Genomic DNA, 115,343 nt, shown 5'->3' with positions numbered 1-115,343 from the left:
GCTTTGTAATATCATATTTGAAGCGGTAAAAAGACCCCTGATGAACAGGGCCGGCTGATTTGCCATTAATATATACGTCTGTGTCTGTCATGGAGCCTTCAAATACTATATTAATGGTTTTCCCTTTCCAGGCCTCAGCTACTTTAAATCTATATTTATATTGACCTGTTTCATCTGATTCATCTTGTGGTACCATTTTTTTCCTGCCATAATTATAAACTCCAAAACCTTGAAGTTCCCAGTTTGAAGGCACAGGAATGGTCGTCCATTTTCCACTGTTTTGGCCATTATCAATAAAGAATTCCCAATCAACTGTTTGGTCTTTATCTATTCCAGATAAATATTGGATTTGGGTGAACTGAGAAAATAGGGGAGAGGATAAAAAAACTGAAAAGATGAGTAGTTTGTAGATTTTGAAATTCATTTTCAATTTGTTTTAGTATAATTCACTTTCGGTATTTATTTAGAAAGCAAATGATTTAAGCAATTTAGCTGGTTCGAAGTTATGGAGGAAGGCAGAATTATGGAGGTGAAAAAAGAAAAAAATTAACGGCAACGTTTTAAATAATGCAATTTAGAAAAGTTGGGTTTGATCGGTGCGTAAGTCAATTTGCTTATGGTTGGCTCAGAAAAAGGCTTTTTTTCCTGTTGCTTAGACGGGATGGGAAGTAAACTCTATTTCCTTGTTTTAATTAATCAGGATAAAATTAACCCGGAAAGGGTTATTTTTTGTGTTTTTTTGATGTCAGGAAATTCATTTTTTATGAAGAATGAGGGATAAACAGTTATATTCTTAAGATTTCATTAAAAAATAAAGTATGATTATCGCTAAAAGATTTGACGTTAGGTGCCTATAAGTGGTATAATTTATTGATTAGTGGTAGTGATCTTATGTGAATTGGATTTTTCCAAGTTTTTGCCAAATTGTTAATTAATTAAAAAAATGCAGAAAAAATGATAGGGTTTTCGGATAAGGTTTTGTTTTTAAGTTGTTTATTATGAGTGTGTTAGTAATGTTAGTTTGCTGGTTTTTTTTTGCTGAATTCCTTTCTAAAATCCCTTAAAAATGGTGATTTTATTCTAGCATTCTTTTTGTCATATTTGAAATGTAATTTAAATAATTGATCAAGCTAATGCCTTCCCGATGCCTTATCTTTACCTTATAAATTTGGGTGGTGGGAAGGTACTACTTTTTTTTAATTATCTCCAAATCCATTCCCACATTATTTTTACCACTTACCCCAAAATATCTTCACTGAGCATATAATTATTTTAATTTTCCTGAAATTGTTGCTATTTGGTCTGTTTAATTAATGGTATGCCTGAATTAGATTTTCCATAACACTTTCCAAAGACAATGATTCAAAATTATCTTAAAATTGCCTTAAGAACCCTTTTTAAAAACAAGGTTTTTTCAGTTATCAATATTTTGGGATTGGCAATTGGCATGTCTTCCTGCCTGCTTATACTCCAATATGTTAATTATGAATTAAGTTATGATAGCTTCCATGAAAAAGCAGACCGTATTTATCGGATCAGGTATGACAATTGGCAAAATGGAAGAAAAACATTTGAATGTGCAGCGGCTGTACCGGCAGTTGGTCCGGAGCTGAAGGATAATTTTCCGGAGGTGGCGGAATTTACCCGGTTATTTCCAATTAGTGGAGTGGTTACCTATGTGGATCCACAAGGCAATCAGGTAAATTTCAGGGAGGAAAAAATGCAGGTTGCTTCGCCCTCTACTTTCGATGTTTTTTCTTTTGAACTTCTTTCAGGTGATCCCAAAACTGCTTTGGTGGAACCTAATAAAGCTGTCATTACTAAAAGGGTAGCTCAAAAATATTTTAAGGATGAAGATCCAGTAGGAAAAATGATATCGGTTGCAGCCTGGGGACAGATTGAATATGAGGTAACTGGTGTAATGGCTGATCTACCCGAAAATTCCCATATTAAATTTGATTTTTTGCTTTCCTATGAAACACTGAATAACATTTCTGAAAACGGAAGTGAAACTTCATGGGGATGGTATGATTTCAATACTTATATTCTATTGAATGAAGGAGTTGATTATCAGGCTTTTCAGGAAAAATGGGATAAACATCTCGAAGAAGTCAGAGGAGAAGACTGGAAAAAACACAACTATAAGCAGGCATTTATTTTACAACCACTTTTGGATATTCACTTATATTCAGACTTGCTCCAGGAATCTGAACCAGAAGAGCAAGGTGATGGAAATGTGGTGTATTTCTTAATTATCATCGCTATTTTTACTTTGGTAATAGCCTGGGTGAATTATGTGAATTTATCTACATCAAGGGCTGTGGACAGGGCCAATGAGGTGGGGGTTAGAAAAACCCTGGGTGCCTATAGACTACAATTGGTCAGGCAGTTTTTGTTTGAATCGGCCATTTTGAATATGGCAGGAATCATTCTGGCTATTATAATGGTTTCAGTTGCTTTACCCTATTTTCAGGAATTGACCGGTAAACCTATTTCCTTTGAATTTTTCCAGCAATCCTGGTTTTGGTTAGCCCTGGCAGTGATGTTTTTAATTGGGGCATTCCTTTCTGGTTTTTATCCTGCTATTGTTTTGTCTGGTTTTCAGCCGGTTACTGTATTAAAAGGGAAATTAAGTACTTCCACAAAAGGTGTTTTCTTAAGAAAATCACTGGTAGTTTTTCAATTTGGAGCCTCCGTATTACTCATTGCCGGAACCATCGCGGTTTATCAGCAAATCAATTTTATGTTAAATCAGGACCTTGGATTTGATATCGAACAAACCCTGGTGATCCGGGGGCCGCAGGTGATTGATTCTACTTACCAGAATAAATTAGATGTCTTTAAAAATGAAATGATAAGGGAAAGTGGAGTTAAGTATATTTCTGCTTCTTCAAATGTACCAGGTAATGAAATTTACTGGACGAGAGGAATCAGGCGTTTGCAGGGAGGACCGGAAAATAGTACTACCATCTATAATGTAGGAATGGATTATGATTATTTGGAGGCTTTTGATATTGAAGTTTTGGCAGGAAGGAATTTTTCCAGAGACGTGGAATCCGATAAAGAAGGCTTTATCCTGAATGAATCTACAGCCAGACTTTTACAATTTGAAAACCTCCAGGATGCCATTCAAAAAAGGGTAACTGTTGGCGGAGATACAGGAATTGTAATTGGGGTGATTGCAGATTATCATCAGATGTCATTAAAGAATACTACTACACCAATTGTTTACAGACTTTCTGAAGGAAGTAATTCATTTTTTTCAGTAAAACTGGAAACTGGGAAGGTAAATGCGGTGATGGAAAAACTTAGCCAGGAATGGTTAACTTATTTTCCCGGGAATCCTTTTGAATATTTCTTTTTAGATGATTTTTTTAACAGGCAATATAAGGCAGAAGAGCGGTTTGGACAGGTTTTTAGCATTTTTTCTATTCTGGCAATATTTATCGCCTGTCTTGGTTTATTTGGCCTTTCTGCATTTACTGCCCAGCAAAGAACCAAGGAAATTGGAGTGAGGAAAGTATTTGGTTCCAGCGTTTTCCACATTTTGTTTTTGCTTTCCAAAGAATTTGTGGTGCTAATTATTATTGCCATCCTCATTGCCACTCCCATAACTTATCTATTGATGGATTACTGGCTTAATAGTTTTCCTTACAGAATAGATATTAACATTTTACTTTTTCTATTGGCTGGTGGAATAGTGGTAATCATTTCCCTGTTTACGGTAAGTTATCAGACTGTAAAAGCTGCTTTGGCCAATCCGATTGATTCGCTTCGTTACGAATAGATTAATTGTTCAATAAAAAATTAATTTCAAAAGGATTGTTGAACAGGAAGTAAATTACCGTAATTTACTATTTTTAGCATTTAAAAGTTTTACAGGAAAAGGGTTGTTTTGGCAACCCTTTTATTCTTCATTTCAAAAATTTATTTTAGGGGAAATTTGAAAAATGGTGTTTTAAGTAATAATTCAAAATTAACCGTGGATTATTTTGCCATAAAGAACTGTTAGAGAGATTAATATTTCTCAGAAATAATAGAATAGTACCCGGTATGGAGCACTGGTGCTTATATTTTTAGGTAATACTTTCAGAAAAATCAAATTCAAGAATAAAAAAAGCGGCTTAATAATTTAAACTATGCTAAAAGTACTTAAATGGTTTTTTGGAGGGATTGGCGGGATCATGGTGATATTGGTATTGGTCTATTATTTCGGCCCCAAAATAAAAGTTAAAAACATGAATGGAACATTGCCGGTAGTGAATAATAACCTGATTGAACTGGAAAAGGAGATAGAAAAGTCTGAGGCCGCAATAATTGGATTAAAAGAAAATAATGAGGCCAGGATAATCTGGGCAGATGAGCAAAAGAAGGAGAAAACACCCTATAGCATAGTGTATCTGCATGGTTTTTCAGCTTCTCAGGGTGAAGGTGAGCCTGTGCATATGGAAGTGGCCAAATATTATGGTTGTAATTTGTATCTTTCCCGATTGGAGGGACATGGTATTCAGGAAGAAGAGGTTTTCTTTAATTTAAAACCGGAAAGCTTTCTTGCTTCAGCCAAAAAAGCTGTGGCTATTGGAAAAGAAATAGGTGAAAAGGTGATCGTAATGGGGACCTCCACAGGAGGTATGTTTGGCCTGTATCTCGCAGCTGAAAATCCGGAAATTGCCGGATTAGTGCTTTATTCTCCGTTGGTGGATTTCTACGATCCTAATGCTAAATTGTTGGCTGCTCAGTGGGGATTACAGGTAGGTCGGGTGGTAATGGGATCTGACTATGCTGGCTTTACTCCTAAATACGAGATTCAGGAAAACTATTGGAGTACTAAATACCGAATAGAAGGGCTTGTTACTTTATCTGCCTTGGTAACGCAATTGATGAAACCTGAAGTTTTTGCTAAAATAAAATGTCCCTTATTTCTTGGATACTATTATAAAAATGAAAAATTACAGGACCAGGTGGTTTCGGTAGGAGCCATGAGAGAGATGTTTGGGATGTTGGGTACTCCAGATTCTCTTAAGGTAAATATGCCATTTCCCGAAGCTGGTGAACATGTTATTGCTTCAAAATATGTTTCGAAAAACTGGCAGGAGGTTCGTGATTCTACGATGGTATTTTTAGGAGAAACTATGAATTTACAGCCGGTGGATGAATTGCCTTATGATGTAAAGTAGAGAAAGTAGTTTTATAAAAAAGTGAATTTTTACTTTGAATATTCAAAAATTACTATTCTTTTGCAGCAAATCATATCTAAAAATGCTACTTTATAATATAAATATCGACCACTACAGCAACTCTTTTGCTGGAATTGAACTTCAAAGGTTCAGGTAGTATTTATATTTTCAAAATATATTGAATAAGCCTGAACCTGCAGTTCGGGCTTTTTTTTGAATAAAATTTTAAATTAAGCCTGAGTAAACTCTTTATTCAGGCTTTTTTATTCACTGTTATGCTTTGTGTGAATGTCCATTCATAATCAGAAAGGAAATAGTGAATAGATAAAAATATATACATATAATCATGGGAAGATTAAAATTGAGAGGAAGTGATTTGAGGAAAATGGGATATCCTCAGGGAAAAGTGATAGGCTTGGCCATCAATATTGTGGGAAAGGCCTATAAGAGAAATTCCTTAAAAGAAAAACTGGATTTATTAAAATCCATATTAGAAAAACCAGAAGAATACCTGGAAAATGAAATATTAGGCAGGATTGCCGAAGCCTTAATTACTCCCAAAGTTAAAAACATGGAAATTCCATTGAAGCTGGAGAGTGAAAGTTATCCGGTTTTTGGAAGTGAGCAAATTGAAGAAGGGGCCAGAAAACAGATGGATGTGGCAATGAGATTACCTGTAACCATTGCAGGTGCCCTGATGCCAGATGCGCATCAGGGGTATGGCTTGCCCATTGGGGGAGTTTTGGCTACAGAGAATTCAGTTATTCCTTTTGGAGTAGGTGTGGATATTGGCTGCAGGATGTGTTTGTCAATTTACCAGATGCCTGAAAATTACATCAACCGGCATACTAACATATTGAGAAAGTATTTAAGTGATAATACGGTGTTTGGAGCCGGAAATGGATTCGACAAACCAATGGATGACGCAATTCTTGAGCGAAAGGAATTCAGTGAGATTTCTGTGGTAAAAGGCCTGAAAGATAAAGCTTATAAACAAATAGGTTCTTCTGGTTCTGGGAATCATTTTGTGGAGTTTGGGGAAATTGAAATCCTGGATAAATCCAATGAACTCGATTTGCCTGTGGGGAAATATGTTGGCGTTTTATCGCATTCTGGATCCAGAGGTTTGGGGGCCACCATAGCCAAACATTACACGGATTTGGCCATTAGTCTTTGCCATTTACCCAGGGAAGCCAAACATTTGGCATGGCTCGATCTGGACAAAGAAGAAGGAATGGAATATTGGCTGGCAATGAATCTGGCGGGTGATTATGCTTCGGCTTGTCATCATCAAATTCACAAAAGGTTAGGCAAGGCACTAGGGGAGAAGCCGTTGGCTGTGGTGGAAAACCATCACAATTTTGCCTGGAAGGAAATGCTGAATGGAAAGGAAGTGATTGTGCATAGAAAAGGGGCGACTCCGGCACAAAAGGATGTTTTAGGAATCATCCCCGGTTCAATGACTGCTCCGGGATTTTTAGTGCGGGGAAAGGGAAATGAGGATGCCATAAATTCGGCCTCTCATGGAGCAGGTAGACAAATGTCCCGAAGGCAGGCCAGGGAATCCATTACCAGAAGTGAGCTGAAAAAGGTGCTAAAAGCCAATCAAATAGACCTGATTGGAGGTGGACTTGATGAAGCTCCTATTGCCTATAAAGATATCAATAAAGTAATGAGTATTCAGAAAAACCTGGTAGATGTGATTGGGAAATTTACTCCAAGAGTGGTAAGAATGGACGGGGATTAACTTCCCCTTTCATTCTTTTTAGCATAACAATATTAATTAATCTTTTAGATCAATTGAATCTAAAAGATTTTCAAATTCTTTCGGGATAATGTCTGCTTTTCCTGCATTATCATAAATTGATAAATGAAAAACTTCACCTACCACTCCCTCAAATGATAGGCCTTAGGTTGTACAAAAGCCCTGATTCCCTGATATGAAAGTGTGCTGCCTAAACCTGATTTTCTTCTTCCTGACCATGGTAAGTTAGGACTTACGCGGTCCGAACAGTTCCAGTATCCGGTTCCTACATCAAGTTTTTCAAGTATCGTTTCTGCACGTTTGCCATCATCCGAAAATACAGCGGCTGTAAGGCCATAATCAGTGTCCTGCATCCAGCCAATAGCCTCGTCATCATTACTCACTTTTTGAATTCCGATTAATGGGCCAAATGTTTCGTCTACCATAAGACTCATGTCGTGACTTACATCGGTGAGCACAGTAGGCTCAAAGAAATAACCCTGAGTTTCAATAGATTCATCCCCTAAAATCATTTTAGCTCCCTTATCGAGTGCATCATTCACCTGAAATAATAAATAATCTAATTGCTGCCTCCTGGCCAAAGGACCCAAGTCTGTATCATCTCGCATGGGGTCACCCACCTTCATGGATTCAGTCAGACTCACGAACTCTTTCACGAATTCATCAAACACATTTTCATGTACATAAATTCTTTCTATGGCACAGCAACTTTGCCCATTGTTATAGAATTTTCCTTCTACCGCAAAACTGGCCGCTTTTTTTATATCCTTAATTTTATCTGTAACATATAATGGATCTTTCCCGCCTAATTCCATTTGGCAGGGCACAAGTTTATGGGCTACGGCTGTTGCAATGTGTATCCCTGTTTGATAAGAACCTGTAAAAAAGTAGCCGTCAAGCGGAAGCTTGGTCATATGTTCTCCTGCTTTTTTTCCACCAATTGCTGTTTTAAAGACATCTTCAGGAATGCCTGCTTTTATCATTAATTCCTCAATTTTCAGTCCGGTAAGTGTGGCAAATTCGGAGGGTTTGTATAGTACGGCATTACCTCCAATTAAGGCTGGAACAAAAACATTATATCCCACCAGGTACGGGTAGTTCCATGCTGAAATATTCCCTATTACCCCCAGGGGTTCATATTTAATTTTTTCTAAAGTATTTCCATTGGCTCCCAAATCTTCATCTGCCAGCCATTTTTCCGAATTTTTTAAAAAGAATTTAAGTCTGGCATCCGCCCCTTTTATTTCATTTACAGATTGGGATAAAGGTTTTCCCATTTCTTCGGTAAGAATTTGGGCAAGTTCATCAATATTTTCCTCTACAAGTTTACCAAAATTGGAAAGGCACTGGATTCTGTTTTTCAGGGGAATGGATTTCCAGACCTTCTGGCCCCTTTTTAGTTCCATGAATTTCTCAGTAATCTTCTGGTCATTGTCTTCCTTTATTTCTTTTATAGTAGCCTCCGTAGTAGGGTTTATGATTTTCATAATTTATGTCCTTTCAGTTCAAATTAAAAGTGATTATTTGTAGTTGAAGATTGCTTAAAAAACGCTCAAAGAAATGGTTGGAATCAGCCGAACAATCATTTTTTGAAGTTCAACCTCTTTTTTGAATAAAATTATTATTTCGTGTTTTAAAATATCAAAATAATAATATTACCTCATAATTAATGAAAAACATTAAAAAATTCAATTTCCCTGATATAATATTTTAAAATTTAATTTTTGGGGTAAGATTAATCCCAATCTTTAGCAAAAATATACAAACCATTAAGATAATAAATGTAAATAATACTCATTAATAGGTAATGGGATTTAAACCCATAGTCCCTTTTAGGAATTTTTTGAACAAGTAAAATTTTTTAGTAGTTCCTTATGATTGAACTGGCAGCCTTATTAGTATTAGGTTTATTAGCACAGTGGTTGGCATGGAGGATAAAGGTTCCTGCTATACTTCCCCTAATTATTATCGGATTATTGGTCGGGCCAATATGGTCGATCATTTCCTATGATGGAAAAAAGTTTATTGATGGAGATAATATTTTTCAGGGGGAATTTCTGTTTGATGTTATTTCCATTTCAGTAGGGTTAATTCTTTTTGAGGGGGGCTTAACCCTGAAGTTGAAGGAAGTCAATTCCCTTGGTAAAACTGTTCGGAATCTGATAATTGTAGGCACTATTGTTACTCTTTTTGGCGGGGCAATGGTGGCACATTATGTATTGGGAATGTCCATGCGGTTTGCCTTTTTATTTGGCTCACTCATCATTGTTACAGGCCCTACGGTTATTGGTCCGATTCTAAGAAATGTAAAACCCAATTTCCGTATCAATACGGTGCTGAAATGGGAAAGTATCCTGATTGACCCAATAGGCGCTTTAATTGCGATTCTAATCTATGAATTTATAGTTTCCGGAAAACCAGGAGAGCAATTTACCATTTTTGCCTTAAAGAGTTTTCTAATCACCATTCTTGCCGGAGTTTTTGTAGGAGGAGCATTTGCCTTTATCTTACATTATGTGCTTACCAGAAATTTAATTCCCAAATACCTCAGAAATGTAGTGGTATTGGCTATGGTAATCATGACATTTGCTTTGTCAGATGTGATTCATGCGGAATCAGGCTTGCTGGCAGTGACCTTATTGGGAATGATTTTGGCCAATTTGAAAATAGAAAATCTAAAGGAAATTCTAAGTTTCAAAGAAGATATTGTACTCATTCTGATTTCCTTTTTGTTTGTGTTACTTTCTTCCAGAATTCAGGCAGAAGACTTAATTACCATCATCAATCCGAGTAGTTTTATTTTATTTTCTGTAGTAGTATTCGTACTTCGTCCTGTTTCAGTATTTTTAAGTACTATCAAATCCGAGTTATCATTAAAAGAAAAGCTGTTTATTTCCTGGATTAGTCCCAGAGGAATTGTTTCTGCGGGTGTGGCTTCTATTTTCGCCATCAGACTTGTTCCCATTTTAGATGGAAACCCTGGTAGTATGATGGAAATCTTCCATGCAAAATTATTACTGCCACTTACATTTTTCATCATTGTAGGAACCGTAGTGCTTCAGGGGATCACCGCCAAACCTTTGGCCAAACTTTTAGGCGTAACCAGAAGTGAACCCAATGGAGTTTTATTTCTCGGAGCAAGTGAGCCTGCCAGGTTTATTGCACAGTTTTTAACTCGTTTGAATGTTCCTGTGTTATTGGCAGATACCTCACAATCAAATATTTATGAGGCGCAAAAGCTGGATTTGCCTACTTTTGAAGGAAGTCTTGCCAGTGATGATGTTTATGAAGAAATAGATTTATCCCAGTTTGGTCAACTACATGCCATGACCAGCAATACAGAGATCAATATGATGAGTTGTAAAATTTTTAGTGAAGAATTTGGCAACCAGCGGGTTTATCGCCTTGGGTCAAATGAGGAAACTAAAGATAACAAGACTAAAAGGACCAAAAACTTATTGTTTAATGGTGCAGTGGATTATATTAATGTTACCCATTATTTCCGGCAAAATCCCACTATTCAGCAATATGATGTGACTTCTCAATCTGAACTGAATGATTTTATTGAGGATTTAGGGGATTCTATTATTCCTTTATTTCTGTTAAAAGATTTCAGGAAAGTGGAACCTGTTAATAATCAGATTATTAATATGGGGCAGGAAAGTAATATTTTTTATTACATATTAAAGGACGAAGAGCCAATTACCCAAACCGAATCGAATCATGCGGTTTCCTGAGTAAAAAAAATGGACAACTAATCATCATATTGATAAAGGTTTAGTTCGTCCATTACTTTCCCTACTCTTTCTAAGTATATTTTTCCACCAAGGTGATTATATCCATTTTCCCCCAACTCGAAAATAAACTGCCTGGAAGCGGTTTTTTTATCCATTCCATTTGCCCTGTTTATTTCATAATTAATTACAGGTTTTCGGTGGGCTCTCCAACGAGAATCGTCAATATTCAATAAAATTATTTCAGCAAAAAACCTCAGGCATTCTTCTCTCGAGGAAAAATTTTCATACCAGTTATCTTTTCTTTTTGATTCATCGAAAATAAATTCACCAGTGGCAGTTTTTCTGAGAATTAATACTTTGCCCTCATCTTCGTCTGGCTGTCCTTTTAGCTGGTAGGCATTTTCAGGGTTTAGGCCCCATTTTTTGATGCCCATTAAATTATTGGCATAATAGGCAGTTCTGGTAAAGCCATATCCGCTTTCCAAAGCTGCAATTCCTATTAGTGCGCTGGCAGGAATATTATATTGATTTCCGATTTTCTTTGCATATTTGGAAATCGTATTTATAAAATTGATTTTTTCTTTGGAGGTTACCCCTAATTTAGCTGCCAGATAAGCATTGTTGTTTTTTCCGTTTACTTCATCTTCATTTGGAGTAGGGGGAAAGTGGAGCACTTCCCCATAATTGTTATTGGTAGATGCTTCTTTGGCAATAAAAATCGTACTTTCTATAGTTTTAAGTACTATTCCTTTATGGTCGATTCCATTAAACTTTAATTTTTTTACTCCACTGTAATTGAACTTGAAAGCGAAGATAAATGGTTCTCTTTCTAATTTGATTTTTCCAAGGGATCCGCTATTCGCATAAACCTGAATATAATTAAGTTTATTTCCAGCTTGGAATTTAAAGGCTACTTCTTCTCCAAGTAATGCCTCCTTTGGATGTTCAACAATTAACTTCAGCTCATCCTGAGCATGGGAGTAGGAAATTTTGAAAAACAAGCAAAATAAAACCCATACCGGCAATGCTTTAAAATAAACAGAAAGTACCATCAAGAGAATTAAATCTTTTTTATTCGAAGTGCCAGATATGGTTTGGCTGGTAAATCAATTTTACATTTTCCTTTAAAAGTTCCTTTAATAGGGGTGGTTTTCATTTCCCAGGGGTCGATCAATTCAATGGAATATTGATTGCCCTCCGGAAATTCAAACTCCCAAAATACAGGTTGATGATCTGCAAAATAGATTAAAATCTGATCATCGAAACTGCCACTGGCTATTTTATCCCACCAGCCTTTAGGTTTTATTTTGTCAGGTCTTTGTGCGGGAGCATCTTCCAAAATTTCCTTTAGAAAGGCAATTCTTTTGGCGCTTTTTCCTTTTAATATGCCTCCCTTTGCCCACCAGATCACATCATTTTCATCCATATAAGTTTCCCCATGGGTGGTATAAACGCCATTCACTATCCCAATCCAATACCGGTTAATTAATTCCTCTGCTGAAATACTTCCCCAGGGCGTATTGAGATTTCCTTCATATTCGCACTCATCATTAATGATTGGTTTTTCGTATTTTTCAGCCAAACCTGCTACATACCGCATATCAGGATTTTGTATACTTACATGAGTTACCCATGGTTTAGACCAGTCGAATTCCACTCTGGGGTGATTGTGGTTTGAAATAAGATGATTGTAATTGTCATTATCCATTACAATTTTGGCAAGGGTTTCCCAATCCTCATCCGACTTTTGCATAATATGAAATTCATTGGCCATTGACCACCAGATGTTTCGAAATGAGGAAAGCCGGGCGGTTAAATATTTTAGGTAAAATTCTGAAGTGGGAATGTCTAATTTATTAAAATCCCATTTGTTATAATCGTAAGGATGGAATAAAATCAAATCTACTTCTATACCCAATTCCTGCATTTGTATTATCCGCTTTTCCAGGTTTTTCCAATAATCCATGTTGAATTTAGCGAAATTGAAGTTTTCCTTGCTATCTCCTTCAAATGGATAGTAGTCGGGATCATTTTGGTTAAAAGTATAGTGTTTGGGAAACACACACATTCTGATTTTATTGAATGGAGCTTTAGCTAGTGTTTTTACAGTTTGGTCCTGTAATTCCTGAGGTTGGTGAGTCCAGGCATAACAAGTGGTTCCGAAGGGTAAATAAGGTGTGCCATCTTCATAAGAAAAATGTCTGGTATCAGCCACTTTTACTGGTCCATGATTGTTACCGGAAGGCTCTATACAACTGAATTCCCCCTTTTTATTGTTCAGCATTTTATGGTTACTGACCGTAATATAGGACCAGTCTCCTTCAGATTTTGGCATAAACCTGACCTTGTAAACTCCATTACCATCATAAAATCCATTGCAGGTTATCCTTTCAGAACCTTTTGCAAAAGTGGCTGATAACTCAACCTCTTTGAATGGGTTTCCATCAGATGGTCCCCTTAATGAAACCTCAAACATATCCCATTTTTCTACTTTCATCTGAGCAATGGAAAAATGGGATAAACAAATTAAAAACCCGACCAGAAATAACACCTTTAATTGACTGGGAGGGTGAACTCTATTTAAATTTTGGCTAATGGAATTTTGTTTTGGCTTTTGTGAAAGTAGTTGCATACTTAATTAATATAATGAAAGATGTTTGCTTTCATTGATGAAACATAATTTTACATTGGTGATTTTAGCATTTCGGATTTTGTTTTTTCCGTTTGGTTTTTTGTGTTAGGAAGGATATTATCCATTATTTAATTATTGAATAATTTCAGAAATCTGCTCGCCAATACTATCGATATTAATTTCTGTTGAGAATTCCCCATCTAATTTTTTAAGATACCAATTAACCCTATATTTTAATGATTCATTTGGCTTAAGTTGTTGATATTTTCCATGGTTTTCAAGCTCCATATATTTTGATTTTTTGCTAATATAAACTTCTACCAGTCCATGAGTTGGCGATACCTCCTCACTGGAAAAAATATCAATTTTTTTGATGAATAGTAAATTATTAGGATTCAAATGCCCTAACCATCCTTCCTTGGGAAAAGCAAAAAGCTTTTGTTGATTTTGTAAAACCTGGTCATCATAAAAGAAAAATTGATATTTTTCATTTTGGTTAAAACTCAGAGTGGAAGTTTTAAGGTTGTTTTTTGAGCCATTTGGAAATAAAGTTAAGCCACCTGCAGGGACAACTGTAATTTCCCATGGACCAGCTTTTTTAATGTCTTTTGAAATGTTCTTCAATTCATAAGTGATTTCCAGATTATCATTCTTTCCAAATCTAAATATCTTTTTTACCTGAAATCCACATGGGGCATTTGGTGAACTTTCAATTTCAAGATAATTCTTGTTTTGTTTAACAATGGTATAGGCCTCCTGATGTAGCGCTGGAAAGGGAGGCCAGTTCCAATCACTTTGTGGGGCAGTCCAGAAAGTTGAACCATAGTTGGTTAAACCATTTTGATTCTGGATTAACATTTCGTCTGTCCCCAGCCTAAATGAAGTAATTCTACCACCAGTCTGAGGGTCTATGCTTACAGTAAGATTTCCATTTTTTAACTCGATCGGCCTGGCTTTTATCCCTTCTTCCATAGAAATAGAATTTGTCTTATTAAAACATGAAAAGGAGGCCGAAAGAAAAACAGGTAGTATAAGTGATAAAAAATTATTTAACATTAATGTAAATTTTCAATAATGGGAGCAATTAAGTTTAGGACTTAAATATAATGGTTATTTCTATTTGGAGAAGTAGCATTTTATAATTTAAGAGAACTGTTTTTGGGAAATAACATCAGGATTTTAAAAAAAATCATAAATTATTATGGAATTGAAAGAACCCCTGCATCATGGATTAAAACAAAAAGATAAACCATGAGAAATTCAGTTTTAAAAATTACCATTATTTCATTAGCCTTATTGATGGCAAACGCTTGTTCGAAAAATAGCCAGATTGCGAAAGAAGAACCCGCCACAGAAGATTTATCTCCCACTGTTTCTGGGAATAACCCCTCTTTAAAAACAAGAAAATTATTTGAGAAAAAGGATATGAATGCTCAGGATTTTTATTATTCCATTCAATCAGGAGATCATATAGAAGAGGAATTTGCACCTGATATGGAAACAGGAAGAACACACAATACTGAAGAATATGACCATATCGTGGAAAATATTTTTCAAACTCCTAAAACCAGTCCGTTATCCACCTTTTCCATAGATGTGGATAATGCTTCTTACACCAATGCCAGGAGATTTATAAACGGGGGACAAATGCCTTACAAAGATGCAGTCAGAATAGAAGAATTTATCAATTATTTTGATTACGATTATCCACAGCCTAAAAATGATGTCCCTTTTTCGATCAACACCGAAGTGGGACCGGCCCCTTGGAATGAAAAACACAAACTGGTGCATATTGGTCTGCAGGGAAAGGATTTGGACTATGAAAATTTATCTGCTTCTAATTTAGTGTTCCTAATTGATGTTTCTGGCTCAATGGAAGATGCCAATAAATTGCCTTTGTTGCGCTCTTCTTTAAAATTGTTATTAGACAAACTTGGAGATAAAGATAAAGTGGCAATTGTGGTTTATGCAGGTGCTGCGGGTTGTGTTTTACCATCCACTCCGGCTACGGAAAAAGAAACCATTATGAAGGCACTTGATAAATTACAGGCTGGTGGCTCGACTGCTGGTGGAGCTGGGATCAAACTGGCTTATGAAATTGCGGAAGAAAATCTGATTGAAAATGGAAATAACAGGATTATCCTGGCTACTGATGGAGATTTTAATGTGGGTGTTTCCTCTACCTCTGAAATGGTAAGGATGATAGAGGAGAAAAGAAAATCTGGTATTTACCTGACCATTTGTGGGTTTGGTATGGGGAATTATAAAGATGGCAGAATGGAACAAATCAGCAATGCCGGTAACGGGAATTATTTTTATATCGATAACATTAAGGAAGCCCAAAAAGTATTTGTACATCAAATGCGGGCAACTTTATTCACTATTGCCAAAGATGTGAAAATTCAGGTAGAATTTAACCCTGAAAAAGTACAGGCTTATCGTTTAATTGGATATGAAAACAGGATGCTAAAAAGTGAGGATTTTAATGATGATAAAAAAGATGCCGGGGAACTTGGAGCCGGACACACGGTAACTGCACTTTATGAAATTATTCCCGTGGGCATAGAAAGTGAATTTGTGAAATCTGTAGATGAGTTGAAATACCAAACACCTCAATCCGGAAATAAATCCAATGATTTACTTACTGTGAAATTACGGTACAAATTGCCCGAGGAGGATAAAAGTAAACTGGTTCAGGAAGTATTAGCAGATAAAGAAAGGGCATTGAAAAATACTTCTGAAAATTTCCGGTTCTCTGCTTCTGTGGCAGGTTTTAGTTTGCTCTTAAGAGACTCTGAATTTAAGGGAACTCTGAATTATGCCCAGGTAATTAGCCTTGGGAAAAACGCAATGGGTGATGATGATGAGGGCTATAGAAGAGAGTTTATACAATTGGTGGAGTCTTGTAATTTGATGGCAAGAGGGGAGTAAAAGTATAGGAAATAAAGGCCCCAGGCTTTATGAAAAAAAACTGGGGCCTTTTTTATACTATTATTTTTAATCCCCCACTAAAACCTCAATCAAGTCATTGACTGGGGTTTTTCCATCTCTTTCCCTAACCCCAAATCCTCCTTTATAATCCCAGGTAGTCCAGGCTATTTTGTGTTTTTCTAATATAGATTTTACATCTGAGTACCAATTGATAAATGATTCTCTGGGTACAGTGGGCAGGCAGCCCCATTCCCCGCAATAAACCTGAAGTCCTCGTTCTTTTGCAAATTTTACTGGTTTTAAAATTCTTTCCTCCAGTTTAGCTTTATCGAAATAACCATTACTTTCAGTAACTGCCCGAATGACTTCTGGAGAAAGCCCTATCAGGTCTTTTTCTTCTACAGTTCTGCCAGGATACGTTACATTTCCTTTATAGGCCCCAATTTTTGTCCAGCTGGCCTGGTGATGAGTTACTAAAAATGGCTCATAAAAATGAAAGCTCACTACAATATTTTTATCATCCTCCGGAAGAACCAAATCTCCAAAAGTCTCCGTAGATTGCCAGCGATTGGAGCCAATAAAAATTTTTCTTTCGGGTTCATTTTCCCTAACGATTGCTATTCCCTTGGAAATTAGTTTGTTCCAGTCATTTGGGTCATCTGCTACAGGTTCATTCATCAGCTCGTAAGCCAGGTTTTCGTTTGGGTATTTCTTGAGTTCTGCTGAAAGTTCTCTCCAACATTGGAAAAAACCTTCCTGAGCTTTTGGGTCGGTCCAAAGCGGTTTTTCTTCATTATTAAAATGATGGGAGCGAAGGATGTGCAAATCTACAATTACCTTGAGCTCTTTTTCAAATGCCCAACCAATGGCATTGTGAAGTAATTTGAAAGCCTCCTCTTCCTTATTGCCGTCCTCATCCCACATTTGTTCTTCATCTATGGGAATCCTAATATGGTCAAAACCAATTTCGGCCAAAAAGGCTACATCTTCCGCAGTAAAATACCCGGCTCTTTCTTCTCCTCTTTTTTTACTTTGGGAAAGCCAGTGGCTTATATTGGTGCCTCGTTTTATTTGGAAGAATTTCTTTTTGAATAATTTTTCACTTTGATATTGCTCTGAATGATCAAAGCCTGAAACGAATAAAAATGCAGTTAAAAAAATTAGTATCGATTTCATTTTTTTAGATTACAAAGGTGAATGCGCTAATGGAAGATTTTATTCTTCAAAATTTAAAACTAAGTACTAGTGGGGCTATAACCAAATTATTAAATAGATGAAATACGATTAATTAGCTCCTTTCTGCCTGAATAAATTATAAAAAAAATTAGCCATTGAAGCACTAATTTTTTTGGACCTGATTAATAAATTCATATTTTCAAAAAAGATCTACCGTTTTTTCCTGCCTGTGCTTTCAATCTACTTTTTAAAGTTAAGCGGTAAAAGGCCTTTTTTACCTTTTTAGGCTGATCAGTACCATATGTGAGCACAAACAAAAAAAGCACCCGATCAGGGTGCTTTTTTTAAACCAGATTCAATTTGCTTAGAAAATTTCAGCATAAGCTAATATGGTAAAACCAATTATAAGAACTGCTCCAAGAACAATTCCCACTGAAATCATCCATTCGTATTCCTGAGGATAGGCAGGTTTGATTCCATATTCCTCGTTGGCGATTTTATCTCCTTTTTCAATTACTTGTTGTGCCATGATATATAAAGTTTTGAATTTAAAAAAAATTATAGTTTCAATTAATCCTTACAAACATATGCGATAAGGTACATAAAAAAATTTATCTCAATTGGTTAATTGTTAATGGTTTAGCAACCTTAACACTTATTGAACAACGTTATGTTAACGGAAGTGCGCATTTATTATTATTCCTTGAATATTTTTATTACAATGTAATTAAACCACAAAAAAAAAACAAATAATTTCAAGGTGATTGCCTATAAAAAGGTGTATTGATAAAAGTAAATGATACCTTTAACCTTATTCTTTGAAGATTAAAGAAAACTAGAGTTCTAACAGCCCATCTTTCAACAAAATGATCCTGATATTTATCTTAATCAGAGTATTTGCCAGCCCTTTTTCAAATTTTTTTCAAAAGAAATTAACGAATAGCCAGGTCTCCCCACTTTTTGTAGTGCTATTTGCCTATACTTTCCTAGCATTAATATCCCTACCGGTATTGTGGTTTTTAGAGATCAGAAATATTCCAAATCAATTTTGGATGTATATGATTTTGGTTGGTGTGTTGGATGCTTTTGGGAATTTTCTTCTTGTGAAATCACTACAGAATATGGATTTATCCTTATTTGGACCTCTAAATGCTTTTAAACCTGTAATTGCATTATTATTTGGCATTTTTATCCTTTACGAAATTCCTTCTGTTAAGGGGCTTATTGGAATGCTTATAATAGTATTGGGCAGTTACTTTCTGAACATGTCAGGGGAACGCAATGGAAATACGTTTGCGCTATATCTTTCAAAAGGCTTTTGGTTAAGAATTTCCGGTATTACTCTCTCGGCTGTTTCGGCTGTTATCATTAAAAAGGTTGTATTATTATCAAATCCGCTCACAGCACTTGTTTTTTGGGCAATAATAGGGTCTCCTTTTCTCATTTTAATTTATGCCTTTCAGAAAAAAGAAATAAAACAAAAAGATTTTTATTTAATGTCTGCTCAGAAATTAAATTTTTTAGGATTGTTTCTTTCCATTACCATTATGCAACTGTTTACCTTATTTACTTTTCAAAAAGTATTTGTGGGATATTCTCTAGCTCTTTTTCAGTTGTCTTCTGTGATAAATGTATTGATGGGATTTTTCTTCTTGAAAGAAAAGGACATAAAAATGCGCTTATTGGGCTCTTTTATAATGATTTTTGGAACATTATTAATTCTTATAAAATAAAGAAAGGGCACTTTTCAATGCCCTTTCTCCAATTCTTTTTACAAAGAAAGTGGGAGATTAATCCAATATATTAAATCCTGCTTCACCGTGATAGGCTAAATCCATTCCCTCTTCTTCTACTTTCTTAGTTACCCGGCTTCCTCCGGTTAATAAGGTTGCCACCTTAAATAAAATAGCTGAGGCAATACCCGAGAAAATTATGGTGACTGATACTCCATAAAACTGAGTTACCACCTGACCCGGATTTCCGTATAACAGACCTGCTGCGCCATTAATCTCTGGGTTAGCAAATATTCCTGTGGCAATTGCTCCAAATATTCCAACCAAGCCATGAATACCGAAAACGTCAAGCGTATCATCATAACCTAAAATCTTTTTCAATTTAACCACCCCAAAATATCCAATTGCACCCGATAAGATACCGATGACTAAAGCTCCGGTTACATCCACAAAACCTGCAGCGGGTGTGATACCTACCAATCCTGAAACCACACCTGAGGCACTTCCAATAAGTGTTGGTTTTTTATGAACTGTATTCCATTCGATAAGTAACCAGGAAAGTCCACCAGCAGCTGCTGCTACATTTGTAACTAATAGTGCATTTGCTGTGATAAAATCTGCTGCTAATTCACTTCCTCCATTAAATCCAAACCAGCCGAACCATAATAAGGAAGAACCTAAAACCATTAATTTGATTGAAGAAGGTTTTGCAGCTGTTGGTTTTTCGTGATCTACTCTTTTACCTAACATATAAGCCAATACCAAACCGGCTATTCCGGCATTAATATGAATTACCGTTCCTCCGGCAAAATCCAAATCACCATGTTGTAATAAGAATCCCGATTCACTCCAAACCCAATGCGCGACTGGAGAATAGACTAATATTACCCAAAGGATGGAAAATATAAACCAGGTAGAATATTTAACACGTTCTATAATTGAACCACTTACCAGTGCTACAGCAATTGCGGCAAAAGTACCCTGAAACATTACAAAAAGTAAAGTCGGGATTGTGCCACTCACACTGTCGATTGGAATATTTTGTAATAATAAAAATTCGAGAGAGCCAAAATAAGGATCGTTGGAGCCTCCAAAAGCAATGCTGTAGCCAATGACCACCCAAACAATTGATGCCGTACAAAAAGCAGTATAACTCATACCGATCGTGTTCAAAACACTTTTCCGCTGGGTGAGGCCTCCATAAAATAAAGTTAATCCTGCCGGGGTCATTAATGCCACTAGTGCGGTTGCTATGAGCATCCAGGCGGTATCTCCTGTGTTGATTGCGGGTTCAGTTTCCTGACTAAAACCCAGAAGTGGCAAGGTTAACAGGATTAGGGTAAAAAACAGTCCTCTTTTTTTCATTTCTCTGTAAATTATTATTTTTTCAGTTTATAAAAGAATTTGAATTTTCAAAAATAGTATAATTTACTTATAAAATGCACTATAAATTACCCTAAATCTCAAAAAAATAATAACAATAGCTTATTTTTAATGTAAAAATTATAAAAATCAGTTTTTTGAAAATTATTGATTGAACTAAAAAGTTTTTAACTTCCTGACTAATTTTTATTGACTCATTATCCAACAACAAAACATGGAACAGATACTAAAAGGGAGGGTAGCGCTCATAACCGGGGCCAGTAAGGGGATCGGAAAATCCATTGCCTTTTTATTCGGAAAAGCCGGAGCCACCGTGATTTTAAGTAGCAGGAAGCAGCAGGCGGTAGATGAAGTGGGGGAGGAATTTAAAAGGGAAGGAATTTCAGCCGGAGCTATAGCCTGTAATATGGGTAAAATGGAAGAGGTGAAGCAGCTTTTTGAAACTACGAAGCAGGATTATGGCAGAATTGATATTTTGGTGAATAATGCTGCCACCAATCCGATTTTTGGTCCGGTTGAGGAGGCAACTACAGAAGCATTTGATAAAATTATGGATGTGAATGTGAAAGGTCCTTTTTTGATTAGTAAACTGGTTTATCCAATTATGAAGGATAATGGGGGAGGTGCTGTAATCAATATTAGTAGTGTGGAGGGTATAACTCCCGGTTTTGGGTTAGGGTTGTATAGTGTGAGTAAGGCAGCCCTGATAATGCTTTCCAAAGTGACTGCAAAAGAATGGGGAAAAGATAAGGTTAGGGTAAATACCATTTGTCCAGGGTTGATTAAAACCAAATTCAGTGAGGCACTTTGGTCGAATGAAAAAATCATGTCTCAGGTTTTTAAAATGCAACCTATTCAGGATATTGGAAAACCTGAAGATATTGCCAGTCTGGCTTTGATGTTGGCTTCCGATGCAGGTTCCTTCTGTACAGGAGCTGTATTTACAGCCGATGGAGGATTGACCATCTAACTTTTTTGGAGCTGCTTTTTTACCTTAAAAATACTTGTATTCGGTTTTTCAAATATATAATCAGTCATTATCCTCATAAATTTGTGTAAACAAATGGGATAGCCCGTAAAATTTCCTACCTTTGCGCCCGTTTTTAGGGTTTTGTGGTACACTTCCAATTGGAGCTTTTTTATCTGTCCGTCATTCCCTGGAAAATTCACAAATTACAATTTATTGTGCACAACTATTTATTTGGTAAATGATCGAGTTAATCAGAAAAAAATCAGTCAATTCGAAAGATGATATTTTATCAGGCCTGACCGTAGCTCTGGCTTTGGTGCCGGAAGCAGTTGCTTTTGCTTTTGTGGCAGGGGTTGACCCTTTGGTAGGTTTGTATGCCGCTTTTATGATCGGCTTAATTACTTCCGTGTTGGGAGGACGACCCGGAATGATTTCCGGTGCTACTGGTGCACTTGCGGTAGTAATGGTTACCCTTGTGGCACAGGGAAATGAAAGAGGACTTGCCATGGAAAACCCTGTTGAAAACCTGGGTTTGCTTTATCTTTTTGCCACTGTAATTTTAATGGGATTTTTCCAGATTGGAGCGGGTGTATTTAGATTGGGAAAGTTTGTGAGATTAATTCCTCATCCGGTAATGATGGGGTTTGTGAATGGATTAGCCATTGTAATTTTTAAGTCTCAGCTGGGCCTATTTACAAAAACAGAAAATGGCGTAAAATCCTATTTAGAAGGCACTGAATTATTTACCATGTTGGGTCTTGTGGCACTTACCATGGCCATTATGTATTTTCTTCCAAAAATTACCAAAAAAATTCCGGCTGCATTAACGGCCATCATTATTGTAAGTGCGGTGGCCATATTCGGAAATTTGAATGTAAGCACAGTGGGTTCATTTATCAGAGATGGTGGAGGAGCAGGATTAGAAGGAGGATTACCCACCTTTCAAACTGAATTGTTTTCTGTTTTACCTTTAAATTTAGATACTTTAAAATTTATTCTACCCTATGCTCTAATTCTGGGGGCGATCGGGTTAATTGAGTCATTAATGACACTCAACCTTATTGATGAAATTACAGAAACAAGGGGACGGAGTAATAAAGAATGTGTAGCGCAGGGTACTGCCAATATTGTAACCGGCTTATTTGGTGGAATGGGAGGCTGTGCCATGATCGGGCAAAGTATCATCAATGTAAATTCTGGTGGTAGAGGTCGTCTTTCAGGAATTGTGGCAGCAATTGCATTATTGTGTTTTATACTTTTCGCTTCCAGTTATATTGAAATGATACCCATGGCGGCTTTAGTTGGGGTAATGTTCATGGTGGTAATCGGTACATTTGCCTGGAGTAGCTTCAGGGTTTTACACAAAATCCCAAAATCTGATGCATTTGTATTAATTGCGGTATCATCATTAACAGTAATTTTTGACCTGGCAATTGCCGTTTTTGCAGGGGTGATTATTTCAGCTTTAGTATTTGCATGGGAAAATGCCAAAAGAATTAGAGCCAGAAAAAGGTTTAAGGAAGATGGAACTAAGGTTTATGAAATCTGGGGGCCGCTCTTTTTTGGGTCAATTTCAGAATTCAACTCAAAATTTGATACCAAGAATGATCCTGATAATGTAGAAATAGATTTTATAGAATCCAGGGTGTCAGACTTCTCCGGAGTGGAAGCCATTACCAATCTGGTGGAAAAATATGAATCTCAGGGCAAGTTTTTGAAGTTGATTCACTTGAGCGAGGATTGTAAAAACATCCTGAAAAAGGCAAACCCTAAATTTGATGAAATAATTATAGATGATGTGGACGATCCCAGGTACTATGTGGTTTCCGGGGAAAACGTGGAGGAATTCTAAAAAGAAAAATTTTTAAAAGGAATGGACATCTTTTAATGAAGATGTCTTTTTTTTTGCTTTTCCTAATAAAGCCAAATACTCATTTAATAATAATTCAAAATTAATCGTGTATTATTTTGCTATAAAAAACTGATAGAGAGGTTGTTATTCCTCGGAAATAAAAGCATAGGTGCTTAAAGCAGCATTACGGATAAAATTACAAGTTGGGTTATGGAATGGATACTTTAATGTAGGAATTGAATAAAAGATTAAGGCTTTATAGAATGAAAAATATGCACCCAATCATGTTTTGGTCTCCTCTGCTTTTTGTTTTTTCTTTTTGCTTTTGGCGAGTGGAAATTCTACAATAAAACTGGCTCCTTTTCCTTCCTGGCTTTCACACCAGATCTTTCCCTTAAGTGCTTCTACATATTTTTTGGCTATGGCGAGCCCCAGGCCGGTTGATTTCTCTCCTCCGGTAGGTTTGGCACTCAGACGCTGGTATTTACCAAATAATTTTTTCATATCTTCCTTGGTAATCCCGGGACCTTCATCTTTAATTTCTACTCTTACTTTTCCTTTTTCTGCTGTAGAAATTGACACAAAAATTTTCTTTTCAGGAGGGGAAAATTTAATGGCATTTGATAAAAGATTAGCAAAAACCTGAACTACAATTTTGGCATCTGTTTCTACCAAAAAATCCTGAGGCTTTTCAGGGGAAAATTCCAGCTTCAGCTGCTTCCTGTTTAGATCCGGGGTATAATCATTGCTCACATCCAGTAGTGTATAATACAAATTAATCACCTCCATGCTAAAATTGAAGCTTTTGGATTCAATGGATTCCACATTTAGAATATGGGAGATCATACCATTCAATCGGTTGGCAGAATTAAAAATGTGGTCAAAATACATTTTTTGCTCCTCGGTAAGATTATCCCCATCCATTTTGATGAGGTTAATTAACCCATATATTTGCCCTAATGGGCTTTTCAAATCATGAGCTACAATTCCAATCAATTGATTTTTTTCCTCATTTAAATCTATGAGTTCGGAATTTTTTCTGCCCAACTCTTTGTTCTTTCTTTCAATACTTTTCCGTTGTTTATCAATTTGTTCTTTTTGAATATGAATCTCTTCTGTTCTTTCCTGAACGGTTTGCTCCAGAAATTCATTTTGCTTTCTTACCCTTCTGGAATTCCATTTGGTAACCAACATCAGGAAAATTAGCACCAGGAAAGGAGCTAATAACTGAAATAAGGTTTTCTGGTAAAAATAGGGTTGTTTGATGATCACCAATTCAGTCTGATGGTAAAAGTCATCATTATTAAAAGCCATTACCGTAAAATTATAGGTATCAGGATGGAGATTGTTAAAGGAAACCTCTCTCTGGCTGCCAATTTTTTGCATGTGATATTCGGGCTCCAGGGCATAAGCAAAGGTGACCCTTTTGGGTGCTTTAAAACTTAATGCAGTGAATTTAATGTTGATCCTGTGGTTACCTGGAGGAATAACTATTGGGCTTTTTATGGGTACGTTTTTATTATCAACCGAAATCGATTCAATTATTATTTTTGGAGCCTGTTTATTCAGGGAAATTTCAAGGGGATTTTCTATTAAAGTAACCCCATTAGGAGTGGCAATCCAAAAAGAGCCATTCGTGGAAATTAAGGATCTGGCATTAGCAGTTGCTGCATTGGCTTTCATGCCATCATCCTTATTAAAAATTCTGAAACTTGTAATTTTCTTAATTTCTCCATCGGCAACAGCATTCAGCTCTGATTTGGGTACTCTTAAAATACCTCCATTACACGGTATCCACAAATTGTTTTCTTCATCCTCCAAAAAATCGAAAGCGGAATGAATAGGGAAATTATTGGCTCTGTTAATACTTATAAATTCATTGTTTTTGTATCGGGTAATACCTCCATTAGTACCGATCCAGAGGACTTCGTCCTCATCTTCATAAATCTGGAAAATGACATTTCCGGATAGTCCGTCTTTGGAGGTGTAGGAAGTTATCTTTCCATCCTTTAGGCTATTAAGTCCTTCCTCGGTTGATATCCAAATGGTTCCCTCACTATCCTGATTGATAGCATGTATCTTTTGGCTTGACAATTCTCCTTCAGCCAAAATTGGGACAAATTCTCCATCAGAAAATTTATTTAAACCATCTTCAGTTCCAAACCACATATTTCCTTCCTTGTCCTCAAAAATAGTTCTAACATAAGCATGTGATAGACCGTCCTTTGTAGAATACTTTTTTAATTTACCTCCATTTTCCATACAGAAAAGGGTATTTTCAGTACAAAACCAGGTGTTGCCTTTACTGTCAATAAATAAATCTCTTACCCTTTTATTAAATGGTTTTCCGTCTACCAAAAATGGGTGCCAGTCCCAACCTGGTTTAAACTGACTTATTCCGGCATTAGTGGCCACAAGGTATTGCCCTGTATCTGATTCTACAATGCTATACACATGATTTCCGGTAAGTCCCTGATTGATAGTATAAGTAGTGAACTTTCCTTCTGTTAGTTGGTAAAACCCTGATTGGTAAGTGCTTACCCATAAATTACCCTCATTGTCTTCAATAATATTGGTTACATCATGATTTGGAATCTGGCTTTTTTCTACCAACACCTGAAGTTCATTATTATAAAATCTGCATAAACCTTTATTAGTACCAATCCAAATGCCCTTATCCTGATCTTCATAGATGGCTTTGATAATTAATCCGGGAAGTTCGTGTTGTGGACCAAAACTAAATATTCTATTTTGTGGGGAAATTATCACGATGCCTTTATTGGTGCCAATCCAAATATTTCCAACGTGGTCTTGTTCCAGTTCAAGTGCCTGTTTATTGGCTAACGGGAAATTTTCCAAAACTTCTCCTTCCTCCGTAAGTTTGAAAACTCCTTTTTCCTGTGTGGCAATCCAGATATTTCCGGCAGAGTCCTGAATAATTCGGTTTATTCCCGATTGCGTTAATGGCTGTTTTACTCCTTCCTGGGTAAATTCGAATTCTTTCTTAAAGGTTAATCCACTGGCTGTCCCAACCCATAGTTTTCCATTTCTGTCTTTTAATATATCATTTACAATATTGCTTGGAAGTCCGTTTTCTTTTGTGAATATACTAAGTGCATTATCCTTAAGAGATAACAATCCACTTCCATTGGATGACACCCAAAGCGTGTTTTCGGTATCCTGATAAAGTCGTTTAAATGAGTTGCCAATTAAATTGGCAGTGGTATCAAAAATAGGGATAGTACTGATACTACGTCCATCAAATTTTACTAATCCATTGAAAGTAGAAATCCATAAATAACCATCCTGATGCTGTAAAATATTGTTGGCTCCCTGAGAGGGCAGGCCATCACTATTTCCCCAGATATTTAAATTGTATTGTGTCAGGTCCTTTTCAGGATTTAATCCTTTTTTCTGACCGTATATCAATAAGCAGTTAAATAAAAAAAGAAAAACTAATCCAGGCTTAATATTTTTAATTAATTGAATAGCCATTTTAAAAAATGTACCTTACTGTTAGGTATGATGTGTAGTTAGACTGGTAATGGTTAATAAGTGAATCAAAAAGTAATATTTATTGTAATAACATTTTTAAGTAGCAGTATATTATACTTTGAAGATAAACAATAAATATAAATATACTAAGAATTAATGAAATCGATTTTACAGGATCATTTCCGGCAGATTTAAAAAAAAAGGCGGAATTGTGTAAAAATAATTAATCAGTTGACTTATTTTATTGAAAATAATGTAGCTTTGTATTGTAAATTTTGAAAAATATCTATTTGTTACTTATTGGCAAAAAAGGAATGTTTTTAAGTATTTATCTATACAAATCTCTGTGTATTGATCACGCCACTAAAATCAAACCCTTGAGGCAAAGCAGTTTCCCGGGTTTCTGATTAGCCTGCCCAGCATTTCATTTATTTATAATTATTCTTTGTGCCAAATTAATAACACCTTTCGGGGTGGAGGGGGAAAATATGAAATTTCAAATATTATTTGCTTCTGAGGAACATGTAAAATATGCGGAGGAAATTACTCAGGCAATGGAAGATGCAGCCAAAGCCAGAGGAACAGGAATAGCAAAAAGATCACCATTATATATTTCCGATAAAATAAGGGAAGGCAAGGCCGTAATTGCCTTGGCAGGGACTTCTTTTGCCGGATTTTGTTATATAGAAACCTGGAGTCATGGGAAGTATGTAGCCAATTCCGGTCTTATTGTTCTGCCCGAGTACAGGAAAGGAGGGTTGGCTAAATTAATTAAGGCAAAAGTTTTCGAGTTATCCAGAAAAAAATTCCCTAAATCCAAGATTTTTGGGATCACTACCAGTTTGGCGGTAATGAAAATTAATTCTGACTTAGGCTACAAACCCGTAACCTTTTCCGAATTAACTACCGATGAAGCTTTCTGGAAAGGTTGCCAGAGTTGCACTAATTTCGATATTCTTACCAGAACAGGGAGAACACACTGTCTCTGCACGGGAATGATTTATGACCCGACCGAGGATGTGCAAAACAGGCAAAAGAAACAAAAGAATTTATATGAAAGATGGCAATTGTTTTTGCGATTCCTTGCGGTGAGAAAGCACAAAAAGGAATTATTAGCTAAAAAAATTGAATCTAGAAAAATGGAAAATGCCTTGAGGTTAAAAAAGAAAAAAGAAAGGATGGCAATTTCCTGATTAACATTTTAACCTGGTTTTAAAATTTATTTAAAATAAAAAAGCCAGGCTAAATTTCCTGATACCACTTGTGCGACAAACAGAGAACCTGTCCTATCGAAATACGCATATGTTTTATTGGTGTGTATCAAATGATTGTCAGGAACTATCTTATCATATAAATTTAGTTCCTGTGGCACTAGTTTAAATTACTTATTTAAGCCTTAACCAATTTTAGTTTTTTATCAAATTTTTAAAAGGGATTTAGCCTTTTTAAGCATGTAGTTATATTTTTGAATATTTAGTAAATCATTAATTTTTAATAAAGCATTAAAGTCTGTTGCTTTCAATTTTTAAATAAGGATTATTCGGGGAATTTAATTGAAAGCAAGACTAAAAATATTGAGATATGAGTAAAAAGGTTGTACTTGCCTATAGCGGTGGATTAGATACTTCGTATTGTGTGAAATACCTGACCAATGAATTGAAAATGGAAGTTTATTCCGCAATAGTAAACACTGGTGGGTTTTCAGAAGAGGAATTGAAAGAAATTGAAAGTAATGCGATTAAATTGGGTGTTGTTTCCCATACAACAATTGATGCCACTGACAGCTATTATCAAAATTGTATCAAATATTTAATTTTCGGGGATATCCTCAAAAACAATACTTATCCACTTTCTGTAAGTGCTGAAAGAGTTTTTCAGGCTGTGGAAATCATTAAATATGCGAAATCTTTAAGTGCTGAAGCTATTGCTCACGGAAGTACTGGTGCAGGAAATGATCAGGTAAGATTCGACCTGATTTTTCAGATAATGGCTCCGGATATTGAGATCATCACCCCAATAAGGGACCAGAAGTTATCCCGAGAAGCTGAAGTAGAATATCTTGCTGCAAATGGTGTGGAGAGAGACTGGACAAAGTCAAAGTATTCTATCAACAAAGGATTGTGGGGAACCAGTGTAGGGGGAGTAGAAACCCTGACTTCCGATGGTGTTTTGCCTGAGGAGGCATATCCAACCCAACTCACAGCGTCTGGAGAGAAGGTAATTGAACTTTCCTTTGAAAAAGGAGAGCTGATAGGTTTGGAAGGAGAAACTTTTGAGAATCCTGTGAAGGCCATACAGGCATTAGAAGAGCTGGCCTCCGGATATGCGGTGGGTAGAGATGTGCATGTGGGTGATACTATTATTGGTATAAAAGGAAGAGTAGGCTTTGAAGCTGCTGCACCACTCATAATTATAAAGGCCCACCATCTTTTGGGTAAACATGTGCAAACCAAATGGCAATTGTACTGGAAAGAGCAGTTGGCCAATTGGTACGGCATGATGTTGCACGAAGGGCAATACCTTGATCCGGTTATGCGAAATATTGAAAAGTTTCTGGAGGATACCCAACAAAATATGACGGGGAAAGTAAAAGTGAAACTATCTCCCTATAAATTTGATGTTTTAGGAATTGAATCTCCTTATGATTTAATGTCGGCTAAGTTTGGAAGTTATGGAGAAATGAATCTGGCCTGGTCAGGAGAGGATGTGAAAGGATTTACTAAAATAATCAGTAATCAAATAAAAATCTATCACCAAGTAAATTCAGATAAATAATGGTAAGAGTAGGAATAGTTGGTGGAGCTGGTTATACCGCTGGAGAGTTGTTGAGAATTTTAGTCAACCATCCTCGGGTTACCATCAGTTTCGTACATAGTAATAGTAATGCAGGGAAACCTGTTCATCATATTCACAAAGATTTAATTGGAGAGATCAATTTAGAATTTGTAAGTGAAATTTCCCCCAGAATTGATGTGTTGTTTTTATGCATGGGGCATGGCGCTTCAGAAGTCTTTATGAAGGAAAATCCTATTCCTGGCAAAATCAGGGTAATTGATATGAGTCAGGATTTTAGGATAAAAGCTCCGCTTCACGATTTTGTTTATGGTTTGCCAGAACTAAACCGTCAGGCGATCCGGGATGCCCAAAGGCTGGCGAATCCAGGATGCTTTGCTACATGTATCCAACTGGCTATTTTACCCCTGGCAGCAAGGAAATTATTGACCGATGAAGTGCATGTGAATGCCATAACAGGGTCAACTGGAGCTGGTCAAAATCCTTCTCCAACAACACATTTTAGCTGGCGAAATAATAATGTTTCTGTATATAAAGCATTCAAACACCAGCATTTAAGGGAGATTTCCCAAAGTATTAAACAGTTGCAACCCGCTTTTGATAAAGCCATTAACTTTATTCCGGTAAGAGGAAATTTTTCCCGGGGAATTATGGCTTCAGTTTATACTAAGTGCCAATTAGGGTATGAAGAAATTGTTTCCATTTTCAAAGGATTTTATGCTGGAGCTCCATTTGTGGTGGTATCGGATACTAATCCTGATTTAAAACAAGTGGTAAATACCAATAAGGCTGTAGTATATATTGAAAAACATGACGATAAAGTGCTGATTATTAGTATGATTGATAATCTTGTAAAAGGTGCTTCAGGTCAGGCAGTTCACAATATGAACCTTATGTTGGGCTGGGAAGAGACTACCGGGTTGAAACTTAAGCCTGTGGGATTTTAAATTTGTAGGTTAATTTAAAGCAACAGCCAACTATTGTAAAACAATAAGTTGACTATCAGAATAATTATCACCTCTATTAATTAGAAAAATATTCTTATACCATGAATATGTTCGATGTTTATCCTGTATTTGGGATTAAACCCGTAAAGGGTGAAGGTTCTTATGTATGGGACAGTGAAGGAAATAAATACCTGGATTTATATGGTGGCCATGCCGTGATTTCCATTGGGCATAGCCATCCTCATTTTGTGGAGTCAATTTCCAACCAGCTCAAAGAACTGGCTTTTTATTCTAATTTTATCATCAATCCACTACAGGAAAAATTTGCCAGGAAATTGGGGGAGGTTTCAGGATACCAGGATTACAATTTGTTTTTGTGTAATTCAGGAGCGGAAGCAAATGAAAATGCGATAAAACTAGCCTCTTTTTATAATGGTAAGAAGAAGGTAATTTCCTTTACAAAAGGTTTTCATGGTAGAACTTCCCTATCGGTGGCGGTTACTGATAATCCAAAGATTGTGGCACCCGTAAATGAAACTGACAATGCCATAATCCTTCCATTTAATGATGAAAAGGCATTAGAAAAAGCTTTTCAGGAGGAGGAAATAAGTGCGGTTATTATTGAAGGAATTCAGGGAATAGGTGGGATAAATCTACCAAACCCTTCTTTTATTAAAAAAATTGAAAGGCTTTGTAAAGACAATAATGCTGTTTTTATAGCGGATGCTGTTCAATGTGGTTATGGAAGGACTGGTAAGTTTTTCTCTCATGATCACTTTGAGGTTAAAGCAGATATTTATACCATGGCCAAAGGTATGGGGAATGGTTTTCCAATTGGTGGAATAGCCATTAGTCCTAAAATTGAGGCTGTATATGGTATGCTGGGAAGTACTTTTGGTGGTAACCATATGGCTTGTGCTGCGGGAATAGCAGTTCTGGAAGTAATGGAGAAGGAGAATTTGATGGAAAACGCGACTCAGGTTGGGAATTATTTAATACAGGAATTAAAAGGGATGGGCATTGCCAAAGAGGTAAGAGGAATTGGATTGATGATTGGGATTGAGTTTGATTTTCCAATAAAGGAAATTCGGACAAAATTACTTTTTGAAAATAAAATCTTTACCGGGTCAGCTTCAAATCCCAATACCTTAAGGTTACTTCCCCCTTTAAATCTGACAAAAGCACAGGCAACTGTATTTTTGGAAACATTAAATGAAGTGTTAAAGGCTGTATAACTGAAATTGAAAATGAGAAATTTTACTTCTGTTCATGATGTGGAAAACTTGGAAAGTCTTGTAAAGGAGGCTTTGGAATTGAAAAAAGATCCTTTAAAATACAAAGGCCTTGGAGAGGGGAAAACCATGGGGATTATTTTTTTAAATCCGAGTTTAAGAACCCGTTTAAGTACCCAAAAAGCAGCCCAGAACCTTGGGGTTTCCCCAATAGTGATGAACTTTGGCAGTGAAGGGTGGAAACTGGAATTTGAAGATGGGACTGTAATGGATGGAAATGCTGCAGAACATATAAAAGATGCAGCCAGAGTGATGGGGGCTTATTTCGATATCATTGGGTTACGTTCTTTTCCAGGATTGGAAAACCGGGATGATGATTATCAGGACAATATACTGAATCAGATGATCAAATATGCAGGTATTCCTGTGGTAAGTCTAGAATCTGCTATCAGGCATCCTTTACAGTCATTTGCCGATGTATTGACTATTGAGGAACACAAAACGGTTAAAAAACCAAAAGTGGTTTTGAGTTGGGCACCACACCCAAGGGCTTTGCCTCAGGCAGTCCCAAATTCATTTTTAGAATGGATGGTAGCGGCTGATTACGATGTTTATGCTACTCACCCGGAAGGTTATGAATTATCAGAAGAATTTACCAAAGGAGTGAAAATTGAATACGACCAGAAAAAGGCTTTTGAGGGAGCTGATTTCATTTATGGTAAAAACTGGTCATCCTATCACAATTATGGGAAAATACTGACAAAAGATCCTTCATGGACTATAGATGCTGAAAAAATGAAATTGACCAATAATGGAAAATTCATGCATTGCCTTCCGGTAAGAAGAAATGTAATTGTAAGTGATGAAGTGATTGATAGTGAGAATTCCTTAATCATACCGCAGGCTGCCAACAGGGAATATTCAGCTCAAATGGTGATTAAAAAAATATTAGAATCAAATTTTTAATGGAAAAGTTATCCGTCATAAAAATAGGGGGGAACATTGTTGATAATCCTGCAGCCTTAAAGCAATTTTTGGAAGACTTTTCAAAGTTGGAAGGTAAAAAGATTTTGGTGCATGGAGGAGGGAAGATTGCTTCTGAGTTTTCCAAAAAATTAGGTATTGAACCTAAAATGCACAATGGCAGAAGAATTACTGATGCGGATTCACTTGATGTGGTAACCATGGTTTACGCTGGTTTAATTAGCAAAAATATTGTGGCAGATTTACAGGCTTTGGAAACAAATGCCATTGGTCTGACCGGAGCTGATTTAAATATTATCCAGTCAGTGAAAAGACCTGTTGATCCAATAGACTTTGGTTTTGTGGGAGATGTTAAAAAGGTGAATATAGACCAGTTGGGTCTGTTGATTGATGGAGGGACAGTTCCTATTCTAAATTCTATTACTCACGATAAGCAGGGAACTTTATTAAATACCAATGCAGATACAATTGCTGCTGAGGTGGCTATTGCTGCCAGTGAAAAATATGAAGTAGAACTCATTTATTGTTTTGAAAAAAATGGAGTTTTAACCAATCCTGATGATGATGATTCTTGGATTGATGAACTTTCTTATAATTATTATCAGCAATTGTTGGAAAAAAAGATCATTACAGCCGGGATGATGCCCAAATTGGAAAACTGCTACAATGCACTAAGAAAAGGAGTAACCCAGATAAAAATTATCCATGCAAAAAATTTAAATTCAGGTGTAGAGGGTCAGGCCGTTGGCACTTGTATTTTTTTGTAGAGAATTTAAATCATTAGAAAGTCTTTGGATGGATAATCAAAAAACTTCTTTTTCTCACTGGAAGGCCCCAAATGATGCTCTTTTACCTGAGTTTATTATAGGAGGGGCTATGAAGTGTGGGACAACTACCCTTCACGCCATGTTGGCTAAACATCCGAAAATTTTCATCCCTGAGGAAGAAATCCATTTTTTTGATATAGACCACCACATTCAGCATGCTGATTTTAACTTTTATGATAAAAAGAAAGATCAGTGGACTGTACAGTTGATGGAACAAAATCCTGAAAAATTATGGGATTGGTATTTAAAAAAATTTGCAGGAAAGGAGCAGTATGTAAAAGGAGAGGATTCTACCATTTATCTGGCTTCAAGGATTGCTGCAGAAAGAATTGCCCTCCAAAATAAGGAAATTAAACTCATATTTTTATTGAGGCATCCTACTAAAAGAGCTTATTCACAGTATTATCATATGCTTAGAACAGGACGTGCTACTCATACTTTTGAAGATACACTCAAATATAATCCGGTTAGTGTACTTGAAAGGAGCTTATACAGAGATCAGTTGGAGCCTTATTATAAACACATCTCAAAAGAAAGAATCAAAATCGTACTTTTTGAAGATTTTATTCAGAATACAGCTGAAACTTTAAAGGAAATTTGTGAATTTATTGAGGTAGATTTTGATGCATTTGATCCTGAAGTCTTTCAGCTTCATACCAATCAGGCGCTTATTCCAAGTAGCTTTAGGTTACAACGATTTTTTAACCGAATATTTAAAGCACTGGGGACAGTACAATATTTCGATATGCTGCCTTTTGCTCCCTCACATATTGGGGAACAGAAAAGCTTTTTTATGAAATATCTAAAAAAGACGCTTGGAGTTTTAAACCCACACAAACCAGGCAAACCTCCCAAGATTAAGGATTCCACTAAAAATTTTCTGGATCAGTATTTTTATAACCAATTGGTAGGAATAGACGAATTGACTGGGGAAAAAATTCTCTCGAAATGGTTTCCAGAAAGAAATTAGCATTTGAAAGCAAATAAAAAAAAACCAAACCTAGGAAATCCAGGCTTGGTTTTAACTCCTAATAAAACAAAAATAGTTAATGAATTTTAGGCTTATCTGACAAAGCCTGGTGCTAAACCTCCATCTACATTCAATACGTTTCCAGTACTTTTATTCAGATCTCCTCCTACAAATGTAAATACGCCATTTGCAATGTCTTCTGGTAAAATGATTTCATTAAGCAATGTTCTGCTGGCGTAGAATTTTGGTAAATCTTCTACAGGTACCCCATAAGCTTTTGCTCTTCCTGCTGCCCAGGCACCTGCCCAAATCTTACTATCGGCAATTACCGCATCAGGGTTAAGCACATTTACTCTAATTTTATCTTTTCCTAATTCTGCAGCCAGTAATCTACTCATATGAAGCTGAGCTGCTTTTGCAGAACCATATCCGGAATTATTTGGACCAGAAACTAGTGCATTTTTACTTACGATATTTACAATATCCCCACCGATTCCTTGCTTTTGCATAATTTCCACACCTTTTTGAGAAACTAAGAACTGTCCTTTTACAAGGATATCATATAAGGCATCCCATTCCTTTTCAGTGTGATCGGTCAGTGTTCTGGAAATGGAAATTCCAGCACAGTTTACGATCAGATCAACACCTCCAAATTTTAGACAAGTTTCTTTATAAGCTTCCTCAATTGTAGCTGCGCTGGTTACATCAACGATTGCAGAGGTATAGGCATCCGAACCATAAGTTTCCTCAAACTCAGCCTTAGCCTCTTCCAGTCTTTCAGGATCATTGTCATTAATTACAACACAGGCACCTTCAGCAATGAATTTTTTGGCAATTGCTTTTCCTATTCCTCCTGCACTTCCGGTAATTAAGGCAATTCTTCTGGAAAGTGGTTTTTCTTTCGGCATTCTTTGCAGCTTGGCTTCTTCCAATAGCCAGTACTCAATGTTAAATGCTTCCTGTAATGGGAGGGAAGTATATTCAGAAATTGCTTCTGAACCTTTCATCACATTAATGGCATTGATATAAAATTCGCTTGAAACTCTGGCAGTTTGTTTATTTTTAGCGAAAGTAAACATTCCAACTCCCGGCCATAAAATAACAACTGGATTCCTATCTCTTATGGCAGGACTATCAGGATGCTTGTGATTTTCGTAATATTCAGTGTAATAAGCCCTGTACTCCTCAAATGCAGAAACCATTTTTGCTTTCAATCCTTCTGCATCAGAAAGGTCTTCATTAGCAGGGATTTCCAGAACCAAAGGTTTAATTTTAGTTCTTAAGAAATGATCAGGACAACTGGTTCCCATTGCCGCAAGCCTGTCTACATCATTACTGTTTGCGAACTCAAGTACCCTTTCATCATCAGTAAAATGGCCTATCATTTTGGCCTCACTAGAGCACAATCCTCTCAACACAGGAGCAATTTTAGCTGCCTGGTTTTTTCTTTCCTCAGCTGGAAGCGATTCCACTTTTGCTCCACCGAAAATAGGGCCTTTTTTGCCATAATTTTCTTCCAGATATTTGGCACAGGTATCAATGGCAGTCAAACTGTTGACATAGGATTCATAAGCTGTATCTCCCCATGTGAACAAACCGTGGCTTCCTAACATGATACCGGTAATTCCAGGATTTTCTTCCTGACATTTGGATAGTTGTAATCCAAGATCAAAACCTGGTCTTTGCCATGGTAACCAGGCTACTTTCCCTCCAAAAATTTCTTTTGTGATTTGCTCTCCATCTTTTGCTGCTGCAATGGCAATTGCGGCATCAGGGTGAAGGTGATCAATATGGTTAAAGGGCAGGAATGCGTGTAAAGAGGTGTCAATTGATGGCGCTTTTGAAGCCAGGTCGAAAATACAATAGTTGTACTTTTCCACCATTTCATCTTCAAATTCCAACCCTCTGTAAATATCTTTTAAGCTGTTAAGCCTGTCCATGTAAAGGGCAGCTAATCCGCTTTTTTTCAAAGTTCCAATATCTCCACCAGAACCTTTTACCCACATGACTTTGGTATCTTTTCCGGTTAATGGGTCTTTTTCAATGGTTTTGCAACTTGTGTTTCCCCCACCATAGTTAGTGATTCTAAGGTCGGCTCCTAAAATGTTCGATCGGTAAAGTAATAAAGCAACCTCATCCCCTTCAAGTTCAGCGGCTTTTTTTTCATCCCATAAATACTTTACATGTTTAAAGCTATTGACGTCTACTTGCATAATAACATTTAATTTGAATTAAGTCTCTGGACTTTATAAATAGTAAATTATATTTTTTTCAATTTGGTAGTGGTAATAATGAGTAATGCGTCCTTACTACATTGAAATTGAATTATATAGCGAATTAAATGTTTTATTCAGTCAATACTAACCTGTACTTACATGAGCAGGATAGTTAGGGTGGGTTAAATTTTGGTTAATAAAAAGAAAACTTCCTAAGGCACATTGATAAATTTATGGGTTTGAATGGAAATTTGCCATTTAGGATTTGCCTTAACATATTCCACAATTTGAGGCATCATTTTATCCTGTTTTCCCCATTCCGTTTGCAAATAGAGCTTACAATCAGGATTCATCTTTTCGGCAAAACTTTCTGCCCAGGCAAAGTCACTTTTGTTAAAAATGATCACTTTCAGTTCATGAGCAGCCTCATAAAATTCTGTTAAAGGAGCTTTAAATTTTTTTGGAGAAAAAGTAATCCAGTCCAATTTTCCTGATAAGGGATAAGCTCCCGAAGTTTCAATATTGATTTGAAAACCTTCATTTTTTAGGGCAGAGGTCAATTCATCTAAGTTATACATTAAAGGCTCTCCTCCCGTCAGTACAATTTTTCTGGCTGGATACTCTAATGCTTCCTTTACGATGGTTGAAACATCCATTTTAGGATGAGCATCAGCATCCCAGGAATCCTTCACGTCACACCACACACAACCCACATCACAACCGCCCAACCGAATGAAATAGGCGGGATGACCTGTGAAAAAACCTTCTCCCTGAATAGTATAAAAGGCCTCCATTACAGGAAGCCTTTCTGTTTTTATTAATTCCTTTTCCATAAATTTTTGGATGGAAAAATTAAAATATTTTTAATTAATTCCCTGTCTTCTTTTCGCTGAAAGTAAAGTGTTTTTCAATAATGAAACTACTGTCATTGGGCCAACACCCCCTGGAACAGGAGTGATAAAACTTGCCTTTTCTGCAACTTCATCAAATTTTACATCACCTTTTAGGGCATAGCCTCTTTTCTTAGAAGCATCCGGAACTCTGGTAATTCCTACATCGATCACTACCACACCATCCTTCACCATATCTGCCGTTACAAACTCTGCTCTTCCAAGTGCTACAATCAGGATATCAGCCCGAAGGGTTTCTGCTTTAATATCTTTTGTTCTGGAGTGTGTAAGGGTTACCGTACAGTTTCCGATTTTAGTTTTTCTTGCCATCAGAATGCTCATTGGTGTTCCTACAATATGACTTCTTCCTACTACCACACAATGTTTGCCTGATGTTTCAATTCCATACCTCTCCAATAACTGGATAATGCCAAAAGGAGTAGCGGGAAGAAAAGTAGGTAAATCCAATACCATTTTCCCCAAATTAGTCGGATGAAAACCATCCACATCCTTATTTGGATCAATGGCTTCTGTCACCTTCAATTCTGAAATATGTTTGGGCAAAGGAAGCTGTACGATGAATCCATCTACATCATCATCATTATTGAGCTGCTCAACAGTTTCCAGTAATTTTTCTTCAGAAATATCTGCATCAAATTTTAACAATGTTGATTTAAAACCCACTTCTTCACAGGAACGCACTTTACTTCCTACATAGGTTTTACTTGCGCCATCTTCTCCTACTAATACTGCCACAAGATGTGGGGCTTTCCCGCCTTTATCTACAATTTCTTTTACCTCTTTGGCAATTTCAATTTTTACTTCGCCTGATGTTTTTTTGCCGTCTATTAATTGCATTATATTTTTTTAACTTAGTCGTAATTGTTGAGTATAATTTTGATTACAAAGTTATCCTTTTTCTTGAAAGCTTCGCCACATATTGGGAATGAGTTTTTATAAGGAGGGATTTTTTCTTTAAAATAGAATATATTAAAAGTAGGAAAGCTGATTATTCCTCAAAGTAAATTCGCTTGACTCTTTCATTTACATTGGTCAGAATTTCGTAAGGAATTGTTCCAATATTTTGAGCCAGTTTCCAAATAGGCAAATCCTGTCCAAAAATAATTACCTCATCACCTTCTTTGGCATTAATTCCCGTAATCTCCACCATGGTCATGTCCATGCACACATTTCCAATTACCTTGGCGATTTTCCCATTAATTAAAACTTTCCCAATTCCTTTACTAAACCTTCTGTCATATCCATCAGCATAGCCAATGGCAATTGTAGCTATTTTAATATCTTTTTCTGCTTTACCATGTCTGCCATATCCAATTGTTTCTCCTTTCTTAATTTTTTTTATTTGGGAAATTGTAGTTTTTAAAGTGCCGGTATTTTTAAGATTTTCCTGAAGTTTTTGGTTTACTTCTACTCCATACAGCCCTATGCCCAGCCTTACCATATCCATTTGATAATCAGGGAATTTAATGATCCCTGCAGAGTTAAGCGCATATTTAATACAAGAAATGTGAAGTGATTTTTCAATTTTTGTTGCGATGGTTTTAAAGGAATTCAATTGTTTAAGAGAAAATTCATTGTGCTTGTCTTCATCCGCACCGGCAAGGTGAGTTAAAATTCCCCTGACTTTTATTTTTGAATTGTTTTTTAGCGTTTGAATTACTTTTTCAATCTCATCTGATTCAAAACCCAGGCGGTGCATTCCAGTATCAATTTTTAAATGAATTCCTACCGGATTGTCCGGCTCTTCAGAGGAATTAAGAAATTGAATGAATTGATTAAGGAGGTTTAAGTTATAAATCTCAGGTTCTAAATTGTATTTGATAATTTGATAAAATGATTCCTGAGCCGGGTTCATCACCATAATTGGAATTCTGATTCCATTTTCCCTAAGCCTAACCCCTTCATCCACATAAGCCACTCCCAGGTAATCTACTTTTTGATATTGCAATAATCTGGGAATTTCAAATTCTCCACTTCCATAGGCCAATGCCTTTACCATCACCATTATTTTGGTTTCCGGTTTTAAAAGACTTCTGTAAAAATTAAGGTTATGCACAATGGCTTCCAGGTTTATTTCTAATCTGGTGCCGTGCAGTTTTAAAGACAGTTGCTGAACAATTTTTTCAAATGCAAACACTCTGGCCCCCTTTACCAAAATACTTTCATTTTCAAATTTTAATGTGGGAAAGGCTTTTATAAAGGTCTCAATATGTTGAAAGAAGTTGGTTTCAAAATGTTCAAATTCATTTTTAATGGATGAAATTTCTTTCCCAATTCCCAGAATTCTTTTGATCTTTTTATTTGACAGTAATGTCAGTAAATCCTGGTAATTCACTTTACTGGAATCTCCAAAATCTGATAAAATAACCGTGCGTTTTCTTTTATCATCCTGTTGATCCATAAAATTTAAAGCCACTTCCAGCCCAGCTAAATCATTGTTATAGGTATCATCAATGACCAGACAATTGTTAATTCCCCTTTTCAATTCCAGGCGCATGGGAACATTTGCAAGCGAATTAATTTTGTCCTGAATAATTTCACTGGAATATCCCTTATAACTAAGCATTACAATACAATGAACCAGATTTTCAATTGAGGCTTTATCTGAAAAAGGGAGATCAAATTGATAATCTTTTCCTTGTTTTTGAAGTGTTAATTGAGAATGATCGGCTGCTTTGAGTTGAAAGTTAAAATAACCTTTATTTTGAAATGACCAGGGATATTTTTCGCCAGATAATTTTGCCATGGACTGATCGATTTGTGGATCGTCACAGCAATAAATGAGTGTTTGGCAATTGGCAAAAAGCTTTATTTTTTCATCAATCTTTTCTTGTTTGTTTTTAAACCCGGCATCATGCGCAGTGCCAATATTGGTGAGCAATCCGATAGTGGGCTGAATGATTTTTTCCAGGTTTTCCATTTCTCCAGTTTGGGAAATTCCCGCTTCAAATATACCGAGATTATGAAATGAAGTCATTTCCCAAACTGAAAGTGGTACACCAACCTGCGAGTTGTAGCTTTTTGGACTTTTTACAGTTCTAAACTCTGTCTCAAAAAACTGAAAGAGCCATTCTTTTACGATGGTTTTTCCATTACTTCCGGTAATTCCAATTACAGGTATCCGAAATTTATTACGGTGGAAAGCTACTAATTGTTGAAGGGTAAGCACCGTATTATCGGACCGGAAAAATTTTGCATCCGGTAAATTATCTTCCCATGTTTTTTCTAACTCTGAAACCACAAATGACCTTACCCCTTTTTTGTAAAGTTCATGAATATAAAGATGGCCATTATGCCTGGGCCCTTTTATGGCAAAAAAGATAGAATCTTTTCCTGATATCAATTTTCTGCTATCGATTAATAAATACCTTTTCTTCCAAAAATCTGAATTGAAATCGGGAGTTTTTGTCATTAAAAAAATGAATTTGGTTAGGGAAAAGCGATATTTCTTACAAAGAAAGTATTAATGGCTGAAAGAAACCTATAATTTTGAGTTTTAAGTAGGTGAGCAGATTTAAATATATTTAATTAGTACCAGGTTTGAAGTACAGGTACTTATCACACAGCAATCATTTTACTTTAAATTTTTTTAGACTTTCATGGAAATCGCACAACTATATCAATATTTCAAAAATACTACTGGAATTTCAACCGATACCCGAAAAATAGAGGCAGGTTGTATGTTCCTGGCTTTAAAAGGTCCAAATTTTAACGGTAATCAATATGCTGATGAGTCCCTGGAGAAAGGAGCAAAATATGCAGTAGTGGATGAAAAGGAATATGCTAAATCCGAAAATCATATTCTTGTAGAAAATGGATTGGAGGCTTTGCAAAAACTGGCCAATTATCACAGAAAAAATCTTGGAATTCCTGTTTTGGCCATCACAGGTTCTAATGGGAAAACCACTACAAAGGAGCTTGTCCAAGCTGTAATGAGTAAGAAGTTTAAGACTTTGGCCACTCCAGGGAATTTCAATAATCATATTGGGGTGCCACTTACTTTGCTTTCTATTTCGCCTGATATTGAATTTGCCATTATTGAAATGGGGGATAACCACATGGGAGAAATTCAGGTGCTATGCGAAATTGCCGAACCCGATTTTGGAGTGATTACAAACATTGGGAAAGACCATATTGAAGGCTTTGGAAGCTTTGAAAATAACATCAGGGCTAAAAGCGAGCTTTTTGATTATTTGCTGAAAAATAATGGAAAAGCCATCATCAACTCGAAGGATTATATATTGAAAAATATGGCAAAACGCTTTGATGAACCAGTAATGTATGGTGAAAAAGGTGATTTTACCTTTGCAGAATATTTAGGTGCCGATCCATTTATTAAATATAAAGACTGGGAAGGTAAAACAGCTGAAACCCAACTCGTTGGGGAATATAATTTTGAAAATATAATGGTGGCTTTGTGTATTGGCAAATTGTTTGAAATCCCGATTGGAGATATAAATCATGCCATAGTAAATTATGCGCCAAAGAATAACCGCTCTCAGGTAGTCGAAAAAGGCTCTAATACACTGCTTTTAGATGCCTACAATGCAAATCCATCTTCAGTAGAATTGGCCTTGAAAAGCTTTTCAGAGATGAAAACTGACAAAAATAAAGTAGTAATTTTAGGAGATATGTTAGAATTAGGGCCAATTAGTGACAATGAACATCAGGAAATAGTGAAACAGGCGATTGCGTGTAAATTTCCTAAAATGCTTTTTTGTGGGGAAATGTATCATAAATTTCAGCAGTCTGAAGGACTGTTTTTTAAAGAAAAAACGGATTTGGAAAACTTTCTGAAAGAGAAGCCAATGGCAAACTCTTTTATCCTGTTAAAAGGATCAAGAGGACTGAAATTGGAAACTTTACGGGAATTCTTGTGAAAAACCTAAACTTTATTACACAGGCAGGCTTCTGGTGTTTTTTGAGTTGAAGACTAAGGTGAAAATTGCTTACGTTTACTGGTAAACTAACAATTATATACTTTCACATCAACTAAGGGACATACATATGAAGAAGCTTTATACAGAATCAAGAAATCACAAAGGAAAAGTTCATTTCAGGTTGAGTTATGATGATGACAGAAGATTGTTTTATGCGACCTGGATGGGGTATCAGCAAATGGATGATATTAAGAGAGGGGCAACAAAAATTATCAACTTTCTAAAACAGAACCCTGGAAAATATATCAGTTTCATTAATGATTTGACCGACATGAAAAAAATGTGGGCTAATGCAAATGACAGACTTGGAGGGTTTTTCGTCCCTAAAATAGCTGAACTTGGGGTGAAATATCAGGCTGAAATCAAAACAGATGAACAATTACTGGCTTCTTCAAATAATCATTTCCCCTTAATTAATGCTGGAAATACTGAAGTAAACATATTTAAAGATGAAGAAGATGCTTTAATTTGGTTACTTTCTAAGAATGAGTTGGTTGTGGTTTAATATCGATCAGGATTCTTGAAAATTTTGCTTTATATCTAAAGGTTTTACATACATGTTTATATTTGTGCCGCAATTTATTGCGGCATTTTTTTTTGCTTTGTATTTAAATCATAATCTTTAAAATTACCACAAAATGGGTATAAGGTCATTTTTAAGTAAGCCTTTCGCAAAAATTGTTTATACACAGCAAAAAAGCTGGAGTCTAAACCCTGTTGGCACTCAAAATAAAGTTTTTAATTACCTTATTAAAGGGGCGAAACATACTGTTTTTGGTAAAGACCATGGCTTTTCAGATATCAAAAATTATGAGGATTTCAAGAAAAGGGTACCCATTAGAGATTATGAAGAATTAAAGCCTTATATCAATAAAATTATTTCCGGGGAAAGTGATGTACTTTGGAAAGGAAAACCTGCCTATTTTGCTAAAACTTCTGGTACTACTTCTGGTACAAAATATATTCCCTTAACCAAAGCCTCTATCCCCAACCATATCAATTCAGCCAGAAATGCTTTATTATCTTATATTCATGAGACAGGTAAAGCAGATTTTTTAGATAAGAAACTGATATTTCTTTCTGGGAGTCCTGTGCTTGGAAAAACTGGGGATATCCTTACAGGAAGACTTTCTGGTATGGTAAATCATCATGTTCCTGGTTATTTGAGAACCAACCAGTTACCAAGTTACGATACCAATTGTATGGAAGATTGGGAAGATAAACTGGAGAAAATAATAGATGAAACAATAGACCAGCCAATGTCTCTGATTTCTGGAATTCCCCCCTGGGTCCAGATGTATTTCGATAGGGTACAAGCCAGAACCGGCAAACCCATTAAAGATGTTTGGCCTGAATTTTCTTTATTTGTTTATGGAGGGGTAAACTTTGAACCTTATCGGGGAAAATTATTTCAATCCATTGGAAAACAAATTGATTCTATAGAAACCTACCCCGCTTCAGAAGGTTTTATTGCCTATCAGGATTCCCAGTCGGAAGAAGGCCTTTTGATTTTATTGAACAGTGGTATTTTCTTCGAGTTTATCCCTGCAGATGAATATTTTAATGAAAATCCTACCCGACTTTCTATTGGAGAAGTAGAATTGAATAAAAATTACGCATTAATTATTAATTCCAATGCAGGGCTTTGGGGTTATTCCATTGGAGATACCGTAAAGTTTGTGTCCAAAGATCCCTACAGGTTATTAGTGACCGGAAGAATTAAGCATTTTATTTCTGCTTTTGGAGAACATGTGATTGGGGAAGAGGTGGAAAAAGCCATGGATCATGCCTTAAAACTTCATCCTGAAGTAAAAATAACAGAGTTTTCTGTTGCTCCACAAGTAACCCCACAGGATGGGCTACCTTATCATGAATGGCTAATTGCCTTCGAACATTTACCGGAAAACCCTGAAAAATTTGCCTTGGATATCGATCAGAAACTATGTGAATTAAATACCTATTATGATGATTTGATCTCCGGAAGCATCCTTCGTACTCTTGTGATTTCTAAATTGCAACAAGACGCCTTCCAAAATTATATGAAATCCATTGGGAAACTAGGTGGGCAAAATAAGGTTCCCCGTTTGGCCAATGACAGGAAAATTGCAGACGAAATAATTCAGTGGAAAATATAAGGGAATAGATTTTTTCCAACTTGAATTTTATAGGACTGGAGGTGCTCAAATTCATTCCGGGTAAATGATATTTTGCCTTATCTGGTGGTAACGATTAACCAATTTAAATTACCATCGATTGTTATATTTGACATTTGTATAATTAAATTTTTATACATTTAAGAAAGTGTGTATATAATGCATTTAAAATATTTCAAAAGTCGGTAAATTTATTTCTCAATAAACAAAATCACCATACGGATCGAGGATGAAATTCCGAAAACTAAGCGTACTAAGCAATCTTCAAAAACATTAAAAATATGAATATGAACACTAAAAAAATACCAGTTATCTCCGCAAAACTGGCATTGCCATTTACCCTCATAACATTCTGTTTTGCTTTATGGGGATTTGCAAATGATATTACCAACCCCCTGGTAAAGGCTTTTGGAACAATTTTCAACCAAAGTGCATTTATTAGCTCTTTTGTTCAGTTTACCTTTTATGGAGGATATTGTTTTATGGCTATTCCTGCTGCTATTTATATAAAAAAGTATTCTTATAAATCTGGAATTTTAGTTGGTTTGGCTTTATATGCTTTAGGTGGCATTTTATTTATTCCAGCCAGTCTGGTAGGCCTTTTCTGGCCATTTTGTGCTGCATTTTTTATCATGACTTGTGGACTTAGCTTTCTGGAAACCAGTGCCAATCCATTCATACTGGCCATGGGTGATGAAGCCACAGCCACTCAAAGATTAAATCTGGCGCAATCCTTTAATCCGATGGGAACCATCATAGGTATTTTGGTGGCAAAAGAATTTATATTGGGACGATTGGATAAAATGAGCTCTGCCGACAGGTCTCTTTTAGGACCTGAAGAGTTTAATGCGATAAAAATGTCTGATTTGGCAATCGTAAGAACTCCCTATGTAGCCATAAGTATTGTATTAATAATTGTTTTAATTCTGATCTTAATTACTAAAATGCCTAAGGGAGAAGATAAAAGCCATAAACTGGATATAAAAGGCTCTTTCTCCAGATTAATTCAAAATATAAGATACAGGGAAGGTGTGTTGGCACAGGCATTTTACGTGGGAGCTCAAATTACAGTATGGACTTTTACCATTCATTATGGAACTCAGGTATTAATGGACGAAGGAATGATTGAGGCTGAAGCGGCAACTGAGGCGGTGATGTTTAACTTTTATGCTTCATTGTTGTTTGGGATAAGCAGATTCATTTGTACTTTCCTTTTAAAATATTTAAAACCAGGCACATTGTTAATGTATCTGGCTATTGGAGCAGTATTGCTAATTTTCCCAGTCATGTTTATGGGCGGAAGGTTTGGGTTATATTCTTTAGTTGGAATTTCAGGTTGTATGTCGCTCATGTTCCCCACAATTTATGGAATTGCCCTTACCGGAGTGGGGGAGGATGCAAAACTTGGTGCCGCAGGACTGGTAATGGCTATCGCAGGAGGATCAATCCTTCCTCCATTGCAAGGATTGCTTGTGGACAACTGGACCCTGAATTTTTCATTCCTTCTTCCATTAATTTGTTTCCTTTTTGTTGCATTGTACGGATATCGGGTTCATTTTAAATATGGTGAAGGAATCTCCAGCTAAAGCCTGGAAGTAGTGGTTAAAAGTTGCTTAACATTCTGATCACCACTTGTTTAACTAATTAATTTACCCTTATTCCAAACCTTTTTATTGATGCTTATAAAAAATTTATTTCTTCTACTAATAGGTGTTTTTATCCTTTCATCCTGCCAACAGGAAGAAAGACCAGTTGAAAAGAAAAAACCAAATATTATATTTCTTTTTGCTGACGACCAAAGTTTTAAAACTATTCAGGCATTGGGTAATTCAGAAATTAAAACCCCAACCCTGGATAAACTGGTGGAATCTGGTGTGACTTTTTCAAATACCTACAACATGGGTGGCTGGAACGGTGCAATTTGCATAGCCTCCAGAACAATGATGAATACCGGAAGATTCCTGTGGAGAGCCAAAAAATGGGAAGATCAGTCAATTAAGGAAAACCTTTCAAATCAGACCTGGGGAAAATTAATGGAATCTGCGGGTTACCAAACCTATATGAGTGGGAAATGGCATTTGAAAATTAAGCCGGACAGTTGTTTCCAAACGGTTTCGCATGTGCGGCCTGGTATGCCTAAAGACACTAAAGAAGGATATAATAGACCATTGAGTGAAAGTGATACCACATGGCAGCCATGGGATAAAAAATTTGGTGGTTTCTGGGAAGGAGGCAAACACTGGAGTGAAGTGTTGAAAGAAGATGCAGTAGGGTTTATTGAAAATGCATCTAAAAAGGAGGACCCATTTTTTATGTATCTGGCATTCAACGCCCCACATGATCCCAGACAGTCTCCCAAAAAATATGTAGATATGTACCCGGTAGAAAATATTTCTGTTCCGGCAAGTTTCCAACCGCTTTATCCAAATAAAGAGGAAATTGGTTGTGGGGAAAGCTTAAGGGATGAAAGGTTGGCGCCATTTCCCCGAACCGAATACTCCGTGAAAGTAAACAGACAGGAGTATTTTGCCATTATTTCACATATGGATGATCAGATCAAACAAATTCTGGATGCACTTGAAAAAAGTGGGGAAAAGGATAATACTTATATTTTCTTTTCTGCCGACCATGGCCTGGCATGTGGAGAACATGGTTTAATTGGTAAGCAAAATATGTATGACCATAGTGTAAGAGTGCCTTTAATGGTTATTGGTCCGGATATTCCAAAAAATAAAAAAGTGGAACACAATATTTATGTGCAGGATATTATGGCTACAAGCCTGGAATTGGCAGGAATTGATAAACCAGCATATGTAGAATTTAAAAGTTTTGCTGATTTGGCTAAAGGTAATACCCAACAAGGTAATTATGAGGAAATTTTTGGTTGCTACACTACTGTGCAAAGAATGATCAGAAAAGATGGATACAAATTAATTGTTTATCCTGAGGCTAAGAAAATGTTGCTTTTTGATTTGAAAAATGATCCTGAAGAACTAAAAAATATCAGTGAGGAAGAGGAGGAAAAGGTTAAATCCCTTTTTCAGGATTTATTGAAATTGCAGGAAAAAATGGATGATGAATTGGATCTGAAGTCCGTTTTTCCCGAAATGCTTTCTTAGGAATTAATTTATTGTACTGAATACCCTAAAGCCTGACAACTGTCAGGCTTTTTTGCTGATATTTATTTTGAATTTTTACGGTATAAATTCTTTGATTAAATTTAGTTTGTTAATTCAATTAAGTAGCCAGCCATTTGCATGAATAATACTACAGAAAATAAAAAACATGGAAATAATTCATTTCTTGCAAAATACCAGGATTACCTTGGAGAGTTTGTGTATGGAGGAATAGATGGGAGTGTAACCACTTTTGCCGTTGTGGCCGGTGCTGCCGGTGCCGGTCTGGATGCTTCTGTGGTGATCATTCTGGGGTTCGCTAATCTTATAGCCGATGGTTTTTCCATGTCAGTAGGAAGTTATTTATCCAATAAATCGGAAAAAGAAAATTATGCAAAACATGAAAAAATAGAATATTGGGAAGTAGAACATATTCCCGAGGAAGAGGAAATGGAAATCAGAGAAATTTACCAGAAAAAAGGATTTAAAGGGGAATTGTTGGAACAGGTAGTCACTGTAATCACGAAAGATAAAAAACGCTGGGTGGATGAAATGATGAAGGATGAATTGGAAATGATGCCCAGTAATAAATCTCCCTTAAGTATGGGAGCGGTTACTTTTTTGGCTTTCATTGTAGTGGGCTTTATTCCACTGTTTGTTTATGTGTTGGCATATTTGGCCTATTTTCCTGAAGACAAATTATTTCTTACCTCAAGTATACTGACACTTCTTGCCTTTGGAATTATTGGTTTTTTAAAGGCTTATATTACCCAAACCAATAAATGGAAAGGCATTTTTGAAACTTTATTCCTCGGAGCCTCTGCCGCAATTTTAGCTTATTTGGTTGGAGATTTTTTAGAAAAATGGATTGCTTAATTTAAAAGCTCTTCCTTTTAATTCAAATTCGTATACGTAAATCCTTGTTTAATCCATCTAAACACTGAAGGTGATTTTTATCATAACGGCTACATGATATTAGTCCTGTTTTAATATTTTCAAGGGCTTTTCTTCGAATAAAACAACCAATAAACACAAAAAATGAAAACCAGGAAAAGCCACTTATTTGGCATAAGAGAAGAAATCTCTATATGGCCAGTCCTACTTTGCTTGTTATTCTTTTTGAATTCCAGTACTGTACCGACTCGAGATAACCCTTTATCAGAAAATGAAAAGTTGGGGTTGGTACTCACTATGGAAGAATTAAAACTATCACAAGATGTAAATGAATTTCTCCGCAATAAGTGGGGGTTAGATGTATTTGTTTCCAATCAGCAAAACGCTTTTTTGGATTTGCAAAAAATGAAGCGCTTTTTGAAAAGTCAGGGTAGAAACAATCCTGTGGAATTCTTACCTGAAGGTAAATTTAATCTTCCGGAACACCAGGATATTTACAATACTTATGTGGTAAGAGGGAAAGCATCCATTAATGGAGGTTTGTATGTAGCTATTTTGCTTCAGGAAGCCAATTGCCTTAAATTGTTGGATAGAGTAGACCAAACTACCAATCCTGATTTGCTGGATACCTACCGGGATTTGTTATTATCATATGGAAACTCCTTAAGGACTATGCATAATGGAATGGCTGAAATGGGTATGATTTATTCGCCACAATTTTTGAACGGGCAAACTTATGAAACCATTATCAACAAAAAGGAATTCTATTTTGAAAACGAAATAATGTGAAAAAAGCCGTGGAGGATAATTATCCTCCACGGCTTTTTCAACTCTCAGTTGGTGTAAAATCTTTAAGGCTTTATGCAAATGATTTTAATTCATCCGGTGTGATTTTTCCTTCATAAATGGCCTTGCCTACCACTGTACCAAATAAATTGGCTTTATCTAAATCTCTAATGTCCTGGGCATTGCTAATTCCTCCACTGGCAATCACTTTCAGTGATGGAAATTTTTCCTGAATTTCGACATATAAATCAATTGAAGGACCGGTCAGCATGCCATCTTTGGCAATGTCAGTACATAAAATATACTCAATTCCTTTTTTGGTATATGCATCCAGAAACTCAAAAATGCTAATAGAGGTTGTTTCCTGCCAGCCACTTATAGCCACTTGTTTGTTTTTAACATCTGCTGCCAGAATGATTTTATCACTTCCGTAATTGGCAATCCAATCTTCGAATAAGGCCCTTTTCTTGATAGCCACACTTCCGCAGGTAACCATTTTTGCCCCGGCATCAAATACTTTATCCAGATCCTCAGAGGATTGAATACCCCCTCCAAAGTCCACTATCAAATTTGTCTCCCTGGTAATATTTCGGAGCACCTGATCATTGACTACCTTTTTCACTTTCGCTCCGTCAAGATCAACTAAATGCAGCCTTTTTATTCCTAAATCTTCAAATTCTTTCGCCACTTCCACGGGATTATCCCTATAGGTCGTTTGCTGTGCATAATCTCCTTGCTTTAATCGCACACACTTTCCACCGATTAAATCAATGGCTGGTATAACTTCAATCATAAAATGCTATTTGAAATGAGTTGGTTAATTTAGGACAAAAATATCATTTAGAATCCTGACTTTAAACTTTTATCAGGACATATTGCCAATAACTTTTTTTGAGGAATTGAAAGAATATTAAAAGCCTTAAATGTAAATCATTGGGAAAAATAAATTTTATTCAGGCTGAAATTTTTGAACAAAAGCGACTCCGTCAGCATTTTCGTCCTCCGGTTTTAAAAGCCTTAATGGGTAATATTCCCCTTTCGACCATTTGTAAATCAAATCAGAATAGTGATAACTTCCGGGATTGCCCGATTGTCCACCCGGGTAAACTCCCCAGCCATGTACTCCGCTTTTATCCAGTTCTACGATGATTCGCCAGGATGGACCATGTTTTTCACTTGTGGCATTTATAATATTGTGGTTTCCTCCATTGGGAATATTTGGTACACTGAACGGAGCTAAGCGGGCCAAATGCTGGGCTGTGGTACTTTTAAAATTCGCCCAAAATACTTTTTCCTCCCCATTTTCTTCCTTAACTTTTTTTACCCGTTCTGCCATTTGAGAAAATGATATTTTTATAAGGTCAGCCGCAGTTTCTTTTCGATCAGTATTTTCAATATCAAATAATTTGAAATCAGGCTTTTCCTTTAGCAGTTTCACAGTAGTAAACGGATCGGGCCATTCTAGTTCTACCTTGGCATTTTTAAACTCGTCCCAAATAGTGGAATACAGAATATCCTGCCAGATTTCATAAAAAGTAGGCCCTTTTACAAATGGATCATTAATGTAATTCCACTCAGAAAGCACCTTGTAAATTTCCAGTTCATTGGGTTTTAAAACAGATTCATCAATTTGCTGAAGCATATACGGCAAGGCTTCTTTAGCCCTCAGATTGAGGTTGTCATTTTGCATGACCATCATATCCTTTGCAGTAATTTGATCCATAGAGTCGAGTATCTCATTAATTCTCCTGTTCCTGTAATACTCATAACCATCTGCAAATACATAGTAGGGATAGGATTGATCTACCGGATGCTGATTGGCTGAACTGACAAAGTTTCGATCCGGATTTAAAGCAAAAACATTATGTTCTGCCGGGATAAATTTTTGCCAGCCATTTGCCGATTTTGTGCCATCCATCAGGTATTTCCCCTGGTTGGGAAATTTGACCGGAAATTTCCCCTGAATCACCATGGCAATATCGCCTGAGGTGGAAGCAAATACAAAATTCTGGGCCGGGCAATGGTAAAATTTTAAAGCCTCCCGATAATCATTATAATTTTGAGCTCTATTCAATAAATAAAATGCTTTGGCTTCTTTCGATTTATCGTGAGCCACCCATCTTAAGGCGTAATTACTTTTCCCGGAACCTGGTCGAAAACTATCATCATACATTACCGGCCCCCATTTGGTTTGGTAAATCGTATCATAAAAAGAAGAAGTCCCTCTTTGTTTGATTTCTTCAATGGTCATTTCACTTTTTACCCATTCCCCATCCAGTTTGTATTCGGTTTTGGAATCATCCTTAAATTCTATTTTATACCAATCGACTACATCTCTAAGTGCATTGGTGACACTCCAGGCTACATGGTCATTAAATCCTATGATGACATTCGGAGAACCGGGCAGGGAGGCGCCATATACATTTATTCCCGGAGCAGTGAGCTGAACCACATACCAGATAGAAGGGAGATTTAACCCCAAATGTGGGTCACCACATAAAAGGGGATTTCCCGATTGGGTTTTGGCTCCGGCAACTGCCCAATTGTTACTTCCAATATCAGCGGGTTGTTTTTCAATAAGTGGTCTGTCAATCAATTCATTCGCAATGCTAAAAGGAGTGGATGGCGTATCAATGGCAACTTTTTCAAAATTCCATTCAGTGGTTCCATTTACAATTGGATCCTGTTCGGGATGCATTTCAGGAAAAAGGATATCAAAGGTGGCTTTATCAAACATTTGAATGCCATTCGTATATTCTAAATCGCTATTCCTAAAACTCAGGTTATTGGCCATATACTTTAAAAGCAGACCACACTTCACCGGTGACCATAATTCAGGCTCATAATCCAGTAATTTATATTCTATGGGCAAATCTTCATATTCCAGGGAATTGATATAAGCGTTTATTCCCTCCGAATAAGCTTGTACTACTTTGCTTAGTTCAGGATCGGCCATCATTTCCTTTTCAGAGTTTTGCGCTGCCATTACCATCCCTTTTCTTCGGTTTTCTCTATCCAGATTAATGGCTGCGGGGCCAACCAGTTCACTAATTCTTCCGGCTGCAGCCATGGTTTGGAAATCCATTTGCCAAAGCCTGAAATTAGCGGTCACATAACCCTGTAAAAAGTATAAATCGTCTTCATTTTCGGCAAAAATATGAGGAATCCATTGTTCATTGAAAATTACACTGGCCCCATCTTTTAAGCCTTTTACATCCAACTCCGTCTCGGGTATAAAATCTTCTGCTTCAGCATTTTGCCAAAAGCCATGGAAAGGGTCAAGAAATTTTCCCACAGGAGGAACCACACTGATTTTAGTGTTGAGTGCGATAATGAGGGATACGGTAAAGGTAAGTGATATAATAAACTTCAAAAGCTTCATAAAACCAATTAATAGGAATATTACTTTAGGTGATTTAAACTTGTTGTTTGAAAACAAAAATGGATAGATTAAGGAACTCAGACATTAGAAAAATCTGGACGATGCTAACATCTGGTAGCCATACAAATGCTAAATTTTTCTGCGACCTGAGGCGCTAAACCTGCCAACCGCTTTGTGACAATTTACAATCAAAAAATAAAGTTTGATTCACCTCTTTAAATCAAGCCCTTAAATTATAAATTAATGCTGGAAAAAATTACAGGTTGGAGGTATAATTAATTCCAGAGGTTTTTAAAAAGGGTTTAAAATTTCTGAATTCAACTTCCATCTATCCCGAAATTTTTACCTTTATCAATATATTATTTACATTTATGGAAAATATAAAATCTGCGTATTGATATTATTTACATTTGTGGAAAATATAGTTGGTTATGAAAGGAACATCACTTGGAGAATTTGAGGAGATTGTATTACTTACTGTGGGAGTTTTGTATGATGAAGCCTATGGTTTAAGCATCAAAAAAGAAGTGGAAGAAAGAGCCAGAAGAAAAGTAAATTTGAGTGCCATTCATGCGGCTCTTTACAGGCTGGAAGAAAAAGGTTTTCTGAAATCGAGAATGGGAGAGGCCACCAAAGCCAGAGGAGGAAAAAGAAAGAAATATTTCAACCTGACGAGCTTTGGCATTCAGGCTTTGGAACAAGCTAATTCCCTTCGCCAGAATTTGTGGTCTGCTATTCCGGAAATTGTTTTGAAAGGAGGTGGATCATGAAAAATCAGCCTCCTCTAATGATGCAAAAATTTCTCAGATCTTTTTGTGATGAGGAATACCTGGAAGAAATTGAAGGAGATTTATATGAAGAATTTCTGGAAAATTTTCATGTTTTAGGAAAGCGTAAAGCTGGCCTTATTTATTCCTGGACTGTAATCCGTTCCTTTCGTCCTTATCTTATTAAAAAAACTAACCCTATCCCAAAAAATAACATTGATATGATCAGAAATTATCTCATTATCGCTTACCGTAATTTTTTAAGACATAAAGGATATGCTACTATCAATCTCGTAGGTCTTTCTTTCGGAATGGCTTGTTCGCTTTTGATTTCCCTTTATTTATTGGACGAACTTCGATTTGACAGTCAGCATGAAAAGAGTGATCAAATATACAGGGTGATTGATAAGAAAATCACTGATAATGGTGAAGAAAGGCATTTGGCTGAAGTGGGTTTTAATATTTCAGGTGAAACCATCAGGAATTTTGCTGAGGTGGAAAATGCGGTGAAGTTCGTAAACTTTGGTCGTTCAAAAGTAATGGAGGAAAGTGAAGAAAATTCTTCTTATCAGGCATTCTCTTTTGCAGAACAAAGTTTCTTTGATGTATTCGATTTTCCGCTCCTGAAGGGGGATAGAAATACTGCTTTGGTAGAACCTCGTTCTGCGGTAATTACTGAAGATTTAGCCAGGTTGCTATTTGGAGATGAGGACCCGATGGGGAAATTAGTCTTAACCGACCGTGGGGAGGAAATGCAATTTAAAATTACAGGAGTTTTAGCCAATATCCCCAAAAATTCTCATTTGCAATTCCAAATTCTGTATTCCTTCAATACCCTGAAAGCCTTGCCCATGTATGAAAGGTTTGAAGGAAAAGATTGGAGTTCAAATAATTTCCTAACTTATCTTCAGGTAAAAAAAGGGATAAATATTCCTCAGTTACAGGATAAATTAAACACGTTGGTGGCGCAAAATACTGATACTGAAGAAAACCTCAAACCTGATCTTTATTTTCAACCCCTTAAAAAAATCCATTTCTATTCTTCTCATATTGAAATGGGCATGAATGAATCACCTGGGAACATCTGGTATATCTATATTTTTTCGGGAATCGGATTATTTTTAATACTCATTGCCTCCATTAATTATATGAATATGGCCACAGCAAAATCTGCCGGAAGAGCAAGGGAAATTGGGGTGAGAAAGGTAGTTGGAGCAGCCAGAATGGGGTTAATTGGCCAATTTATTACTGAGTCATTGCTAACAACTTTTATTGCCTTAACACTGGCTCTTGGTTTGGTGCAATTGCTTTTACCTTTTGCCAATTCATTTACCCAAAAGGCTTTGGCCTTAAATTTCAGTACAGATCCAATTATTCTCACAGGGATTTTTGGTGTGGCAATATTGATTGGCATCATTTCAGGGCTTTATCCTGCATTTTATCTTTCTTCTTTTCACCCTGTTCAGGTATTAAAAGGTATAAAAATAAATGCAGGCCGGGCAGTAAACCTCAGAAGAGCATTGGTGGTGTTTCAATTCACTATCTCCATTGTGATGATTGTGGCTACTTTAGTTGCGATAAAACAAATGAATTATATTCAACAGAAACCTCTTGGATTTAACAAAGAACACCTCCTAATTGTGGATATTAACACGGGAAATGTAAGAGGTGGATATGAAACTATTAAGAATGGCTATTTGGGATTGGCCACGGTCAAAAATGTTTCTGTTTCCTCAAGGATACCCGGAGAATGGAAAAACCTGGCCAGGGTAAAAGCGGCTATGGCAAATGAAAGTGGCAATCACCGGGAATTATATTTCATTGGTGCCGATGCCAATTTCCTAACCACATTTGAAGTGGAACTTTTACAGGGCCGAAATTTTAACGAGGCCAACAATTCTGACTCTGTTTCTTTAATCATCAATGAATCTGCTGCAAAATTATTAGGGGTAGTCCATCCTGATCAACAGGAAGTAATTATTAGTGCAGTGAATTATGGTGGATCAGAACAGCCCTTACAACATGGAGATTTTAAAACCAGAATTATTGGGATAGTAAAAGATTTCCACTTCCAGTCCTTGCATGAGGAAGTAAAACCTATGATTATTGCCTATCACAATAATCCGGTTCACCGAATAGATTATTTCTCGGCAAAAATCACCGGTGATAATATCACCCAGACTCTTGCCAGCATGGAAGAAATCCTTCATAAAGTTGACCCAGGGCATTTGTTCGAATATCATTTTCTGGATGAACAAATGGCTTTATTTTATGAAGCCGATTTAAGACGTGGGAAATTATTTGCTGTGGCAGCTTTTACAGCCATTTTTATAGCCTGCCTTGGCCTTTTTGCGCTTGCTTCCTTTTCTGCAGAGCAAAAAATGAAAGAGGTTGGGATCAGAAAAGTGATGGGGGCTACGGTGAATCAGATTACTTTATTGCTTACCAGAGAGTTTGCTATTCTGGTGGGAATAGCCTTTCTCATTGCCACACCACTAAGCTGGTTTCTGATGGATTGGTGGTTATCTTCCTTTGCTTATAAGATATCTTTAAATTTATTTATTTTTCTTTTGGGAGGGATCATTACTCTGACTATTGCTATTGCTACTGTTAGTTTTCAATCGATAAAAGCAGCTTATCTTAATCCTGTAGAAACTTTGCGAATCGAATAAGAATTATCTCGCCCTACAAATTGAAAAAGCCTTCTGTTTCATCAAAAACAGAAGGCTTTCCAGTAGAACCATTTAGGTCCTATTTATATTAAAACCCATAAAAACGGGTGCCTTTCAAAACTTATTTGGACTTTTTTACTTTTACAGCATTCATGCCTTTCATGCCTTGCTCAAGCTCAAAAGTTACCATATTATTTTCCTTGATTTCTTCCAAAAGACCATTAACATGCACAAAATATTTTTCTCTTGAATCAAGATCTTTAATGAAACCAAATCCTTTTTGTTCATTAAAAAACTCTACCCGACCTCTTCTGATGTGGTCATCTTCAATGTCTTCCTGTTTTGGAACTCCGATTACAATGTTTTCCGCTTTAATCTTCTTCTTCTTGGTTGGATCTGGCGGAGTTTCCACAAGATTTCCATATTCATCCACGTAAACAGTCATTTCTACGTTTTCAGCCGCTTTTCTTTCTTCTTTTCGCAGTTGCTTATCCTGCTTTTTCTTTAATCTTTTTTTCTCTTTTTCTTTTTTGCCAAATGTCTCTTTTGATTTCGCCATTCAATAAGTTTTGTTTTATGAAAAATTTTAAAATATGTTCTGTCCGAACAATTAATAGAGTCGTGGAAGGATAAAAGTTATCCACCATTGATAAAATCTGAATGTTAACTAACTCATTCCCAAAGAGATAATTTTACCACTTGGTTGATTTACTTTTGTGGCAGCAGACCGGTGAAGGATGGATTATACAATCGGGGAATTTTCGGAAAGAAATTTCACTACTCTTATACCGTAAAGGTACAAAATAATATTGTAATGACTTTTGATTTATTGGATTAATAGAAAAGAATTACCCAGAGATTAATAAAATTGGTCAACAATTCAATTAAAAGGTAATTAATAAATGAGCAATACGATTTCGTTTTTTATCCGATTATATTGTTTCGGGCTGCTTATTTCCTGCCAGCCGAATGAGAACTATTTTGATTTGTATAAAATGGTATTGGATGATTATGAGTTTCCTGAAAATTGTAAAATATTAGATGAAACTATCAATTTTACTGAACTTGATTTAAGTATTGATTTAGAGAAATTGACAGCATTAAAATTAGAAAATGATCAATTTGAATTAAAGACTTTGATAGAGCAAAAGGAAGAATCTTTCAAAAAAATAGATTCCCAATCTATGAAAAGTTTAAAATATGAATTGATTTCAGAGCATAAATTTCCAGAAATTTGGAGGAACGATAATACATTTAAAGGAGTAATAATGTTTGGTCAGCCGTTTTTTTCAATTAATGCTAAATATGCCTACATTGAATGTTTTTATAAATGTCGGGGAGATTGTGGATTTCAAGTTGGTGTAGTTTATAAAAAGGAGAAAAATGGATGGAAAAAATGGAAAGAGTTGTATTATGGAATTAGCTGATTTTTTTTAAACCTTCCATCAAAAACTTTCCTATCTCAAAAATAACAGTACTTTTCTTCTAATTGCAGGTATTTTGATTTCTCATAACAGACTTCAATTTCCGCTCATGAAATAAAGGTATTAACTTGCACAAAAAACAAAGAAGGCTAAAAAAATGAAGAAAATTGTAACATTTGGTGAGGTGATGATGAGGCTAAAGCCTCCCGGGTATGCCAAGTTTTCACAAAGCGATCACCTTGAACTGACTTTTGGTGGAGGGGAAGCGAATACAGCTGTTTCACTTGCTTATTTCGGAATGGAAGCCAAACATGTTACCCGGTTTCCCGATAACCTTATAGGCAGATCTGCAACTCAGTTTTTGAGAAGGCATTGGGTGAATACTTCTCAAGTTCAATATGGAGGGGAAGAAATGGGTATCTACTTTCTGGAAAGTGGGGCAGTACACCGATCAAGTACGGTTGTTTATGACAGAAGCCATTCTGCATTTGCCAATATGTTGCCTGATACTTTTGATTGGGAGGAAATCTTAAAAGGGGCAGACTGGTTTCACTGGACAGGTATAACTCCGGCCATTTCTGAAAATACTGCAGCAAGTTGTCTGGCTGCTATCAAGGCAGCCAATAAGTTGGGGGTAACCGTTTCAGCAGACGTTACCTACAGACAAAACCTTTGGAATTATGGGAAATCTCCTCAGGAAGTTTTACCAGCTTTAGTTGCCGGAAGTGATGTAATTATTGCCGGAAGCAGTGATTTACGACTTTTAATGGAGACTGAGGAGAATTTAAAATTCAGCCATTTAGCAAAGCTTGCGATGAAGACTTATCCCAATATTAAAAAAGTGGCGGATAAAGACAGAGAATCCTTAAATGCATCACATAATACCATTCGGGGGAAAATCTGGAATGGGAAAGAAATGCTCAAAACCCAGGTTTTTGATGTTACCCACATTATTGACAGGGTAGGGACGGGTGATGCTTATGCAGCTGGTTTAATTTATGGTTTATTACATTATCCGAATGACCAGGACGCAATCAATTTTGCTGCTGCAGCCTGTGCTTTAAAACATACTGTGGAAGGTGATGCCAATATGGTAAGTGTAGCGGATGTGGAAAGATTAGCCAGCGGAGACACTTCTGGTAAGATTAAGCGATAGAAAAGTAGAAGCCTTAGGTTAGAATATCTTTGTGATCCAGATAAAAAATATGCTAACCTCCAGCTTGAACTTCTGTTTTAAAAAACAGGTAAAGTATTTTACAATTTACTTATCTTCAATTAGGAATATGGTGAGACTTCTGGGACCGTGGGCGCCAATTACAAGTGATTGTTCTATATCAGCAGTTTTGGATGGCCCGGAAATGAAAACACCATAATCGGTGGATTCTTTGAGTACTGGGGAATCATAGGCCTGGTGCATGTTCCAAACCAAATCTGATTTTTTTAAAACAATAGCCAGGTGCTGATTGATAAAAGGTAAGGCCCTGTGAATCATTTGTTTATCAGTAATCCAGATGGCACCATTTTCAGCTACACCTAAAAGCCCTTGCACGATGGCTAAATCTACTGACTCCAATTCATGTGGATCTTTTATTTTTTGGAGGTCGAAATTTCCAATAGATAGTTGGGGTAGGGCAGAGCAGATATTTGGGCAATCAGGGTAAATTTCATTAACCGCATCCGGAATATCATTTAATGATTTTAACTCCACAATTTTAGCACTTCCTTTTTCCAATATGTCCTTAAAAAAGGCAAGGTTATCAATATCCTCCCTTGGGAAAGTTTCCATTTCCGGAAGTGGTGAAAGTGTGGGTTTATTTTTGTTAATCGCGGATAAGATTTCTTCCCTACTACTCATATTTTCTAAAGACCTTAATTTTTTAATTATAAATTTCACTTGCAACTTTACAAAAAGTTTCCATTTCTTCAAATGAATTGTAGAAATGAAAGCTAATTCTAAGTCCTTTATTTCTGGCAGCTACCTGAATTCCCTTAGCGGCAAATAACTTTTCGTGTTCCTCATTGCCTTCAATTACTACAATGCAGGAAGTGTTTTCAGGCGGGTAATTCGAAACTATTTTTACACCTTTAATTTCCTTTAATCTGGAAATTAATTTTTGATTTAAGGCAGTTATTCTATCCTGAATATTTTTAAATCCAATGGTATCTAATTCCTTCAGGGCCTGATTTAAACAAATTAATCCCGAAAAATTCTGATGGCCAATTTCAAAAGCTTTGGCCTTGAGTTTAGGATCGGTTTCTTTTTCGGCATCAATCACAACTCCCATTCCATTGTTTCCAATTACAGGAGCAGGATATTTTTCCAAAACCTGATGACTTAAATACATAAAACCTGAACCGAATCCTGCGGTTGACCATTTATAACAACTGGCAATTAGCACATCCACATGGCATTTTTCTACATCAATTTCAAAAGCAGAAAAAGACTGGGTATTGTCTAAAATGAAAAGGACTTTATGCTTTTGGCAAATTTTCCCAACGGCTTCCACATCCGCCCTGAAACCCGTATTGAATTGAATATGGCTTAAAGCCAGTATTTCTATTTGATTTTCTACAATCAGTTGCTCGATAAGTTCTGGAGAAAAAGCACCATTTTCATCTGCAGTAATATAAGTGATGTGAAAATTATTTTTCACCCATGGACTGGTCACTGAGGGAAAGTCAGATTCGAGCAACAAGACTTTTTTACTTGTTTTTTCCAGCATCCAGTTCAGGTAATTGATACCAAGAGTAAAATTGGCAATGAGGGAAATTTCTCCATTTTTCACCTTTAGCATTACTCTAAGCTGCTCTTTTAACTCTTCAAGTGCTTTGCTCCAGCTATTTCTGGCAAGCCCTCCCAGTTCTGCAAATTCCTGGAAGTATTGTTTTCCCACTTCCGCAGTGGTTTTCGACATAATGCCGCAAGTTGCAGTGTTTAGGAAAATGCCTTTTTCAAGGGCTGGGTAATTTTCCCTGATTTTGTTCCAGTCTGGTTGTTGTTTAGTCATTTGTTTATCAATGATTTAATTCTTCTTTAAGGAATTTTCCTGTATAGCCTTTTCTGCTTTTGGCAACAGTTTCGGGAGTGCCTTTGGCAATTATTTGTCCACCTAAATTTCCCCCTTCCGGACCGATATCAATAATGTGATCAGCTACCTTTATCACATCAAGGTTATGCTCAATAATGAGCACTGAATTACCTTTATCCACCAGTTTATTCAACACATTCAACAAATGTCTGATATCCTGGAAGTGTAAACCTGTAGTAGGTTCATCCAAAATATAAAGAGTCTTTCCAGTATCTTTTTTAGAAAGCTCAGTGGCAAGTTTAACCCTCTGCGCCTCCCCTCCAGAAAGGGTGGTGGCATGTTGGCCGAGAGTGATATAACCTAACCCCACACTATTAAGTGCTTTTACCCTTCTCAGTATTTTAGGTTGATTTTCAAAAAATTCAAGTGACTGTTCTACGGTCATATCCAGCACATCTGAAATGGATTTCCCTTTAAATCTCACTTCCAAAGTTTCCCTGTTATACCTTTTTCCTTTGCAGGTTTCGCAATCCACATATACATCGGGTAAAAACTCCATTTCCACCAATTTTTTACCGCCTCCTCCACAAGTTTCGCATCGGCCTCCTTTTACATTAAAAGAAAACCGACCGGGTTTATATCCTCTTATTTTAGCCTCAGGTAAATTGGCAAAAATAGCCCGGATATCAGTAAACATCCCTGTGTATGTAGCTGGGTTTGACCTTGGAGTTCTGCCTATCGGAGACTGATCTACTTCAATCACTTTGTCCAATTCTTCTAATCCTGTGATGGATTTGTAAGCCAGCGGATCTTTATTTGATTTATAAAATTTCTGCCTTAAAATTGGATATAAGGTATCATGAATTAAAGTGGATTTTCCACTTCCTGAAACTCCTGTAACGCAAATCATTTTCCCCAGGGGAATTTCCAGGGTTACATTTTTCAGGTTATTCCCTTCAGCTCCCTTCAAAACGAGTTTTTTTCCAGTACCTTCTCTTCTTTTTTCCGGAATGGCAATTTTTTCCAGACCTTTCAGATACTTTGCCGTTAATCCATTTTGGTTGATAAACTCCTGTGGGTTTCCATGGGCAATTATCCTACCTCCATGAGACCCGGCTCCGGGACCTATATCCATTACAAAATCAGATTCGAGCATCATATCTTTATCGTGCTCCACCACAATTACCGAATTACCTAAATCTCTTAAATCTTTAAGGGCCTGGATTAATTTTACATTATCCCGCTGGTGCAAACCAATGCTGGGTTCATCCAGGATATAAAGCACACCCACAAGCTGGGTTCCGATTTGAGTGGCGAGCCTGATTCGCTGGGCTTCTCCTCCGGACAGGGTTTTTAGCGGACGATTCAGGGTAAGATAATCCAACCCAACATTTAACAGGAATCCAATTCTTTTTCGGATTTCCTTTAAAACTTCTGCGCCAATTACATTTTGCCTTTCGCTTAGCCTTTTCTCAATATCCTTAAACCAGTCTCCCAGGCCAACAATATCCATGGAGGCCAGTTCTGCAATATTTCTATCAGCAATCTTAAAATACCTGGCTTCCTTTCTTAATCTTGCCCCTTCACATTCCGGACAGGTTTTAGTTGACATAAAATCCTCCAGCCATTTTTGGGTTTTGTCAGTACCTGTTTCCTGCTGTTTTTCCAGAAAATTGATGATTCCTTCAAAACTTGTATTCCACATCTGCCCTGGATATTTTACAGACTTTACAGCTACTTTTTCCTTACTTCCATAAAGTAAAATTTCAATCACTTCTTCCGGAATTTTATTCACAGGGGTAGTCAGACTTAATTTATGGTTTTTCAGAATGGCTTCCACTTTTTTAAAAATCCAGATGTCTCTGTATTCTCCAAGTGGAAGAATTGCCCCGCGACTGATGCTTATGGTATCATCCGGAATAATGGTTTCTCTGGTAATTTCCGATATTTTCCCCAAACCCTTACATTCCGGACACCAGCCATATGGAGAGTTAAAAGAAAACATATTTGGAGCGGGTTCATCATAAGAAATTCCTGTGGTAGGGCACATCAGGAATTTCGAAAAATGTCTTGTGGCATCCTTCTGGTCTGGTAATTGAATCATCATTACACCTTTTCCATGTTGCATGGCACCTTTTATGGACTGATTTAGTCTGTGCCGGTCTTCCTCTCTGATGATTAAGCGGTCGATTACAATTTCAATATCGTGAATCTTGTATCGGTCTACCTGCATTTTCGGAGTGATATCTACAATTTCTCCATCTATTCTTACTTTGGAAAACCCTATTTTTCTGATTTGTACGAAAAGCTCCCTGTAGTGCCCTTTTCTTCCTTTTACCACCGGAGCCAGTACAATCAGCTTTTGGTTTTTATATTCAGAAAGAATAATATCAATAATCTGATCTTCAGTTTGTTTGATCATCTTCTCCCCAGTGTTGTATGAATAGGCATCCCCGGCTCTGGCATACAACAATCTAAGGAAATCATATATTTCAGTTACGGTTCCAACTGTGGATCTTGGATTCCGTGAAGTGGTTTTTTGTTCTATGGAAATGACCGGACTCAGCCCTTCAATTTTATCTACATCAGGCCTTTCCATATTTCCTATAAATGACCGGGCATAGGCAGAAAAACTTTCCATATACCGCCTTTGTCCCTCTGCATAAATGGTATCAAAAGCCAGGGATGATTTTCCACTTCCGCTTATGCCGGTGATCACTACCAGCTTATTTCTGGGAAAGGAAATATCGATATTTTTGAGGTTATTTTCTCTTGCCCCAAAAATTGAAATTTGCTCTTCAATGTAAGCCTGGGAATTGTTTTCAGTTTCTATTTTTTCCTTTTGTTTGTGCACTTTATTCTCCTTTTATAAAAATATCCTGACTACCAGGGACAATTTTTTTTGATGGTTAATTTTCCTTTTAAAGAGAAATGGTAATTTTTACCATCACTTCCGGAATAAAAAATCAATAAAAAAATAGTCCTGGGACTTAGTTTGGCTTTACTGATAGTGGAATAGGTAAAATTAGGAATTGATTTAGGATTAACCCGAATTCAGTTTCAAATTTTTCCTATAAAAAAGCCCGATGATTAATCGGGCTACTAAATTAAATAACTTCAAATTTATAAATCACTAAAGCAGAAAAAAGTTTAAAACTTATCTTCTAATTCAGTCATTTTATCAAAAGCATCGGTCCGGTCCTCATCCAGTTCAAATGCCTGTTTGTAATAATCGAAAGCCTGGCGGTAATAAGCTTTTTTCTTTTTCCCATTAAGCATTCCGCTGGTTTTATCGGCTAGAGCTTCAGTAGAACGGGCAAGGGAAAAGAATTTATCAGCTTGTGCCTTTACCGCTTCTACCTGAGTGGAATCGAGGGAAACAGCCATTTTTTGTAAATCATTTTGCTGGGAATTGACTTGTTGTTCCAATTCCATAATTTCATCATTTTGCAAGTCCACAGTTTTTACAAGAGCCGTTTTTTCTTCCTCATAATTCACCAGCTTTTCTTCCAGTTGTTTTATCGTTTCATCTTTTTCTCTGATGGTTCTTTTATAAGTGGCAATTACTTTTTGATAAACCTTGTTTTGAGATTCAGATTTAATCAGGGCTTCTTCCATTGACTGTAATTCAGCATTGGTTCTGGCCATATATTGTTGAATACCCGCCAGCCGGTTTACATAGTCATCATACCTGATTCCATTTTCAAGATTAAGTAAAATTCCTGCTTCCGCCATTTCAATGGAATCCAGCAAAACACCAATTGAATCCATTTTTACATCCATTTCTGTAAGCAGGGCTTCCTGTTGAGCTTTGTCAATTTGCAAAGAATCCAATTGAGATTTTATCTTCTCGTGTTCTTTTTTAGGTACACAGGATAAAGAAAGGGTAACAATAGATAATACCAAATAGTATTTTAGTTTAATCATCTTGTATTAGTTTATTAATTTGTTAAATTACATATTCCCAGATATGGAATCAATTTTTCACCTTGTTAAATTAGTGATTTTTATTAAATGGAGAAATTTTATGCCTTTCATTTTTAATTATTCCCGCCTTAAGAAGTTGAATTGAAGCGCCAAATATCAGGGAAAGGTAAACTGGTTGTGCCTTTGGGGCCCTATTCATTTCCAACTGATTTTAATTTTTAGCCATGAAAGAAGAGTTTTTACATTATGTCTGGAAATTTCAAAAGTTTATAAAAAATGAACTGAAATCAGGTTCTGGTGAGACCATTGTGGTTATCAATCAGGGAGTTTATAATACCAATTCTGGTCCGGATTTTCTTAATTCCAGAATCAAAATTGGTGAAATGGAGTGGGTGGGTAATGTTGAAATTCATGTGAGAGCTTCAGATTGGGAAAAACACAGACATTCCGGGGATAGTGCTTATGAAAATGTTATTCTTCATGTGGTTTATGAAAATGATACACCTGTAAAAAGAAAAGATGGGGCGATAATTCCCAGCCTGTCATTAAAGGGATTAATTGAAGGGCAATTGATAACCAGTTATGAGCAATTGGTATTGAATGATGCAATAATTCCTTGTGAAGGAGAATTTGAGCGGGTAAATGAACTGACCCGTTTTTCTATGCTGGAAGGCTCATTAATTTCACGTTTGTATCGGAAAGCAAAGTTTGTGGAGGAATTGTGGTTGAAAAATAATGCCGATTGGGAAGAAACCATTTTTCAGGTACTTTGTCAGGCTTATGGTTTTAAATTGAATAGCGAACCTTTTCTAAAACTGGCCAGAATGGTTACTTTTAAAAGAGTTGCCAAAACCAGAAATCAGATGCTTTCTCTTGAAGCCCTGCTTTTCGGAGCGGCAGGGTGGCTGGAGGATATTGAAAGTCCGGATGAATATATTAGCCAATTGATCCATCAATACAATTTCCTGCAACATAAATTCCAATTACCGGAAAATATGATCTCCAAAAGTGAATGGAAATTATTAAGGCTCAGGCCTGCTAATTTTCCCACGATTCGACTAGCACAGTTAGCGGCTTTTCTTGCTCAAAATGAAAGTCTGTTTTCCAGAATTATATATTGTAAAGATTTGGAAGAATTGAAGAAATTGTTCAGTACACCACAGTCGGATTATTGGAGAAAACATTACCTGATAGAGAAAAAAGCATCAAAGGAAATTCCTGCTATGGGGGTTAGCTCAAAAAGTATTTTAATGATCAATACCATTGTTTCATTGTTGTTTGCTTATGGCATTCAAAAGGATAACGAAGATTATAAACAAAAGGCCTTGCTTTTTCTTTCTCAATTGAAACCGGAGAAAAATAATATCACAAAAAAATGGGAGGGATTAAACTGGAAGGCTAAAAATGCATTTGAATCACAAGGGCAAATTGAATTGCTAAATAATTATTGCAAGGCCAAAAAGTGCCTTGATTGTAAAATTGGGAATGAGATTTTGAGTAATTGTAATTGATTTGAAAACCAGGAAGGTCTTATTTCCAAAATATTTTAAAATATGTGGTAAAATAAGGAAGAAAAGAATGGTAATTATAAAGGAATTGCTAAATTTGCAGCCTGAAAAAATGGAGCAGTTAGCTCTATCATTATTTTTAACCATGACCTGGGATGAAGAAGGACAACTAAGTACCAGGAAATACAAATATCAAATAAAATGAAAACCATTGAAATTGTAGGTTACAAAAGAGAACAGTTAGGTAAAACTACTGCCAAAGCATTGAGACAGGAAGCAAATGTACCATCTGTACTTTACGGTGGAGAAAAAAACATCCACTTTCATGCCCCAATGATTCTTTTCAGAGACCTAGTTTACACTCCTGAAGTTGCTTTCGTAAAGTTAAACATTGAAGGTGATATCCATACATGTATCCTACAGGATATTCAGTTTCATCCTGTAAGTGAAATCATTATGCATGCGGACTTCTTAGAGTTAAGTGATGACAGACCGGTAACCATGGAAATTCCTGTTAAATTCCAGGGAAGTTCTCCTGGTATTCTTAAAGGGGGAAAATTAGTGACCAAACTGAGAAAGGTTAAAGTAAAATCTCTTCCTCAGCATATGCCAGATAATATTATAGTAAGTATTGATGGTTTGGAATTAGGAAAATCTGTGAAGATTTCCTCACTTGAGCAAAAAGATTATACCATCTTGAATAACCCAATGGTAACTATTGCTTCAGTTGAAATTCCAAGAGCACTTAAATCAGCTCAGTCTAAGGATGGAGGTGATGAAGGTGCAGCTGAATAATCATCATTTTAATATATTTATTAAAAGCTCCTGGTTGACAAATCAATCAGGAGCTTTTTTATTTGTTTAGCACCTCTATTTTTCTTCTTTCCCTTTTGGTAATCATTTTGTCCAGGTAAGGGTAGGTCAATACAGAAATCAGGATGATGATGGTACCAAAATAAAATCCTGCACTCATCTGTTCCTTTTCTCCATATAAAATCACTGCCATAATAATTCCGTAAACTGGCTCCAGGTTTACGGTAAGGTTGACATTGAAAGCAGAAATTCTTTTCATGATTTCAATTCCTGCATAAAATGCGTAAACAGTGCAAACAATTGAAAGCACAAGTAGAAAGACCCAATCAGATAAACTCAAATCCAGCTGAATGATTCCGTTTGCTGCAAAGGTGTTTTGGTAAATAGGGAAAAATAAAACACAGCAAAGGCAGGCCCCAATCATTTCATAAAAAGTAATAATTACCGGATCGTAAACTTTAGTGTATTGACTGTTTAAAATGGAAAACCAGGCAGCAAGGAATGCGGAAATCAAAGCGAGTGAAAGCCCCAAAACATGGTCAAACTCAAAATGGAAAATAGTATATAATCCGCTAATGATAACTAACCCGAGGAGTACTTCATACCATTTTATTTTTGATTTTTTTATCACCGGTTCTAAAAAAGCAGTGAATAGGGTAGTGGTGGCCATTCCCGCCAGGCAGATACTGATTTTAGATATTTTTGCCGAGGCAAAAAAAAGTATCCAATGTGCGCCAACCAGTATTCCGGTAAGTATAAAGTTTAAAACTATTCTCCATTTTAGGGTAAATTTTTTCTTCAAAAGAAAGACAATGGCAGCCAAAGCAATGGATGAAACAAGGGTGCGATAAAATACCACCTCTACCGCAGGTACGGAAATTTCATTTCCCAGGATGGAAGTAAATCCCCAGATAAAAACTATAAAATGCAGCTTTAACTGATCTTTAAACATTTCGCCAAAAGATTAAAAAAGTACTGAAATTAGCGTACAGCACTTTTCAATATGAATTCAGGGTCTAAAGCAAGTACAAATGCTTACTTAGGAACCATAAAATATAAAAAGGAAGTGATAAAGGCGAAAGTGATATTGGGCAGCCAGGCAATAAAGGCAATAACCGTTTCATTAGGCGCACCTGTAGCAAGACTCCGACTCATAATTACAAACAAAAGATAGACAAAGGCAAGGAAAAAGCCAAGGGCAATCTGAAAACCAGTTCCTCTTCTGGATTTTTTGGCGGAAATCGTAACACCCATAATGGTGAGAATGATAATGGCAAAGGGATAAGCATAGCGTTCATATTTGGTGTTGAGAAACCTTTCCACATTTCCCACACCCCGTTCCACTTCCTCCCGGATGTAATTTTCGAGCTCCTTCAGGGTCATGGTTTCTTCCAGCTTATAATCATTCTCAAAATATTTGGGGGAAATATTGAGCATAGTGTCCATATTATTCCCGGCCCAGGCTCTTTCTTTGTCTCCCTCAAACGTATGGACCTTATATTTATCGATATGCCAGGTTTGTTTAACAGTGTCCCAAACTACTTTATCTGCACTTAGCTTCTCCAGTAATTCCACACCTCCAACTTTTTCAAGAGTAAATTTATAGCCAGTTTTTACCCGGTTGTTGTAATTCTGAATATAAATATAGGTGGAATCTCCTGTTTTAAAATGGACGTCCCGGAGTTCAAAGTAGTAGGGACTTTTTAAATATTCTACACTAAACTGAATTTGTTTTTTAGCGGCCTTGGGAATTATCCAGCCAACCATAAAGAAGGTATAAATTCCTAGTACAGTCGCTCCAAATAAATAAGGCATCAAAAACCTTCTGAAGGATACTCCAGCACTTAATATGGCCACTATTTCCGTATGAGAGGCTAATTTAGAAGTAAAGAAAACCACGGAGATAAAAACCGCCAACGGACTTAATGTATTGGCCATTGTAGGAATATAGACCAGATAATATTCCTTTAAAATGAAACCCAGGGAAAGGTTGTGTTTGATAAAATCATCGGACTTTTCTGTATAATCCACCACTACAATTACTGCCATCAAAATGGCCACCACAAAAAAGTAGGTTACAAAAAATTTCTTTATTATATACCTGTCAAGGATTTTCATTTAATTAATCTGGTTATTCAGTCCGGTATTCAGGTCAATTTAAAAAACTTTAATTAAGCCTTTTCGTTCAGCCCTTTTCAATTAGAAATACAAATTTGATATCTGGACAATGAAATAAGTTTATTTTAACAATTTTTAATTCCGGGATTGCCTTTTAAAAGCATTTAAAATGTTCAAATAAAAAAGAAATTCCACCGATGGAAGTGGAATTTAAATGGGCGAAAATTAAAAAAAGCTTTATTCAATAGTACTCAATTTTACCATGTTGGTCTTTTTGTGAGCTTCAAAAGGCATGGCAGCCGTATTAATTATTATATTCCCTTTTCTCAGATAGCCTTCCTTTTCCAAAAATTCCTCTATATACTTAAAAGTAGCATTGGTAGATTCTTTTGGTTTAAAGTAAAAGGCTTTAACTCCCCAAACCAGATTTAAAGAAGTGAGCAATGCTTTATTTTCGGTAAAAGCATAAATATCCGATTCCGGTCTGTGCCGGGCAATTTGCAAAGCTGTAAATCCGGAATGAGTAATGGCAATAATTGCTTTGGCCTTGGTATCCTTGGCCATATTACAGGCGGAGGAAACTATCATATTACTGGCGAATTCAGGATCTTTCAGATCGGGTTCATAAGTTTTATTATAAATATTTCCTGAATTTTCAACAGCCCTCACAATGTTGGTCATATGTTGGATGGTTTGAACCGGATATTTTCCAGAAGCCGTTTCTGCACTCAGCATTACTGCATCCGTGCCATCCATTACCGCATTGGCTACATCGTTGGCCTCGGCTCTGGTTGGTCTTGGGTTTTCTATCATGCTCTCCATCATCTGAGTGGCGATGATCACCGGTTTGCCAGCCTCATTACATTTTTTAACTATATTTTTCTGATGTATCGGCACATCTTCCATCTGGATTTCCACACCCAAATCTCCTCTGGCTACCATGGTTCCATCGGCTTCATCAATGATAGCATCAATATTTTTGATGGCTTCGGGCCTCTCAATTTTGGCAACTACTTTGGAATTTTTTCCCCTTTCTTTTATAATTCCTTTTAGTTCCTGTACATCTCCTGGATTTCTCACAAATGAAATGGCTATCCAATCCACTTCATTTTCAAGTCCAAATTCCAGATCTGCCCTGTCTTTTTTAGTGAGGGAAGGTTCGGAAATGGCTGTATCAGGTAGGTTCATTCCCTTCCTTGATTTTAATATACCTCCAAATACCACTTTAGTATGCACATCATGTCCGTCAACCTTAAAAACCCTTACTTCAAGATTGCCATCATCGATTAAAATGGTATCACCTGCTTTTACGTCACGGGTTAAACCGGTATAGGTGGTACTTACTTTTTTGGCTGTTCCTACGATTTCCTGTTCTGTGGTGATAATCAATTCTTCTCCCTCCATTATCTCTACACCGTTATCTTCCACCTGACCAATTCTGATTTTTGGCCCCTGCAAATCCTGGAGGATACTCACATTGTATTTAAATGTTTTGTTGAGTTCCCGAATATGGTTGATAACTTCCTGATGTTGTTTGTGTGTACCATGGGAAAAATTTAATCGGAAAACATCTACTCCCGCCACAATTAATTCATGAAGTTTTTCTTTAGTGTTGGAGGCTGGTCCTACCGTAGCTACAATTTTGGTTCTGTTAAATATTTTCCTCATTTCAACTGATTTAAATACTTGATATAGAAAGGTTTTGCTTTGAAATAATGTATATAAGAGAGTTCTGAATATTGGTCTTTTCACAACAAACACCTACAAAAGCGTTTGCCCGGTTCAAGAAACTCATTTCAAGATAAAATTTTCATGTTATCCAAGATTCCAAAATGGAACCACTTCACCTCGGTCCGACATTTTGAAAATCTTAAATTTATAACAAGCTTAAAATCGAGTTAAACCGTTTTAATTAAAGGGCGCAAATTAAATAAAATTTCTAAAAATCAGGATAGGAAATGCAGTTTTTTGCCTTTAAAATCATGTATGACAGAATCTGACCTAGGCATATTTTTGGCACTACAAAGTTGAAAGTATTCTTATTTTCTTTCATTTATCATGAAATTATTTCCATTTAACTTTGGGGAAGAATAAGCAAATCTGCTTTATTTTTATGATTTTTTGAATCTAAATGCTAGTTTTCCAACCTCTAATAAAAATCCCAATTTAGTAGGTAATTGAGGATTTGTAAAATGAGATCTACCGGAAATTTGAATGACTTATTTTAGGGATTAAGATTATAGTGATTACCGGAGGAAAAAAATACAGGTTCTTGAAAAAATAGTTAAAGAATTTTACTTAGTTCGAAATATAAAGGAATGGCAGGGGAAATTTATCATCAAATAATTGAAACTAAATCGAGAAGGAAAAAGTCCTTGGCAATACTCATTGATCCTGATAAAACCGGAATAAATGAAGTGCCAAAACTGGTTGAGCTGTTCCAGGAAAATAAACCGGAAATAATTCTGGTTGGGGGAAGTTTAATCACTTCCAATCATCTTGATGAATTGGTCGCTGAACTAAAAGCAAAAACTCACTTACCGGTAGTTTTATTTCCCGGAAATAGTTTACATATTTCTCCAAAAGCAGACGGCATATTGTTTCTGTCCTTAATTTCAGGCAGAAACCCTGAATTCCTGATCGGCCAACATGTAAATGCGGCTCCCATACTTAAAAAAGCGGGCATTGAGGTTATTCCTACTGGTTATATGCTTATAGATTGTGGCGTGGCTACTACTGCCAATTATATGAGTAATACAACCCCTATTCCTTTTCATAAACCTGAAATAGCTGTTTGCACCGCAATGGCAGGGGAAATGCTGGGGATGAGAATGATTTATATGGATGGGGGAAGCGGAGCTGATAAGCCTATATCATTGGAAATGGTAAAAAAAGTGAAGGAAAATCTGGGGATTCCACTGATTATTGGTGGAGGAATTAGAAACGGGACAATGGCGAAAAATGCCTATGAGGCGGGGGCTGATATGATTGTAGTGGGAACTGCGGTGGAAAAAAATCGTGATCTGCTTCAGGAAATTTGTGAAGCGAAGAATTCTTTTAATTGAGAAAAGGTTGTAAATTTTTTCGTCTCAGTTAGCTAATTCACGACATTTTATTTACTCCAATTTCCAGATTAGAATTCCCTTTTAATTACTAAAGGAATCAGTCAAATTTGAATTTTTTCTGTTTTTCCACCTGGAGGGGTGTTCAACTGATTGGTATTGAGATCCACTTACTCCATATAAATTAGAACTGGCAATTACAATCAATTAATTATTACTTACTTTTGCGTTTTATTTATTTTTATTTTCAAGGAATTAATAAGGATGAGCCAAACAATTCTATACATTATCATTGCCATTGTAGTCGCTGAGTTTATTTTAGAAAGAACACTGGACTACTTAAATCAAAAGAAAAGAAGCAAGACGCTGCCGGATAGTTTGAAAGGGATTTACGAAGAAGACAAATATCGGAAATCACAGGAATATGCTGAGGCAAAAGATAAGATTGGATTTATTTCCAGTTTTCTGAGTTTTGTGGTTACCATTCTGATGTTATTAGGAGGTTTTGCCATTGTGGATACCTGGGTTAATGAATTTACAGACAACGAAATTTATAAAACCCTGATATTTTTTGGAATTATTGGCATTGGTTCCGATTTGATCAGCACCCCCTTCTCACTGTACAATACATTTGTAATTGAAGAAAAGTTTGGTTTTAATAAAATGACCGTTGGGACTTTCATTTCTGATAAAATAAAGGGGTATGTGCTTGGAGCAATCATTGGTGGAGGCTTGCTGGCCTTATTTGTTTGGTTTTATCAGGCTTTTCCAGATACTTTCTGGATATATGCATGGGCCATTTTTATGGTGTTTTCACTTTCCATTACCATGTTTTACACCAACCTGATTGTGCCACTTTTTAATAAATTAACTCCACTGGAAGACGGGGAGTTGAGAACGGCTATTGAAGAGTATTCCAAAGGGGTAGATTTTCCATTAAAGAACATTATGGTAGTAGATGGTTCTAAAAGATCAACCAAAGCCAATGCTTATTTCAGTGGATTGGGTGGGGCCAAAAACATTGTTTTATACGATACCCTAATTGAAAAGCATAATACTAAGGAATTAGTTTCTGTTTTGGCTCATGAAGTTGGGCATTATAAGAAAAAGCATACCCTTCAGGGTTTAATCATTTCCTCATTCACCATGTTACTCACTCTTTACATTTTGAGTCTGGTAATTTCTAACCCAATTTTATCAGCAGCTTTGGGAGCCAGTGAACCGAGTTTACATATGGGATTAATCGCTTTCTCTATTCTTTATAGTCCGCTTTCAACTATTACCGGATTATTAATGAATGTGTTTTCAAGGAAAAATGAATATGAGGCTGATGAATATGCCGCCAAAACTTCATCCGGGGAAGCCTTAAAAGATTCTTTGAAGAAGCTTTCTGTAGATTCTTTGAGCAATCTTACACCTCATTCAGCTTATGTTTTCTTTTATTATTCACATCCTCCTTTGTTAAAAAGGCTTGGAGCGTTGGAAAAACATATTCCTGCTGTTTCTTAGCGTTATCAAGACTGTACAAAAAAGAGGCTGTTGCAAATGCTGCAACAGCCTCTTTTTATATAAAACTTTGTGTGATTTTATTAATTCAGTTTGAAAGGGACAATAAGGTTAAATTCGGGAATGGTCACTTCAAACGATTTCCCATCAATCATTCTTTCCATAGAATAAGTGCCTTTCATTTTACCCACACCACTCTTTAAATTACATCCGGAAACATACTGATGCATTTCACCTGGTTCTATTACAGGTTGCTGACCAACTACTCCTTCTCCTTCCACAAGTTTTTTACTTCCATCTGCATCAATTACATGCCACTTTCTTCTTTTCAACTGGATGGTAAAATCACTATTATTTTCTATTCGGATTTTATATGTAAAAACGTAATGGTATTGTTTAGGACTGGAATATTCTGGTTGATACTCAGTTTCTACTGTTACCTTTATTCCTTCTGTTATCTTAGTTACCATAATAATAGACAATTTCTTAATATACAGTTCTAAAATTATAAGCTATATTAGAGTTATGCAATAGTTTTTTTAATAACTCATGAAACAAGTGTTAACTATTAACAAAAAACTTACATTGTAATAATTATATTAAGATACGAGTAATTTTTTATTTTAGTCTAAAAAAATTTAATAATGTCTGTGAATATTGCCCCATCCTGGGAACCCCATTTAAGAGAAGAGTTTGAAAAACAGTATTTTACTGAACTAACAGAATTTATAAAAAATGATATAAAAAAGTATAAGATATATCCTCCAGGGCCACTTATTTTTAACGCATTTGAAAAATGCAGTTTTGAAGACTTAAAAGTAGTGATCTTGGGACAAGATCCTTATCATGGCCAGGGGCAGGCGAATGGGTTATGTTTTTCTGTAAATGATGATGTAAGATTTCCTCCGTCATTGAGAAATATTTTTAAGGAAATTAAAGAAGATTTGGGAAAAGATATTCCCGAAACAGGGAATTTGGAACGGTGGGCTAGTCAGGGGGTACTGTTACTTAATGCTACCTTAACCGTAAGGGCGGGAATGGCAGGATCACATCAGAAGAAAGGTTGGGAGGAGTTTACTGATGCAGTAATCAAAGTGATTTCGGATAAAAAAGAAGGGGTGGTATTTATATTATGGGGCGCCTATGCTCAGAAAAAGGGGGCGATAATCGATGAACAAAAACATTACGTGTTAAAATCGGCTCATCCTTCCCCTTTTTCAGCTGACAGAGGTTTTTTTGGGAACAAGCATTTTAGTAAAGTAAATACTTATTTAGAAAAGGCGGGAAAAAAGCCTGTAGATTGGTGAAATTGAATTGAGGTTGACCTAAAAGTTCGAATGTGATGAACCTTAAGATTGATTAATTTATTATAATAAGGTAAAAATCAGTAATTTGTGTTAACTTTTTGGCTAAAAATCGTGTCTAACCAGTGATGCCATCACAAATATCCATAGAAGTTAATAATTAGAAATTTTAAAAAGATGTTGAATATTTGCTGCTTAATTAAAAGCAGATGGTAAATGTTTTGTGAACTTTTTACTTAATACCAGATGTTCGGCTTTACAACACATTCAAATTATGAAAAAATTTATTCTTTTAACCATTTTTTTGTTTCAATTAGTGCTGCTGGGGTATTCCCAGGATTTTTCTAAGAATTACTGGCACCGTGGAGAAATTGACCTTACATCAGGGGAAACATTAAAGGGTGAAGTTAAATACGATTTGGAAAATGATAACCTAGTTTTTAAATCGGGAAATATGGTGAGGTCATACAATGCTACCAGAGTGGAAGCATGGCAAATTGTAGATGCGCTTACCAAGACTATCCGATATTTTTATACCTTGCCCTATAGTACAGATGGGTCCAGTTATAAAAAACCGACTTTTTTTGAATTGCTTTCTGAAGGAGAACCAATTTCCCTGCTTGCAAAAGAAAAAGTGGTGGAAAAAGTGGAAAATACTTATGATCCTTACTGGTTTGGAGGCAGAAATGTACGGGTGGCAGTACAGGTGGATGACTATTACCTAATCAATGGACAGGGGCAGATTGCCCATTGCCGGCCTGATGAAGACAGTTTAATGAAGTTTATGGGTGACCAAAGTAAAGTGGTAAAAAAGTTCATTAAATCCAACAAACTTAAAATTGAGAGGAGAGCCGATATGATTCAGATTATTGATTTTTACAATTCCCTAATTAATCAATAAGCTTGATATAGCTAATTGGTTACAATAATTAAAATATTAGGCTAATTATAACATAAAGATGCTTTTTGATGTAAGCATCTTTTTTTGTTTGATATTACTATTGAATTACCTAATCTTGTCGTTCAATTGATCAAATTTAATTCACTTCAAACTTCTTCCTTCCCGGAACAAAAAAAATCAAAATCCTAATGAAGAAAAAACCATTAATACTCATTTCCAATGATGACGGTATTACCTCTAAAGGTATTCGGACACTTGTGGAAATCATGTCAACTATTGGTGAGGTAGTAGTTGTGGCTCCAAATAGCCCGCAATCCGGAATGGGTCATGCCATTACCATCAACGATCCTCTGAAAATTTATAAGTCGGATATTTTTGATGATATCGAGGCTTATGAATGCTCCGGAACTCCGGCAGATTGTATCAAAGTCGCTAAAAATTACATACTAAAAGATCGGGAACCGGATTTGGTGGTAAGTGGAATAAATCATGGCAGTAATACTTCTGTAAGTGTATTGTATTCCGGGACTATGTCAGCCGCAATTGAAGCGGCTATAGAAGGTCTTCCATCCATTGGGTTTTCCCTTTGTGATTACGATGCCAGAGCAGATTTCAGTCACATAGAAAAGTGGGTGAAGGAAATTGCCAAAGAAGCATTGGAAAAAGGCATTGGAAAAGGAGTGGCCTTGAATGTAAACTTCCCGAAAAAAAGTGAAACACCCGTGAAAGGAGTGAAAATTTGCCGACAAGCCATCGCCAAGTGGGTGGAAGAATTTGATGAAAGAACAGACCCAAGTGGAAGAAAGTACCTTTGGCTAAGTGGCTATTTACAAAATAATGATAAAGGTGAAGATACGGATGAATGGGCGATTAAGAATAATTTTGCTTCAGTGGTGCCTGTTTTATATGATATGACCGCCCATTTAAATATTGCCTTTCTCAATGATGAATGGGATTTATAATGGGTGATTTTGGGTTTGAATTTTTTTTGCAAAATCTTTAATGAATTGCAGGTAAATTCTTTGTGAAATAAAAAATCTTTCTCTATAATTGCACTCCCAAAATCGACCGTTTGGAATGCCCAGGTGGCGGAATTGGTAGACGCGTTGGTCTCAAACACCAATGATAGCAATATCGTGCCGGTTCGACCCCGGCCCTGGGTACAGAAAAAGCCTCTTAGTTTTCACTAAGGGGCTTTTTTGTTTTGATTTCTTTTGGTTGGAATCCTTTGTAGAGATTCGATAATACAAATAAAGCAAGTCTAAGCAGGGGCGGTGTTATCGCTACCTTGATTTTTACTAAAGTACGATGCAGGGTCTCTCAAATGAGAAGACCCTGCCAGGAAATTGATTGATTTGGGTACCTTGTACTGAACTCGCTATTCGAAATTTGTAATTCCGAAGGTTTGTCCTGGTTTATCACCCTATTTCAAGTATTCCACCTGGACCAATAGATTTCTTTCGAAGTGCATTGGAGAGGCCTGGAGTTTCTAAGAGTTTTTCGGGAATTGATTTTGCCATCTCCAGTTAAAAACTGGATTTTACAGAAAGACACAACAATTCCATGGCGGGTATTAAACTTAAACCAGAGGAGAAAAAAAAGGAACATCCTGTTAAAATGTTCCCTTTTCATTAATATTAATATCAAAAAATTAAGTCTTTTGTTTTTTCTTCTTGGCTGCAGGAAACAGAATGTTATTTAAGATTAATCTGTATCCTGGTGAGTTGGGATGAAGATTTAAATCAGTAGGCTCTTCACCTACAAAGTGCCTGTAATCTTCCGGATCGTGACCGCCAAAGAAAGTCCATGTCCCTTTTCCAAAAGTACCATGAATGTATCTGGCTTCGTTGGCTTGCTTGGTTTCTCCCATAATCACCACATCCGATTTAATCAGGTTCTTTTTAAATGCAGTAGTTTGGCCCATAAACCCTTTAATCTGTAGCTCATGGTTTTGAGAAAGCATGGTTGGAATAGGATCCCACTTGGCTGAGAATTGAAACAATTTAAAGAAGTCATTCCCTTCCGTCAGGCCTCTTTCATGAGACTGATTATCAATATTGGAATATTCATATTCATAAGGATTTAGTTTTAGCTTAAAATCCTTAAAAGCGAACGTGCTGGAATAATCCAGCTTATTTTGAGCATCTCTGTCAGGTGGATCACCATCATACATAAAATCACAAATATCCACACCTTCAGCCGAAAGTGCGATGTCATAAGTATCCGAAGCGGAACACATGGCAAAAAGAAATCCTCCTCCGGCACAGAAATCCCGGATTTTCTTTACTACAGCCAATTTAAGCTGGGAAACTTTTGAAAAACCATGTTTTTGGGCAGATTTTTCAAATTCTCTTTGTTGTTCAATATACCATTGCTGCCTTCCGTAAGTCGCGTAAAATTTTCCATATTGACCAGTGAAATCCTCATGGTGAAGGTGCAACCAGTCGTATTCAGGTAGTTTGCCCAGCATTACTTCATCATCAAAAACTACCTCATAAGGAATTTCCGCATAGGTAAGTACCAGGGTTACAGCATCATCCCATGGCTGTTTGGATTTTGGGGAATACACGGCAATTTTGGGTGCAACTTCCAGCTTCATGACATCCATATTAGCTTCAGGGCTGGCAATCATATTCTTTATTTCAAGTGCTTGAGCATCTGAAATGACCTCATAACCAACACCTCTTATGATTAACTCATTTTCAAAATCCTGAAGGTATTTAAACATAAAGCTTCCGCCCCTGTAATTTAAAAGCCACTCAGCTTCTACTTCCTGCTGTAGAACCCAATATGTTACTCCATACGCTTTTAAATGATTAACTTGCGTCTCATCCATGGGAACCAAAATATAGGCGGCCTTGGATTGTAGTGTAAAAAATATGATGCTGAACAGAATCAGAATCTTCTTCATCGCAATCATGTTAGTTGTTAAATAAAAAAATTATATCAGATAATTTAAATTGACTGAAAAGTGTAATCAATTGTTTAGTTAAATTACTAATATATTATAATCACTACAATAAACTTGAAGTTTTATTTTTTGGTTTCAAGTTTACTGTCATGTACTAAAATCGACAATTTTGATAACTTTACCCCATGAATTACATAGAAAATGTAAAAGAGGCTATAAAATCCATTAAGGATAACAAATTAAGGACATTTCTAACTGCTTCAATTGTGGCAATTGGGATCACCTCCTTAGTAGGAATACTTACTGCAGTGGATGCCATACAATATTCTATTACTTCCGGTTTGGCAGATATGGGTGCAAATAGTTTTGATATTAAAGATAAAAGATACCGTTCCAGAAGATCCAGAGGGATTTCCACCAGTGCCAAACAACCGCTTGATTACCGGGAAATTCTAAAATTTAAAGAAAGGTTTGGACAGTATGCCGAAAAGATAAGTGTTTTTGTATGGGTTACGGGAAGTGCCGAAGCAAAACATTTATCGAAAAAAACGAATCCCAATTCCAGAGTTTCGGGAATTGATGAATTTTACCTTCAAAATAAAGGATATGATTTGGCCAAAGGAAGGGAGTTTTCCCGCTTTGAACTAGAGCAGGGAGCCAATGTAGCCATTATTGGAAGCGAAATTGTCCAGACCCTTTTTGACAAAGAAGATCCATTAAATAAAACTATTGGGGTAAGAGGAAATAAATTTTTAATAGTAGGAGTATTGGACAAATCTGGCGGATTGGGTAGCGGGGGATTAGACCGGTCCATTTTTATTCCGGTAAATAATGCCAATAAATTTGCCGCCCAGACAAGGCTTTCCTATACACTCACCACCACTGTAAAAGATCCCTCAAAACTGGATTACCTGATTGGCGAAGCCACAGGAATTATGAGGGCGATCCGAAAAGATGAATTGGGAAAAGAAGAATCATTTGAAATTTCCAGGAGTGAATCCATTGTACAAACCATTGATGAAACTTCAGGCCAGTTGAAGAGAGGAGGAGCATTAATTGGTTTTGTCACTTTATTAGGTGCTTCCATAGCTTTGATGAATATTATGATGGTTTCCGTTACGGAAAGAACCAGGGAAATTGGCATTAGGAAAGCATTGGGGGCTACTCCAAGCAGGATAAGAGAGCAATTCTTGATGGAGGCTATTACGATTTGTATTTTAGGTGGCATTATAGGAGTGGCTTTGGGAATAGTAATTGGGAATTTGGTCACGGTTTTGTTTGATGCAGAAGGTTTTATTTTCCCTGTCATCTGGATTACCGTAGGTTTTGTAGTCTGTGTGATTGTGGGCATGATGTCTGGTTATTACCCGGCCAGCAAGGCTTCTAAATTAGATCCAATTGAATCTTTGCGTTATGAATAATCCTATCTTCTTTCAATAAATTGCTCAATTCTAATTGGAGTTTTGCTTACAAGTAGTCAATTTTGCCTGTAATATTTAGGCTAAGTTTATCTCTTTTTTTTAATTGTATTTTTTGATCAAAGGCCTGTTGTTAAATTTTTCATCTGTACAATTGAAAATAATTGGGTAAATCAAACTAAGCCCTATCATTAAACCAAATACCTAATATGAGAAATAATTACCTGTGGGCTATTCCATTACTTGTCTTGTTTTGCTTTTTTTCGGCTTGTAATCAGAGTGTAAACCAGAAAGAACAAAAAGCAGAAGTTTCCAAAGAAGATTTCCACATTTATATCTTAATTGGCCAGTCCAATATGGCCGGCAGGGGAAAGCCCGGTAAATTAGATACCATTCCTCATGAAAGAGTATTCATGCTCAATAAAAATAATGAATGGGAATTGGCCAAAGATCCCATGCATTTCGATAAACCCGTTGCAGGAGTTGGGCCGGGATTAACTTTTGGAAAAATGATGGCAACCTTAAATCCTCAGGTAAACATTGGACTGGTCCCTTGTGCGGCTGGTGGTTCTCCCATTGATTCTTGGACACCCGGAGGTTTTCACGAGCAGACCAAATCATATCCTTATGATGATGCGATAAAAAGGATTGAAGAAGCAAGTAAAAAAGGTGTAATAAAAGGATTTTTATGGCATCAGGGAGAATCTGATAGTAAGGAAGAAAAAGTAGGAAGCTATAAAATGAAGCTTGCTGAACTGGTTGGCCGAATGCGAACTGCCGGAGGAAATGAAAAAATCCCTTTTGTAGTTGGAGGATTGGGTGATTTTTTTGTTCAAAAAAATGCTTTTGCAGCAGAAATTAATTCAACCCTGGAAACCTTTGCTAAAGAAAATGAGAATGTAGGGTTTGTTTCTGCAAAAAACCTGACCCACAAGGGAGATGATACTCATTTTAGTTCAGCTTCAGCCAGAGAGTTGGGGAAAAGATATGCTGAAGTGATGATGGATTTACAACAATAATTTATGAAGCAAAGTAGACTCATTTCAACCAGGCTACTTTGCTTCACTTTCTTTTAAATTTCTAGTTTTCCTTTTTATATTCCAATCTTTGCAAACCTTTTTCCAAAAGAGGTCTCAGGTCCGTATAAGCTACTTCCTGAACACTAATATTCTTATCAATGGCCAATATGGCTGCTGAAGCTGCTGACTGTCCCAGAATCATAAAAACAGGTTCCATCCTTATAGAGCCGAAGGCAATGTGAGAACTGGAAACACAAACTGGAACAAGCAGGTTAGGGCATTCTCCTTTTTTAGGCACAATCGATCCGTAATCAATTTGATAAGGCTGATGAGGATGCACTCCAATATCACCTTCATTTTGAACAAAACCATCTTTGGTGACAAACCGCTGGGTATTGTGGGAGTCCATGGCATAAGATCCCATTCCAATTGATCTGTCCAATGGAATATCTCCCATTACTTCTTTTTCTGTCATTACGAAATCCCCAATCATTCTTCTGGCTTCCCTTACATAAATCTGATGAGGCCAGTTTCCATTATCTGTAAATTCATCTTTAGCCAAACCCCATTGGGCCATCTCCTTCCTGACTTCTTCCGGTACTTTTTCATTATGGGATAGATAATACATCAGGCCTTTCTGGTAATCTTCATGTTCCTTAATGATTGCTTTTCTTTCTTCGTAGGAAGCTTCAGGGTAACCGTAATTCATACCAATATTATCGGTACTGAATGGACCATGGTTATTGGTATCTGTTTTCCAGTTGGGAATAGGATCGTACTTATGAAAAGTTTCTCTCCAACCCGAGGCAAAAACCCTGGCCAGAAGTTCATAATTTGCAGGATCGTAATTATCAGGTTTGGGAAATGGCACCCGGTTTTCCGGATGTCTACTTAAACACATTCTAAAGCAATAGGCCTGAATTTTATCATCCCCTTCACCATTTTCTCCCGGTGGTTGATCTGATATTTTTGGCAGTAAACCACTGCTTGGATCTCCGGGAGTTTTATAAGGATCAATATCTTCCAGGAAATAATGCCTATGGTGGAAAACACCAGCCTGGACACCATTGAAATTTTCACCATAAACACTATTTGCTTCTCTACCCACATGGTAACTTACTCCAGCCTCAGCCATTAAGTCACCTTCATAGGTAGCATCCATAAATATTTTGCCTTCAAAAGTTTTTCCACTCAGGGTGGTGAAACTTTGAATTTTCCCATCCTTTAGCACTACTCCGTTTTCCCGGTTCAGCCATTCGTCCCGGTAAACCGTAATATTATATTCCTTAATAAAATCTTCGAAAACCTGCTCGGCTATATGTGGTTCAAAAATCCACATGGTTCTGGCATCACCATCCATTGCGGGAGTTCCCTGGCCTTTGTTCCCATATTCTTCCTTCTTTTGCCATTTCCAGGTTTTATCATCCTGATAATAATTATAAACCCTGTGGTAAAATTCCCTGGCCAGTCCGCCAATCACTTCTTTGTTTCCGGTATCAGTATAGCCCAGTCCTCCTGAAGAAAGGCCTCCAAGGTGTTTATCCGGGGAAACAATTATAGCAGATTTACCGGCTTTTGTTGCTTCTACTGCAGCGGTTACCGCAGCTGAAGTTCCTCCATATATGATAATATCAGCTGAATAGCTTTCTGTGTTTGGGGCTTGTTTAGCCTCTTCCTGATTCTGACTGGTACAGGCAGAAAAATAAAGTAAACAAGCGAATAGTAAATAAGAAATTTGTTTCATTTTCATTAGTAAGATGATCAAATTGTTTTTAGATATTTTAAATATTAAAGACTTATATTAAATACTTTTCCCGGTAAAAACAATTTCATCTCTGGGGAATACTGAAAATGTACCCGTAAAAAATCATTATGTTACAATAAGCGAATTTTATGTACTTGAATTAGGCTGTTTTAAATTTTCTGATCTGAAATTTAATGCTCATTTCCCCTGTATTGCTCTAATTCTTTTTTAACTTTCCGGCTCACTTAAATCGATATTAATCCATAAAATGGCAAAGCGAAAAGTTACCATTTCCCATGTCTTTAAAACGATTATCTGGCCGAGAAGAAAATTACTTGCCGTAGGAATTGTATTAATTTTTATCAGCAGGTTAGCTAGTTTGGTATTGCCTTATGCCAGTAAAATTCTGATAGATGAGATAATTCCGGAAGGAGATATTGATACCATGTATAAACTTTTGGGAGCAGTGGTGATTGCACTTGTTTTACAGGCCACTACCTCTTTTTTACTCACAAGGTTATTAAGTGTGGAAGCGCAATTTTTGATATCTGAATTACGGGCGAAAGTACAAAAACAAATCCTGAGTTTTCCTGTAAGGTTTTTTGATAATGCTAAAGCCGGGGAACTGGTTTCCAGGATTATGACGGATGTGGAAGGTGTTCGAAACCTAGTTGGAACAGGCCTTGTTCAATTATTTGGAGGAATTATTACTTCTATAATTTCTCTTGTGATTTTAATTTCGATCAGTCCGGTAATGACCTTTTTTGTGTTAGTGCCAGTTTCTCTTTTTGGTTTTATTTCATTAAAAGCATTTGGGTATATCCGGCCGATTTTTAGAAAAAGAGGGGAAATAAATGCAGAAGTAACGGGCAGGCTTACAGAAACATTAAATGGGATACGGGTAATCAAGGGATTTAATGCGGAAGAACAGGAAGTGAAGACATTTGAAGGTGGTGTAGAACGGTTATTTCTGAATGTAAAAGAAAGTTTAACTTCCACGGCTTTGGTGACAAGTTCAGGTGCTTTTTTATTGGGAATTGCCACTACAGGAATTATGGGTATTGGAGGATATTTAATTATGGACGATGCTTTGACTTTAGGGGAATTTATTTCCTTTACCCTCTTCCTTGGTTTTATGATTGCCCCGATTGTGCAGATGAGTAATACCGGAAGCCAGTTAACTGAAGCATTTGCTGGTTTGGACCGAACCGAAGATTTAATGAACATGCCTCCGGAGGAGGATGGGAGCAAACGAAAAATTATCCTTGGAGAATTAAAGGGAGATTACGCTTTTGAGCATGTTTCATTTGCTTATGAGGAGGACAAAAATGTTATAAATGATGTTTCATTTACTGCACCAGCAGGAACAGTGACTGCTTTGGTAGGGACTTCCGGATCAGGTAAATCAACCATAGCGGGATTGGCTGCCTCCTTTTTAAATCCGGTTTCAGGAAAAATCACCATTGATGGCATTGACTTTTCTGAAGTTTCCCTGAAAAGTTTTAGAGAACACCTGGGTGTGGTACTTCAGGATGATTTTCTGTTTGATGGCACCATTCGGGAAAATATCCTTTTCCCCAGACCAAATGCTTCTGAGGAACAATTGCAAAATGCCGTTAAAGCGGCTTATGTTCAGGAATTTACTGATCGGTTTGAGGATGGACTAGAAACCATTATCGGGGAAAGAGGTGTGAAACTTTCAGGAGGGCAAAGACAAAGAATTGCCATTGCTCGAGCGGTTTTGGCCAACCCCAAAATATTAATTCTGGATGAAGCTACTTCCAACCTGGATACTGAAAGTGAAAGCCTTATACAGGCCAGCCTTAAGGAATTGATGAAAGGAAGGACTACATTTGTCATAGCTCACCGGTTGAGTACCATTCGTCAGGCAGATCAGATTTTGGTAATTGAGGGCGGTAAAATTGCCGAACAGGGCACCCACGAACAATTGATAGCCAAGGAGGGGAGGTACTATGACCTCTATACGTATCAGGCAAGGATTTAGGCTTTTCTAATCATGTTTTTTGGGGACGGATAAAACTGGAACTGTATCTTTTTATCTGTGACTCATTTTAAAATATAGGAATTTTTTGCAATTGGATTATGGAATTTTATTCCATTCCGCATCCTTCTTTTGATAAAGCGTATTTCTTTAATTAAGAATTGATTTTGCTATGAAATATTTATGTTTTCTCTTCCTTATTTTGTCATCTTGCCAGATAGCTATGAGCCAAAAAAGTTTTAACCTGAATGTTACACAATCTTTTTCTGAGTATGAAGATGCTTTTGTCTTTGTTTCAGAAAATTATTACAATGGCCCTGAAAAGGGTATTGATAAAGCTAATTTTGTTTTATACAGGGTGGAAAATCCGGTAGCTTTTGCTAAAAAGTATGGGACATATGGTGGTTTTAATTTATCCTCCACTGATAGCCTCCTTCAAACTTTACCAATAACAAAAACCTGGAATGAAGATCTTGTGACAAATAAAAATGAGTATCAGAAAAAGATCGATATTGGAAAACTTAGTGAAGGTATTTATATTCTCGAAGCTTTAAGCTCTGGGCATGTTTCCCATGTGCCGGTGGTCATTTCCAATTATGATTTGGTGGCTTATAGTTATGAAGGTGATTTGTTAGCCTATGTAGCTCATAAAAAAGATGGAAAAATTATAGAAGGTTTTGATCTTTTCATCGAAAGTGAAAATAAATGGCAAAAGCAAAAAACAACAGATGGTAAAGTTTCTCATTTAGAGGTACTTATTGATGCGTATAATATGCCTCTTTTAGCCATAAAAAATAATTCTGTTTGTCTTTCGAGTCACTTCTTCTATAATTATTATAACCAAAATGATAAAGTTACCGCTTATGTTTTTACAGACAGGTCTGCTTACCGGCCAGGGCAGATGGTGAAATTTAAAGGCGTTTTTAGAGAAAAACAGGGTTTTGATTATAAACTCCTTCAGGATTCAATCGAATACTCAATTTCCAGTCCTGAGGGAGGAGAATTATTAAAAAAGAAAGTGAAGCTGGATGAACATGGGACTTTTGCTGATTCCATTTTTATTGAATCTACTATGCCTTTGGGCACTTATTCTATTAATATCCAATCTGGGTCAACTCATTATTATAGGTACAATAATGATTGCGAATTTAGAGTAGAGGAATACAAAAAGCCTGAGTATGAAGTAAAGGTAAATTTTGATAAGGATCAATATATTGCCGGGGATGAAATGAAAGTCAGTGTTAAGGCAGATTATTTCTTTGGAGCTCCTGTGAAAAATGCTGAGGTGAGTTACAAAGTCATTAGAGAGGAACATTATATTCCTTATTATGCTCGATTTGCTTGTGGTTGGTGGTATGATGATTTTCGGGTCAATAATAGTGAAGTAGTTTTTAATGGAAGTGGAAAAATTTCAGAAGAAGGAGCTTTTGAAGTTACAGTCCCTACCGATTCTCCCGAGGGGAAAAATTATAAGTTTAAAGTAATTGCAGAAGTAAAAGATGCCAGTAGAAGAACGATATCAGGGAGTGCCAATGTAAATGTATCTAATACTGCCTTTAATATTTCTGCCAGAAGTGAGCAGTATTATTACAACCCTACTGAAAAAGTGAATATCTGGGTCAGTGCTTACGATCTGAAAGGATTTCCGGTAAAAACAGCATTTACCGCCAGTCTTTATTCCCACAAAAATTACAGTGAACAAAAACACCTGATTGAAAAGAAAAAAGGTGTTACTTCAATTGAAAAGCCTGAAGTGAGCTGCCTGTTCTCGATTGAGGAATCTGGATATTACACTGTTGAAACAAGTGCTACAGATAAGAATGGAAAACTGACCACTAGCACAGCCAGCTTTTATGTTTTTGACTCTGACAGAGATATGAGCTGGTGGAATTCTACTGAAGGCGGGATGGAAATCATCACTGATAAAAAGGTATATAATGCCGGGGATACAGTGAAAGTTGCCATACTTGCTCCTAATGCCGGGAATGCTGTTTATGTCATTCAACAGGATAAATTGAAGGATTATGATGTGCTTAATTTTAATGTTGGAGAGGAGAAAAATACCCTTCAGGAAATTAAGTTTGTATTGGATAACAATGCTTATGGTAAGCAACAAATTGCTGTGTTTTATTCCCTCAACGGGCAATTGTATCAAAAGAAGGCAGATATTTCTGTGATTCCCCAAATGAAATACCTGAATGTGGAAATGACTTTTAATCAGCAGGAATACAGGCCTGGGAAAATGGCTAAGGCACTATTGAAAGTGACGGATGAAAATGGAAATCCAATGCCTAATGCCCAACTCACTTTAAGCACTGCTGATGAAAGTATTTATTCACTTTACCCAGATGCCACAAAAGATATAAGAGAAGTGTTTTATCCTAATCAGAGTTTTAATAACAGCAATATTGGCATTAGCCAAATGAATGAATACAGTTACAGTGAATATTTAGGGAAGGGTATTTTATGGAGAAAGGATAAATTGAATATTGATTTTGAAAGATCCTTTTATCTTTTGGATGGGGCATGGCGGTATATTCAATTGGAAAATTATCGACCAAAGAAAAACTTTAGTTTAAAAGGGTTTGTGGTTGATTTTAATACTGGAAAGCCACTTGCCAATGTGAAAGTGAAAGCTGGAAAAGCTAAAGGAAGCACAGATGAAAATGGTTATTATGAGTTAGTGGCTATTGATTCAAATACTACTGCTATTAAATTTAGTCTAGGGCAAAGAATTAGTATAGTAAAAAATTTATATCCTTTCGACATGATGCTGAATGTGGGAATTGGCAAAAGCAAAAAGGAGATTGAACTGGATAAAGAAAAACTTGCAGAAATAATTCGAACAATTGAAAGTGCTGGAGATATAAGTCCAACATTAGTGAACAATTCATTAAATGGAGAGGACAGGAATTCTAATCTTATGCATTTTTCATTAGGAGGGGCTGAAGAAGATATGTTATTAAATGAGATGGCAGAAGTACCGGCAGCTGCAAGATCTAATGAAGCAATATTAAAAAAGGGGGTAGGAGCTGATAAACCATTCAAGGAAGCTACTATAAGGAAAGATTTCCAGGATGCGATTTACTGGAATCCTGGTCTGGTTACAGATGAAAATGGGGAAGTTGTAGTCAATATCAAATTACCAGATAATTTAACCACCTGGAGAACCACTGCCAAAGTGATCACTCAGGATACCAAAGTGGGCCAGACCATGGCTAAAATTGTGGTGACCAAAGATTTATTAGTGAGAATAGAAACGCCAAGGTTTATCAATCTGGGTGATGAAATGCTGATTGCTACTAATATTCATAATTATCTTTCTAAGGCTAAAAAAGTAAAAGTGGCATTGAAAACGGATGGGATTACAGTAAAAGGTACCGAAAAAATCATTGAGGTCCCTGCCAATGGTGAGGAAAAGATTGATTGGAAAATTAGTACGATTATACCCACTGAAGCCAAACTTACTGTAGAAGCCTTAACTAATGAAGAGTCAGATGCCAAGCAAGTTTCCGTTCCGGTGCATCCATTTGGTTTGGAGGTGGTTACTTCAAGTGCTGCTTTTCTTAGTAACAAAGACCAACATGAATTGAATATAAAAATTCCCCAATCAATTGATCTGGATAATGCTACCATTGAAATAAATGCAGCGCCTTCTGTGGCTGCTGCTTTACTTTCTTCTTTAAATGATCTGATTGGTTATCCTTATGGCTGTGTGGAACAGACCATGAGTCGATTCCAGCCAACCTTGATTGTGGCCAATACGATTAAAACCTTAGGAGGAGATTTTAGTCATACCATTGATCCTACAGAATTACCCAAAATGGTGGAAAAAGGTGTGAAACGACTGAAAGAATTACAGCATCCTGGTGGAGGATGGGGCTGGTGGGAAAATGATGCTACCCATCCTTTCATGACTGCTTATGTGGTAGATGGTCTCCATTATGCAAAGGAAACGGGGTATGAAGTAGATGATAAAATGTATTGGGAAGGAGTAGAGGCCTTGAAAAATCAATTAAGTAAAAATGATATTGAAAATACTACCTATGCCTATGCATTGATGGTGGGAATGAAAGTGGGGATATCTGACCTTTGGCCGACTAAAAAAATGCCTGATTCCGAATTGAATGCGTACCAATATGCCCTTTGGTTACAGGCTGCCCTTCTAGCCAAAGATCATAATCTGGCTGGGAAAATTCAGGGTTATCTGGAAAATTCAGTCAATAAAGAAGGAACCCATCACTATTGGGGAGGTAAGAAGTTTTATTACAATTGGCAGGATGATCAGGTGGAAACCACAGCCCATGTTGTAAAAGCATTGAGTATGGTTAATCCGAATCATGAATTAATTCCCGGAGCTGTATTGTGGCTGATGAGCAAAAGAAAGGGAAATAGCTGGCACAATACCCGCCAGACCGCAATGACAATTTATAGTTTACAGGATATTTTAAAGCAGGAAATTAATCCTGATATTGACTTGGATATTTATGTGAATGACAAGTTGATTGCCAATCTGCAAATGGGAAAAGAGGCTGTTTTTAAAAAGGGAAAAACATTGGTATTAAAAGGAGAAAAACTTCAGGCTTCGTTAAAAAAACAAATGTCCGAGGATGAATTTCCCATTCTTAAAAGTGGCAAAAATATAATTACACTTAAGCAAACCGGAAAGGGAAATACTTATTTCAGTGCAAAGCTGTCCTACTTCCTGGAGAAAGATGATGAAGAATTGCTGGAAGAAGCCAGGCAATCCAATTCTTTTGTTGTGGAGCGGGAGTATTTCAAATTAGTTCCTGAGAGTGATGAAAATGGAAACCTGGTATATAATAAGGTGCCAACCTCTGGAAAAGGGATAAGATCAGGTGATGATATTTTAGTAAAAGTGAAAATTAGGTCAAATACAGCCCAGGAGTATGTTTTGGTGGAGGACCCGATTCCTGCAGGTTGTGAATTTATCAGGGACGAAGACGGATACAATATTAAAGGAGAGGAATTGGAAAACAAGAGCAAGAGTGGATACTACAGATGGTCTCATTGGTACACTCATAGTGAATTTAGAGATAATCGATACGCACTCACCATTACCAATTTGAACAAGGGAGAATATGAATATTCCTACATGCTAAAAGCACAAATTCCTGGGAAATTCAATGTGGCCCCGGCAGTAGTACAATTGATGTATTATCCTGAGAAAAGAGGCTTTTCTGATTTTGAGGAAATTTATATTGGACAGTAATATGAGGAAAAAAACCACCAAACCTGTAAAAGTTGGTGGTTTTTTTTGATTAAACGAAATACTCAATTATGTGAATAATTTCTTTCCACTAAAATTGGGGTAATAGCATTGAGCGATAATAATTTTTCTGTTACACTTCCTAACAAAAAAGCATCCCAGCTGGAGTGCCCTTTCGCTCCAATTATGACCAAACCCGGTTTGTTTTCGAGGATAAAGTCATTGATGTATTTTACAGTTCTCCCACTTGTATTAGCCAGAAATTTTACTTTTATTCCAGCATTTTCAAATCCCTGTTTTTCAAGATATTCCCTAAATGAGGACTTTTTGAAATTTAGCACATTTTTAACCATTTCCTCATAGTTTACATTTATTTCATAGTTACTAAACAAAGGAACATCATAAACATGAACTACGGTGATTTCACTGTCTGCCAACTTTCTGTTTAAGGTTAATCCGGTTTTTAAAGCATGGTCTGAATTCCCGGAAAAATCGAAGGGAACGATCATGTTTTTTATAGGAAGCTCCTGGCCTTCCGGAACAAACAAAATGGAACAATCGGCTTCTCTGGCTAATTTGTTGGCTGTAATTCCACTTCCATCTGATAATTTTTTATGGCCAACAATAATCAGATCGGTATGTTTAACTTTAGAAAGATGCAGTAATTCTTTTAGCGGTGTACCTTCTTTAATTTCCACTTTTATGGAAACACGGGTATGGTTATGAAAATGTTGCTTTACAACTTTTTGGATATCAATTTTTAATTGCTCATCCTTTGGAATAAGGACTCCGGTATCTTCTCTTTGCTGGTGGTTCAGGTAATCCGGAACTTCCAGATCCCGATCAATGTGCACAAAATAGACCTTTTCTGGTGACACCAATTCACTGATGTAATTTGCGAAGGATATAACCTCACGGTCAAAATAGGTATTATCCAATGCCACCATGATTCTTTTAAAATTAGGCATAGTTGTATCTGTTTGGTTAAGTTAAAGATCATGGAGTAGCATAAATAACAGTTGGACCTTTAAAAAGAGCATATTGGGAATAGTAAAAAATTGACTAGTCCCTTAGACAAAACCGCTATTAATTACTCTTAATAAATTTAATAAAAAATATCATAATTATTAAATGATAATTGTCATTTTTGCCCATGATTATTATCAAAGATCATAATGGTAATGAATTATGTTTTGATTTTTGCCTTAATCAGGAAGGTTTATTCCAAAGATAAAAAAAATTGGAGGTGAATTATATTATGGATCATAATAAGCAAAAGGGAAATATATGGAAAATTTTTAAGGATTTCAGATTCTGGATTTTACTATATTTTTTCCTTCGGTTAATTGGAATTACAAACCCTCCATTGGAAATTACTCACAATTGGCGTGAAAGTATAGGCACAATGGTTGCCAGAAATTTTTTAGAAATAGATGCTAATATTCTTTACCCCAGACTGGATTTTAACGGAAATAAAGAGGGAATTGTCGGGATGGAATTTCCAATCTACAATTACCTGATTTTTTTGTGGTCAAAAATTTTTGGGTATTCCCATTTTGCAGGCAGGTTCATCAATCTGGTGGTCTCAAGTTTAGGGATTTTTTATTTTTTCCGTATTATCAGAATTTATATCAATCAAAAAACAGCCTTTTTTTCCGGGATTATTTTACTAAACTCTGTTTGGTTTTATTATTCCCGAAAAATTATTCCAGAAACATTTGCGGCCTCCTTGGTCATTATTGGTCTATATTTTGGTCTAAAATATTTCTATAAAAATGGAAATATTTTTAGTTTCGGGTTATTTACTTTGTTGGCTACTCTTGGGGTACTATCAAAAATTTCAGCCATTTGTTTACTTGGAGTTTGTATAATTCCTTTTTTGGATAAAAAAGTGAATAGAAGGAAAAAAATCACAATGGTTTTTGGTGGGTTTATTTTGTCCAGTCTGGTAGGATGGTGGTATTTTTACTGGAATCCCTATCTTACTGAAACATATGCATTTTCCCATTTTTTTATGGGTGTTCCAATTACACAGGCTATTTCCGATCTGGTCGATAATTTAGGATTATTCTTCAAACGGTTTTATGATACGGCCCTGAAATATATTGGCTTTTTTTCATTCTTATTCGGACTGTTTTGGTGTTTTTATAAAAAGGAAAAACTTTTAATTTATATATATATTTCTGTTTCAATATTCCTTTTGCCCATAATTCTAAAAACAGGATACAACTTTGCCTTTCACGAATATTATATTATTCCCTTTGTTCCGGTAATGGCTCTTATGGCAGGGTATGGTTTGTCATCCATTCCACGGAAAAAGGTGAGTGTAATTATTTTGTTTTTCATTGCTTTAGAGGGAATTATCAACCAACAGCATCAGTTTTTAATTAAATCTGAAATGGCAAAACTGGAGCTTTTGGAAACTAAATTGGATGATTGGGGAACTCGGGGAGATTTGGTGGCTATTAATTGTGGGTATTACCCAACTCCGCTTTATATGGCACATCGCAAAGGTTGGATTACTTCCAATAATCATTTAAAATCCAAGGACTATTTACTGCGTTTGAAAGGTGAGGGGTGCAGGTTCTTTATTATTCTAAAAAAATCTTTTGGTACAGAGGTAGAACAACTACCAATGGAAAAAGTTTATTCTGATGAACATTTCACTATTTACAATAATTCCTTTCTGGAATAAGGCACATCTTATAAATTCTAGTAAATGAAAAATTTCAACCTGTTTTAAATATAAAATTTGATGTTTGTTTTATGTTAATTCATGGGATTTCTTTTGGTAGCATCTTTAACGAAATAATAAAAAAATCTGGACATAATATCTGTTTAAATTAACTTAATCATTTGTACATTTGCAGGATGAAGAACATTAGGAATTTTTGTATTATCGCCCATATCGATCATGGGAAAAGTACACTGGCAGACCGGTTATTGGAGACTACGCAAACTGTAAGTCAAAGGGAAATGCAGGCCCAGTTACTTGATAATATGGATTTGGAAAGGGAAAGGGGCATTACTATTAAGAGTCATGCCATCCAGATGAACTATGAGTATGAAGGGGAGGTTTTTACTTTAAACCTGATTGATACCCCTGGTCATGTGGATTTTTCTTATGAAGTTTCCAGGGCAATTGCGGCTTGTGAAGGAGCATTGTTAATTGTGGATGCCGCGCAAGGAATTGAAGCCCAAACCATTTCCAATTTATACCTGGCCATTGATCAGGATTTGGAAATAATCCCTGTAATGAACAAAATAGATTTGCCTAGCGCAATGCCAGAGGAAGTTTCCGATCAGATAGTGGATCTTATTGGTTGTGACAAGGACGATATCATCCGGGCGAGTGCAAAAGAGGGAATTGGAATTAAGGAAATACTGAATGCAATAGTACAAAGAATTCCCGCTCCTGAAGGCAACCCTGAGGAACCCTTACAAGCCCTGATTTTTGATTCTGTTTTTAATCCTTATCGGGGAGTTGAAGTTTACTTCCGTGTATTGAATGGCAAAATTAATAAAGGGGACAAGGTGAAATTTGTGGCTACCCGAAAAACATATGATGCGGATGAAATCGGGGTTTTGAAGTTGAAACAACAACCTTTAGAAACGATTTCTACGGGAAATGTGGGTTACCTGATTTCAGGAATTAAAGTAGCCAAGGAGGTAAAAGTAGGGGATACAATTACTCATGTAGAAAAACCATGTAAAGAAGCCATTAAAGGTTTTGAGGATGTAAAACCAATGGTATTTGCGGGGATCTATCCTGTGGACAGTACTGAGTTTGAAGAATTGAGAAGTTCCATGGAAAAGCTTCAGTTAAATGATGCATCGCTGGTTTGGGAACCTGAAACATCTGCTGCATTGGGCTTTGGTTTTAGATGTGGATTCCTTGGAATGTTACACATGGAAATTGTACAGGAAAGGCTGGAAAGAGAATTTGATATGACAGTCGTTACTACGGTTCCTTCTGTACAATATCAGGCATTTACGACCAAAAAGGAAAAAATCATAGTAAATGCTCCATCGGAAATGCCCGCCTCCAATCTATTGGATTATGTGGAGGAACCCTTTATTGCTGCTTCAATTATTACTAAAGCGGATTTTGTGGGGCCCGTGATATCCTTGTGTATGGATAAAAGAGGGCTTTTAAAAAACCAAGTTTACCTTACTGCAGACAGGGTAGAACTGAAATTTGATATGCCATTGGCTGAAATTGTTTTTGACTTTTACGATAAGTTAAAAACGATTTCCAGAGGGTATGCCTCATTTGATTATGAATTGACTGGTTTCCAGACTTCAAAACTGGTAAAACTTGATATAATGCTAAATGGGGAAGTAGTGGATGCCTTATCTGCAATTGTACACCGGGATAAAGCTTATGATTGGGGAAAACGAATTTGTGAAAAACTGAAAGAGCTGATTCCTAGACAACAGTTTGAAATTGCCATCCAGGCAGCTATTAGTACCAAAGTAATTGCCAGAGAAACTGTGAAAGCCTTGCGGAAAAACGTATTGGCGAAATGTTACGGTGGTGATATTACCCGGAAAAGGAAACTTCTGGAGAAACAGAAAAAGGGTAAAAAACGAATGAAACAGGTGGGAAGTGTTGAAATACCTCAAGAGGCATTTATGGCGGTGCTAAAATTGGATTAAAGAAAAAGCACAAGAGCGTGTTTAAATTTTAACTGTTTCGCTGCAAACGTCCATTTATGAAACCTCACTTCAAAAGAAAATTTCCAAATAGCGCTGCTATTCGAAAATTTTCTTTTTTTCGTGAGAACCCAAAACTGGACGTTTTCGCTTGAAAACCTAAATTTTAAACACGCTCTAACAGGTAAATAAAGCCAAAGTAGTATTAGCCCCGAATATTGAAAATTAATAAAAAGCATGGGTTCCACACTAAACTACTTCAATGCAGGATGAAACATTTTTAGCTAATCAATTACTAAAAACTCATTTTATGATAATGCTATAATAAGCAAGACCACCTTCAAAATTAGTGTGGGAAAGATTACCAGATATTGGTGTTTTTTTTCAAGTCCTAAGTGGGAAAATATTGTAAATACCTTCCTTACTTGCTCAGAAAATCTTTTTGAAGGCAAGATTTTTTTGTCTATTTTTCATCGACTGGAAAAATAGACAAAAGCTAACTCATCATACTTTGTTTATATTTTAGTATTGAAGTTTTGGGTGAAAAGTCATTAATACAATCAAAAAAGTTGCGAAAGCTTCCAAAGATAAGTTTTAGCAACTTTTATAATTTTTCAATATTCTACCCTATTACTACTTTGGCTTTACTGCTTTAAGAACCCTGTTTTGATTAGGATTTTTTTCCTGGTTTAAATCTCCTTTTAAGGGTTTGGCTTTTTGGGGCTCATTATTTTTTTCCTCTTCTTCTCCAGGTACTTCAACCTCCCGTTTCCTGCTGACTATAATTGCTTTTTCCGGCCTCTCATTAAACCTGAGCCTAAAATCCTTTAATCTGGTATCAGGTTCGAGCAATTCATGCATAGGGATAAATTTTCCTTCAGCAGATTTATTAAAAGAAATATTTTCCAGCCTGCTTGAATCACCAAAAGTCATGAGCATTTTTCCACAATCTACTTTATTCATCCCGACTGTAATTGTATCTGCCTCAAGCATAAAATAGAGCGTTTGGCAATTGCCGTTTACATCCAGCATCGAAAGGTCAGATTTGTTGAAATATGCAATCATATTTCGTCCCTTTATCTGGTTGTAATTTTCCAGAGTGTCTTTTTGAATAATAAATGACTGTGATGTCAGATGTAGAGAATCAATATTATTATTCGATAAAAAAGCCTTAATATTTTCCGCCTTAATTTGATTTTGAGCACTCCACATGATTGGGTCCTGGAACAGAGTAATTGTGGAATCATTATAATCATAAACTAGGGAATCGCAAGTGCCTTGCATTTGCCCTGTAAGTAATTTTACACCATAGTAAGCATGAAGCTGCCTGATATTATTGATGGTATCATTAATAGTTAAAATGGTATCTGCAGCCAGAAAAAGGGTGTCTTCCTCCCCAAAGGGTCTTTTCATGAGGGCGTATTTTTCATCTCCTCCAAAAATTTTCGACCATCCTGATTGCTCCTTATAAATTAACTGATCTCCATAGGCAGTGGCAAATTCCTTTTTACTGTAAAGCTCTACATCTCCTTTTACAATATTCTGATCACTATCCCTGTCACTGAACATATGCTGTCCTTTAAGGATGTAATCCTCTGAATCAGCTGTGGCATTTTCTTCAAAAGTGGTGACGGTGGTTTCTGTATTATACTTTCCCTTTCCTGCATTTAAAACACCTTCCTTACTGGTAATTTTTGTGGCGGCATGGAAGAAGGCATCTTTTGTTTCCGTATAATAAGTTAAAGTATCTGTTTCCAGGGTCCTGGCATTTTGGGTATCATCCAAAACCACATCACCTTTGAAGGCAATAGATTGATTAGCAGATCGGTAATAACCTTTTTTACTGGTGAGCACATTTCCATTATCCTGTACTTTTCCTCCCACCAGGTAATATCCGCTACTTACATTTAAATCGTAAAAAAGTTGGGAAGTAGTTAAGGTTGTTGTACTATCTACCAGTACCACATTACTTCTAAATTCTGCCACATTGGTAGTATTATTATATAGAAGAGTATCTGCGGAAATCACTGCACCACTCGCTTCCTCAATTACCACTTTACCATAGGCATTTACAGATTTTGTTTCAGGGTTTTGGATAGCCACATCACAATAGAGGTAGGAGCTATCTCTTTTAAAAACTACTCTTGGTGTGTTTTTGCCCGATTTTATGTACCGCAGCCCATTTTTTACTTCCAGGTTTTCCGCCTTAATGAGTTCTATTTGCCCTTCTCCAACTTTTTGTTGGGAAAAAGACAAGTTTGCCATTCCAAATAATAAAAATATTAAAAGATAATACTTCATATACTTATTAATATACACCCAATCTCCTCTATGGTTCCCAGGTCTGATTAAGTTTTTCAAATATAAACCTAAATCTGCTGTGCGGTTTTAATTTAACAAAATTTAAAATGAGACAATGGAGGATTGTAATATGTCAAAAAAATAAACACTTAACTTTGTCCTTGTTTTAAATTCAGCCAAAGTTATAATAATGATCGAACGATTTAAAAATTTTATTCAATCAGAGAATTTATTCCAGTCAGAAGATAAAGTTTTGTTGGCTGTAAGTGGAGGGATTGATTCCATGGTTTTGGTTGATTTGTTTAACCAATTGGATGTCTCATTTGGAATCGCACACTGTAATTTTCAACTCAGAGGAGCAGATTCTGATGGAGATGAGCAATTAGTTAAAGAAACAGCAGAAGACTTATTGGTGCCCTTTTATTCTGTAAAATTTGAAACAGAGGTATACTTAAAAGAAAAAAACATTTCCCTGCAAATGGCTGCAAGGGAGTTGAGGTATGAGTGGTTTATTGACCTCATGCAAAAGGAAAATTATAAATTTCTGGCGACTGCCCACCATTGTAATGACGGACTGGAAACTGTTTTATTAAATCTTACCAGAGGAACCGGGATTGAAGGAATGCATGGGATTTTACCAAAATCAAATCACCTGATCAGGCCCTTATTATTTGCTTCCCGGGAAGAAATTAAGGCATATGCAGAGGAGAATGATATTGAATGGCGGGAAGATAGCTCCAACGTTTCTGTGAAATATAAAAGGAATAGGATCAGGCATAAAGTAATGCCGGAACTGAAAAAAATAAATCCCTCACTTGAAGTTTCTTTTCAGGAAACCCTAAAAAAAATGAGTGGGGTAGAAGCGGTCTTTTTTAAGGCAATTGAAAACTGGAAAAATGAAGTATGTGAAAAAAAAGGAGATGAAATATGGATTTCTTTAGGTAAATTAAAATCAGACCCTGACTTAACTATCAAGTTATATTACCTCTTGAAAAACTACAGTTTTAATTTCAGGCAAATTACTCAAATTGAAAAATTAATTCATGAAAAGGCTGGGAAATTTATTTCCTCCATCACACATCAGATTATCAGGGATAGGAAGTATTTTATACTTGCGAAGAAAAAGGAAGTGAATAGTTTTGAAAAATTGATTTCTGAAAATTCCATTGAAATTTCCATTCCCGGGTATGAACTTAGCCTTACCCGATCAGATAAATCTGAAAACACCAGTTTTTCAAAGGATAAATTTTTAGCCCAATTTGATGCAGAATTACTTGCCTTCCCTTTAAAGATTCGCTATTGGAAATCAGGGGATTATTTTTATCCACTGGGTATGAAAAACAGGAAAAAATTAAGTGATTTCCTGATTGATATAAAAATGCCCATACACCGGAAAAATGAAGTGATGGTTATCGAATCGGAAGGAAAAATCATCTGGGTTCTAGGAGAGAGAATGGATAATCGTTTTAAAATTACCGAAGAGACAAAACAGATAACCCAAATCAGGTTAAAGCCCGTTTCCTAATTTTAGCCCTTTATGTATATTGGGATACAAATCGCAATAAAAATAAATCGAAGAAATCAGGTATTTTTAGATAATTGATTAGATTTAGAGCCTGATCAACCAGGTGATTTCCAATACATTAATTTTTTACCTATTACTTTATATGTTCAATCCTTTAAAAAAGACATATTCCTATACAGACAAACTTCTATTCAGGTTTTTGCAAAAAAATTTCCTGTTTGAAAGCCTTGAAGAAAGAGAATTGGCTGAGTTTCTGCCATTTATGCATTTAAGAACTTACAAACGTAATGAGGTGATTTTTTTTAGAAATGACCCGGCTCAGGCTTTATACATCATTAAATCTGGTGAAGTAACATTGAATCTGGATATTGAAGATAAGTTTGAGGATTTGACCACCCTGGGTGTAGCTGAATCCTTTGGGGATAACGCTTTAATTGAAGGGAGTTTAAGAATTAATAATGCTGTCTGTAGTTCAGATACAGCTGATATTTATGTGATCGCCACCAATAATATACTGGAAATTTTCGACAGCCATATCATCATTAGAGCCAAAATGATGACTGCCATGGTGGAGTTTTACAATAAGTTTAATCTTAATCTTTTCAGGGCCTATCAGGAGTCTTTTGGTTTCTTTGATTTGGGTAGGGCCTACAGAAATATCTAACCTAGTCTTTTTATAATTTCCAAACAAGCCCTTCCATTGTGATAAGGGCATTTCCAGGGGCCTGCTTTATCTTCCTCCAGATAAGGTTTTCCTGCTTTATTTACCCGAAAATGCCATTCTCCATTGGATTGATCAATGATCTTATTACTAATGAATTCCCAGGTTTGCGTGGCCAAATTCAAATAAGATTTATCCTTCGAAATTTGATATGCATTGATATATCCAACTACTGCCTCAGTCTGAGGCCACCAGTGTTTGTCTGTATCTAAATGTCCGGTTCCATCCAGTTCATTAAATAACCCATGGTCCTCATCCAATCCTTCCGCGATGTTTTTATCCGTCATTTTTAAAGCAATTTGTTTAACCTCTTTGAGAATTTTTTCATTTCCAAGGGATTCGGCAGCCTCATGTAATAACCAACTGCCTTCAATGTCATGACCAAAAGAAATCGTATCAGATTTTAAGTTCCAGAATTCATCAAAAAATAACTGAAAGTGCATGGAATCCTGGTTCAGGATTTTACTAAGGAATAAATCAATGAGATTTTCCAGCTTAATTTTCAAATTACTGTCATCCCAAACCTGATGAAGCGTTGTATAAGCTTCCAGAATATGAAGATGCGTATTCATAGTCTTCTTCTCATTGGCATCTTTGTCGCTTAATCTTAAGTCTTCTAATAAATTCCAGTTTTTGTCAAAAGCTTCCAGGTATCCATTCTGAATGGGATCGAAGCTATATTTTTCAATCAATCCAAATAATTCCTGAGCTAAATAGAGCGCTTCGTCTTCCTGAGTTGCATTGTAATATGCGGACAGTGCATAAATGGAAAAAGCCTGGGCATAGATTTGTTTTTTTGTATCGATAGGGTTTCCCATATAATCCAGGTTCCAGAAAACTCCCCCCTTTTTCCGATCAATAAAATGTTTTAATAAGTAATCATAGGCGCGCTGGGCAGTGGCAAAATACGCTTCATCCTGCAAAATATTGTAAGCCTCCGAAAAAGTCCAAAGAATTCTGGTATTAAGGATTATTGCCTTTGGTGCTTCTTTAATCAATTCATTTTCACCTGTGATTCTTCCATAAAATCCACCATTTTCAAAGTCAGTCATTTTATCCATCCAGTAAGGCAGGATTTTTTCAGTTAATTCGGTTTTAGCTTGAGTTAGCAGGCTTTCCATTTATGGATTATAATTTTTTAGACAAAATTCATTTGCTCATAAAGTTACCACCTAAAAACAAAGAAAAAAGCCACCATAGAAAAATGATGACTTTAATTTTAATTCCTGATTTAATATAACCTTAATTTTTGGCCTTATTCAGAATTTCCAGGTTTTTAGCAATTAATTTATTTCGTGTTTCCACACTTGCTGCTGATCGTAATTCATCTTCTGGGGTATTCATTACATAGTCCAGTAATTTATCAACAGTTGTAGTAACCACATGCATTCTGGTATCTGATGAGGCGTAATATATGAATACATCTCCATTTTCTTTGGAAATCCAGCCATTCACGAAAACCACATTTGAAACATCACCAATTCTTTCAATTCCTTTAGGTGCAATAAAATGCCCGGCTGGTGCATGAATTACTTTTGCCGGATCTTCAAGGCTCGTCATAAACATGTATAAAACATAACGCAAACCAGCAGCCGTATTTCTTACTCCATGAGCCAGATGAAGCCAGCCTTTTTGGGTTTTGATTGGAGCAGGCCCCTGTCCATTTTTTACTTCTTTTATGGTATGATACAACTTATTATCCACAATCACCTCTTCTTTTACTTCAGCCTTTTCCATAGAATCGGTAAATCCAAATCCTATTCCTCCCCCAGAACCGGTATCTATGAAACCATCCTGAGGGCGGGTATAAAGGGCATATTTTCCATTTATAAACTCAGGGTGCAAAACCACATTTCGTTGTTGCCCCGAATAAGTAATCAAATCCGGTAATCTATCCCATTTAACCATGTCTTTAGTTCTGGCAATTCCGCATTGAGCCACTGCAGAGGATGTATCACCTGGTTTGGCATTTGGATCTTTTCTTTCAGTGCAAAATAGACCATATATCCATCCATCTTCGTGTTTTACTACCCGCATGTCATATACATTAGTGTCTGGTTCAGAAGTTTCAGGCATGGTAATGGGATAATCCCAGAATCGGAAATTATCAATACCGTTATCGCTTTCAGCCACTGCAAAAAATGATTTTCTATCTACTCCTTCCACCCGGACCACCAATAAAAACTTTCCATTTAATTCGATTGCACCTGCATTAAAAGTTGCGTTTACCCCGATTCTTTCCATTAAATATGGATTGGAGTTATAATCGAGGTCATACCGCCAGAAAATAGGGGCATGATCATTCGTTAAAATAGGATTTATATACCTGTCATAAATGCCATTTCCCTTTTCCACCTTTTCGTTTCTAACGGCTAAAAATGCTTCATGATCTGTTAATAATTGGTTCAGATTTTTATCGAAAGCTTCCTTTGTCATCTTCTATTGATTATATATTAATTTAATTTTCAGATTTAAAATGGTTTGAAATATTTTACCTTTTAAATTTTAGGTAGTTACTGTCTCCATTGAATTGACATTTTTAGTTTCATCCTTAGGCAGCTGATCATACCAGGTTTTCTTTAAAATAAATGAGGTAATTACTGCAATGGAAAGGGAAATCAAGGCAGGAATAATTTCCAATAATACTATGTAAATTGGCAGGATGACAAGAGATGTTTGCCATATTATTCCAATTACCACATTAAACATATCCATTTTGAATTCTTTATTTCTTTCAAATGCAGGATCTTGCGCAACGACTTTTTTATGAATAGGTCCCCAAAAGCCCCAGGGCTTTACGTTTTTGTAAAATTTCATAAGGATTTCCTCTTTTACTGCAGGGGCTGAATAAGTACCTGCTATACAGCCAATGGTGGAAATTAAAAGCATAAGTGGGAACAAATAAAGTTCTAATGTATTTGGGAAAATATAACTAAATGAAAGTGCAGGGATGAGCCCTCCTACCATTCCCCAGAAAAAACCATAGCCATTAAATCGCCACCAATACCATTTGAGCACATTAGCGGCTACATAACTTCCGTATAAACCGGAAACTATCCATTGTAAAACACTATTGACATCTTTGGCAAAAAATCCAAAAACAATACTAATGACTACCATTACCAAACCCGCGGTATAATTAATTGACCGAATTTTGGTATTGGAGGCTTCTTTATTGATGTATTTCAAATAAATATCATTTACGATGTAGGCCTGGGTAGCATTCAAAGTTCCGGCAAATGTGGACATAAAAGCAGCAAGAAGCCCGGCTAGTAAAAGTCCGAGAAAGCCAACAGGTACAAACTGACTTATTGCAGAGGGTAAAATTTGTTCAAAATCCACTTGTCCACCCACCATTAAATCCAATTGATCGTAAAATAGCAGACCTAGTATGCCAAATCCTGCAATCATGAAATATCTGATTGGCATAAGTATAAATGATACAGAGCCACTCATCAATGCTGCTTCTCTTGACGATTTAGAGGATAAAATCTTTTGCATATCATAAGTAGGAGCAGGGCCTGCCAAGCTTACCAATACACCTTTTAAGATCATCATCATCATCAATACTGAGAAAAGAGAAAAGCCATCGCTTTCAATTTTGGTATTTACCTCTGAGATAATTCCGGTCCAGTCCATATTGAGCTCCCAGCCGAAAAATGGTGTAAGCCAGCCTTCAGGAACCTGAAGCTCGTGCGTGGCCATGGCATTCATGGCAATAATTCCAATAACTAAAGCGGAAATGGTCATAATGATGTATTGTACAACATCTGCCCAGACAATACTTAACATACCACCAAGAAGGGAATAAAAGATAGCAAAGCAGGTAAATACGATTCCGTAAACATGAGCCACATACTCTGGTTGGACTTCAAAGGGAAAATACGGAGAAACTACTTCCCAGGGAATAAATATTTCTACAAATTTACCTAATCCAATGAATCCGTATGCCAGGTAGCCAAGTCCTAAAATTAATGCAAAAACTACTACAATTGTATGGGATAATTTTGCTCCTAAGCCAAACCCAAACCTTGTTCCAATCCACTCTGCACCGGTTGTTACATTAGATCTTCTCAACCATTTTGAAAGGAAAACCATCAAAAAAATCTGATTGAAAACGGGCCAAAGCCATGGAAGCCACACACTTTTAATTCCATATACAAAAAGAATGGTCACCAGCCACATTGTTCCAGAAATATCAAACATTCCTGAGGCATTTGATAGCCCGAGTAAATACCAAGGGAGGTTATTTCCACCAAGTAAATAAGATTTTTTGTTAAGCTGGGCACGCTTTTTTAGCAGGAGGCCTATGATAATGGTAAGGGATAAATACCCCAGGATAATTAATGCATCAATTAAATTTAATTTCATTTTCCTATTTATTAGTTCAGTTAATTAGATAGTTGGTAATTGAAGTGTCTTCTATAATAGAACACTGGTTTTGCTAAGAACCCTCAAAAAGTAATGAATTAAAAACCTTATAATTTAGGCATTTTATACATGTTGGGTAAATCACTTTCGAATAGTGTAAAAGGACTTTGTTTAAATTTTACAAAATCTGGTGCACATTTATGGCCAGGGTAAGGAGCATAATAGTGGCCAGGATAGCCATTTCTCCATACCATCACATAGGCAATTTGGCTCCCTGTTTCGCTTTTTTGGATTCCGTCTAGTAAAATATCAGTCCACCAGTTTTCAATAGAAACTGTTTCAAGGCCGGTTTCTGAAAGTGCTGCAAACTTTCCTCTTTCCTCTGCCATTTCCACAAGCATGGTTAATCTTTCGGCTAATTTGTCTGTCCCTTTTTTTGATTTAATATGGTGGTAATCATCATAAGCAAGAACATCTACAAAATCATCACCGGGATAACGCTCAAGGTAGTGTTCCTTGTTTTTAAATACATCCGTAGCATAGACATAAATAAGGTTGTGCAGCTTATTTTCGTCTCGTAAATATTTTACAGTAAATTGCCAAAGGGCAATATATTCCTCCGGTGAACAATGTTTAGCACCCCACCAAAACCAGTTCCCTGTATGTTCATGAAAAGGACGAAATAATATGGGTATCTTCTGGCCCCGTACTTTTAATTTTTTGATAAAATCAACAAATAAGTCTAGCTTATCTAAATAAAGCTGGTGTGCAGATCCTCCAGGAAGAATTTCCTTCACGGAAGGGGTATTGTCCCAGGAATTCCCCCCAGTTTTCAAATTATCCAAATGCCAGCTTATGGTATTGATTCCACCTCTTTGGTAACTTTCTTTTATCCACTCAATCATATTTTTAAAATCAACCGAGTCAATATTCATAGGAGCTCCTATTTTGCTTAATTCCCACCCATACACTGCCGGATAATCACCACAGACTTCTTTAATATCCGATCGGCCGGGTTCATTTTTCCATCCAATTCCATAAGCCAAATCATCCTGATGACCAAACAAAACTGCCTTTTTTGAAAGATAATGTAAATTGGTGTAAAGCGCTTTGGTTTGTTTAGTAGCCTTAGTATCTACAAGTTTTAATTGCCCCATCGATGGAAAACAGAAAAAGCTGAATAATAAAATATTGATAGGTTGGAATTTCCATTTCATATTTAGATCAATTTAGGATTAATTTTAGCAAAATACCGTCAAGGCTTAAATTACAATATTTTAATTAAAATGCTATTAAGATGCTTTTGTCAAATGACTTTCATTGCAGGAAAAAATGAAATTTTATACCTAAAAAACCAGTCGTGTTACCATAAAATAAAAGATTGTAGTATTATTGCAGCCTCAATTTTTTAATTTATATCAATGGACTCCAATTCGCAAAAATACCCTGAGGATGAAATAAGTATTTCCGAATTATTTCAAAGTATAGGTAAGGGAATTTCAAATCTTTTTAATGGTTTAATAAACTTTTTTTTAAAAGCAATAATTCATCTTAGACGATTTATCCTATTACGGTTTAAGTTTTTATTGATAGGGACAATTATTGGTGGAGCCTATGGTTTGTACCTGTTTTATTCTTCCAAACCAACTTATGAAACTACTGCGGTGGTAGAGTCAAAATATTTAAAAGGATATTTTTTTATCAATGAAATTGACAGACTTTCCAATTATTGCAAGGAAAATAATTATGAATTGTTGGCTAATTTATTAAATGTGGATATTGAGGTTGTAAAACCCTTAAATGGTTTTTCTATTTCTACTTTTGATACCTATTATCAGACTTTTGAAAGATATGGAGATATAAAAAAGTTGGATTCACTAAAGGTCGCCTCTGAAAAATATTCTGATACATTTGTGTTAACCGCTTCTATAAAAGGGGGGAAAAGTGCAACAAAGGCAGAAAACTTTGATCTTAAAATATTGGAGCAAGGTTTAAAATATTATTTTTCCAATAACCCTATAATTGAGAAAAAATTTAAGGTAGAAAAAAATTTAATGCTGGAAAGAAAAAGTAAAATTGAAAATCAATTAGCAAGCATTGATAGTCTGAAATCAATTATTAAAGATAAGTTGGTAAATGATGCAATATTACCTAATAAATCAACATTGGAGGTTTCTTTAAATACGGAAAAAAAAGATGTGGTTAATAATCCTTTAGGTGTATATTCTACTGATTATCAGTATTATATGCAATTAGAAGAAGTGAGTAGATCTTTGGATTTAATTGAAAAATTCGAATTTATTAATAGCTTTAGCGAGGTCAAAGTGAATAGGAGAGCTTTTCTTTTAGATAATGTAACATACAATGCAATTTTAGGTTTTTCCATTGTTTGTGTATTTTATTTGATAGTACATTTTAATGGATATATCAAAAGGAAGGATGAGGAAATTTATTGATAATAAAAAAGATTAGGGTGGATGTTTTCCCTAATCTTTACTACTTCCACTTGTCAATTGTAAGGCTCCTACATAATCCACCGGTACTTTAAATGTTAATCCTGCTGTTTTAAATTTTATCATTCCGTTATACTTTACCTCTACTTTTTTGTTGCTGGTGGCATAAGTAATGGCAGTTAAAAAATTGCTGAATAATTTCTCTGTGGGAAAGGAAATAGAGATAGGGACCACAAAATCTTTTTTCCCTTTTACTTTAGTTTTCTTCAGTTGGTGCACTCTGTTTACCTTTATTTCATTAACCTCCACCGCAAGGTCAATTTCTGTTAAAGTAATAGCAACTTTATTGGGATTGTATAGTACGGCATCCGCCTGTATTTCAATTTCATCACCATCAAATTTTGTAAGCACAATATTTTTCACATATTTGAATTCGGGATCTTCATAATTGAAACAGGAAGTAGCCAGAGTCAGGATAACAAATGGAACTATAAATATTTTACCAATTGTTATCCAACTTGATGAGGGTAATAAATTCATTAGTTAATTGTTTTTTTAATTAAATGGAAAGTTTATTAAGTTATTCAAAATTGGATTTTACTCTAAACTTCCTTACGAAATTAATCTATTAATTTTTTTGAACACTTGTTATGAAAAAAAATCTTTTGGGAATACTGGTAATATTTATTTCTTTATCCTTTTCTTTTCCCCAACCTCCCATGGAGGATCCTGTGGAAATTGAGTGGCTGACCATTGAAGAAGCGGTAGAAAGATCTAAAAAGGAGCCAAGAAAAATATTTGTGGATGTTTATACCGATTGGTGCGGTTGGTGTAAAAAAATGGATGCGAATACTTTTAACAATCCAGTAATTGCCAAGTATATATCAGAAAATTATTACGCAGTAAAGTTTAATGCGGAACAAAAGGAGGATGTTGAATTCAAAGGCCAGGTATTTAAATATGTAGCTTCAGGAAGAAGAGGATATCATGAATTGGCGGTAGCTTTATTAAATCAGAAATTAAGTTACCCAACTGTGGTTTTTATTCAGGAAGAGTTGGAATGGGTATATCCAATTCCCGGGTACCAAAAACCTGAAAACCTTCATCCCATATTGAAATATATGGCGGAAGGAACTTCTAAAGAAGTTACCTGGGAACAATTTTCAAAAACTTATCAATCCCCTTTCTAGAAAATAAAGCCATTGAAAAAATAAGGCTCCTTTAGGGAGCTTTTTTTGTTTGGGCTGAATTGAAATTAATCTTATTAGGTAAGATTGGCTCAAATCAATTGCGAATTTATCTGACGAGAAAATAATAAATTTCACAGTTTAGATTGAATCTCAAAAATTATTAATTTTATATTTGCCTTGCCAAAAATATTTTTTGGATGGAATTGAAAAACTGGCTTCAATTCATTTTTTCGCTTTAATTTTTACATCTTAAAAAGAAAATCCTTTCAATTATGTTAAAGATAATTTTTTCCCTGACGCTTGTATGTGCATTAGTTTTTAGTTGTTCTACTGTTCCGGTAACAGGTAGAAAACAGGTAATGCTTGTATCACCAGCTGAAGTGCAGGCTATGAGTTTTTCCCAATATGATCAGTTTTTAAAGGAGAATAAGGTAGTAACAGGCACAAAGGATGCTGAAATGATAAAACGGGTTGGAGCAAGAATCCAAAAAGCAGTGGAAATTTATATGGCTGAAAAGGGTTTGTCCTCAAAATTAAATGGTTTTAAGTGGGAGTTTAACTTAGTGGAGGAAGACGTGCTTAATGCCTGGTGTATGCCTGGAGGAAAAGTAGTTTTTTATACCGGCATTCTTCCAACCTGTCAGGATGAAAAAGGTGTAGCGATTGTAATGGGGCATGAAGTGGCTCATGCTATTGCCGAACATGGGGCGGAAAGAATGTCTCAGCAAATGGTGGCTCAGGGAGTGGCTACTGGCCTGGATGTGGCCACAATGGAATCTTCACCACAAATTCGAAATATATTTGGTGCCTCAGTAGGCATGGGGTCTCAACTGGGTATTTTGGCTTTTTCTCGTCAACATGAATCTGAAGCTGACCATATCGGTTTGATTTTTTCTTCAATGGCGGGATACGATCCGTCAGAAGCACCAAAGTTTTGGCAAAGAATGAAAGATTCAGCAGGTGGTGCTGCTCCTCCTGAATTTTTATCTACCCACCCTTCCAGCGATACCAGAATAAAGGATTTAAATGCTTTATTACCGGAAGCCACAGAGATTTACAATAAGTATAAGGATAAGTATTAATCAATAATAGAAAAACTAACTTTGACTGGGAATAAGCAACCTGATCTTAATTTCAGGCTGTTTGTTTCCAGAAAAATTAAACAACACAAACTTCATCAGGAAAAATGAAAATAAAAAAAACGAGAAGGCAATTTATAAAGAAAACAACCTTAACTTCAATGGGCATCGCTATTGGTGCACCCATTGTATTTGGTCATAATTTGCCAAAAGGAGTATGGCCTGTCGTTTTTTCTGAAGAGCCAATACCTGGTAAGCATCCAGGATTATCCATATTAAATGATAAACCATGGAATGCGGAAACTCCTGCACATTTGTTGGACGAAAAGGTAACTCCGGCAGATAAATTATTTGTTAGAAATAATGGTAAGGTTCCTGAAGATATTGATAAAAACTCTTGGACTTTGGAGATAGGAGGTGAGTCTGTAAAAAATGTAAAAACGTATACTTTAAATGAATTGAAACAAAAATTTAAGCATTATTCCTATCAACTAACTTTAGAGTGCGGAGGAAATGGAAGGAGTGAATTTAATCCACCTGCAAAAGGAAATCAGTGGACTACCGGAGCGGTAGGTTGCCCTAAATGGACAGGTATTCGGCTGAAGGATGTTTTGACAGATGTCGGGTTGAAAAGTGATGCGGTGTATATTGGATATTATGGAAAAGACGTCCACCTAAGTGGGGATCCTTCAAAAGTGGTGATTTCAAGAGGAGTTCCTATAAGCAAGGCTATGGAAGATGAAGCTCTTATTGCCTGGGCTTTAAATGATGAAGATCTTCCATTAATGAATGGATATCCTTTGCGTTTGATTTTTGGAGGCTGGCCTGCATCAACTTCAGGAAAATGGCTGTCTAAAATTGTTGTTAGAAACAAAGTACATGATGGACCCAAAATGACTGGTTTTTCCTATAAAGTGCCCTGCGAAACAGTAGCTCCTGGAACGGATGTATTAGAAGAAGATATGTGTATAATTGAATCTATGCCTGTCAAATCAATTATAACTTATCCAAAATCTGGAGCTGTACTTTCTGAAGGGCAGACAAGTTTGAGTTTGAGAGGACACGCCTGGGCTGGTGATTTAGAAGTATCTGAAATGCATGTATCTATTGATTTTGGAGCTTCCTGGGTGAAATGTGCCCTATCAAAACCTGTAAACAGATTGGCATGGCAGCATTGGAATGCAGAGGTGAGTTTTCCTAAAAAAGGTTATTATGAAGTTTGGGCAAAAGCCACAGATTCTAATGGAAAAATGCAACCAATGGTAGTTCCAGGATGGAATCCAAGAGGATATTTAAACAATGCCTGCCATAGAATTGCCGTAAAAGTGATTTGATTTTATATTAAAATTATCAGTTTTTTATTCAGTTTGTCTGGGAAGTGAGCAAAGGTTTGAATGAACTAATTCGTTAACAAATCCTTCTAAATCCAATATCGAATTATAATTATTCAAAGGGCCTGCCGTTCTTGATTTGTTAAAAAACTAAACTAGACAAACAATGAATATACTTTATCTACACGGCCTGGACGGAGGTCTGGACGAAAGTAAATTGGAGGTTATTCGAGAAAAAGGTCATAAGCCCTTTGCTTTGGAAATTGATTATAGAAAAAAGGCGGATGCTTACGATCACATTCATGATTATGCAGATAGTTCCAACATTGATTTCATTATTGGAGCTTCTGTAGGAGGATATTATGGATATTGGCTCGGACATGAGTTAGGAATTGATCAATTACTCTTTAATCCTGCAATGCCTTTCCGATCTGTAAAAGTAATGAGTCATAATATTAGTGAAAGTCCTATCATAAGTAGTAAGGTGGTACTTGGTGCTAATGATGAAACTATCCCTACTAACCTGAATATTGATTATTTTTCAACAAAAGAAAATGTGAAATTGATAACTTGCGAATGGCTTGGCCATCAGGTAGACCTGGAAACTTTTGATGAAATGATGGGATGGGCAGGGTTATAGCCTTTGAATTAGAAAATTAAACCTGATAAGATATTTTTTGAGCCTGGAAATTTTTCCGGGCTTTTTTGTTAGCTTCACCTCCCTCCCTGTTTTTTATTCTTTAGCTTTGAGTTTATTCGTCCATTAATAAGATGCTATGAGTGACTTAATTATTTCTCTTTTCGAAAAGGTTTTAAAGAAAGAAACAGGAAATGATGTAAAAATATCTAGTATTAAATTATTAGGAGGAGGATGCATTAATAGTGCTTCCAGAATTAAAACCAACTGTGGTGATTTTTTTGCAAAATGGAATCACCAGGGTCCAGCGGATTTATTTATCAGAGAAGCAGAATCCCTTAGCGAATTGAAAAAGGCAAATTCCTCTTTAAAAATCCCCAAAGTGATTGCTTATTCAGGGCCTCAGGATAATTACCCCGCTTTTTTAATCACTGAATATATAAATCAATCAAATGAATCCAGAATTATCCAGGATGAAAAATTAGGTAGAGGATTAGCCGAAATCCATCAATTTGAAAATGAGAAATTTGGATTTTATACCAATAATTATTGTGGAGTAACTTTACAAAATAATTCTTGGAATATGGATTGGGTAGATTTTTACTCAGACCAAAAAATTCGATACCTTACAAATCTGATTTATAAAAAGGGAAGCTGGGGAGTTTCGGAATTAAAATTAATAGATCAGTTTTTATTAAGGGTTGAAAAACTTGTAAGCCATAGGCCCGCACCATCTTTAACTCATGGAGATTTGTGGTCAGGAAATTATTTATACACCATGTCGGGGCCTGCTCTTATTGATCCTGCTTCATATTATGCCGATCGGGAATTCGATTTAAGTTTGGCGACCATGTTTGGTGGCTTTTCCGAGCATTTTTGGGGAGCATATCAGGAGGCTTACCCATTACTTCCGGAATGGAAAACCAGAAATGAAATTTATATGCTTTACCATTATTTAAATCATTTTTTCCTTTTTGGTGGTGGATATGGAAATCAGGCACTTTCTATTATAAAAAAATATTTGTAACCATCTTCTTCCTGCCACAAAAAAAACAAATTCTCATATAAAAATAGTTTAGAAAGGATATCCAATCCCCAGGTTAAAGGTGTATTGCCCTGGTTCCCCAAGCGGATTTTTGAAAGATAGTTTATTGATAATTAACCTGTCTCCTTTTTCCCGGGCAGGATCATACATTTTTATGCCTAAATCAAATCTGATCAAAAGGAAATCGAAGTTCAAACGTATTCCTCCTCCCGCACCAATAGCTATTTCTTTCCAAAATTCTCTTAGAGTAAATTGGCCTCCAGGTCGGTTGGGTTCATCTTTAAAAGTCCATACATTGGATGCATCTACAAATAAAGCCCCATCAAAAAAACCAAACAAAGGCCTTCGGACTTCAAAATTAGATTCCAGAATAATTTCTCCGGGTTGCTCAAAACTATAGTCAAACTGGCCATCTGGTAAAGTGGTTGGAGTGAAAGAACCTGGCCCAATTCGTCTGGCTGGCCATGCCCTGTTACTGTTACTTCCTCCTGAAAAGAAGTATTTTTCATAAGGCAAGGCATCTGTAGAACCATAAGGTTTAGCAAACCCCATACTTAATCTTGCTGCCACCTGCCCATTTTTCCCAACCGGATAGCCTTGCCGGAAATCCACTAATCCTTTTACAAATTTAAAATACCTCAGACCAAATATTTTTTCCTGATCAATAAAATTAGCATTATCAAAAAGGTTCATTAAAGTACCTCCAAACTCAATAAATGCCTTAAAGTATTTGGTTTTCCTGGATTGGATGTTAAATGCATCCACCGATTTTACATAGCTGGCATCTATACTGGAGACAAAGGAACTATCGAAACTATTTATTAAAGTACTTCCCCTGTTGAATAAAGAGTCTAGTTGTTGTTTAAATACAGAATCTATTCGGATGGTATTGATTATACTTACATTTACCAAACTTAGGTTAAATAAGGATTTTTTCTTATTCAGCCAATTGTAAGCCCAAATTCCCTGAACATTTGCTCTGGTGTATTCAGGACGGTTTACATAACCAAACCCAGATTGCAATTTGGTTTTTGGAGCAAGAAGATTTCTATTATTATGGATTTTTTTAGAAGGGAAAAGAATTTGGGGGAAAGTGAAAACAAAGTTGGCTCCAAATTCCTGACTACTGATATTTTGCTGGCTGGTCGCGCCTGCCTGCACATCCAGGGCAGCTCTGGCATTGAACTCGAAAATATCCAACCCTCCAAAAATATTACGATCCTTAAATGAGAAGCTGACAAATGGTCCAGGTAAAGCCTGACTTACATTTAATCCTCCTTCAAAGGAATACTGATACTTTTTTAAAGGACTTGTGAAAATGTGTGCATTCAGAGAACTACCCACTGTATCGTAATGGATATTGACAAATTTGAAAATATCCATATTGGCAAGGGAAATTTGTGTGTTTTCGGTGTCGCTCTGTCTAAACACCTCGTTTTCAGGTCTGACCAGAATTTTATTGTCTAACACTTTTTGGGAATATTGATTTTCACCCTGTAAATACCTTATCCCTTTATATGAACTCTCTTTTTTTATTATACTAGTTGTTACATCTACATCACTTTCAAAAGTGACTTCAGCAATATCATAAATCGTATGTTTTTTATTTTTGGGCGGATTCCTGATAATTAAATTAAGGATTACCTTTTTCTCCCGAATTGTATCATTAACCTTAAAAAATATGTAAGAAGGATTAAATTCAAAATATCCCTTATCTCGCAAAAGCCTGGAAAGCCTTTTTCTCTCTTCTTCAAGTTTTCCTTCATTGAAAATATCCTTTTTTTGAATTAATGAATTAGGGGAATCATTTTTTACAATTGAATGGATTGTACTGTCAGAAATGTCATAAACTTTTTCCTTTATTCGGTAAGGTTCGTTTTCTTTCACTATATAGTTTAGGGTAATGAGTTTTTCGGCAGTGTCCAGTTTTGTAGTAACATATCCATCGAAATACCCTCTGTATTTCATATAGCGATTCATTTGGGAAAGGGTGATCTTAGTGGCTGTGGAATCATAAATACTGGGTGGTTCCCCGACAGTTCGCATTAAAAAATTTCCATTGTCAATCCGGTTATTAATCTTTTCCACTTTTTCACTAAGTTTCTGCCTAAGTTTTCTTACCCTGGTCTGAATTTTTAGTGTATCCCGATTTAGTTTTTTTGGGTGTAAATAATTAGAGGAATCTTCAGCAAGTTCTCCTATTTTATTTTTTAATTTGGCAATTCTGTCCTCATATTTTTCAGTAGTTTTCAGGATTTTTTTTCTATCCTTTTCCACCTGGTTTTCATAATTTCTCTTCCCCACATAATAGGCGTATAAATAGGGCATAATAGGAAGGTAAATTAATTTTCTATTCGGTTTTTGCCGGTAAAAGACTTCCAGTTCTTCATTTTCAATAGCTTTATTTTTTTTGATTTTCTGACTGTACAGAAGGTATTCATTTTCTCCAAGGTTGCTTGTGGGAACACAACTCTGGTAAAATGGGGAAAGCAAAAGAATAAATATAAATGCCTTTCTGATCAAATCCTGGTGAAAAAATATTTTATGGTGGCTAAGAATTTTAGATAAAAAAACAATTCTATTACAATTTAAAAAATGTAAGTAACTGATAATGAGTTGTTAATTTATGTTTGGTTAGTTGTAATAAATAGATTCTATTCATCTGGAGTTCCAGTATGTAAAGTTTAATCTTTACGGAAAATATGTACTGGGAGTTAAGTTTAATTATTCAAATTCAATATTTGAAAATAACTTAAACTCATTTAGTTAATTATGAAACTTTAGGTAGTTTCTGCAAACCTGATAAAAAAAAATGAAAATCAATTCATTTCGTCCTTCGCATTAGGGATAATAAATTAATTTTACGGTTTCGGTATTAATCGTTTTGAGGTACATATAAAGCGATCGATTTTTTCTTTTTGTGCTACTGGCTTTATTAAATTCTGAAATCATAAGTATAAACTCTGATTTAATTAGTAATTGTATCTCATAATCAATTCGTTGAGCCCCACACTTGGGGAGGCAAAATGAGATTGATATTAAATTGACCGAATATTTAAAAACCATCAATTCAATTAAAGGATTCAAAATTGAACAAAAACTGGCAGAAATTAATCAGGTCACTTCAATTAAAAAAGTTTAGGAAAAAGGAAGGCCTTTTTATAGTGGAAGGACGGAAGAATGTTTTAGAACTATTAAATTCTGATTTTCAAACCGAAGCTTTATTCTATACCAAAGAATTTGCAGAAGAAAACCCCAAAAGGCTTTCCTTCCTCAAATGTATGCAGGAGGAAACTTCCATTACAAATTTGGAAAGAAATGGAAGTCTAAAATCTAATAATCAAGTGATTGCAGTGGTGAAAACCAGGGATAATCAATTGGATTTGCCCGGGTTGACGGAAGTAACTTTGGTATTGGACGATGTCCGTGACCCAGGAAATTTAGGCACCATAATCCGGATTGCAGACTGGTATGGAATAAAAAATATTGTGTGTTCTCCGGAAACTGCAGATTTTTATAATCCAAAAGTAATTTTAGCCTCAATGGGTTCTTTTACCCGTGTAAAACTTTTTTATCAGCATTTGGATTTATTTTTCGATCAATTACCCAAAAAGTTCGAGACTATAGGAGCATTTATGGAAGGAAAAAATATCCACGATTACGCTTTTAATTCTCCT

82 protein-coding genes and 1 tRNA gene (2 of these 83 running past the window's edge) are annotated in these 115,343 nt (G+C 36.2%); 49 read left to right on the top strand and 34 right to left on the bottom strand.

The genetic code is table 11. The features are described 5' to 3' along the window. On the bottom strand, positions 1 to 424 hold the start of the coding sequence (locus A3EM_RS0123820) for a glycoside hydrolase family 2 (RefSeq protein ID WP_020530768.1). Its footprint begins 2,375 nt before the window's first position; only the first 424 of its 2,799 coding nucleotides appear in the window; the start codon lies at positions 422 to 424; its stop codon lies beyond the left edge, outside the window. 933 nt (positions 425 to 1,357) lie between these two features. Between A3EM_RS0123820 and A3EM_RS0123810 the strand changes: the two genes are divergently transcribed. The 3 genes from A3EM_RS0123810 (at position 1,358) to A3EM_RS0123795 (ending at position 6,924) form a co-directional block, all read left to right on the top strand. Continuing rightward, on the top strand, positions 1,358 to 3,787 hold the full coding sequence (locus A3EM_RS0123810; RefSeq protein WP_020530766.1) for an ABC transporter permease: 2,430 nt from the start codon (positions 1,358 to 1,360) through the stop codon (positions 3,785 to 3,787). A 352-nt stretch (positions 3,788 to 4,139) separates the two neighbouring features. Next, positions 4,140 to 5,177: an alpha/beta hydrolase gene (locus tag A3EM_RS0123800; protein WP_020530764.1), complete on the top strand. Its 1,038-nt coding sequence runs from the start codon at positions 4,140 to 4,142 to the stop codon at positions 5,175 to 5,177. A gap of 346 nt (positions 5,178 to 5,523) precedes the next feature. After that, entirely contained in the window at positions 5,524 to 6,924 is a 1,401-nt protein-coding gene (locus A3EM_RS0123795) for an RtcB family protein (RefSeq protein ID WP_026210551.1), read from the top strand. 137 nt (positions 6,925 to 7,061) lie between these two features. On the opposite strand, the gene A3EM_RS0123785 is transcribed toward A3EM_RS0123795, so the two are convergent. Then, entirely contained in the window at positions 7,062 to 8,429 is a 1,368-nt protein-coding gene (locus A3EM_RS0123785; protein ID WP_020530761.1) for an aldehyde dehydrogenase family protein, read from the bottom strand. A 387-nt stretch (positions 8,430 to 8,816) separates the two neighbouring features. Here A3EM_RS0123785 and A3EM_RS0123780 point away from each other — a divergent pair, with 387 nt between their 5' ends. Then, positions 8,817 to 10,679, top strand: a complete 1,863-nt coding sequence (locus A3EM_RS0123780) for a cation:proton antiporter (RefSeq protein WP_020530760.1) — start codon at positions 8,817 to 8,819, stop codon at positions 10,677 to 10,679. 17 nt (positions 10,680 to 10,696) lie between these two features. Here A3EM_RS0123780 and A3EM_RS43495 read toward each other — a convergent pair whose 3' ends face one another. The 3 genes from A3EM_RS43495 to A3EM_RS0123765 all read right to left on the bottom strand — a co-directional run bounded on the left by A3EM_RS43495 (position 10,697) and on the right by A3EM_RS0123765 (position 14,367). Next, the gene (locus tag A3EM_RS43495) at positions 10,697 to 11,731 is read right to left on the bottom strand and encodes a glucosaminidase domain-containing protein (RefSeq protein WP_020530759.1); all 1,035 of its coding nucleotides are present in this window, start codon (positions 11,729 to 11,731) and stop codon (positions 10,697 to 10,699) included. Positions 11,732 to 11,739: 8 nt separating this feature from the next. Beyond that, positions 11,740 to 13,176, bottom strand: a complete 1,437-nt coding sequence (locus A3EM_RS0123770; protein ID WP_044239621.1) for a DUF5605 domain-containing protein — start codon at positions 13,174 to 13,176, stop codon at positions 11,740 to 11,742. Between the two features lie 267 nt (positions 13,177 to 13,443). After that, complete coding sequence (locus A3EM_RS0123765) at positions 13,444 to 14,367, bottom strand: DUF4380 domain-containing protein (protein WP_083925294.1); 924 nt, start codon at positions 14,365 to 14,367, stop codon at positions 13,444 to 13,446. 195 nt (positions 14,368 to 14,562) lie between these two features. Here A3EM_RS0123765 and A3EM_RS0123755 point away from each other — a divergent pair, with 195 nt between their 5' ends. After that, on the top strand, positions 14,563 to 16,242 hold the full coding sequence (locus A3EM_RS0123755) for a vWA domain-containing protein (RefSeq protein WP_020530755.1): 1,680 nt from the start codon (positions 14,563 to 14,565) through the stop codon (positions 16,240 to 16,242). Between the two features lie 66 nt (positions 16,243 to 16,308). Here the strand turns inward: A3EM_RS0123755 and A3EM_RS0123750 are convergent, their stop codons facing one another. Both A3EM_RS0123750 and A3EM_RS47695 read right to left on the bottom strand, forming a co-directional pair. Then, positions 16,309 to 17,418 (bottom strand): glycoside hydrolase family 5 protein, encoded by a 1,110-nt coding sequence (locus A3EM_RS0123750; RefSeq protein WP_020530754.1) that lies wholly within the window; start codon positions 17,416 to 17,418, stop codon positions 16,309 to 16,311. A gap of 364 nt (positions 17,419 to 17,782) precedes the next feature. After that, entirely contained in the window at positions 17,783 to 17,947 is a 165-nt protein-coding gene (locus tag A3EM_RS47695; RefSeq protein WP_020530752.1) for a hypothetical protein, read from the bottom strand. Positions 17,948 to 18,284: 337 nt separating this feature from the next. On the opposite strand from A3EM_RS47695, the gene A3EM_RS0123730 reads away from it, so the two are divergent. Next, positions 18,285 to 19,151 carry a DMT family transporter gene (locus A3EM_RS0123730; RefSeq protein ID WP_020530751.1) on the top strand — a complete coding sequence of 289 codons (867 nt, stop codon included), beginning with the start codon at positions 18,285 to 18,287 and terminating at the stop codon, positions 19,149 to 19,151. 57 nt (positions 19,152 to 19,208) lie between these two features. Here the strand turns inward: A3EM_RS0123730 and A3EM_RS0123725 are convergent, their stop codons facing one another. Then, positions 19,209 to 20,516: an ammonium transporter gene (locus tag A3EM_RS0123725; RefSeq protein WP_020530750.1), complete on the bottom strand. Its 1,308-nt coding sequence runs from the start codon at positions 20,514 to 20,516 to the stop codon at positions 19,209 to 19,211. Positions 20,517 to 20,748: 232 nt separating this feature from the next. Here A3EM_RS0123725 and A3EM_RS0123720 point away from each other — a divergent pair, with 232 nt between their 5' ends. Both A3EM_RS0123720 and A3EM_RS0123710 read left to right on the top strand, forming a co-directional pair. Continuing rightward, on the top strand, positions 20,749 to 21,504 hold the full coding sequence (locus A3EM_RS0123720) for a glucose 1-dehydrogenase (protein WP_020530749.1): 756 nt from the start codon (positions 20,749 to 20,751) through the stop codon (positions 21,502 to 21,504). Between the two features lie 238 nt (positions 21,505 to 21,742). After that, on the top strand, positions 21,743 to 23,356 hold the full coding sequence (locus A3EM_RS0123710; RefSeq protein ID WP_020530747.1) for a SulP family inorganic anion transporter: 1,614 nt from the start codon (positions 21,743 to 21,745) through the stop codon (positions 23,354 to 23,356). Between the two features lie 282 nt (positions 23,357 to 23,638). On the opposite strand, the gene A3EM_RS0123705 is transcribed toward A3EM_RS0123710, so the two are convergent. After that, positions 23,639 to 26,851, bottom strand: a complete 3,213-nt coding sequence (locus A3EM_RS0123705) for a sensor histidine kinase (RefSeq protein WP_020530746.1) — start codon at positions 26,849 to 26,851, stop codon at positions 23,639 to 23,641. A 488-nt stretch (positions 26,852 to 27,339) separates the two neighbouring features. Between A3EM_RS0123705 and A3EM_RS0123700 the strand changes: the two genes are divergently transcribed. The 7 genes from A3EM_RS0123700 to A3EM_RS0123670 all read left to right on the top strand — a co-directional run bounded on the left by A3EM_RS0123700 (position 27,340) and on the right by A3EM_RS0123670 (position 34,604). Then, positions 27,340 to 28,044 (top strand): N-acetyltransferase, encoded by a 705-nt coding sequence (locus A3EM_RS0123700; protein WP_044239617.1) that lies wholly within the window; start codon positions 27,340 to 27,342, stop codon positions 28,042 to 28,044. Between the two features lie 388 nt (positions 28,045 to 28,432). After that, entirely contained in the window at positions 28,433 to 29,626 is a 1,194-nt protein-coding gene (gene argG, locus A3EM_RS0123695) for an argininosuccinate synthase (RefSeq protein WP_020530744.1), read from the top strand. After that, positions 29,626 to 30,591, top strand: a complete 966-nt coding sequence (gene argC / locus A3EM_RS0123690; RefSeq protein WP_020530743.1) for an N-acetyl-gamma-glutamyl-phosphate reductase — start codon at positions 29,626 to 29,628, stop codon at positions 30,589 to 30,591. The genes argG and argC overlap by 1 nt, the downstream gene beginning before the upstream one ends. Before the next feature lie 101 nt (positions 30,592 to 30,692). Then, positions 30,693 to 31,826 carry an aspartate aminotransferase family protein gene (locus A3EM_RS0123685; RefSeq protein WP_020530742.1) on the top strand — a complete coding sequence of 378 codons (1,134 nt, stop codon included), beginning with the start codon at positions 30,693 to 30,695 and terminating at the stop codon, positions 31,824 to 31,826. Positions 31,827 to 31,838: 12 nt separating this feature from the next. Next, positions 31,839 to 32,789, top strand: coding sequence for an N-acetylornithine carbamoyltransferase (locus A3EM_RS0123680; protein WP_020530741.1), 951 nt, complete (start codon positions 31,839 to 31,841; stop codon positions 32,787 to 32,789). Then, the gene (gene argB, locus A3EM_RS0123675) at positions 32,789 to 33,574 is read left to right on the top strand and encodes an acetylglutamate kinase (protein WP_020530740.1); all 786 of its coding nucleotides are present in this window, start codon (positions 32,789 to 32,791) and stop codon (positions 33,572 to 33,574) included. The genes A3EM_RS0123680 and argB overlap by 1 nt, the downstream gene beginning before the upstream one ends. A gap of 28 nt (positions 33,575 to 33,602) precedes the next feature. Continuing rightward, on the top strand, positions 33,603 to 34,604 hold the full coding sequence (locus A3EM_RS0123670) for a sulfotransferase family protein (protein WP_020530739.1): 1,002 nt from the start codon (positions 33,603 to 33,605) through the stop codon (positions 34,602 to 34,604). A 92-nt stretch (positions 34,605 to 34,696) separates the two neighbouring features. Here A3EM_RS0123670 and A3EM_RS0123665 read toward each other — a convergent pair whose 3' ends face one another. From A3EM_RS0123665 to A3EM_RS0123650, 4 genes are all read right to left on the bottom strand, one after another. Continuing rightward, the gene (locus A3EM_RS0123665; RefSeq protein WP_020530738.1) at positions 34,697 to 36,817 is read right to left on the bottom strand and encodes a bifunctional rhamnulose-1-phosphate aldolase/short-chain dehydrogenase; all 2,121 of its coding nucleotides are present in this window, start codon (positions 36,815 to 36,817) and stop codon (positions 34,697 to 34,699) included. A gap of 215 nt (positions 36,818 to 37,032) precedes the next feature. Further along, positions 37,033 to 37,653, bottom strand: coding sequence for a 7-carboxy-7-deazaguanine synthase QueE (locus A3EM_RS0123660; RefSeq protein ID WP_020530737.1), 621 nt, complete (start codon positions 37,651 to 37,653; stop codon positions 37,033 to 37,035). 30 nt (positions 37,654 to 37,683) lie between these two features. Beyond that, positions 37,684 to 38,568, bottom strand: a complete 885-nt coding sequence (locus tag A3EM_RS0123655) for a bifunctional 5,10-methylenetetrahydrofolate dehydrogenase/5,10-methenyltetrahydrofolate cyclohydrolase (protein ID WP_020530736.1) — start codon at positions 38,566 to 38,568, stop codon at positions 37,684 to 37,686. Between the two features lie 151 nt (positions 38,569 to 38,719). After that, positions 38,720 to 41,143, bottom strand: a complete 2,424-nt coding sequence (locus tag A3EM_RS0123650; RefSeq protein ID WP_020530735.1) for a bifunctional UDP-N-acetylmuramoyl-tripeptide:D-alanyl-D-alanine ligase/alanine racemase — start codon at positions 41,141 to 41,143, stop codon at positions 38,720 to 38,722. A gap of 187 nt (positions 41,144 to 41,330) precedes the next feature. Between A3EM_RS0123650 and A3EM_RS0123645 the strand changes: the two genes are divergently transcribed. The 7 genes from A3EM_RS0123645 to A3EM_RS0123615 all read left to right on the top strand — a co-directional run bounded on the left by A3EM_RS0123645 (position 41,331) and on the right by A3EM_RS0123615 (position 49,623). After that, positions 41,331 to 42,611 carry a UDP-N-acetylmuramoyl-tripeptide--D-alanyl-D-alanine ligase gene (locus A3EM_RS0123645; RefSeq protein WP_020530734.1) on the top strand — a complete coding sequence of 427 codons (1,281 nt, stop codon included), beginning with the start codon at positions 41,331 to 41,333 and terminating at the stop codon, positions 42,609 to 42,611. A gap of 127 nt (positions 42,612 to 42,738) precedes the next feature. After that, a complete protein-coding gene (locus tag A3EM_RS0123640; protein ID WP_020530733.1) occupies positions 42,739 to 43,176 on the top strand; it encodes a hypothetical protein in 438 nt (145 codons plus the stop codon). A 133-nt stretch (positions 43,177 to 43,309) separates the two neighbouring features. After that, positions 43,310 to 44,806, top strand: a complete 1,497-nt coding sequence (locus tag A3EM_RS0123635) for a GH3 auxin-responsive promoter family protein (RefSeq protein ID WP_020530732.1) — start codon at positions 43,310 to 43,312, stop codon at positions 44,804 to 44,806. A 305-nt stretch (positions 44,807 to 45,111) separates the two neighbouring features. Then, on the top strand, positions 45,112 to 46,410 hold the full coding sequence (fucP, locus tag A3EM_RS0123630) for an L-fucose:H+ symporter permease (RefSeq protein WP_245576541.1): 1,299 nt from the start codon (positions 45,112 to 45,114) through the stop codon (positions 46,408 to 46,410). Between the two features lie 90 nt (positions 46,411 to 46,500). Then, positions 46,501 to 47,943 carry a sulfatase family protein gene (locus A3EM_RS0123625; RefSeq protein ID WP_020530730.1) on the top strand — a complete coding sequence of 481 codons (1,443 nt, stop codon included), beginning with the start codon at positions 46,501 to 46,503 and terminating at the stop codon, positions 47,941 to 47,943. Positions 47,944 to 48,081: 138 nt separating this feature from the next. Beyond that, positions 48,082 to 48,816, top strand: coding sequence for a VIT1/CCC1 transporter family protein (locus A3EM_RS0123620; RefSeq protein WP_020530729.1), 735 nt, complete (start codon positions 48,082 to 48,084; stop codon positions 48,814 to 48,816). Positions 48,817 to 48,978: 162 nt separating this feature from the next. Then, positions 48,979 to 49,623, top strand: coding sequence for a DUF2202 domain-containing protein (locus A3EM_RS0123615; RefSeq protein ID WP_020530728.1), 645 nt, complete (start codon positions 48,979 to 48,981; stop codon positions 49,621 to 49,623). A 70-nt stretch (positions 49,624 to 49,693) separates the two neighbouring features. Here the strand turns inward: A3EM_RS0123615 and hisA are convergent, their stop codons facing one another. After that, positions 49,694 to 50,413, bottom strand: a complete 720-nt coding sequence (gene hisA / locus A3EM_RS0123610; RefSeq protein ID WP_020530727.1) for a 1-(5-phosphoribosyl)-5-[(5-phosphoribosylamino)methylideneamino]imidazole-4-carboxamide isomerase — start codon at positions 50,411 to 50,413, stop codon at positions 49,694 to 49,696. Positions 50,414 to 50,569: 156 nt separating this feature from the next. Continuing rightward, positions 50,570 to 53,002, bottom strand: coding sequence for a penicillin acylase family protein (locus A3EM_RS43490; protein ID WP_044239614.1), 2,433 nt, complete (start codon positions 53,000 to 53,002; stop codon positions 50,570 to 50,572). Between the two features lie 431 nt (positions 53,003 to 53,433). On the opposite strand from A3EM_RS43490, the gene A3EM_RS0123600 reads away from it, so the two are divergent. Together A3EM_RS0123600 and A3EM_RS0123595 are read left to right on the top strand one after the other, a co-directional pair. Then, positions 53,434 to 53,772 (top strand): PadR family transcriptional regulator, encoded by a 339-nt coding sequence (locus A3EM_RS0123600; protein WP_020530725.1) that lies wholly within the window; start codon positions 53,434 to 53,436, stop codon positions 53,770 to 53,772. Next, a complete protein-coding gene (locus A3EM_RS0123595) occupies positions 53,769 to 56,441 on the top strand; it encodes an ABC transporter permease (RefSeq protein ID WP_020530724.1) in 2,673 nt (890 codons plus the stop codon). The genes A3EM_RS0123600 and A3EM_RS0123595 overlap by 4 nt, the downstream gene beginning before the upstream one ends. 121 nt (positions 56,442 to 56,562) lie before the next feature. Here the strand turns inward: A3EM_RS0123595 and A3EM_RS0123590 are convergent, their stop codons facing one another. Next, on the bottom strand, positions 56,563 to 57,000 hold the full coding sequence (locus A3EM_RS0123590) for a cold-shock protein (RefSeq protein WP_020530723.1): 438 nt from the start codon (positions 56,998 to 57,000) through the stop codon (positions 56,563 to 56,565). Between the two features lie 436 nt (positions 57,001 to 57,436). Between A3EM_RS0123590 and A3EM_RS0123585 the strand changes: the two genes are divergently transcribed. Further along, entirely contained in the window at positions 57,437 to 57,868 is a 432-nt protein-coding gene (locus tag A3EM_RS0123585; protein WP_020530722.1) for a hypothetical protein, read from the top strand. Between the two features lie 154 nt (positions 57,869 to 58,022). After that, positions 58,023 to 59,021: a sugar kinase gene (locus tag A3EM_RS0123580; protein WP_020530721.1), complete on the top strand. Its 999-nt coding sequence runs from the start codon at positions 58,023 to 58,025 to the stop codon at positions 59,019 to 59,021. A gap of 105 nt (positions 59,022 to 59,126) precedes the next feature. Here the strand turns inward: A3EM_RS0123580 and A3EM_RS0123575 are convergent, their stop codons facing one another. The 4 genes from A3EM_RS0123575 to A3EM_RS0123555 form a co-directional block, all read right to left on the bottom strand. Then, a complete protein-coding gene (locus tag A3EM_RS0123575; RefSeq protein WP_026210547.1) occupies positions 59,127 to 59,720 on the bottom strand; it encodes a LutC/YkgG family protein in 594 nt (197 codons plus the stop codon). 22 nt (positions 59,721 to 59,742) lie between these two features. Further along, positions 59,743 to 60,873 carry an aminotransferase class V-fold PLP-dependent enzyme gene (locus A3EM_RS0123570; protein ID WP_020530719.1) on the bottom strand — a complete coding sequence of 377 codons (1,131 nt, stop codon included), beginning with the start codon at positions 60,871 to 60,873 and terminating at the stop codon, positions 59,743 to 59,745. Between the two features lie 7 nt (positions 60,874 to 60,880). After that, complete coding sequence (gene uvrA, locus A3EM_RS0123565) at positions 60,881 to 63,748, bottom strand: excinuclease ABC subunit UvrA (RefSeq protein WP_020530718.1); 2,868 nt, start codon at positions 63,746 to 63,748, stop codon at positions 60,881 to 60,883. Between the two features lie 296 nt (positions 63,749 to 64,044). Beyond that, complete coding sequence (locus A3EM_RS0123555; protein ID WP_020530717.1) at positions 64,045 to 64,821, bottom strand: coiled-coil domain-containing protein; 777 nt, start codon at positions 64,819 to 64,821, stop codon at positions 64,045 to 64,047. 224 nt (positions 64,822 to 65,045) lie between these two features. On the opposite strand from A3EM_RS0123555, the gene A3EM_RS0123545 reads away from it, so the two are divergent. Both A3EM_RS0123545 and A3EM_RS0123535 read left to right on the top strand, forming a co-directional pair. Next, on the top strand, positions 65,046 to 66,332 hold the full coding sequence (locus A3EM_RS0123545; RefSeq protein WP_020530715.1) for a DUF2851 family protein: 1,287 nt from the start codon (positions 65,046 to 65,048) through the stop codon (positions 66,330 to 66,332). Between the two features lie 198 nt (positions 66,333 to 66,530). Continuing rightward, positions 66,531 to 67,124, top strand: coding sequence for a 50S ribosomal protein L25/general stress protein Ctc (locus A3EM_RS0123535; RefSeq protein ID WP_020530713.1), 594 nt, complete (start codon positions 66,531 to 66,533; stop codon positions 67,122 to 67,124). Positions 67,125 to 67,182: 58 nt separating this feature from the next. Here A3EM_RS0123535 and A3EM_RS0123530 read toward each other — a convergent pair whose 3' ends face one another. The 3 genes from A3EM_RS0123530 to pyk form a co-directional block, all read right to left on the bottom strand. After that, positions 67,183 to 68,094 carry a DMT family transporter gene (locus tag A3EM_RS0123530; RefSeq protein ID WP_020530712.1) on the bottom strand — a complete coding sequence of 304 codons (912 nt, stop codon included), beginning with the start codon at positions 68,092 to 68,094 and terminating at the stop codon, positions 67,183 to 67,185. Between the two features lie 83 nt (positions 68,095 to 68,177). Continuing rightward, complete coding sequence (locus A3EM_RS0123525) at positions 68,178 to 69,260, bottom strand: LptF/LptG family permease (RefSeq protein WP_020530711.1); 1,083 nt, start codon at positions 69,258 to 69,260, stop codon at positions 68,178 to 68,180. 237 nt (positions 69,261 to 69,497) lie between these two features. Beyond that, a complete protein-coding gene (gene pyk / locus A3EM_RS0123520) occupies positions 69,498 to 70,928 on the bottom strand; it encodes a pyruvate kinase (protein WP_020530710.1) in 1,431 nt (476 codons plus the stop codon). 650 nt (positions 70,929 to 71,578) lie between these two features. Between pyk and A3EM_RS0123515 the strand changes: the two genes are divergently transcribed. Continuing rightward, on the top strand, positions 71,579 to 72,325 hold the full coding sequence (locus A3EM_RS0123515) for a phosphoglycerol geranylgeranyltransferase (protein WP_020530709.1): 747 nt from the start codon (positions 71,579 to 71,581) through the stop codon (positions 72,323 to 72,325). A 261-nt stretch (positions 72,326 to 72,586) separates the two neighbouring features. After that, positions 72,587 to 73,831: a M48 family metallopeptidase gene (locus A3EM_RS0123510; protein WP_020530708.1), complete on the top strand. Its 1,245-nt coding sequence runs from the start codon at positions 72,587 to 72,589 to the stop codon at positions 73,829 to 73,831. A gap of 80 nt (positions 73,832 to 73,911) precedes the next feature. Here the strand turns inward: A3EM_RS0123510 and apaG are convergent, their stop codons facing one another. After that, on the bottom strand, positions 73,912 to 74,298 hold the full coding sequence (apaG, locus tag A3EM_RS0123505; protein WP_020530707.1) for a Co2+/Mg2+ efflux protein ApaG: 387 nt from the start codon (positions 74,296 to 74,298) through the stop codon (positions 73,912 to 73,914). A 174-nt stretch (positions 74,299 to 74,472) separates the two neighbouring features. Between apaG and ung the strand changes: the two genes are divergently transcribed. The 4 genes from ung (at position 74,473) to A3EM_RS0123485 (ending at position 77,196) form a co-directional block, all read left to right on the top strand. After that, positions 74,473 to 75,135 (top strand): uracil-DNA glycosylase, encoded by a 663-nt coding sequence (gene ung, locus A3EM_RS0123500; RefSeq protein ID WP_020530706.1) that lies wholly within the window; start codon positions 74,473 to 74,475, stop codon positions 75,133 to 75,135. Positions 75,136 to 75,406: 271 nt separating this feature from the next. Then, positions 75,407 to 76,033, top strand: coding sequence for a hypothetical protein (locus A3EM_RS46180; RefSeq protein ID WP_020530705.1), 627 nt, complete (start codon positions 75,407 to 75,409; stop codon positions 76,031 to 76,033). A 188-nt stretch (positions 76,034 to 76,221) separates the two neighbouring features. After that, entirely contained in the window at positions 76,222 to 76,995 is a 774-nt protein-coding gene (gene surE, locus A3EM_RS0123490) for a 5'/3'-nucleotidase SurE (RefSeq protein WP_020530704.1), read from the top strand. A gap of 117 nt (positions 76,996 to 77,112) precedes the next feature. Then, positions 77,113 to 77,196 (top strand) — tRNA-Leu (locus A3EM_RS0123485). A gap of 488 nt (positions 77,197 to 77,684) precedes the next feature. On the opposite strand, the gene A3EM_RS0123475 is transcribed toward A3EM_RS0123485, so the two are convergent. Continuing rightward, a complete protein-coding gene (locus A3EM_RS0123475) occupies positions 77,685 to 78,944 on the bottom strand; it encodes a hypothetical protein (RefSeq protein ID WP_026210545.1) in 1,260 nt (419 codons plus the stop codon). A gap of 185 nt (positions 78,945 to 79,129) precedes the next feature. On the opposite strand from A3EM_RS0123475, the gene A3EM_RS0123470 reads away from it, so the two are divergent. Further along, positions 79,130 to 80,365, top strand: a complete 1,236-nt coding sequence (locus tag A3EM_RS0123470; RefSeq protein WP_020530701.1) for an ABC transporter permease — start codon at positions 79,130 to 79,132, stop codon at positions 80,363 to 80,365. Positions 80,366 to 80,571: 206 nt separating this feature from the next. Further along, positions 80,572 to 81,381, top strand: a complete 810-nt coding sequence (locus A3EM_RS0123465; RefSeq protein WP_020530700.1) for a sialate O-acetylesterase — start codon at positions 80,572 to 80,574, stop codon at positions 81,379 to 81,381. Positions 81,382 to 81,442: 61 nt separating this feature from the next. On the opposite strand, the gene A3EM_RS0123460 is transcribed toward A3EM_RS0123465, so the two are convergent. Then, positions 81,443 to 83,131, bottom strand: coding sequence for an FAD-dependent oxidoreductase (locus A3EM_RS0123460; RefSeq protein ID WP_020530699.1), 1,689 nt, complete (start codon positions 83,129 to 83,131; stop codon positions 81,443 to 81,445). A gap of 262 nt (positions 83,132 to 83,393) precedes the next feature. Between A3EM_RS0123460 and A3EM_RS0123455 the strand changes: the two genes are divergently transcribed. Next, entirely contained in the window at positions 83,394 to 85,130 is a 1,737-nt protein-coding gene (locus tag A3EM_RS0123455) for an ABC transporter ATP-binding protein (protein ID WP_020530698.1), read from the top strand. A 220-nt stretch (positions 85,131 to 85,350) separates the two neighbouring features. After that, a complete protein-coding gene (locus A3EM_RS0123450; RefSeq protein ID WP_020530697.1) occupies positions 85,351 to 90,360 on the top strand; it encodes an alpha-2-macroglobulin family protein in 5,010 nt (1,669 codons plus the stop codon). Between the two features lie 62 nt (positions 90,361 to 90,422). Here A3EM_RS0123450 and A3EM_RS0123445 read toward each other — a convergent pair whose 3' ends face one another. After that, on the bottom strand, positions 90,423 to 91,325 hold the full coding sequence (locus tag A3EM_RS0123445; RefSeq protein ID WP_020530696.1) for a universal stress protein: 903 nt from the start codon (positions 91,323 to 91,325) through the stop codon (positions 90,423 to 90,425). A gap of 278 nt (positions 91,326 to 91,603) precedes the next feature. Here A3EM_RS0123445 and A3EM_RS0123440 point away from each other — a divergent pair, with 278 nt between their 5' ends. Together A3EM_RS0123440 and lepA are read left to right on the top strand one after the other, a co-directional pair. Continuing rightward, the gene (locus A3EM_RS0123440; protein WP_157638049.1) at positions 91,604 to 93,052 is read left to right on the top strand and encodes an ArnT family glycosyltransferase; all 1,449 of its coding nucleotides are present in this window, start codon (positions 91,604 to 91,606) and stop codon (positions 93,050 to 93,052) included. Positions 93,053 to 93,228: 176 nt separating this feature from the next. Continuing rightward, complete coding sequence (lepA, locus tag A3EM_RS0123435) at positions 93,229 to 95,016, top strand: translation elongation factor 4 (protein WP_020530694.1); 1,788 nt, start codon at positions 93,229 to 93,231, stop codon at positions 95,014 to 95,016. A gap of 630 nt (positions 95,017 to 95,646) precedes the next feature. Here the strand turns inward: lepA and A3EM_RS0123425 are convergent. Continuing rightward, the gene (locus A3EM_RS0123425) at positions 95,647 to 97,278 is read right to left on the bottom strand and encodes an OstA-like protein (RefSeq protein ID WP_169513399.1); all 1,632 of its coding nucleotides are present in this window, start codon (positions 97,276 to 97,278) and stop codon (positions 95,647 to 95,649) included. Between the two features lie 226 nt (positions 97,279 to 97,504). Here A3EM_RS0123425 and tilS point away from each other — a divergent pair, with 226 nt between their 5' ends. Further along, complete coding sequence (gene tilS / locus A3EM_RS0123420; protein WP_020530691.1) at positions 97,505 to 98,839, top strand: tRNA lysidine(34) synthetase TilS; 1,335 nt, start codon at positions 97,505 to 97,507, stop codon at positions 98,837 to 98,839. 142 nt (positions 98,840 to 98,981) lie between these two features. Next, positions 98,982 to 99,503 (top strand): cyclic nucleotide-binding domain-containing protein, encoded by a 522-nt coding sequence (locus tag A3EM_RS0123415; RefSeq protein ID WP_020530690.1) that lies wholly within the window; start codon positions 98,982 to 98,984, stop codon positions 99,501 to 99,503. Here A3EM_RS0123415 and A3EM_RS0123410 read toward each other — a convergent pair. The 4 genes from A3EM_RS0123410 to A3EM_RS0123395 all read right to left on the bottom strand — a co-directional run bounded on the left by A3EM_RS0123410 (position 99,500) and on the right by A3EM_RS0123395 (position 105,148). Then, positions 99,500 to 100,681, bottom strand: coding sequence for an AGE family epimerase/isomerase (locus A3EM_RS0123410; RefSeq protein WP_020530689.1), 1,182 nt, complete (start codon positions 100,679 to 100,681; stop codon positions 99,500 to 99,502). The genes A3EM_RS0123415 and A3EM_RS0123410 overlap by 4 nt on opposite strands. Positions 100,682 to 100,802: 121 nt before the next feature. Then, positions 100,803 to 101,996: a glycoside hydrolase family 130 protein gene (locus A3EM_RS0123405; protein ID WP_020530688.1), complete on the bottom strand. Its 1,194-nt coding sequence runs from the start codon at positions 101,994 to 101,996 to the stop codon at positions 100,803 to 100,805. Positions 101,997 to 102,065: 69 nt separating this feature from the next. Next, positions 102,066 to 103,931, bottom strand: a complete 1,866-nt coding sequence (locus tag A3EM_RS0123400; RefSeq protein WP_020530687.1) for a sodium:solute symporter family protein — start codon at positions 103,929 to 103,931, stop codon at positions 102,066 to 102,068. A 107-nt stretch (positions 103,932 to 104,038) separates the two neighbouring features. After that, positions 104,039 to 105,148, bottom strand: coding sequence for a glycoside hydrolase family 26 protein (locus tag A3EM_RS0123395; RefSeq protein ID WP_020530686.1), 1,110 nt, complete (start codon positions 105,146 to 105,148; stop codon positions 104,039 to 104,041). 204 nt (positions 105,149 to 105,352) lie between these two features. Here A3EM_RS0123395 and A3EM_RS0123390 point away from each other — a divergent pair, with 204 nt between their 5' ends. Next, positions 105,353 to 106,387, top strand: coding sequence for a hypothetical protein (locus A3EM_RS0123390; protein WP_020530685.1), 1,035 nt, complete (start codon positions 105,353 to 105,355; stop codon positions 106,385 to 106,387). Positions 106,388 to 106,417: 30 nt separating this feature from the next. Here A3EM_RS0123390 and A3EM_RS0123385 read toward each other — a convergent pair whose 3' ends face one another. Next, positions 106,418 to 106,924 carry an LEA type 2 family protein gene (locus tag A3EM_RS0123385; protein ID WP_020530684.1) on the bottom strand — a complete coding sequence of 169 codons (507 nt, stop codon included), beginning with the start codon at positions 106,922 to 106,924 and terminating at the stop codon, positions 106,418 to 106,420. Positions 106,925 to 107,034: 110 nt separating this feature from the next. On the opposite strand from A3EM_RS0123385, the gene A3EM_RS0123380 reads away from it, so the two are divergent. From A3EM_RS0123380 to A3EM_RS0123360, 5 genes are all read left to right on the top strand, one after another. After that, positions 107,035 to 107,574, top strand: coding sequence for a thioredoxin family protein (locus A3EM_RS0123380; protein WP_020530683.1), 540 nt, complete (start codon positions 107,035 to 107,037; stop codon positions 107,572 to 107,574). A 272-nt stretch (positions 107,575 to 107,846) separates the two neighbouring features. Beyond that, entirely contained in the window at positions 107,847 to 108,656 is an 810-nt protein-coding gene (locus tag A3EM_RS0123375; protein WP_020530682.1) for a M48 family metallopeptidase, read from the top strand. Positions 108,657 to 108,760: 104 nt separating this feature from the next. Then, entirely contained in the window at positions 108,761 to 109,987 is a 1,227-nt protein-coding gene (locus A3EM_RS43475; protein ID WP_157638047.1) for a sulfite oxidase, read from the top strand. A gap of 163 nt (positions 109,988 to 110,150) precedes the next feature. Further along, positions 110,151 to 110,624 carry a YqiA/YcfP family alpha/beta fold hydrolase gene (locus A3EM_RS46175; RefSeq protein ID WP_020530680.1) on the top strand — a complete coding sequence of 158 codons (474 nt, stop codon included), beginning with the start codon at positions 110,151 to 110,153 and terminating at the stop codon, positions 110,622 to 110,624. 136 nt (positions 110,625 to 110,760) lie between these two features. Continuing rightward, positions 110,761 to 111,648, top strand: a complete 888-nt coding sequence (locus A3EM_RS0123360) for a fructosamine kinase family protein (RefSeq protein ID WP_020530679.1) — start codon at positions 110,761 to 110,763, stop codon at positions 111,646 to 111,648. A 48-nt stretch (positions 111,649 to 111,696) separates the two neighbouring features. Here the strand turns inward: A3EM_RS0123360 and tamL are convergent, their stop codons facing one another. Beyond that, on the bottom strand, positions 111,697 to 114,189 hold the full coding sequence (gene tamL / locus A3EM_RS43465) for a translocation and assembly module lipoprotein TamL (RefSeq protein ID WP_020530678.1): 2,493 nt from the start codon (positions 114,187 to 114,189) through the stop codon (positions 111,697 to 111,699). A 566-nt stretch (positions 114,190 to 114,755) separates the two neighbouring features. Here tamL and A3EM_RS0123350 point away from each other — a divergent pair. Next, a protein-coding gene (locus tag A3EM_RS0123350; RefSeq protein WP_020530677.1) for a TrmH family RNA methyltransferase crosses the window boundary here: on the top strand, positions 114,756 to 115,343 show its 5' portion. The gene runs 165 nt beyond the window's last position; the window shows 588 of its 753 coding nt (coding positions 1-588); the start codon lies at positions 114,756 to 114,758; the stop codon falls past the right edge of the window.

The organism is Flexithrix dorotheae DSM 6795, from assembly GCF_000379765.1.
Lineage (GTDB): Bacteria > Bacteroidota > Bacteroidia > Cytophagales > Flammeovirgaceae > Flexithrix > Flexithrix dorotheae.
This window is presented reverse-complemented; position numbering and strand designations above follow the sequence as displayed.

Coding starts and splice junctions, on each gene's coding strand:
- A3EM_RS0123415 (WP_020530690.1), top strand. CDS start 98,982: ATGTTCAATCCTTTAAAAAAGACATATTCCTATACAGACAAACTTCTA.
- A3EM_RS0123785 (WP_020530761.1), bottom strand. CDS start 8,429: ATGAAAATCATAAACCCTACTACGGAGGCTACTATAAAAGAAATAAAG.
- A3EM_RS0123620 (WP_020530729.1), top strand. CDS start 48,082: ATGAATAATACTACAGAAAATAAAAAACATGGAAATAATTCATTTCTT.
- A3EM_RS0123780 (WP_020530760.1), top strand. CDS start 8,817: ATGATTGAACTGGCAGCCTTATTAGTATTAGGTTTATTAGCACAGTGG.
- A3EM_RS0123510 (WP_020530708.1), top strand. CDS start 72,587: ATGAGCCAAACAATTCTATACATTATCATTGCCATTGTAGTCGCTGAG.
- apaG (WP_020530707.1), bottom strand. CDS start 74,298: ATGGTAACTAAGATAACAGAAGGAATAAAGGTAACAGTAGAAACTGAG.
- argB (WP_020530740.1), top strand. CDS start 32,789: ATGGAAAAGTTATCCGTCATAAAAATAGGGGGGAACATTGTTGATAAT.
- A3EM_RS0123590 (WP_020530723.1), bottom strand. CDS start 57,000: ATGGCGAAATCAAAAGAGACATTTGGCAAAAAAGAAAAAGAGAAAAAA.
- A3EM_RS0123625 (WP_020530730.1), top strand. CDS start 46,501: ATGCTTATAAAAAATTTATTTCTTCTACTAATAGGTGTTTTTATCCTT.
- A3EM_RS0123450 (WP_020530697.1), top strand. CDS start 85,351: ATGAGCCAAAAAAGTTTTAACCTGAATGTTACACAATCTTTTTCTGAG.
- A3EM_RS0123800 (WP_020530764.1), top strand. CDS start 4,140: ATGCTAAAAGTACTTAAATGGTTTTTTGGAGGGATTGGCGGGATCATG.
- A3EM_RS0123685 (WP_020530742.1), top strand. CDS start 30,693: ATGAATATGTTCGATGTTTATCCTGTATTTGGGATTAAACCCGTAAAG.
- A3EM_RS0123360 (WP_020530679.1), top strand. CDS start 110,761: ATGAGTGACTTAATTATTTCTCTTTTCGAAAAGGTTTTAAAGAAAGAA.
- pyk (WP_020530710.1), bottom strand. CDS start 70,928: ATGAGGAAAATATTTAACAGAACCAAAATTGTAGCTACGGTAGGACCA.
- surE (WP_020530704.1), top strand. CDS start 76,222: ATGAAGAAAAAACCATTAATACTCATTTCCAATGATGACGGTATTACC.
- argG (WP_020530744.1), top strand. CDS start 28,433: ATGAGTAAAAAGGTTGTACTTGCCTATAGCGGTGGATTAGATACTTCG.
- A3EM_RS0123460 (WP_020530699.1), bottom strand. CDS start 83,131: ATGAAAATGAAACAAATTTCTTATTTACTATTCGCTTGTTTACTTTAT.
- A3EM_RS0123755 (WP_020530755.1), top strand. CDS start 14,563: ATGAGAAATTCAGTTTTAAAAATTACCATTATTTCATTAGCCTTATTG.
- A3EM_RS0123445 (WP_020530696.1), bottom strand. CDS start 91,325: ATGCCTAATTTTAAAAGAATCATGGTGGCATTGGATAATACCTATTTT.
- A3EM_RS0123655 (WP_020530736.1), bottom strand. CDS start 38,568: ATGCAATTAATAGACGGCAAAAAAACATCAGGCGAAGTAAAAATTGAA.
- A3EM_RS0123585 (WP_020530722.1), top strand. CDS start 57,437: ATGGTATTGGATGATTATGAGTTTCCTGAAAATTGTAAAATATTAGAT.
- argC (WP_020530743.1), top strand. CDS start 29,626: ATGGTAAGAGTAGGAATAGTTGGTGGAGCTGGTTATACCGCTGGAGAG.
- A3EM_RS0123400 (WP_020530687.1), bottom strand. CDS start 103,931: ATGAAATTAAATTTAATTGATGCATTAATTATCCTGGGGTATTTATCC.
- lepA (WP_020530694.1), top strand. CDS start 93,229: ATGAAGAACATTAGGAATTTTTGTATTATCGCCCATATCGATCATGGG.
- A3EM_RS0123575 (WP_026210547.1), bottom strand. CDS start 59,720: ATGAGTAGTAGGGAAGAAATCTTATCCGCGATTAACAAAAATAAACCC.
- A3EM_RS0123670 (WP_020530739.1), top strand. CDS start 33,603: ATGGATAATCAAAAAACTTCTTTTTCTCACTGGAAGGCCCCAAATGAT.
- A3EM_RS0123700 (WP_044239617.1), top strand. CDS start 27,340: ATGAAATTTCAAATATTATTTGCTTCTGAGGAACATGTAAAATATGCG.
- A3EM_RS0123410 (WP_020530689.1), bottom strand. CDS start 100,681: ATGGAAAGCCTGCTAACTCAAGCTAAAACCGAATTAACTGAAAAAATC.
- fucP (WP_245576541.1), top strand. CDS start 45,112: ATGAACACTAAAAAAATACCAGTTATCTCCGCAAAACTGGCATTGCCA.
- A3EM_RS0123640 (WP_020530733.1), top strand. CDS start 42,739: ATGAAGAAGCTTTATACAGAATCAAGAAATCACAAAGGAAAAGTTCAT.
- A3EM_RS43490 (WP_044239614.1), bottom strand. CDS start 53,002: ATGAAGCTTTTGAAGTTTATTATATCACTTACCTTTACCGTATCCCTC.
- A3EM_RS0123545 (WP_020530715.1), top strand. CDS start 65,046: ATGAAAGAAGAGTTTTTACATTATGTCTGGAAATTTCAAAAGTTTATA.
- A3EM_RS0123515 (WP_020530709.1), top strand. CDS start 71,579: ATGGCAGGGGAAATTTATCATCAAATAATTGAAACTAAATCGAGAAGG.
- A3EM_RS0123530 (WP_020530712.1), bottom strand. CDS start 68,094: ATGTTTAAAGATCAGTTAAAGCTGCATTTTATAGTTTTTATCTGGGGA.
- A3EM_RS0123665 (WP_020530738.1), bottom strand. CDS start 36,817: ATGCAAGTAGACGTCAATAGCTTTAAACATGTAAAGTATTTATGGGAT.
- A3EM_RS0123475 (WP_026210545.1), bottom strand. CDS start 78,944: ATGAAGAAGATTCTGATTCTGTTCAGCATCATATTTTTTACACTACAA.
- A3EM_RS0123380 (WP_020530683.1), top strand. CDS start 107,035: ATGAAAAAAAATCTTTTGGGAATACTGGTAATATTTATTTCTTTATCC.
- A3EM_RS0123645 (WP_020530734.1), top strand. CDS start 41,331: ATGGAAATCGCACAACTATATCAATATTTCAAAAATACTACTGGAATT.
- A3EM_RS0123650 (WP_020530735.1), bottom strand. CDS start 41,143: ATGACAAAAACTCCCGATTTCAATTCAGATTTTTGGAAGAAAAGGTAT.
- A3EM_RS0123390 (WP_020530685.1), top strand. CDS start 105,353: ATGGACTCCAATTCGCAAAAATACCCTGAGGATGAAATAAGTATTTCC.
- A3EM_RS0123680 (WP_020530741.1), top strand. CDS start 31,839: ATGAGAAATTTTACTTCTGTTCATGATGTGGAAAACTTGGAAAGTCTT.
- A3EM_RS0123725 (WP_020530750.1), bottom strand. CDS start 20,516: ATGAAAAAAAGAGGACTGTTTTTTACCCTAATCCTGTTAACCTTGCCA.
- A3EM_RS0123720 (WP_020530749.1), top strand. CDS start 20,749: ATGGAACAGATACTAAAAGGGAGGGTAGCGCTCATAACCGGGGCCAGT.
- A3EM_RS0123455 (WP_020530698.1), top strand. CDS start 83,394: ATGGCAAAGCGAAAAGTTACCATTTCCCATGTCTTTAAAACGATTATC.
- A3EM_RS43495 (WP_020530759.1), bottom strand. CDS start 11,731: ATGGTACTTTCTGTTTATTTTAAAGCATTGCCGGTATGGGTTTTATTT.
- A3EM_RS0123765 (WP_083925294.1), bottom strand. CDS start 14,367: ATGTTAAATAATTTTTTATCACTTATACTACCTGTTTTTCTTTCGGCC.
- A3EM_RS0123535 (WP_020530713.1), top strand. CDS start 66,531: ATGAAAACCATTGAAATTGTAGGTTACAAAAGAGAACAGTTAGGTAAA.
- A3EM_RS43475 (WP_157638047.1), top strand. CDS start 108,761: ATGAAAATAAAAAAAACGAGAAGGCAATTTATAAAGAAAACAACCTTA.
- A3EM_RS47695 (WP_020530752.1), bottom strand. CDS start 17,947: ATGGCACAACAAGTAATTGAAAAAGGAGATAAAATCGCCAACGAGGAA.
- A3EM_RS0123425 (WP_169513399.1), bottom strand. CDS start 97,278: ATGGCAAACTTGTCTTTTTCCCAACAAAAAGTTGGAGAAGGGCAAATA.
- A3EM_RS0123595 (WP_020530724.1), top strand. CDS start 53,769: ATGAAAAATCAGCCTCCTCTAATGATGCAAAAATTTCTCAGATCTTTT.
- A3EM_RS0123795 (WP_026210551.1), top strand. CDS start 5,524: ATGGGAAGATTAAAATTGAGAGGAAGTGATTTGAGGAAAATGGGATAT.
- A3EM_RS0123375 (WP_020530682.1), top strand. CDS start 107,847: ATGTTAAAGATAATTTTTTCCCTGACGCTTGTATGTGCATTAGTTTTT.
- A3EM_RS0123710 (WP_020530747.1), top strand. CDS start 21,743: ATGATCGAGTTAATCAGAAAAAAATCAGTCAATTCGAAAGATGATATT.
- A3EM_RS0123465 (WP_020530700.1), top strand. CDS start 80,572: ATGAGAAATAATTACCTGTGGGCTATTCCATTACTTGTCTTGTTTTGC.
- ung (WP_020530706.1), top strand. CDS start 74,473: ATGTCTGTGAATATTGCCCCATCCTGGGAACCCCATTTAAGAGAAGAG.
- A3EM_RS0123580 (WP_020530721.1), top strand. CDS start 58,023: ATGAAGAAAATTGTAACATTTGGTGAGGTGATGATGAGGCTAAAGCCT.
- A3EM_RS0123730 (WP_020530751.1), top strand. CDS start 18,285: ATGATCCTGATATTTATCTTAATCAGAGTATTTGCCAGCCCTTTTTCA.
- A3EM_RS0123770 (WP_044239621.1), bottom strand. CDS start 13,176: ATGAAAGTAGAAAAATGGGATATGTTTGAGGTTTCATTAAGGGGACCA.
- A3EM_RS46180 (WP_020530705.1), top strand. CDS start 75,407: ATGAAAAAATTTATTCTTTTAACCATTTTTTTGTTTCAATTAGTGCTG.
- A3EM_RS0123750 (WP_020530754.1), bottom strand. CDS start 17,418: ATGAAATCGATACTAATTTTTTTAACTGCATTTTTATTCGTTTCAGGC.
- A3EM_RS0123600 (WP_020530725.1), top strand. CDS start 53,434: ATGAAAGGAACATCACTTGGAGAATTTGAGGAGATTGTATTACTTACT.
- A3EM_RS0123660 (WP_020530737.1), bottom strand. CDS start 37,653: ATGGAAAAGGAATTAATAAAAACAGAAAGGCTTCCTGTAATGGAGGCC.
- A3EM_RS0123705 (WP_020530746.1), bottom strand. CDS start 26,851: ATGGCTATTCAATTAATTAAAAATATTAAGCCTGGATTAGTTTTTCTT.
- A3EM_RS0123635 (WP_020530732.1), top strand. CDS start 43,310: ATGGGTATAAGGTCATTTTTAAGTAAGCCTTTCGCAAAAATTGTTTAT.
- A3EM_RS0123405 (WP_020530688.1), bottom strand. CDS start 101,996: ATGACAAAGGAAGCTTTCGATAAAAATCTGAACCAATTATTAACAGAT.
- A3EM_RS0123385 (WP_020530684.1), bottom strand. CDS start 106,924: ATGAATTTATTACCCTCATCAAGTTGGATAACAATTGGTAAAATATTT.
- A3EM_RS0123570 (WP_020530719.1), bottom strand. CDS start 60,873: ATGACTAAACAACAACCAGACTGGAACAAAATCAGGGAAAATTACCCA.
- hisA (WP_020530727.1), bottom strand. CDS start 50,413: ATGATTGAAGTTATACCAGCCATTGATTTAATCGGTGGAAAGTGTGTG.
- A3EM_RS0123810 (WP_020530766.1), top strand. CDS start 1,358: ATGATTCAAAATTATCTTAAAATTGCCTTAAGAACCCTTTTTAAAAAC.
- A3EM_RS0123525 (WP_020530711.1), bottom strand. CDS start 69,260: ATGAAAATCCTTGACAGGTATATAATAAAGAAATTTTTTGTAACCTAC.
- A3EM_RS0123470 (WP_020530701.1), top strand. CDS start 79,130: ATGAATTACATAGAAAATGTAAAAGAGGCTATAAAATCCATTAAGGAT.
- A3EM_RS0123395 (WP_020530686.1), bottom strand. CDS start 105,148: ATGAAATGGAAATTCCAACCTATCAATATTTTATTATTCAGCTTTTTC.
- A3EM_RS0123615 (WP_020530728.1), top strand. CDS start 48,979: ATGAAAACCAGGAAAAGCCACTTATTTGGCATAAGAGAAGAAATCTCT.
- A3EM_RS0123555 (WP_020530717.1), bottom strand. CDS start 64,821: ATGATTAAACTAAAATACTATTTGGTATTATCTATTGTTACCCTTTCT.
- A3EM_RS46175 (WP_020530680.1), top strand. CDS start 110,151: ATGAATATACTTTATCTACACGGCCTGGACGGAGGTCTGGACGAAAGT.
- tilS (WP_020530691.1), top strand. CDS start 97,505: ATGATCGAACGATTTAAAAATTTTATTCAATCAGAGAATTTATTCCAG.